The organism is Streptomyces sp. NPDC052064, assembly GCF_055585925.1.
The window spans coordinates 55,709-166,992 of record NZ_JBVJJE010000009.1 but is presented as its reverse complement, the minus strand read 5'-3'; the positions used below and the strand labels follow the sequence as shown (position 1 = coordinate 166,992).

Sequence of the window (111,284 nt, the reverse complement as noted above, 5' to 3'; positions counted from 1 at the left end):
GAGGGGTCACCTTGCTGAGCCCCACCGCCTGAGCACCCCACCGCCGACCCACCAACACCAGCGCCCGCCCGAGTCCCGATCCGGTACCCTGTGGATCGAGCGCCTCGGCGGGCGCTGCGGCATGTCAACAGGCCCAGCCTGTCCACGCCACAGCGGTCACCTCCAGGACGCTCAGGGCTTGACAGACAGACCTGGCCACGGACACTTCACCGAGTTCCGTGCAAGGTTTCGCACAAGTCCCGCCTTCGTAGCTCAGGGGATAGAGCACCGCTCTCCTAAAGCGGGTGTCGCAGGTTCGAATCCTGCCGGGGGCACAGAGAGAAGGGCCAGCTCAGGAAGGGTTTCCTCCCGGGCTGGCCCTTCGTCGTTTCAGGTGCCGTGCCACACGCGTGCCACTACGTCCGCTCGGCGTCCCCTCCGGGGGAACCTGAAGCCACTCCCCCGCCGCCCCGGATCATGGCCCCAAGGCGGTCCGCGATGGCCCTGTCCCGGTCGCTGGTCATGTGCTGATAGATCAGCGCGGCTCGGGAGCTACTGTGCCCCATCCGCGTCATCAGCTCCCGGGTGCTGGCCCCGGCCGTGGAGGCGAGCGTGTTGCCCGTGTGCCGTAGGTCGTGAAAGTGCAGTTCGGCCGTGACGCCAGCTGCCTTCCGGGCCGTGACCCAGTCGTCGCGGAAGTTGCTGCGACGCAACTGCCCACCCTGCGGCCCGACGAAGACGTGACCCTCACGACCGGGAGCGGCGAAGTGCTCCAAGTGCTGCGTGACCGCGTCGAGCAGTTCGGCCGGGAAGGAGACGGTGCGCACCCCGGCAGCGGACTTCGGCGCCTTGTCGAAGAGCCGACCGTCCTGCAGCTCGGTCTGAGCGCGGCGCACGGTGACAGTCAGCCCTTCCAGGTCGATGTCCCGGCGCCGCAGGGCCGCCAGCTCCCCGAACCGCAGCGTGGTGAAGGCCGCCAGAAGCACGAGCAGCCGGTAGCGCGGCGCCATCGAGTCGGCCACGGCGAAGACCTCTGCCACCGTGAGGACAGGCCGTTCGGGCACGTCGTAGCGATCCGCGCCCTTGATGCGGCACGGGTTGCGCCGGATCAGCTCGTCATCCACGGCAGTGTTCATCAGGGCGCGCAGCAGTTGGCACGCCTTGACCACCGTCGGCTCACCGAGGCCGGCCGCAAGGAGCTTGCCGCGCCAGCCGCGCACCCGGGCTGTCGTCACGTCGGCCACACTCCCGGCTCCGAAGGTCGGCAGAATGTGCAGCCGCATCACCGATTCGTTCCGCTCACGGGTACGGTCGGCAAGCTTCCGGTCCCGCAGCCACGCGGTGGCGTATTCCTCGAAGTTCACCGCCCCGGCGTCCGGGTCCGACCACTGCCCCCGTGCTACGTCCGACTCGATGTGCGTCAGAGCGACTTGGGCATCTGTCTTGGACGCGTAGGTCTTCTCTGCCGGACGCAGTTGCCCCGTCTCTGGGTCGCGATAGCGGACCTGCCAACGACCGGACGGAAGCTGCCTGACCGAACCGAAGCTCCGGCGCCTGCCTCTCTTGTTGGCCATCAGGCAGCCCTCCGCAGGGAGCCGCGCCGCTGACCGATCGGCTGCACCGTGTTGGCGTCGATGAAGTCCTTGAGCGCGCCTTCAGGGATGCGGACGTGCCGACCAACCTTGACGAACGCGATGCGTCGCTCGGCGACCAGGCGGCGCGGGAAACGCTCGGTGGTGCCGAGGAGTTCGGCTACCTGCGCGACAGTGAGGTAGCGGTCAACCACGGGTGGGCTCTCCTTCCGTTCCGGGGGCGGGTTCGAGGGATGCGGCAAGCCAGGCTTCGGCGTCCGAGAGGCCGGTCCCGGCGAAGGCCCAGTGCGAGAGCACGTACGTCGTCTCGGGCTCGGGGCCGTTGGCTGCCGCGGCTTGGGCGCGACGCCATTCGGCGCGGGCGTCGCGGAGGGCGCCGAGGGTGGTGGAGTAGCGGCGGGACTTGGTGGAGAAGTGGCCGCGGAAGCCGAGCATGTGGGCCCAGGCACGCAGGCGGAGGTGTTCGAGGTCCTTGCGTGCACCGAGGAACCAGGCGGTGCGGATCAGGCGGCGGGCGTGGTCGCTGATGTCGAGCTGGGCGAGTTCGGCGGCGAACTTGAGTGGGCGGTCGAGAGCTCCCGTCGCGGTCTCGGCGCCCTTGGTGGCGTACTTGGCGATGTAGGCGGCGACGGCCCGTTCGGTGAGCTCCTGGCCGTCGTTGAAGTCGGCCGAGCGGATGGTGCGGACGTCGAGTTGGCGGCCGAAGGTGAAGGTGTGGGTGCGGCCGTCGATGACCGGGCCGTCCACTCGGACCTTGGCGGCGGCAGCGCGGATGGCGTCAGTGAGCAGTTCGGCCGTGGCCCACGTAGGGGGTGAGGTGTGGCCGCCGCTGGGGCCGTCGATTCGGATGACGGCGTGGAAGTGGACGGCTCCGCGCTTCTGGTATTCGGCGACCTTGGCGAAGCTCACGCGGGCGTGCTCGCGGAAGCGCCGCTGGGACAGGCCTGCGCGCTTGGCGACCTCTCGGCGCAGGTAGGTGGAGAAGCGCCGCCAGAGCGGCCCGGCGTGGGCGTTCCAGAGCACGGCGGCTTCGTAGTCGTAGGTGTCCGGGTCGAGTGCGGTGCCGAGTACGTCGTCGTCCTGGTCGTGGTGGGTGCCGCAGCGGCAGGGGCGCCCGCTGGAGGGGCGGTTGTGGACCGGGCCGAAGCTCGGCGCGGTGAAGGCGGCGAACACGCGAGGGTGCGTGGCGACGTGCTCGGGGGTGCCCTTGCCGCCGCGCAGGCCGGAGGTGATCAGGTGGAAGGTGTCGCGGCGGTAGACCTCGGCGCAGGCGGCGCAGCGGGTCGTGCGGCGCTTGTTGCAGCGGACGAGGAGCTGTCCGGCCGGGACGCTGGACGAGTCGAGGCGGTGGAGGACGTTGCCGATCTCGCCGGTCGTGGTGTCGACGTCGTACTCGGTGCGGTGGCCGTCGAGGCGGATCGGATGGGTGCAGCCGCCGAGTCCGGAGAGTTGGCGGAGGATACCCGGCAGCGTGCCCTGCGCGGCAGGTTCGCGAGTTCCGGAAGTGGTGCCGGAGTGGTGCGGGTGAAGATGGCGTTCCCCTTCTGACTTGCTGGGTCGGGAGGAGCAGGCCCCGGGGCGGCGAAATGCTTGGTCGTGTGCCGCCGCCCCGGAGGCCAGCGCGGTTCAGCGGCGGTGGTGGTCGCGGAGCATGGAGCGCAGGACGACGGCGGCCACGGCAACGGAGATGGCCGTGACGGCCACGGCGGCCAGAAGCGCGGTGAGGACGACCCCGCCGATGACCAGGGCCACGACGGTTTTCTGATTGATGGAGACCGACGGGAGCGAGCGCCGTACGGGTGCCGTCTCGGTCGGGGTGTGAGTGTGTGCAGGCGGCGGGGTCGGGCTGTCGGGGTACTTCGGGAGGAACACAGGCCACGTCTTCTTATCTACTCGTCTAGGCATGTGAGCCGTTTATGACGGTCACGCCGGAGCGCGTGCCGGACTCGATGACGGGTGCGAGGAAGGTGCGGGAGAGCCAGAAGCCGAAGAGGGCAATCAGGACGACGATCCAGACGCGGACGCCGAGGAACCTGACTGCTCCCCAGGCGAAGAAGCCGAGGACGACGACAAGCGGAAGGCTGACGGTCACGGGTCGGGAATCCTTTCAGCGCACGGGGCAGCGGTGGGTGCGGGCAGCCAGCTCGGCGGCAGCGCGGCTGTCGTAGTCGGCGGAGAAGCCGCAGCGCGGGGCGGTGCAGGCGGCGGTGTGTTTCTCACGGCCGCGACCGTCGTAGGACGTGCCGACCTGGACGGGGCCGATGCGGCTGACGTGGCGGAAGCGCTTCGGCGCGGGCATGGTCAGTCCTCCTGTCGCGGGCTGGGGCGGGGGAAGTCGCGCAGGATCCGGGCGGCTTCCTCCGGATCCTGCGTGCGGTCGGCGGCTTCCTCGGCGAGGAGCCGGGCGAGCGCAGACCGGCCACTGACGGCCATCTCGCGGGCCGCCGCGAGGTAGTCGGCGGCCGTGTTGAAGCAGAAGAGCGGCATGATCTCCCTTTGCTGGTCAGGTGAGTTGAGCGGCGATGGCTTCGGCCATGGGCGGCGGGACACCGAGGCGGGCGCGCAGGGTCGGGGTGTCGATGGCCGTTCCAGTGCGGGTGCGGTGGTCGGCGGCGACTTTGCGGGCGTGCTCGACCAGGGCGGCCGGAACAGCGACCGGCGGAGGGGCCAACGGTGGGGCCGGTGCCGGTTCGGCCGCCGGTGGCGTCGGGGGGTCTGGCGTGGGATCGGGCATGTTCTCTTGGTCCTCGATGCCATCGAGTTCCTGTTGGTCTACGGCGTCAGTGGTCGCATCGTGCGCTGTCGGAGGCGAGTGGACCAGGAGGGTTCCGCCGTGGAAGGCGACCGCGGGCCAGCCCGCCACGAGGATGCGCAGCCAGGCCGGTACGTGATCCAGGTCGAGCAGGCCGGCGGTGGCGACGTTCGCGCCCAGGGACGCGGCGAGTGCGATCAGGAACCAGCACCACCCGGCCGCTTTCGCCTCTCCGGAGCGCAGTCGGCGCCAGGCGGCGACGAGCAGCAGGTCAACGCTGATCGGGTAGGCCCACGCCTTCCACCCGTCCTGCCCGGCCGCCGAGGCGACATCGTGCAGGTGGGCGAAGGACAACGCGGCGGCGATGACCGCCTGAACGAGCACCGCATCGACACGGGCCAGGTGGGCACGCATGCTGCGGCTCCTTCCGAATTCGGGCATGGGAGGGGTAGGGACATGGCGTGAGGCGGTCACGCCGACCGAGGTTGGGGGCGCGGTCAGTCGGCCACCGGCCGGGGCCGCACGGCCGGGCCCGGTGTCTCGGCGGGCCGTACGAGCACGCCGGGCCGGAAGGGCTTGAGCGCGGGCAGGTCGGGAACCAGGTGGGCCGACTCGCGACAGGCCTCGGCAGCGTCGCCCAGCGACAGGTACGGCGTGCGGATGCGTGACCAGCCGCCGGAGGTGTCACCTGCCACGGCGAGGCCGGGCCGTTCGGGAGCAATGGCGCAGGCCGCCGTGACCGCTTCGGGTGCGATGTCGCCGAGCGCCATCTTCGCGGAGGCTTCGTCGTTGACGCGGTGGCAGACGCGACCGGTCAACTGGGCTCGCAGCATGGTGGCGCCCTTGCCCAGCTCGGCGCCGAAGCGCTGCCCGCAGACCTCCAGGTAGATGCCGGCCGCGCGGCCGAGTTGGGCGAGCCGGATGAGCTGGGTGACCATCTCGTCGCGCCGTTCCTCGTCCTTCCTGGTGGCGACGAGGAACAGTTCAGCGACCTCGTCCACGAACAGTACGAGGGGGACGGGCCGTTCGGACTCGGGCAGTCCCCAGATGTCGGAGGTGATCTCTTCGGCCGGAGTGTTCGGGGCGATGCCTTGCCGGGCCTTGATCAGGTCGTATCGGTCCTCCATTTCCCTCACGAGCACGGGCAACAGCTCGGATGCCTGCTCCGGTTCGGTCGCCAGCGCGGAGAGGCGGGAGGCGAACGGCGCCAGCTCCACACCGCGCTTGCAGTCGATCCCGACCAGGGCGACCGGCTGAGGGGCGAGTCCGGCGATCAGGTGCCGCAGATACATGGACTTTCCCGACAGCGTTGCGCCGAGGGTGAGTTGGTGGGGCACGGCCCGGTAGTCGCGTACGAAGGGCATGGCGTCCTGCCGTAGGGCCACCGGCACCTGAAGGAACCCGGCGTCCACCTTGCGCGGCATCCGCACTCGCCGCAGCACGTCGAAGCCGACTAGCCGCAGCTCAACCACACCGGGCTTGACCGTGGTCACGTACACGGCGTGAACGCCCCAGGCATGCCGCAGCCGTTCGGCCGAGGCGGCGACGTCGGCGGGTTCCTGCCCCGGAGCGAGCCGGAGCCGGAGCCGGAGCCCGGTCGAGGTGGGCCGGATGATGCCGCGACGCGGTGGTACGGGCCGGACCTCTCGGCGGGTGGTGGCCTTGACCGCCAGCATGCGCAGCCGGGACGGAGCAACGGTGAGGCCGCAGGCCTCCATGACCGAGCCGTAGGAGCTGAGTAGCCGGGCGGTGGATATCGGCAGGCCGACCGTGGACCAGTACACCCCGGGGTGCTTGGCCCGGGCGTAGGCGGCCCCGCCGCCGAGTGCGGCGACAGGACCACCCACCTCCAGGAGTGTCGTCAGGTCGGTCATCAGGCAGCGGCCCCGGTGGTGGCCGGGAAGGCGGCCGGTGTCACGGCGGCGGCGCGGTAGGCGATGCCGTGGCGCTGCTGCCCGTTGAAGACGCTCTCCCACGGCCGGGCCACCAGACCCGGCAGCGAGACCGGAGCCCCGAGCGTCAGCCCCTCGGACACTCCGCTCTCCGGAACGGTGACCTTGATCAGCGACGACTCGCCGTCTTCCAGGTAGACGACGCCGAGCGTCATCAGGGCCTCTCCGCTGGTGGCGTCCTTGGCGATCTCGCCCGTCTGCCGGTCGCGGACCTTGGGCTCGGGCGCCTCGGTCAGCAGGATCGTTGCGGCGGAGGTCTCTACACGGATGGTGCGCAAGACTTCTTCCCATCTACTCGTCTATACAAGATGCGACGTTCGAACCCGATCTCCGGGAACGGTAACCACCTTGCCACACAACTTGCCCACTCGTCTATACGAGTAAGCGTGTTGGGGTGTACGAGTTCGGAGAAGCCTCCCCGCGCACCACCGCCGGTCAGGCGCTCACGTCGCCGGGAGCTGGTACGACAGGACGTACGCGTCGGCCGCCATGACCGTGTCGCAGACCTCCACGGCCCGCCCCTCCTGGTCGAACGCGGTCCGGATCAGGTGAATGACCGGCACGCCGGAGGCCAGCCGCAGCGTCCGGACCTCATCGGGTGAGGGCATCCGGGCACGAATCTCTTCCTCGAAGTGGTCGAGGCGGTGCCCCAGCTCCTCAAGCCGGGCGTAGATGCCGCCGGGCCCGGGGTTGGGCTCGGCGATCGGCGTACCGCGCGCGATGTCGAGCGGCAGGTACGAGGTGGCGAACTCCACCGGCCGCCCGTCCAGCAGATACCGGCGACGCCGGGCCAGCACTCGCCGCACGGACCCGAGCCGGGTGGAGACGTCCTGGCTGGCCTTCTCTTCCTTGACCTCCAGGCTGTCCACCTGCGGGTGACTGCCGGCGGCGTCGGCCTCCACGATGAACGCGGACTTCCCCTGCTCGCGGTGGCGCCGGGCGAACCGGTCGGAGGCGAGCCGCCGGACAGGCGGGCGTGGTCGCACGAAGACGCCCTTGCCGTGCTCGGCGTGCACCAGGCCCTCGCCCTGGAGGACGGAGAAGGAGTTTCGAACCGTCATACGGGAAACCCCGTAATGCTCGACAAGTTCGGCCTCGGAGGGCAGCTTTTCGCCCTCCTTGAATCGCCCACGGTCGATGGCCTCGCGCAGCTGGTCGGCGATCTGCCGGAAGACCGCACGATCGCTCGTGGGGTCGAGATCGCCGAGGAGGCCGGAGGAAAGAGAGGGCACGTGTACTCCTTTAGGTATCTAGACGAGTGGGCGAGCTTTGTTGCTACGGTGGAGAGCCTAGCCAGCCGAGAGGGCAGAGGAACGTGAGCACCGACCGTCCGCACTCCGTGAGCGTCGCCGGAGTCATCGTCGACGACCAGGATCGCGCCCTCTTGATCAAACGCCGCGACAACGGCCACTGGGAACCCCCGGGCGGAGTCCTCGAACGCGAGGAAACCATCCCCGAGGCCCTCCAGCGCGAAGTTCTCGAAGAAACCGGCATCAAGATCGCGCTTCCCGCGACCCTGACCGGCATCTACAAGAACATGAAGGGCTTGATCGTCTCTATGGTCTTCCGCTGTGAAGCCGCCGACGGCACGCCCACCACCGGGGACGAGACCCGCGCACTGCGCTGGGCCACCCGCGAAGAAGTCATCGAACTCGCCGACGAGGCATACGCGATCCGCGTCCTGGACGCACTCGACGCGGTATCCCCGCCGGCCATCCGCGCCCACGACGGCGTGAAACTCGTCTAGCCCGAACCCGCTGCACATGGCGGCCTACCAGCACGAAGGAACTTGTATGCACGAGTATACGAGCACCGCCCGGGTCTGGGGACTCACTTGCCCAGGTTTTCCGGAAGAGGTCAGCCGGGCTCGCCGCTGGACGCGGGACATCCTGCGGGGATCTCCCCTGGCCGATGACGCCGAGTTGATCGTGAGCGAGCTGAGTGCGAACGCGATCCTCCACACGGCGAGCGGCGGGCTGGGCAGCTTCCACCTGGCCCTCGCGGTCTCCCCCAAGGTCGTCGCCCTGTCAGTCACCGACGAGGGAGGAACGGGCACCGCCCCGAAGGTCGAGCAGCCAAGCGAGGACGCGGTACACGGCCGCGGCTTGGGCATGGTCAGCGTCATCGCACACCGGGTCGTCGTCCACGGCAGCCACAGCGGCTACACCGTCACCGCCGAACTCTTCACGGACACCCGGCCCGGAGGACACCCGTGCTGATGGACAAGCCCCAGCGGGGATTCTGGTGCGAATGCTGGACGCAAGACCTCAACGACGAGGCAGGGAGGCCGGCACTCCGGGCATCCTTCGACGCCTACTCAGCACCGCAAGCTGACAGATGGGTAGCGGTCGCCCTGCGCACCATCTCACCAGCACTCGACCCGGACGCCTCCGACGAAGCCTGGGCATGGCTCTACGACGGCCGCATCGACACGCGACGAGCCCTCTTACGCATGGAACCCTGCACGGTCTCTGTGACCCACGCCAGCACCCGCATCACATGGACGATTCGGCCAGTGGTCTTCCTGCCGTTGGCCCACCGTCAAGGTGTCGAACTCCCGGCCTGCGCATACGACTTCACCGCCCACGCCACGGTGTCTAGTCCCAGGTGATGCTTGACGTTCTGGTCCCAGCTGATGCTTGACGGTGGGCCTAGACACGCCCACGCCACGGACTGAGTTACAACTTTCTCTACTGGTTCAAGGCGGCTCGCTCCGCTCACCGCGCGCGGCCCGGCCCCCGGCCGGGCCTGCGCTCCTGTCTCCGCCCCGCTCCAGCCCGGCCGGCGCCCATGCCGCGCGCATACAGACTGCCGCTCGGCCAACAGGAGAGGCGCTTCCTGACTGAGTGCTCCATGGCTCGATCTAGCCCCAATGTGAGTACCCCGATGCAGCAGACAATGAACCCATTCATTCACATTGCGGTCAAAAATGAGTAGAGCGCGACACACCCTCGAAGCTGTAGACAGAAGCGCAAGCCGTGTAAGAGAATGTGCGCCACATCACATTCAATCTGGGGGATCAAGGGTGAATTCACCGAAACTAATCGAGGTGTCAGTTACAGGGCTACTAGGACGCTTCAATCACACCATTCCTTTTGCCCAGAGCGACGAGTTCGTAATCCTTTACGGACCTAACGGAATTGGCAAAACACGACTCCTGGAACTTATCAGTAATACTTTTTCAGCTCGTGTGGCACGAATTGCACGCACCCCATTTGATACTGCTATCTTCAAGTTCGAGGACGGCACTCGCCTCACATTAGAGAACCCGTCTACCAAATATCTGTTTGAAAAGGTGGATCAGCCGGATCACGCCCTCAGGGTTTTCTTTGAGGGATCCAGCGGCGAAAATGAGGAATGGTTCTATTCGCGTGAGAAAAGCCCGACATCGCCAGTTCGTTGGACACGCTTGATTGATCAGTATACCCCGGCTACGTACGTTGGAAGTTCCCGCTGGCTTGACCCGGAAACAGGCGAGGCGGTTACTCGACAAGAGATTATTGAGAGGTACGGCCACCTAATCCCTCCGGAACTCATGCCTTATCCCCCCTTTCCGGAAACGATCAAATCTTTCCTTAAGAGCTCAGACGTTCACCTAATCGAAACCCAGCGTCTGCTAACGCGCGTCGCCCAAACGCGTGATCGGGCGCGCGCAGAGACTGCAAACAAGGTTACCGTTCAAGAGTTCTCAGAAGATTTCTCTCGCAGAATGCGAGAGGCATTGGCTCAGAATTCTCGAACCTCCCAAGAGCTGGATAGGACATTCCCACGCCGTCTACTTTCTGCTGGATCTCCTCCTCCTGCTGCAACGGAAGAAGCGATCCGGATCAGGTATGACGAGCAGAGTCGCCTACGTAGTAGGCTCGCTGAAATTTCTCTGCTGCAAGGTTCTTCGGACCTACCGCTTCCCAATAAGAAACTTGACTCCTCTCAGCGACTTGTCCTTTGGACTTACCTAGATGACTCAGAACGGAAGCTCGCCACTTTCGAAGACCTTCTCCGTCGCGTACAACTCTTCAGAGATATCGTCAATTCACGCTTCCAATTCAAGCAGCTCCTTTTGAATCGAAATGGATTCAATTTCATCACAGATCTTGGGCAAGACATTCCAGCCCAAGCCCTCTCGTCAGGAGAGCAACACGAGCTAGTTCTAGCGTACGACCTCCTATTCAACGTCGCAGAAGGTGGCCTAGTCCTCATCGATGAGCCAGAGATCTCCCTACATGTCGCCTGGCAGCAGGAATTTCTGAACGACATCGCCAAAATTGCAAACACGGCTTCATTGCGCTTTATTGTGGCTACTCACTCGCCGCAGATTATCCACAAGTGGCGAAGTCGTGCAGTCGCACTTGGGGCAAACGCTTGAGTTACAACCTCGGGGGAGGATGCTAGATGCTTGATCTGTTGACAGCCGATGACGTACTTTCTCACGTGATGATGTTAGCAGCCACCAATGACCTGCTTTATATACTGGTAGAAGGTTCAACGGACTGCAGCGTTATCGACCCTCACATAAATACGGATGCGTGCGACACCCTTCCAAGTGGAGGAAAGTCGGTCGTTCTAGGAGCGGTTGCCTTAGCTCACAAAGAAGGATTCGATCGCCTAGCAGCCGTCGTAGATCGAGATTGGTCTGACATCCTTTATGCGCGACCCGATCACGATAACGTCTTCTGTACAGACTACTACGATATCGATGCCACAGTCTTCTTTCAGGAGCAGAATGTTCTGGGAATCGCGGCAAGTTTTGCAGATCGTTCCCTATTAAGGACGCATATCTCTAACTCGCGCTTCGATTCTCTGCAAGAGATGGTCACGCAGCTCGCCTTTCCAATCGGAATTCTACGCTACATCTCCGTAAAAAACCGCCTAGAACTTAACTTGAGAGACTTCCCGATCTCTGTCGTTCTGAATACAGAAGGCAATGGAGTCGAATTCGACTCCTTGATTGATCTAACAGTCAAGCGTTCCCCTGCGGCCAAAGTAACCCGAGCGGAACTTATCCGACACTACCGCGAGGCGGAGAAAACCGCTAATGAAGACAGGAAATACTGTTCCGGGCATGATCTCCTCACGGGTTTGGCGATAATTCTCTACAAGAAATGCGGATCTAAGGCGTCGATAGATGCGATCGCTCGGGCGACTCGAGGTGCCTTTAATTGTTCAGACGTCAAAAGTTCCCCGCTCTTCACAGCCATTAGTGCATGGGGATCAGCACATGGCCGGGAAGTGCTTTCCTGCTTGTAATTCACGGGACAAGTGCAGCTGCTCCGCTCGGCTCCATACAGGCCAGTAGTCGTAGCATGCTCTGGTCGACGGTACTGGCATCGTGGTAGAGGCCGGTGGGGGTACAGCGAGACATACGCACGCCTGGTCGGCCGACGCACCCACCATCATGGCTGACTGTCGTCGGCTGAGGTTCGTGCCACAACCGTGCCAGATGCAGCGGTCAGTCACGGTCAACATCGGTGCCCCGCAGTCGAATAGCCGCTCGCTACCTCGGCCGGCGAATCCGCAGCTCAGGCCCGTGATCGCCCAGCCTCTCTCCTAAAGCGGTGGTCGGCAGTGATCACGCTGGTCATGATGGCTTCGAGGCCGGGCAACACCGCTGGTGACTGGCGTGGTACGACGGCAGTGCACACCTCGGAGGCGGTCAGAGGGAAGGGGGAAGGACCATGGCGGGTGAGATACGTGACTTGCTGTGCTGGCGCGGTCCGGTCTCGGTGAACGTGTTCGTCATCGGCTCTGGCAACACCCCATTGCCGAAGGAGGCTTTTCACCTCGCCGGGATGGTTCCTGACGCCTTCCTGCCGTTCCCTCTGCTGGGGCAACCCGAAGCCATCGAGCGGCTCGGTCTGGTGTCATACGACATCGACTTCGATGACGTCTCGCTCGATCTGCGCGCGTACACGCGAGCAGTGCTTCGGCGTGTCTGCGCAAACACGCGGGCAGTGGCCTGGGCAGCTTTCGAGGGGACGTTCCACTACGACGAACTCCTCACTGACCAGGTGGCCCACCAGGTCTACGGCTACTGCACGACCGGCGCCGAACCGGTGGTCGAGTGGGACACTGCGGCCCTGCGAGGCGAAGAGTGGCGCCGCCGAATTGCCGAGGCCCGAGCGGCTTTGGACGCCCTGCTGTCCGCTTCGGAGATACGAGCCAGGAAGAGCCACACCGACTGAGTGTCTAACTGCGTGACAACGCCGACGAACACCGGCGAACGAGCGCGGACGTCTGCGGACCATCAGCGCAGAAGAGAGCCACTCCACCCCAAGGCGCTGCCCACACCTCAGTTGCTTCGGGACGAAGAGGTCGTGGGTTCAAACCCCGCCCCCCGGTCGGCGGTTCTCAACTGGAACGGGCGACAATCTGTCCAACGACGGAGAAGCGCTGCTCACACTCCGGGCAGGTCGCCTCACCGAAGGCATAAGTCAGGGCGCGCGCGACTTCCTCGTGGCCGTCAGCCAAGGCAAGGTCGTAGAGGCGGCGGCCGAGACCCTCCAGGGCGCGGGGGTCGGCCGGATGGAGCGGAAAGGTTTCGATGTCATCGGAGAGGGCGTAGTCCTCCGCCGCACTGAAGAAGCCCCGCTCTCCGGTGATCACCCACAGCGACGCGCACCCGTCGGGATCCGGGCACTCAAGCTCGTATTCCTCGCTGACGACACCCCAGATCAAGTCCTCCGCCCAGTGGATGTCGCCCTCCAGGTTCAAGGCCGCCTCAACTAGATAGCAGTAGTCGTTCCGGTCGGCGGTGACCTGCCGCCACCTGTTCGCGGCGCCCAGTAGGCGTGTGACTTCCGACGCGTACTGGTGCCGCAGATTTCGGGTCTCGTAGCGCTGGTCGGCCTGGACGAGAAGGGCGCCGGCCAGGTGGAGGGCCGAAGCTGCCAGGTCGGCTTTGTCGGCCTCCGCCATGTCGGCCAGCGTGGGCAGCACCAGCGGATGAGTGACGTCCAGAGAGCCGTTGTGGTAGAGCTCCGTCCAGAGGTCGCTCCAGGCCTGACTGTCCCGCCCCTTGGCGGCACGTTCCAGCAGTGCCCTCAGGCGGTCGGAATCGGCGTCGTCTGCGCGGGGAGCGGGAGAACTCGTCGTCATCTCCGGCATCCAAGCAGACTGCCGCAACCGCACTTCCGTCGACCTGTCGATTGCTGTGGAAGTGTGCCGGTCAGCATGTCCGGTGAGGCTGGGCCACGATCCGTTGCAAGTCTGCCCAGTGCCGGAGCCGTTCCGATGACATCCAACATTGACATCAACGACCACGGACAGCGGTGGCGTCTGGCAATCATGTGCGGCGCCCGTACGCACAGGGGCCGCCATCACGTGGGGCCCTGATCGAACTCCTAAAGCGGGTGTCGCAGGTTCGAATCCTGCCGGGGGCACAGCGCCTGACCAGGCACGGAGCTTCGAGCAGCCCCCTCGGAGTGATCTCCGAGGGGGCTGTTTTCGCGTGTGCGGGGACGTAACGCTAGGCGACGTCCTGGTTACGGGGTTTTCTACCGACCCCACGGGGGCGTCGGCGGCCTCCTGCTCGAACTGGGGCATCAGCGAGGTGTAGGTGTCCGTGTGGCTCGCGATCACCCCAGCCGGAGAAGTGACCGCTCACCTCGCGGCGGGAAGTACCTCCAAGGTCACCTGGATCAGTCTGGATGGCGCCGCCTGCCGTCTGGACGCACCCGACGAGGTTGACTGAGTCGAGCCCGTCAGCGCCCGGCAGCGGTCTGGCTGGCCCTCCATTCAGGAGCCTCGGGCGTGTCCTGGAACTCCAGGAGGTGCTGTCCGGCGAGCCGCTGCAGGGCGTCGCGTACGTCTGCCGGTGTGACGTAGAAGAACTCCCGGCGTAGGTTGACCCGGTTGACGCGGCGGGACTCGAACTCCTGGTGCAGGCGGCGTTCCAGGCCGACGGCGTCCTCACTGAAGATCAGGGCGTGTACGTCGAAGCGGAAGGGGACGGACGCGTCCCCGAGTTCGATGACGCGGTCCATGGGATCGAGGCGCCGGGTCATACCGATCTTGACCATGCGTTCGCCGAACGCTCCGACGTTGGAGATGACGTAGACGTATCCGGCCCGGATGTTGGCCTCGCGGGCCTCGACCGCCTCCAGCTCGGCGCCCAACTCGGCGAGTTTTCCTTCGAGTTCGGCGATGGCGGCCGCATCGCCGGTGCCGGAGCGCAGGCGGCGCAGGGCGCCCTCGTAGTGGCTGCGTTCCTTCTCCAGCCGCTGCCGCTCGCGCTCGATCTCGCGCTGCAGGCGCTCCTCCTCGCGCTGCTGGGCTCGTAGCTCTCGCTGCTCCTCCCGCTCGGTCTCCTTCCTCACCACGTAGTCCGCCGTCAGCTCCAACTCCTGCACCCGCAGCTGGTGGTAGTCATCGCCAATGCGGATCTGCATGGTGGCGCCGAGCCGGGCGATCGACTCCCGTGTCTTGCCGAGCCGGTCGATCAGCGAGTCGAGCCGGTGCGGCTTCATGCCGCGCACCGCGTTGTCCGCCTCGGCGTTGTACGCGCGCAGCATCAGCTTGGAGAAGTCACGGACCATCTTGCGGCCCTTGGCAGCTGAGCCGTCCACCATCCAGTACTGGTTCCCGAGCACTGCCCGGTCGTCCCTCGCCAACTGCTTGTAGCGGGCCTTGAGACTGTCGAGCCGGTCCTTGTAGGCGAGCGCGTCGGCGAGCGGATGGCGGTACTCGTAAATGCCGGCCTCTTGCAGCATCCGCGTCTCGTCGGTGAGCACCAGATCCCGGCGCGCGGCCGTGAGGCGCTGTTCGGCCTCCGCCGTCTGGCGAGCCATGTCGTCGGCTTGGCGGCGCACGTCAACCAGGGACTGCGCGGCGCTCTCGGCGGCGTGCTCTATCTTCTCGTCGAGGAGAGCGTCGATCCGTCCGATCTCTTGGAGCTTCTCCTCGTGCGCGCGGCGCAGTCGCTGCTGCTCGGCGGCTATCTGAGCGCTGTCGGCTCCGATGAGACGACTCAATTGCTCCGTCAGGTGACGTTTGTCTTCCTGTAGTCCGCGTACCTGTGTTTCCATCAGCGCCAGCTCGCCCGCCAGACGCGCCGCCTCGGACTCCGCTTGCTTACGGCGCCGGCCGAACAGACCCCCACCTGTGGCCGGGACCGTCGCCTGGGGACCGTAGGGGGACTGCTGAGGAACGGGTGCGCTCGGCTGCGCCGCGGCCCCCTCCGGGATCCAGATCTGCCAGCCTGGGGGTGTGGGCCATGCGGGATCCGGTTCCCAGCCCGGTGGCGGGCTCCACCCCTCCGGCGGGGCGGGCCAGGTGGGCGGCGGGTTGAACCGGTAGGTCATGGGGCAACGACTCCTGTCGCGAGGGCGAGAGACGGCCGGCGTAACCCCGATGCCGTCCGGCAGCCAGCGGGCCGAGTCGAACGTACTCGGCCTTGTGGACCTTCGTCCTGCCATCTCCTGTTTTTGGCCCTCCTGGAAGCAGATCCGACGAGGTGGGTAAGCCGCAGGGAGCCGTTAGACTCCGGCCGCTGTCAGGACAGCCCTCCGCCGGCAGCGAAGTGCCCTTCGTCCTCGAGGGACCGGTCCGGCGCCCCCGGGCACGGCCGACCGCCCCTGACGCACCGGGTAAAGGTGAAGCGAGGATGGCCACCCCTCTGTCCGCGGACATTTCCTGTCCGTTCTCAAGAACGCACCGCTTGGCGTTGTCGAACACGGATCCTGGCGCACCCACAACCGCGACCAGCACGGTAACTGGGGCCCCGTGAACGGGGTGATGATCCACCACACGGGCGCGTACTCCTCCGCGTCTTGTGCCTCCCCCTGGCCACGCCGCGCGCGCCCGCGACCTGTGGCACGAGGTCGCCCCCTGCAGTCGGCCCGGAACGGATTCAGCACACATGAGGCCGGGAAACCCTGGGAACATGCAAGGACCACCGAGAAATGTTTCTCCAGGTCAAACGCGGCCATGGCGGAGTTTCCCCAGGTCACGACCTTGATCAGAGAAAACTCCTAAAGCGGGGGTCGCAGGTTCGAATCCTGCCGGGGGCACCAGCGCAAAGGCCCCGGACCGATCATGGTCCGGGGCCTTTGACATCCACTTCTGACATCAACGCGGGCGACGGAAACGGTTCATGCGCGCCGTGCCTGCCGGTACTTCTCGTACAGCTGGTCGGCTTCCGCGCAAGCGAGTTCGAGGTTCACGCCCTCCTTGTCCACGCTCGTGCACGTCACGCAGGTGCTGCAATGGCCGGCCAGACGCACGTACGCGTCCGTCCACGGGGCATCGACGAATGACGGGTACGGGGTAGCGCTCATGCCTCGGGCTCCGTGTCCAGGCAGTGCCGTCCGGCGACGATCAGCCGGGCCACCGCGAGCGGAGTGCACAGCACTGCGGCCGAGTCCATCGGAACCGACCAGTAAGAGGCGAGCGCCTGTTCCCGGTTCACAGCATCCAGCCGCGGCACTCCCAGATAGCTGCCGTGGCCGAGACAATCCACCTCCAGGGCACGCCACGCCTCGGCCATCTGATGCAGTGTCGCCGGCATGCTCGCGGGCACCAGCGCGTAGTACCGCGAAAAGCGCGGGTCACAGATCACCGGCCCGCCGCCGAGGGCCTCGGCCAGGAACTCGTCCAAGCAGCCGACCTCGGCGCTGGTGCTGAGAGCGGCCGGCAGGCACTCAGGAATCCGTACGGCGGAGAAAAGCCCACCGAGCGGCAGCATCGCCACCCGGTGCTGCCGCCACTCCCACCGGGCCCGCTCCCGGAGCGCGGGTGGCAGCGTCGCCAGCAGCCAGTGCTCCGTCGCGAGCCGACGGTCCGCGGTGAGGTGGATGAGCACGCCGGGCTCCGCCCTGATCGGGCGCAGAACGCTGAGTGCGCCCGAGGCTTCCCCCGGCTGGATACCCACTGGCGTATCGGCGTCCACGGCTGCACCCTCCCTATACGCTGAGTTGTCGAGTCGCTACTGCCTGAGCGGTAGAAAACGCCGGTCACCGGATGAAGTCACTGGCAGTACAGGTATGGATGGGGCCCACGCGGGGATAAGTGGTCGAGGTGCCGTCAAGTCCGGGACGAACCCTGACTGGTGGTCGGGGCATGCCCTCGCGATCCCGGATCGGGGTCATCTCCGGATCCGTATTCCGGGTCATCCGGGAGCAGCTTGGCCGGACGCAGGACGATGTGGCCGAGCGGTTGGAGGTCTCGCCGGACACGATCGCGGGCTGGGAGTCCGGGCGTCGGCCCCTGCCCTCGTTGCCGGTCGGGCAGATGCTCGTGCACCGGCACCGCCTGATGCAGATGGGCACTTCCCCCGCCCTGCTTCAGGCCCTTGAGAGAGCGACAGAGGCCGACGTTCTCCCGGCCGGCGCCTTGGACGAGCAGACACCCGCCGACGAGAGCCCGCTCGGGGCGTGGGTCATGCAGCGCGACCTGGTCGAGGTCCTCGCATGGCCGCTCACCCGGGTGCCCCCACAGCCGGTTCGCGATCTGCCGGCGCCCCGGAGGCCGCGCCGAGGACCCGCACCGTCAGCGCCCGAGCTGCCGGCCACCGACCGGCGCAAGTTCTTCGCACGGATGCGGGACACGGCAGAACAGGCGCGACGCGAGGAGCAGTTCCTGCTACGACGTCAGGCGCTGTACCTGTCCGGCTATGACGACCAGGCCGACACTTCCGAGTGGCTCGCCCGCGAACAGGCCACGGAGCGGCCCGAAGGCTGGCTCATCGACTGGTTGAACGCCCGCTCCGTGGCGGCCGTCGCCGCGCGGCAGGGCGACCGCGAGAGGATGGGCCATTTCATCGACACCGTCCTGCTCGACGATGACCGTGGCGAGGCCGCGAACCTGAACTACTGGGCGTACTGGGTGGGAGAGAGCCGCCACCTCGAACTGTCCGACGACTTCATCGCTTCCCGCGAGCCTGGTCCCTGGCCGGGGGACAAGCTGCTCTCCCACCTCGCGCACGGCCTGGCGCCTCACCACGGGTACGTCGACCTGAACATCCACTCCCTGTGGTCCCTGCTCGCCATCCGGCCGAACCTGCTGAAGTCCGGGGCAGCGACCCGAGCCCTACGCGACCGGCTGCCGGTGATGTTGGATAGCCGGGAGTTGTCGGCTCGCGCTCGCCGTGAACTGGACAGCATCAGGTATGCGATCCGCCTTGCTGAGGCGTGAGAGGAGACTCGACCGTGGCCGAAGAGCTGACCCAGGTGGCACAGTTCTTGTACGAAGCGGGGACGCTCAAGCAGTCGAAGCGCACCGGGTGGTGGATGGCAGGGGTGCGCGACCCGGAGAGCGTCGCCGAGCACTCCTGGCGCACCTCACTGATCGCGTCGATCATCGCCAAACTGGAAGGGGCAGACCCTGCCCGTGCCGCGTTCCTGGCGGTGTGGCACGACTCGCAGGAGACCAGGACCGGGGACGTCAACCACCTGGCCAAGAAGTACGGCGCCGGCGAAGCCGACCCCGCGGAGGTCACCGCCGACCAAGTGGCGGGCATGCCCGAGGCCCTCGCCTCCACTGTGCGCGAACTGATCAGCGAGTACGAGGCCCGGGAAACTCCCGAAGCAATCTGCGCGCGAGACGCGGACAAGCTCGAGTGCATGCTCCAGGGCATCGAATACAAAGCCCAAGGCTACGAGCACGCACAGCGCTGGATCGACAACAGCCGCGGTCGCCTAGTCACGAAGGCGGCCAACGAACTGGCCGACCAACTACTGGCGACCGACCCATTGGACTGGCTGCGCAGCACGATGGGCGAGTTGGGCTGACACTTCCTGCCACTCACCTAGCGGCGTCAGAACACTGAACTGCCGCCCTTGCACTTAACTTCAAGTCCCAGCCGACCGACTGAGTTACAACTTTCTCTACAGGTTCTACAGGTTCAAGCACCCGTCGTCGCTCCGCTCCTCCGGGCGGGCACGGCATGGGGTCAGAACAGGCCTCCGGCGGGGGATCGGCCGACGCCGGGATGAAGGGGGCGCCGTTCCCGGGTGCGGGGTCGTAGGGGTGTGTGTGGGAGGCTCCCATCCCGTTTGCCGTCGACCCAGGCAGAGCCGAGCAGACACGGTCCCTGGCGTCCAGGTCGTTCGTACAGTGGCGCGTGACAGCGAGCTTCCATGCTGCGCGCGGACGACCGCTACTGTGCGGTGAGCGGCACCGCTAGCAGCTCATACGGTGGCAGTGGTGAGTCGCTGGCAGCGGATGCGCCCTGATCAGACGGTCGGCAAGCGGGTCCTGGCCCTCATTTGGGCAGCAGCATCCATGGAACCGCCTCACGTCCGAAGCGCCGAGCAGTGCCCACCCCGCATACCCCCGGAACACCACAGCACGCGCCAACACACGAGGTCACGGCGGCGCGTAAACCTACGGGCTGTGCCTCCGCGGCGTCGAAGTGGGCCGACCGCATCAGATGCCTGTGCAACGAGGCCGGCCGTGCCCTTCTCAGCGGTGGCGCGGGCGAGGCAGCAAGGCGAACGCGCTCTCCGCAATCGAGGTCAGGCGGGCGGGACTGTGGCCGAACGCGCCTACGACATCGATCCCGCGGATGATGGTCAGCAGAAGGTAGGCAAGGTCGTCGGGATCCGCGTCGGGGTCGATGTCGCCGTTGCGCTGCGCCGCTCGCACACACTCGGCCACCGCCGTCCGGACCACGGAGAAGCAGTCGTTGGCCAGGCGTTTCACTTCGGGGTCGGAGGTTCCGATCTCCAGGGCCATCTTGGCGGCGAAGCAGGCCGCGGCCGCCCGGTCGGGGGCGGGGGGTACGTCGGGGGCGAGTGGCACTCCGTGGACGGCGCGGAGCAAGTACGCGTGCAGTCGTTCCAGGGCGCCCTCGTCCGGTCCGGCGAGCATGTTCCGCGGACCTTGCCCCAGCCGGGCGAAGTAGCCGGCCATCGCCTGCAGCAGCACGCCGTGCTTGCCGTCGAACGCGGCGTAGAGGCTGCCGCGGCCCAGGCCGGTGGCGTCGCTGATGTCGTCGACGCTCGTGCCGTTGTAGCCCGTGGTGCGGAACTGCCGCTCGGCGGCATGGAGGACGTGGTCACGGTCGAAGCTTCGTGGTCTCGCCATACATAGAAGGTAAAGCCGACCTGCCGTTCTTGACAACCCAGTACAGAACTACCTAGGTTTCGGACTGTTCAGTAAACAACCATGCTGAGCTCACCGGACAGGGTGCGTGCACGCCTGGCGCTATGGAGAGCAACCCATGCCTTTGCACTCCTCCGCGCCGCCCGGCATTGCGACGCCTTCCAGGCCGGCAAGGCCCGGTCTGATCCTCGCGACCTGGCGACGGCGAGTTTCATCGCCGGACTGGATCTGTACATCACGAACGTCGGGCTGTCCTCGGCGCGGGGCACTTCCTGCACCTCGAACAGCCCAAGACGGTCGCCGACCACATCCTGGGCTTCCTGAACAGCTGACCACCCTCCAACCACCCAGAACTCGAAGGGTTGACCGAACCATGACTGACAAGGAAAGGCAGGAGGCCATGGCTGTGACGACTCCTCCGTACACGAGCGACGCACTGGCCGAGGGGACCGTCGACGCGGTGGTGATCGGCGGGGGCGCCGCGGGGCTGAACGGTGCACTGATCCTCGCCCGCTCCCGCCGCTCGGTCGTCGTGATCGACGGCGGCTCCCCGCGCAACGCCCCCGCGCAGGCCGTGCACGGCCTTCTCGCCCTGGACGGCACCCCGCCGTCCGAGATCCTTCGACGGGGCCGGGAGCAGGTGCGCCAGTACGGCGGACGCGTCGTGTTCGGCGAGGTGGTCTCGGCCGAGTCCGCCGCCCCGTCGGCGGACGGGGACCTGCGGTTCACCGTCACCCTGGCCGACGGCCGCAGCATCACCGCTCGCCGCATCCTGGTGGCCACCGGCCTGAAGGATGTGCTGCCGGAGGTGCCCGGGCTCGCCGAGCACTGGGGACACAGTGTGGTGCACTGCCCCTACTGCCACGGCTGGGAGGTGCGCGATGAGCCCATCGGTATCCTCGCCACCGGCCCGGCCTCCATCAGCCACGCGTTTTTGTTCCGCCAGCTGACCGAGGACCTGACCTACTTCACCCACGGCACCGACCTGGACGAGGACAGCCGCGCCCGCTTCGCCGCCCGCGGCATCCGCGTCATCGACACCCCGGTCACCGAGGTCGTCAACGACGAGGACGGTGCCCTCGCCGGGGTGCGCCTGGCCGACGGCCAGGTCGTGGCCCGCCGCGTCCTCGCGGTCGCCGCGCCGATGCAGGCCCGCACCCAGGGCCTGGAAGGTCTGGGCCTGCCGGTGCGGGACCTGCCGACGGGCCGCGGTTTCGCCTCCGGCACGGCCGGCACCACCGAGGTGCCGGGCGTGTGGGTGGCCGGCAACGCCACCGATCTGGTCGCCCAGGTCGGGGCCTCCGCAGCGGCCGGCGCACTGGCCGGCGCCGACATCAACAGGATGCTGGCCATCGCGGACACCGACGCGGCCCTCCAGGGGATCGCCGAGGGAAGCCCACAAGGGGCCACAGGATGATCTTGAAGCCCGGAGATCTCAGCCCGTCGCCCGCTCGCCTCACGGGCAATCAAGTGATTCCGCTCGTCCGCCCCGTCCCTCTCAGGAGTTACTGATGCCCTTCCTTGCGAACACCCCCGTGGAGAAGATGACCGGGCCGTACGCGCGGCGCTGGTGGGCGCTGCTCGTGTTGTGCCTGAGCCTGCTGATCACGGTGATGGCGAACACGTCGCTGATCGTCGCCGCCCCCGACATGACCACCGACCTGGGCCTGAGCAGCAGCGATCTGCAGTGGGTCGTCGATAGCTACACCGTTCCGTACGCGGCGCTGATGCTGGTGCTGGGCGCGATCGGCGACAAGTACAGCCGACGCGGCGCGCTGGTGCTGGGTCTGCTGATCTTCGCCGGCGGTTCGGTGATGGGGAGCATGGTCGACGAGACCTCGCTGGTCATCGCGGCCCGCGCGATCATGGGTGTCGGTGCCGCGGTCGTGATGCCGGCCACGCTGTCCCTGGTGGTCGCGACCTTCCCCCGGAGCGAGCGGGCCAAGGCCATCACCGCCTGGGCCGCGACCTCCGGGCTGGCGGTAGCCGTCGGCCCGCTGGTCTCCGGCTGGCTGCTCGAGGACCACGCCTGGGGCTCGACCTTCCTGATCAACGTGCCGATCGCCGTCCTCGCCGTGTTCGGCGCGCTCGCCCTGGTACCGCCGTCCAAGGCGGAGGGCATGGGCCGGATCGACTACGTCGGTGGGCTGCTGTCGATCGTCACCGTCGGCTCCCTGATCTACGCCGCCATCGAGGGCCCGCACGCCGGCTGGGGCGCCGGCCCCGTCGCCGCCGCCGTGGTCGCCGGTGTCGGTCTGGTCGCCTTCGTCGCCTGGGAGCTGCGGCACCCGCACCCGATGCTGGACGTCCGGAAGTTCGCGCTGCGGCCCTTCAGCGGCTCGATGCTCGCGGTGATGTTCTTCTTCTTCGGCATGTTCGCCGTGATCTACTACTCGACGCAGTTCCTGCAGTTCGTCCTCGGCTACGGCGCCCTGGACACGGGCGTACGGCTACTGCCGCTGGGCGGCGCGGTGTTCCTCGGGTCCGCGGTGACCGGGATGCTCGCCCCGAAGCTGGGGGTGAAGGCGATGGCCGTGACCGGCCTGGCCATCGGCACGGCGGGCATGTTCCTGCTCACCCAGATCGACAAGGGGTCGACGTACGGGGACTTCCTGGCGCCGCTGATGATGCTGGGCCTCGCTCTCGGACTGGCCATCTCCCCGGCGACCGACACGATCATGGGCTCCTTCCCCGAGTCCGAGCTGGGCGTCGGCGGCGGTGTCAACGACACCGCGCTGGAGCTGGGCGGGGCGCTGGGCATCGCGGTGCTGGGCTCGCTACTGGGCACGGCCTACCGGGACGAGCTGACCGACCTGGTGGGCAACCGGCTCCCGGCGGAGGCGATGGAGACCGCCAAGGACTCGGTCGGCGCCGGCCTGGCCGTCGCGGAGCGGGTCGCGCAGGATCCCTCCGCCGGGCCCCAGCAGGCCCAGGCCGCCGTGGACGCCGTCCACCAGGCCTTCGCCCACGGAGTCGCCCAGACCAGCCTCATCGGCGGGATCATCATGGCCGCCGGAACACTGATCGTCCTCGCGGTCCTGCCGGGCCGGCGCGAGTTCGCGAGGAAGAGCGCCGAGCCGGGGGCCGGGACGGCGGCGAGCGAGGCGGCGACTGTGCGGGAGCACACCGGGTCCACCCGCTAGATCGCCGGCGGAGCGTGCCTGGGCGAGGCGATCCGCTCGGCGCTCCGAAAGGTCATGGCCGCGCTGCCCGCCCGGCACCGCGGCGACGCCGCGCGCATCAGCGAGCGCATCCTCGTCGACCCCGTCCGCTGGATGCACGGCATCGAAACGGCCACCGACGCCCATCTCGCAGAGCTCCAGCACGCCGCCTTCACCGACCGCCGACTCCAGCTGACCTACCGCAGCAGCGACGCCCGCGAGCCACACCGCTATACCGTCGACCCGTACGGGCTGGTCAGCAAAGCAGGCGTCTGGTACCTGGTCGCCGACCGGGGCGGCGAGCCCCGGCTGTTCCGAGCCGACCGCGTCCTTGCCGCCGAGGTCGTCGACGAACCCGTCCACCGCCGTCCCGGCCAGCACCTCGCCACCGTCTGGGCCCTGCTGCGCCAACGCTTCGAGAGCCTGCCGGACGGCATCCACGTCCACTGCCGCGTACGCCGCGAGCAACTGGAGATCTTCCAGCGCCTTTTCGTCTCCCGGCTGGTCGCCCCGCCTCACCTCTACGGTGCGCGGACCTGACGGCACCGACCGACCTGCGCCGAACAACAAGTCGGCATCGAGAGTCGGCCGGTTCAGGACCCGGTGGAGTCGGACGGCGGGCGCGAGCCGCCGAAGCCGTGTTCCGAGAAGTCTCACCAGTTGCCCTCCGCATCCATGGCCCGGTACTCGGCGAAGGGCCGGTTGGCGAAGCGTTCGGCCGGTACCGGAGTGGCGGCCGCCGCCACCAGGGGACAGCAGGCAGCGGCGAGAGCGGCGGGCGATTCACATCGGCCTTGTTCGCAAGGCGTTGTTGTGTCTGATCGACCATGCCGACACCGGCAGGCTGTGTACTCGCGAAACGGCCCCCCGAGTTGGGCATCCGAACCGCCGGGCCAAGCGCAGAGTCCGTGCACACTTGATTCTCCCCGCCATGCTTCGAAGCCGTGCCCACAGCGTGGCCGCAAGAGGGGACAACCACGGTGGACGGCTGTGTGAAAAGGCCCGCGCGCCGATCCCGACATCGGGAATCCACGCAGGTCAGCAATCGAGTGACCGCACAAGCTCCGTCACTTCCCAAGCTGCTGCGTCCGTCCCGTCGCGGCGGGTGGTCTAACGAGGGCAGCAAGCACCCAACGCCGAACCATGACTCGACTTGATACTGGGTATCAGTTAGGTATATGGTCGCCTCATAAGACTTCATCCCGAACGGGAGTGCTTTCCCATGAGCAAGATCTGGTTCATCACCGGCTCGTCGCGGGGCTTCGGCCGCCAGTTCGTCCAGGCGGCCCTGGAGCGCGGCGACCGGGTCGCGGCCACCGCCCGCAACACCGACTCCCTGGCGGACCTGGTGGCCGCCCACGGCGCGGCGATCCTGCCGCTGACCCTGGACGTCACCGACAAGGCCGCCGCATTCGAGGCCGTCAAGCGGGCGCACGAGCACTTCGGCCGCCTGGACGTCGTCGTCAACAACGCCGGACACGGCCTGTTCGGCGCGGTCGAGGAGCTGACGGAGCAGCAGGTCCGCGGCCAGATGGAGACCAACTTCTACGGCGCCCTGTGGGTCACCCAGGCTGCCCTGCCCCTCCTGCGGGCCCAGGGCAGCGGTCACATCGTGCAGATCTCCACGGTCGGCGGCGTCGTCTCCTTCCCCAACCTGGGCGGCTACAACGCCTCCAAGTGGGCCCTGGAGGGCCTGACCGAGGCCCTCGCCCAGGAGGTCGCCGCCTTCGGCATCAAGGTCACCCTCGTCGAGCCCGGCGGCTTCGAAACCGACTGGGCCGGCCCCTCCGCCACCTTCGCCACGCAACTGCCCGCCTACGACGGCCTGCGCGCGGCCGTGGCCGCCGCCTGGGGCGATGTCGAATCCGGCGACCCGGCCGCAACCGGCGCGGCACTGCTGAAGATCGTGGACGCCGACAACCCGCCCCTGCGGGTCTTCTTCGGCACCGCCCCCCTCCACCTCGTCCCACAGGTCTACGCCGAGCGACTGAAGACCTGGGAGGAATGGGCCGACATCTCCACCCAGGCCCAGGGCAACGCCGCATAACCGTGCGTCGGCAGCGCCGGCCAAGGCCGGCGCACGCCCCACAGCCACGCGAGCGGTCGCCGGGCGTGCGCACTTTCGCAGCGAGCAACCGCACGCTCGCCAGCCGAGGTGGCGGCCTGACGGTCGCCACCGCCCTGGGCGTGCCACTGGGTACCTGGATCGGCCGTACGGACTGGCGGCTGACGATGTGGCTGGTGACCGGCCTGGGCGCGGAGGCCTTCGCGGGGGTCGCGCTGCTCCTGCGCGGACTTCCCGCACCGACCGCCGCGCTGAGCCTGCGTGAGCGGCTGGCTCCCCTCACGAAACGGGGCGTGCTGGGAGCGGCGACGATGACGTTCCTGTTCGCCCCCGCCTCGCAGACCACGAACATCTACCTCAGCGTGGCCATGCGCGAGGCGACGAACGGCTCCCAGGACCTGCTGCCCCTGCTGTTCCTGGTCGGCGGGCTGGTCTCGGTCGTCGGCTCCTCGGCGGGTGGCCGCATGGTGGACGCCTGGGGCCCGCGGCCGGTGATCCTCTGGGCGACCATCTCCATGGCCGTCCTCACGGCGGCCTCCCCCTGGACCTTCCGTTCCCTTCCCATCGCCCTGGCCGCCTACCCGATCACCATGTTGATCGGCTGGGCCCTCTCCATCGCCCTGATCGCCCGGCTCGCCTCCCTCCTGGTGTCGCTGAACAGCAGCGCCCTCTACCTGGGCACGGCGGCGGGCGGCGTGGGAAACCTTGCCATCGCTCTGTTCGGAGACCGGTGGTTCCTGCTGGCCGGGCGGGCCTGATGCTGGTGGCCACGGGGATGGCGATGGCGACCACGAGGGGGCGGAGCAGCCGACCTACGCGGACCGGGGGCACGGCAACCGCCCCAGCTCTCGTCGTGGGCAGTCGTCCCTCAGAGCGATAGACCGCTCTGGTGTACGCGCCTTGGGTCGTCGGCGCATGGGCCGCCTTCGTCGCCATCGGGGCGCCCGACCCGGAACCGCTCACCCTACGGTTCACACTGCCACCGCTGTCCGTACGAGCCAGATGAACAGACACATAACCTCACTCACGGGAGACCTCTCAATGCCGAGCCCCACCCGTAAGACCCTCGTCATACTCGCCCATCCGCGCTTGTCGGAGTCCAAAGTGAACGCCGCACTGGTCGATGGCCTGCTCGGGGTGGAGGGCATCACCGTCAACGATCTCTACGCCCGGTACCCGGACTTCCGTATCGACGTGCCTCATGAACAGCGGCTGCTGCTCGACCATGACGCGGTGGTCCTGCAGTTTCCCCTTTACTGGTACTCGATGCCCGCCCTGCTCAAGCAGTGGTTGGATGTCGTGCTGACCCGCGGGTGGGCCTATGGCCCCGGAAGCAGTGCGCTGCACGGCAAGACACTGCGGCTCGCCGTCTCGACCGGCAGTGACGCCGTCGCCTACCGGCCCGACGGGCCTCACCGCCACACCATGACCGAGTTGCTGCGGCCTATGCTGACCTGGGCCCACCCCACCGGCATGACGCCCGAGGAGCCGCTGATCGTGCACGGCGCCGGCCGAGGACTGGACGCCGAGACGCTCGCCCTCCATGCCAAGCGGTACCGCGAGGCACTCATGGCGGCCTGACACAAGTCCCCCGGGGGGCGTTGACCGGTCGACGGTCGTCGCCCCTGGACGTGAGCACACCGACTTTCATGCAGGGCCCCGGCTACAGCAGCGGCGCCTTCGTCATCGAGTCCGCGATGGACGAACTCGCCCACGAACTCGGCATCGACCCGATCGAACTGCGTCTGCGCAACGAGCCCGCCGCCGACGAGTCCACCGGGCAGCGGTTCTCCACCCGGCGGCTGCGCGAGTGCTACCACGTCGGCGCCCGCGAGTTCGGCTGGCACCGGCGCAAGCCGAAGCCCCGCTCCACACGCGACGGCGACTGGCTGACCGAGGAAGCCCCGCGTCACCACCGAACCGGCCTGAGCCTGTCGCGGCACGGTCAAGCACCCCCCGGCAAGGATTCGCTCCCACCCCTAAAGCGGGTGTCGCAAGGTTCGAATCCTGCCGGGGGCACCACCTGCACCGCAGGTAAGGGAGTCCCAGGCCCCCTCGTTCCATTCAAACGGGGGCCTTCCTCACGTCTGGAGTCCACAAGGAATCCACATCCCCACCCGCCCCGCACCCGCACCCGCACCCGAGACGCACCTCTCGCAGACCTGCGCCGTGTCCGTCGGGAGGACGGCCCGAGCAAGTGAGGGCCCCGAGGAGGCAAGGCCACGCCGGACAGAACCTGGCATACTTGAAGTATGGCAACTCGGAAGATCACCATCACCGTGCCGGAAGAGCTTGTGGAATCGATCAAGGAGCGCGTCGACGCGCGCGGGGTGTCCGGCTACATCGCGGCCGCCGCCGCTCACCAGGACGCCATGGACCGATTGCGCGAATTGGCCGAGCGCCTCGAAGAAGAGCACGGCACCGTGACCGACGAGGAGCAGCAAGCAGCGCTGGACCGCATCGCCGCCATCGACGGCTGGCATGACGAGCAGCGATCGAGTTCGGACGAGGCCGCGTGAGCCGCACCGTCCGAGCGAAACTGCACCGGCCGCGACAGCGCGTCTTCGTGTTCGACTGCGAGGCTCTCTCCAAGGCGGTTCAGGGCAACCGGGAGATCGCTGCGCTGATCAAGACGGCTCCGCGGCTGGACATCCCGATCGTCACCTCGGCGCTCACGACCTTGGAGGCATGGGACTCTCGCGAAACGTCGAGGCAGGCGCTGTGGAACTGGACGCTGTCCCGGATCCGCATCGTGCACACGGACGATCAGGTGATCGCCATGGCGCGAGACATGCTGAAGGCAGCCGGCCTGCATGGGCACAAGTACGCCATCGACGCCATTCTGGCGGCTGTGGCCGGGCGGGAAGCCGTGCAGGGAGCGCAGGCAACCGTCTTCACCTCCGACACCGACGACATGAATCAACTCCTCGCGGGGCACCCCGTGCGAGTCGAGAAGGTCTGACGAAACGCCGCCCGCGCTGCACTCCGACCACTCACCGGCTCCCCCGGACAACCCATGCCCACGTCGGACAGCATCCACCGGCACGTATCCAGCACACATGGGAACGGGAAGCACTGTGAACACATGGGAACTGCGGAGAAGTGTTTCCCCTGGCCAGACGCCCCGTGGCCCCCATTCCCGCAGGTCAGCTCCTCGTCCCGAGAAAACTCCTAAAGCGGGTGTCGCAGGTTCGAATCCTGCCGGGGGCACCAGCGCAAAGGCCCCGGACCGATCATGGTCCGGGGCCTTTGACATCTACTTCTGGCATGAACGCGGGCGGCCAGAAGCTCCCCGCCCTCGACTCGGTCGGAGGCACGAGGCGGCGGCGTTGGGACAGGTCAGGCGCGCCGGGCCTGCCGGAACTCCTTGTTCAGTCGTTCGCCTTCCGCGCAGAGGAGACCGAGGTTCGTTCCCTCCTCGTCCATGGCGGAGCACGTGATGCAGGCGATGCAGTGGTCTGCCAGGTGCACGAAGGCGTCCGCCCACGGGGCATCGACGAATGACGGGTGGCCGTTGTCCGTCTCGCCTCACGCTCCATGGCCGAGCAGTGCTTTCCTGCGGCGATCAACCGCGCGACCGAGAGCGGACTGCACAACATCCCCGTCGAGTCCATCGGCACCGACCAGTAGCAGGCGAATGCGTGCTCCCTCTTCACGGCGTCCAGCCGCGGCACTCCCAGGTAGCTGCCGCGCCCAAGGCAGTCCACCTCCAGGGTCCGCCACGTTTCGGCAACCTGGTGCAGCGTCGCTGGCATGCGGGCAGGCACCAGCGCATAGAGCCGCGATAAGTGCGGATCACAGATGACCGGCCCACCGCCGAGGGCCTCCGCCAGGAAGGTGTCCAAGCAGTCCGCCTCGCTGCTTCCAGCCAGAGCGACTACCAAGCGGCTGGGGATCCGTACTGCCGAGAAAAGCGTGCCCAGCGGCATCATCGCCACGTGGTGCTGTTCCCATTTCCAGCCGGGCCCGGCGCCGGAGCGGGGCCGGCAGGGTCGACAAGAGCCAGTGTTCCGAAGCCCGTGGGCGTTCCCCCGTGGGGTGCACGAGTACTCCGGATGCAGCCCCACCGGGCGCTGAGGCCCATTGGCTGTCGTCGCAGGTCATGCTCACGCCTCCCCGGTCGCATGTGGTCCGCCTCATACACGGGACCCTAGGGAGGTGTGATCACGCCGACCCGAGCTGACAGTTCGGGCGAACCACAGGCTCGGCGGCCTACACGAGGCCGATGCGCACCGCCAGTTGCTCGGCCTGCCGCGCGTGCATGGCTCGGCCTCGGCGGATCACCGTCAGCACCAACTGCCGCGCGAGCGGCGTCCGGGCCAGGTCCTGCGGGGCGATCGCCTCCAAGCCGAGGAGGGCGAGCAGCGCGGCGGCGGTGTCCCGGCGCTGGCTGTGGCAGGCCGCCACCTCCAGACCGAACGTGAACTCGCGCTCCAGCGAAGGCAGCCCGCTCGTGTCGATGGCGTCCGCGGTATGCAGGGCCTCGCTGGTCTCGCCCGCTTCCATCTCGATGCTCAAGGCGTGCAGCGCCATGTTCGTCGGACCGAACACCGTCCAGCCGATGTTGCTCGCGTCGGGAACAGCGCGCGCCACGGGCGCCACATGCCGGGCGAGCCGCTCTCTCGCTGCCCACCATTGGCGTCGTCGCGCGGCCCCCACCACGGCGACCAACTGCAGGGCGCCCCCCCGACCGTGGCTCGGCTGGAGTGGCCGTCCGGCCCTACGGGGCGCCCTGGTCGCTGATTGAAATGCGCGGAACGCGTCGCTGTTTACGGAGCTGCCGACGGGGTGTCCTACGGGCCCGACGGCGGGAAACTCGGCTGCGGGAGGGACGCGTGAGCAAACAGCGGGCCCGGATATGGGTCGGTATCGACGCAGGAAAGGGCCATCACTGGGCCGCAGTGGTCGACGAGACCGGTGCGACCCTGTGGTCGAAGAAGATCGAGAATGACGAGTCGGCGATCCTGACCGCGCTCGGCGAGATCCTGGACCTGGCCGACGAGGTGCACTGGGCCTTGGACACCTCCAGCAGATCCTCCGCCCTGCTGCTGGCGCTGCCGGCAGCCCACGGGCAGCAGGCTGTCTACGTGCCCGGCCGGACGGTCAACCGCATGGCCGGCGCCTACCGGGGCGAGGCCAAGACGGATGCCCGCGACGCCTACGTCATCGCCGAAACCGCCCGCCACCGACGGGGACTTCGCCACTCTCGACGTGCCTGCCCAGCTGGCCGCCGACCTCGCGCTCCTGACCGCCCACCGCACCGACCTGATCACCGACCGGGTGCGAACGGTCAACCGGCTCCGAGACGTGCTCACCGGCATGTTCCCCGCCCGGGAGCGGGCCTTCGACTACTCAGCCCGAAAGGGCGCACTGGTACTGCTGACCGGCTACCAGACCCCGGCCGCTCCCCGCCGGCGCGGCCTGGCCCGCCTGACGGCCTGGCTGGTCAATCGAGGTGTCCGCGACGCGGACAGCATGGCCGCCACAGCCGTGAAAGCGGCCCAGGCCCAGCAGACCGCACTGCCCGGCGAAGACGCCGCTGCACAGATCGTCGCCGACCTGGCTACGCAGATTCTGGCCCTGGACGACCGGATCAAGCGCATCGACCGGCAGATCCGCGACACCTTCCGCACCCACCCACAGGCCGAGATCATCGAGTCCCTGCCCGGCATGGGCCCCGTTCTCGGAGCCGAATTCGTCGTCGCCGCAGGCGACATGACCGCCTACGCCGACGCCGGCTCACCTGGCCTCAGCCGCCGGACTGGTCCCCGTCCCCCCGCGATTCCGGCCGCCGCACCGGCAACCTGCACCGCCCCAAGCGCTACAGCCGCCGCCTGCGCAAGTCTTCTACCTCTCCGCGCAGACCAGCATCATCCGCGACGGCCCCAACCGTGAGTACTACCTCAAGAAACGCGGCGAGGGCTGCAAACACGTCCAGGCCGTCATCGCCCTCGCACGACGCCGCACCAGTGTGCTGTGGGCCCTCCTGCGCGACAACCGAGCCTTCACCCCCACCCCGCCTACGCAGACGGCCTGACTCAACTCGACGTCACAGACTCGGCAACGTGGTTGAGGCCGGTGGGAGTGCACGAGACACACGCGCGCCTGATCGGTCGGCGTGCCCGCCGTCGTGGCTGGCTTTCGTCGGCTGAGGCACAGACGATCTCCTCGACGAGGCACCGGCAGAGGGCACCCACGGCCTTGACTCGGTCATTGAAACTCCACCGACCGCATGGCCCTGCTCACGCCCCATACCCGCGCCTCGTCGGGTGAGACCGTACGCGATCTCCGTTACTTGTCCGCCCGGTAGAGCTTGATGTCCTTGTTTACGAAGAGGTGCACGTATCCGCACCGCCAGCAGATCAGGCCGGTGGCGCTCTCGTCGGCCCAGGCCAACTTCATGAACTCCATGCCGGTGCTGTTGAGCAAGACACTCCGTTCTCGGAACACGTCTCCCTTACAGACCTGGCAGGTGAGCCAGTCTTCCCCCAGTGCTGCACGTACCGGCTTCGCCATCGGATGAACGCCCCTGCCCTTGCCGTGTGGTCGAGACGAGACTACGGGGCAGTGCGCGCCGCTCACAGGCCGTGTGAGCGCACAGTCAGGTCATGCGCACGGGTCTCGTGTCTGTAAGCACTTGTTTTGGCTCCAGTGCACGGATCTGTTTTGGCTCCATGGGCAGGCTGAAGGGGAGTGAGGCGGTGCGATTCACGCCCCTGTAGCAAGGTGTTTTGGCTCCACTTCGACCGAGTGGTTCCGCTGGCCTTGAGCAGATCGCAGACCTGTCCTCCGGCCCACTCGCGAACAGTGGTGCCTCAGTTCTCGATCAGGCCGCCGACCGGGACAGGAGCGACGTGGCCGGTCGCTGGAACGGTCTGTGCTAGGTCGAGGCCGACATCGACTAGCGATGACCGGCGCAGGCAAGCGACATCGGGGATCGGAGTCCAGACAGACTCGGCGATATCGCCGTTCGGCTCAGGCCGCAGTTGGCCGCTGGTGATACGGACCCGGTAGAAGGTGCCGACATTCTGGTGCTCGATTCCCCCACGCGCGGCGACCGCTGGGATCACTCTCGAGTCCACGCCCAGCAGGCGTTCAACCACCGCGTCGCAACCGGTCTCCTCGGCGACCTCCCGGATCACCGCATCGAACGGATCCTCCCCGTGCTCGACCCGACCGCCCGGAAGGGTCCAGATGCTCTCACCCGTCGGTTGTACGCAACGGGCGAGCAGCACACGCCCGTCCTCGACGCACACGGCATACGCCGCCAGCCGGAAACTCATCCCCCACACCCCTGTCCAACGTCCAAGATCCGCGCATCACTATGAGCGCAGAGTGGAGCCAGATCAACTTCTTACGCCCTGGAGCCACTTTCATTCCGTGCCGTGGAGCCCAAAGAAGTGCTTACAAACAGGTCTCGCCATCCAGCGGCCGTAGTACGGCAGAGGAGCACACGTGCCCTTTGCGTGCCCGATCGAGCAGCGACCGGCGGGGAGCAACGGGGAACCTCAGCGAGCCTCTCGAAAACGCGCAGGTCAGCGTTTCGGCAGGTCAGCCCCGATCCGGTTACGCGATCTTCCAAACTGGTGCTCCAGGATGTGGCTCATGGTTTCGCGCTGCGTGTCCTGCACGACGTGCGTGTACACGTCCATCGTGATGCCGATCTGCGAGGGCCCGAGGGCCTCCATCACGACGCGGGGCGCGACTCCGGCCGCCGTGAGGAGAGTGGCGGTGTCGTGCCGGGCATCGTGCAGCCGGATCGCACGGAGGCCGGCGGACTGGGCGACGCGGGTGAACGAGCGGTAGGGGTTGCGCGGCTCGACCGGCCACACAGTGCGGGTGGCGAAGCGGACCGATCGCCGGGCTTCGTTATCCCGACGGATCGGCACCGTCCGGCGCGGACCCGCGGTTGAGTCCTCCGCATCGTCCGGCCCGGGCTCGGTGGCGGTGTGCTCGGCGGCGGCGCGAGGGCCGCCGCCTGCGCGTTGCGCGCGGTACAAAGGCCGGCTGCAACCTCGGCGATCGCCAGATCCGCTCCGGGCAGCAGGCTCGTGTACCTGTCGACCGTTCCTGGGTGGGCAAAGCGGCGACTTTCCAGGAGGTCACCAGAAGGTCCGCTCGATGGCCTGCCCCGTTGGGCGATCCTGGGCAGTTCACGCTGACGGGTGTTCGCCGCGGTGGACGACCGTGATGAGGGGATCGGGGCCTGGTGTCTCGAGTTCGTCGACCACGGCGACGGCCAGGTCCTCGGCGCTGATCCAGGATTGGCCGTCGGCGCTGATGAGCAAGGTGTCGCTGCCGCGCCGATAGCGGCCGGTCCGTTCGCCGGGTTCGAGCAGGGCCGGTGGACTCAGGTAGACGCAATCGGCATCGGCATGGGACTGGCAGGTTCGCAGCTGAGCGATTCCGGCGGCGGCGACGGCCTTGATTTCGGCGGGCACGTACGCCGGGTTGTCGGCGACCAGCAGATCGCGGTCACCGGGGCTGCGCAATGCGCCGGCGCCGCCGACCACGAGGACGCGGATCCCGAGTTGTGCGGCGATGTCCAGCACCGTACGGGTAGCGCCGACCAGGAACTCCTCGTCGACCGGCGTGGTCCGCACGGTCAGTACGACGGCGTCCGCAGCGCCGTGGGAGGCGGAGCCTGCCAGCGCCTCGCGTATGGCGTGTGAGTCGTTCGCGTCGACCGCGATCGGCGTCACGTTCGGGTTCCTCGGGTTCCTCGGGTTCTCACTCGCGGGTGTCCGGGACAGGGCGATCACTTGGTGTCCGCGTGCGCCGGCCTCGTTGACCACTCGGCTGCCGACCATCCCGGTGGCGCCCAGTACGGCGATCGTCATGCCTGAGTTCATCGGATCCGTCCTTCTCGTATGTGATCGTCGCGCATCTGGTCTTCTCGGATTTGGGCTTCTCGGATTTGGGCTTCTCGGATTTGGGCTTCTCGGATTTGGGCTTCTGCCAGCCTGCGGCGCGCCACGCGGCCCGACAGGTTCGGGGCATTGAGCTGCGCCGCGAGCAACGCGGCAAGGGCGAGGACGAAGCCAGAGGTCTGCGGCAGGCTCAGTGACTCGCCCAGCGCGATGCCGATGACGGCCGCGACCAGCGGGGACAGCAGCACCAGCGGTGCGGACGCGCCGACCGGCAGCTTTCCGATACCGCGGAACCACAGCGTGGACGCGATCAGCCCACCCACGCTGCCGAGCCACAGGTATCCGCAGGCGGCTCCGGTGTCGATGCGCGGCGGCGCCCCCTCGATCGCGAGGACGAGCGGGAGCAAGAGCAGGCCGCCCGCCGTCAGTTGCCAACCGGTCAGGGTCAGTGGACCGACACCCGCGGGAAGGCCCCACCGCTTGGTGAGGACGATGCCGACGGCCATGGCTGCCGTACCACCGAGGCCGGCGACGACCCCGACGGCGTCCAGCCGGGCCTGCGGCCCCAGTACGACGAGTCCGACACCGATCGCGCCGAGCACACCCCAGGTCAATCGCCAGGCCGTCGGCCGGTCGTGGAGCAGCGCGACGGCCAACCCGGCGACCATCAGCGGCTGGGTGGCACCGAGAGTGGCGGCGACACCGCCAGGGAGTCGCTCGGCCGCCACGAACAAGAGGGGGTACAAGGCACCGATGTTGAGCGCGCCGAGGACGGTGGCCTTCCACCACCAATCCCCGCGCGGGAGCACACGGGTGATGGCCAGCGCGAGCAGCCCGCCGGGCAGGGCGCGCAGCATCCCGGCGAACAGCGGATGCCCGGGCGGGAGCAGTTCCGTGGTGACGACGTACGTGGTGCCCCAGGACGCGGGGGCGAGTGCGGTCAGTGCGACGGTGGCCACCTGCTGCGCGTAAGGGGTTCGCGGCGAGTCCGGTGCCCGCTCGGTCGAGGTATGCATGTGATGAAGTCTCAGAACCAGCCCACCATGAGTCCAACACATGCTTGTCATCGCAGTCATGAACCAGAACGATGGCTGTGTGGATCTCCAGCAGATGCGCTACGTCGTCGCCGTGGCCGAAACCCGTAACTTCACCCGCGCCGCCGAGCGCTGCTTCGTGGTGCAGTCGTCGCTCAGTCACCGGATCGCCGGCCTGGAACGGGAACTCGGAGTCAAGCTGTTCGCCCGGTCCAGCCGCCGTGTCGAACTGACCTCTGCGGGAGCGGCGTTCGTCGCCGGCGCACGCGAGTGCCTGGCCGCCGCCGACCGCGCGGCTGCCGACGCCGCCGCCGCTACCGGCGTGGTACGCGGGCGACTCGCCGTCGGCGTGATCGTGACGACGGCTGCCGTCGACGTACCGGAGCTGCTGCAGCGGTACCGCGCCCAGCACCCGTCCGTCCACATCGCCCTCCGTTCCGGACGCAGCGATGAACTGGCGGCGGCGGTCCGGAACGGCGACCTGGACATCGCCTTCCTCGGCATGCCGGAGAGCGAACGGCCTTCCGGTGTGGAGTGCGTTGTTCTCGCTCACGACGAGCACGTGCTGGTGGTGTCGGCCGGGCACCGACTGGCGGGCGTTTCCCAGGTCACGCTGCGGGAGATCGCCGAAGAGACGTTCGTGGACTTCGTGAGCGGGACGCCCGCACGGGCCCAGTCCGATCAGGCGTTCGCCGCCGCAGGCCTGGTCCGCGACGTCGCGTACGAAGCCGGCGTCGTGGAGCTGATCACCCGGCTGATCGCCCGCGGGCTCGGCATCGCGCTGCTGCCGTCGGCTTTCATCCGGCCGCGGGCCGCCGACGACCCCGAACTGGCGCTGGTCCCGGTGGCCGACGGACCGCATCGCGTCGAGTACCTGGTGTGGAGCCGCTTCAACCCCAGCCCTGCCACCCGAGCGATGCTCGACATCCTCGGGGTCGGGCCGCCGTCAACGGTGTCCTGACCCGCAACGGTTTCATCACGGGTGGCAGTCAACTTCTCGCGTCTGCCGTCGTTGATGAGGAACCAAGGCCCCGACCGGCGTGAGCCGGAACAGCCCACATGTCTGCCCACGGACCCGGCGATGCTTTCCGGCACGGGGCCGCCCACACCGGGCGGCCCCGTCGGTCCCGGCAGCCGTACAACACGCAGGCCACCGTGCGGGTCAGCGGCCCAGAACGCGATCACCCAGTACGCGCGCAGGGGCGCGTCCGGCCGCAAGCTGACGTCAGATCGGGGTCAGCCGTACGACGCCGAGGGGCCGTTGAGCCGCGTCATGTCGCGTCCCGTACCGTGCCGGTGATCTCCGGCCCCTTGACCTCCTTGTCGCCGTCGGCCGTGCCCAGCCGCAACAGAAGGGACTCGACCGGCTCGGTCACCCGGTCGGCGATGGTGGGCACCTTCACGTCGACGCTCCGGCTGCCCGCGGGAATCTCGAACGACAGACGAGGTTCGTCCGGCATCCGCGACAGCGCCCGCTGCGGACTGGGTGAGACGTCGAAGTTCTCCTTCAGCCACGAGGGGGAGACATCCTTGGTGGACAGCTCGGCGCCACGGCGGACGGGCCGGATCCACAGATCTCCGTACAGGGTTTCGTCGGCTGCCGCGGACAGGCTGATCCGCCAGACCAGTTGCTTGCCCTCGGTGACGCGGTCGGCGACCGGTGTCACCCGCATGGTGGGCCTGGGGTCGTCGTTCTCCACGATGATCTTGCCGCGATGGGAGCCGACCACCGCGCCGTGGACCGACTTGACGAACACCGGACGGTCGACCCCGTCCTCGTAGCGGTTGTCGCCCTTCACCGTCATCCGTACGTTGACGGGGGCGCCTGGGCGGACCGTCACCGTGCGCACGACCGGGTACTTGTGTCCCGGCTCGTCCACGAACACCCGGACCTGGCCGCTGCCCTTGCCGGAGACCGTCACCGGCACCTGATAGGTGCGCGTGCCGGGGCCGCCCTCCTTGACGGTCGTACGGCCGACGTCCACGCGGGCCAGCTGAGCCGGCTTGACGGCGGGGGTGCCGGGGCGCCAGCCCCAGGCGTCCATCAGCCACGCCTTTCCGGACGAGGTGCGGGGGGTGAGGTGGAGGGTCTTGACGTGTGCCAGGTCGAGTCCGGCCCTGGCCGCGGCAGACAGCGGTACGCGGACTTCGCGCGCCCAGTACGAGGACGTCAGGCCGGTGCCGGGCATGCCGTCGACGCGGACGCGGCCGAGAGTGGCCCGCTTGCCGGATGCGTCGGAGAGTGACACGTCCAGCCGGGTGCCGGTGGTGTTGGGCGGCACGATCACCCGCAGGGTCAGCGCCTTGGCGCCGGACAGGGAGACCGGGCGAGCGGGGCTGAGCCGGGTGGCGGCGCCGGACTTGGCCCAGCGCATGGCCAGCGCGGAGCGGCCGGGCTCCTTCTGCGTCTCCCAGAGGGCGAAGTGCGGCGAGGCCTGCTGGAGGCGGGACGGCAGGCAGGAGGCGGCCGGATCCGTGTCCACCTGGGCGCACAGTCTGCCGCCGTCGACCGTGGCGGAGGTGTCCGGCAGGAAGGCTCCGCTGCGCCCGGCGCCGACGGCGTGCGTGAAGATCCGGGCGGACCCGGCGGAGGCGGCGCGCACGCCGGAGCCGTCGATCAGCGGGCGGGCCCGATCGTCCCGGCCGATGAACAGCCGGGCCGCGGCGGCGATATAGGTCGATCCCGCCTTCTGCTGCTGCTTGGCGGTCAGTCGGGCCTTGGCGCCCTTCGAGCACAACCGGTCGTCGTGGTCGCCGGAGTAGGTGACGTCGTCCTCGGCGGGGGCCGCGGCCTGGCCGGGAGTCCACTCGGTGTTGAAGTAGTTGTGGTTCGCGCCGACCATGTAGACCGCGCTGTGCAGGGCCGTGCCGCGGCTGACACCACGCGTGCCGTCGACGTACGCCTCGCCCTGCAGATTGGGCATGTCGCCGTCGCAGCCCGGCAGGATCGTCATGGACGGCACGTCGGGGACGGGGTTCTGGGCCAGGGCGGAGGGGGCTACCAGGACGGTGCCGCGAATCGACCAGCGGACGCGGCCCCGGTAGCCGTCCTGCGCGGCTGGCGGCGGGTACAGGCTGTCCAGAGTGGCCTGATTGACGGCCTCACCGCCTCGCGAGTGCCCCACCAGCAGCACACGTCCCAGGTCGGCTCGGGGCGCCTTGCGCACGGCCGCCGGTGCCTTGGACGGGTCGGCGGCCCAGTCCGCCCAGTGCCCCAGGTGCAGCCGTATCAGGGACGACCGGAACGCTGCGCCGCCGTCCGCCCTCATCACGTCCTGGGCGTTGATGCCGTTGGCCGAGACCGACACCGTCACATAGCCCTGGGAAGCCAGCAGCTTCTGGTCGTGCAGGTGACCGCGGTAACTCGGTACCGGCTTCTGGCCGGTGCCGCACGGCCACTCCGCGGTCCGCGTTCCTTCCGCGTCGAAGCAGGTGTCATGGCGTCCGTGCAGGAACAGCGCCAACGGCCGGCGGCCCGTGGCACCGGCCGGCGCCACGACCACGGCCTTCATCTCCACCCGTGTGTCCAGCCCCGGCAGGCGCACCGACGGCAGGGAGTACTCGCCCTGGACGGTACGGAACGTGCCGGCGACACCGGGATCGATCTTGTGCACAGGGTTCACAGGCAGGGTTCCCGTCAGAGGCGACGGGGTCGAAGGGCCTTGGAGGTCGCGTCCGCGCCCGGCGTCCGTTCCCTCCGCGTCCAGCCGCCGTCCCGCGGCCTCGACCCGCAGATCCCGCGCCTGCCCGAGACGTACCCCGTCCAGCGGAAGCCGGAAGATGCGCCCGTCCGCGGCAGCCGCAGGATGCCCCAGGAGCCGGTCCCCGCTGCGGAACTCGATCCGGGCATCGCCCATCGGCACCCGGTCGGGTGAGCGCCACTCCAGCTTCTCCGTCCCGCCCGAGCCGGTGATCCTCCAGCCGTCGGGAAGGTGCGGTGAGGCGTCGGCGGACGGCCTCTGGAGCTCCGGGTCGGGGGAGGCCTGCACTGTGCCCGGCCATCCCCACGCCACCGCGAAGGCCGCCGCCACAGCGGCCATCACGCGCGGGATACGCATCACGTCTTGTTTCTCCTTGTCGTCGGATGTGCGGTCGGATTCCATGCCGGACGGAGCTGGACAGCATTGCTCCCGGGCGCTCTCGGCCACCGGTGCCCGGTGGACGGGCGGCGGTGGGCGGTGCGGCTCGCACCGGGGAACGGCTGTTGCCACGGCGGACCGGCCCCGTTCACGGGCCGCTCCGGGCCACGCGACTACTCAGGTGCGGGGGGACCGAGGAGAGGGAGAAGCGAGAGAATCGGGGTGTGACTGAGCATGGGACCAGAACCTGAGCAGCGGGCTTACCGACTGTCACCGAGGGGACGATCATCGAGGTCGGATGCGTTTTTCAGCGACCCCGGGGGTCACTCTGAAAAAACTTGGTCCCCGCTCCTCGACCTTCACCCCGGCCGTAGCGCCACATAGATGCCGACCGCCCCACCCCGCCCAACACCCGAGCGGGGCCGCAGGCACAACCGCCTGCGGCCCCGCCATGGCCGAGGGACCTCGCGCAGGCGTGGGGCGCGTCACTTCATGGGATCGCCTGTCGGCGTGGGTCAGTTCGTCACGCGGAAGGTGGCGTCGCTGCGGGCCGTCGTGGTGGTGATCGGGTCGAGGCGGAGTTCGTAGGCGTAGTGGCGGATGTACCGGTCGGGGTGGCTGTACGACTGGAAGGACGACCATGTCGAGTCGGCGAGGCCGGCGACCTGGCGGAAGGTGGCGTCCGCGGCGAACCGGGTGGTGCCGTCGTTGTAGGCCAGCTGGAAGTCGTATCCGGCGTGCCGCAGGAAGTGGCCGGGGAAGTTGACCGACTCGAAGGAGACGGTGCCCGAGCCCGCCAGGCCGGGCCGCAGTCGGAACTGGGCGTCCGGGCCGGTGACGTTCTGGTCGATGCGCACGTCGAAGTTCGCGTGCCGCACGTACCGGTCCTGGAAGTTGAACGACTGGAGCCGCTTGGCCGGGGTGTTGGCCCAGCGTGCGAGCACGCGGCTCTCCTCGGCGGCCGTCAGGTTGAGGATCGCACCGTGGCGCTTCTTCGTCCCGCCCAGGTTGTAGCTTCCCGACGCCGGGAGCCGGTAGGTGCCGGCGGCGGAGGGGTTGGTCGTCGTGACCGGCATGTAGCCGCGTCCGGAGGCGTACTGGTCGAGGTACAGGGTCCACTCGTTGCGGTCCCTGAACTTCATCCACATCGGGCCTTCGACCTGGGAGCCGGTCAGTCCGATGCCGGAGAGGTTGCCGAGGTTGGTCCACGTACCGAGGATCGAGTTGCTGCCTTCGAGCGTGATCTGGCCGTCGCCGGAGGCCCGTACGTAACGGAAGTCGCCGACGCCGGGCGGCACCTCGACGATCTGGGTGTCGATGATGTTCTGGGTGCCGGGGCGGTCGATGTAGAGCTGCGGGGTGGTGATGGCGCGGAAGTCGGTGGTGCGGGCGTAGTAGATGCGGTGCTTGAGCACGCCGCCCCGGGTCGCGTTCGTCGCCCAGTACAGGACGTAGTCGTTGGTCTCGGGGTTCCAGATCGCTTCCGGCGCCCAGGCGTTGCGCCCGTCGGGGATCGTGCCGGCGACGTTGAGCAGCCACGGCTGCGACCAGGTGACCAGGTCCGTGGACTCCCACACCACGAGGTTGCGGCTGGCGTTGTTCACGGCCTGGTCCCACGACTGTCCGCAGCCGATGCACAGGTCGGTCGCGATGATCCAGTACTTGTCACCGCCGGGGGCTCTGACCAGTGCGGGGTCGCGCACCCCACGGGTTCCCACCGTGGAACGCAGGGTCATCCCGCCGCCGTTGAGGTCACTCCAGTTCAGGCCGTCCGTGCTGTGCGAGAAGTAGATCTGCTGACCGGTCGCCCCCTCCCCGATGAAGTGCGTCATCAGGTAGCCCGGGTCGGCGGCGGCGGCCCGCTGAGGTGTGGTCAGGGCCTGGCCTGTGAAGAGGAGGCAGGCGGCGAGCAATATCGCCGACAGCCTGGAGAGAAGCGCGCGCATGTGCATTTCCCCGTCTTTCTCTGACTTTCCGTTGCCCCCGTGGTCGCCGCGCCGACGGCGCCGGCTCACTTGCCGCTGTTGCGGCTCTCAGCAGTGCCCGTCAGGTCTTCCGGCGTGCCGTCATGGTGCGCTGGATCAGGATGAAGACGCACAGCAGCACACCGGTGGCGATCTTCGTCCACCAGGAGCTGAGCGTGCCCTCGAACGTGATGACGCTCTTGATCAGACCGAGCACCAGCACACCGAAGAGTGTGCCCAGCACATAACCGGAACCTCCGGTCAGCAGGGTGCCTCCGATGACCACCGCGGCGATGGCGTCGAGTTCCATACCGACGGCGTGCAGCGGGTCGCCCGACTGGATGTACAGCATGAACAGCAGACCGGCCAGGGCCGAGCAGAAGCCGCTCACGGTGTACACGGCGATCTTCGTTCCGCCCAGCGGAAGGCCCATGAGCAGCGCCGACTGCTCGTTGCCGCCGATGGCGTACACACGGCGTCCGAAGCGGGTGTAGTGGAGGACGTAGCAGGCCACACCGAGGACGACCAGGGCCACGACGGCGCCGATCGACAGTTCACCCGCGCCCAGCGACACCCGCGTCTGGGCCAGGCTGCTCACCGAGGAGTCGCTGATGGAGATCGACTCCTTGCTGATGACCAGGCACAGTCCGCGGAAGAGGAAGAGCCCGGCGAGGGTGACGATGAACGGCTGGATCTCGAAGTTGTGGATCACGTAGCCCATCAGGAAGCCGCCGAAGGCGCCCACGGCCAGCGCGAGGGGGATCACCAGCACCAGCGGCAGCCCCTGACGTTCCACCAGCCATGCCGTGAGCATGGTGGTGAAGCCGATCAGTGAGCCCACGGACAGGTCGATGCCGCCGGACATGATGACGAAGGTGGCACCGATGGCGGCCACCAGCAGATAGCCGTTGTCGATGAACAGGTTGAGGAACACCTGGGGTTCGGCGAACCCGTAGTTCTGGTACCGGCTGAGGCCGCCGATGTACATGGCGATGAACAGGGCGGCCGTGACCAGGACGGGCAGGCGCCTGTCGCCGAGCAGACGCGTGGCGCGGGAGGCGGTGCCGCTCGGAGCCGCCTTGGGGGTCTGGGCGGTCGCGCTCATCGCGACACCTCCATCTTCGGGGCGGCGTCGGCCGCCGGAGCGGGCTCCACCGGGGCGGCGTCCCGGCGCGGAGCCCTCAGGCCCTTCGCGCCGAAGATCTTGGCCCGGAACTTCGGGGACTGCAGCAGGCAGACGACGATGACGACAGCGGCCTTGAAGACCAGATTGGTCTGGGTCGGCACGCCGATGGTGTAGATCGTGGTGGTCAGGGTCTGGATGACGAGGGCGCCGATCACCGTGCCGCCGATGGAGAACCGGCCGCCGAGCAGCGAGGTGCCGCCGATCACCACGGCGAGGATCGCGTCGAGTTCGATCCACAGACCGGCGTTGTTTCCGTCCGCGGCCGAGGTGTTGGAGCTGATCATCAGCCCCGCGATCCCCGCGCACAGCCCGCAGAACATGTAGACCATGATCTTGATGCGCGTGGATCGGATGCCGACCAGGCGGCTGGCCTCGGCGTTGCCGCCGACCGACTCGACCAGCAGGCCGAGCGCCGTGCGCCGGGTCAGCGCCACGGTGACGGCCACGACCGCGGCCACGATGAAGAGGGAGAAGGGCAGTGTCAGCCAGTAGCCGCCGCCGATCAGCTTGTACGGGTCGCTGTTGACGGTGATGATCTGGCCGTCGGTGATCAACTGGGCGACACCGCGCCCGGCGACCATGATGATCAGGGTGCCGATGATCGGCTGGATGCCCCTCCCGGCGACCAGGAAGCCGTTCCACAGGCCGCAGACGACCGCGGCGAGCAGGCCCAGGGCAACCGCGACGAGTACCCCGGAAACGGCGTTCTGGTCGGGCTGGTCGTTGATGTACCAGCACGCCAGGGCCCCGCTGATGGCGACCACGGCGCCGACCGAGAGGTCGATGCCGCCGGTGGCGATGACCAGGGTCATGCCGACCGCCACAAGGATCAGCGGTGAGCCGAACAGCACGATGGAGACGAGGCTGCCGTAGAGGTGGCCGTCCGCCATCCGGATCGAGAAGAAGCCGGGTGTGAAGGGGACGTTGACGAGCAGCAGCACGACCAGGACCGCGACCGGCCAGAACAGGTGGTGGCGCGTCACTGCCCGCCATCGGGTAGGGGTGGTCACTGGTGTTCTCCGCTCGCGATGGTCTCAAGGATCTTGCTGGTGGTGATCTCGGGCCCGTTGGTGAGCCGGGCCACCAGCCGGCGGTCGCGCAGCACTCCGATGGTGTGGCTGAGCCGGAGGACCTCCTCCAGTTCGGCCGCGATGTACAGCACGGACATGCCGTCCTCGGAGAGGGACACCACCAGTTTCTGGATCTCCGCCTTCGCGCCGACGTCGATGCCGCGCGTGGGCTCGTCCAGGATCAGCAGCTTCGGCTGGGTGATCAGCCAGCGGGCGAGCAGCACCTTCTGCTGGTTGCCGCCGCTGAGCCGGCCCACCCGGGCCTCCGGGTCGGCGGGGCGGATGTCCAGCGCCCGGATGTACTTGGCGACGAGTTCGTCGCGCTGGGAGGCCGGTATGGGCCGGGTCCAGCCGCGGGCCGCCTGGAGGGCGAGGATGATGTTCTCGCGCACGGTCAGATCGGGGACCAGCCCCTCGGTCTTGCGGTTCTCCGAGCAGAACGCGACCCCGGCGCCGATGGCGTCGTTCGGGGCGTTCATCGGGACGTGCCTGCCGCCGATGGACACCTTGCCGGTATCCGGCTGGTCGGCGCCGAACAGCAGCCGGGCGAGCTCGGTGCGGCCGGATCCCAGCAGGCCGGCGAGTCCGAGCACCTCCCCCTTCTTGATCTCCAGGTCGAAGGGGGCGATCCCGCCGCCGCGGCCGAGCCCCTCGGCCTCGACCAGCGTCTCGCCGACGTCGGAGCGCAGCTGGTGCTCGTGCAGCTCCTCGAGCTGATCCAGGGCCTTGCCGATCATCAGCTCGATCAGTCCGACCTGGTCGAGGTCACGGACCATGTGCTCGCCGACCAGGGTGCCGTTGCGCAGGATGGTCATCCGGTCGCAGACCTCGTAGATCTGGTCGAGGAAGTGCGACACGAACAGGATCGCGACGCCCTCGTCCCTCAGCTGCCGCATCAGACGGAAGAGTTCGAGGACCTCGTCGCGGTCGAGGCTGGAGGTCGGCTCGTCGAGGACCAGCACCTTGGTGCCGGATCCCTCGCCGTCACTGTCCCCGGTGCCCACCGACCGTACGATCGCGACCAGTTGCTGCACGGCCAGCGGGTACGAGGACAGCGGCGCGGTGACGTCGATGTCGAGCCCGAGCCGGTCGACCAGCTCCGCCGCCTCCTTGCGCATCCGCTTCCACTGGATGCGGCCCGCGCGGGTGGGTTCGCGTCCGATGAAGATGTTCTCCGCCACCGACAGGTTGGGGCAGAGGTTGACCTCCTGGTAGACGGTGCTGATGCCGGCCTGCTGCGCCTGCAGGGGGCTGCCGAACCGTACGGACTCGCCGTCGAGGGTGACCGTGCCGCCGTCCAGGGTGTAGACGCCCGTCAGCACCTTGATCAGTGTGGACTTTCCGGCGCCGTTCTCGCCCATCAGGGCGTGGATCTCGCCCGGGAAGAGCCGGAAGTCGACACCCGACAGAGCCCTTACCCCCGGAAATTCCTTGACTATGCCCGCCATCTCCAGGACGGGCCGCGGCTCTGCCATGGCAGCGCTCCTCATGCAAAGGGTTCAGGTCCGCAGGGAGCCTCTCGACCGAGGGATCTCGGTCGGCCGGAGGCCCCCTGCCGGTGGGGGCGGTCGGTCAGTACTTGCGAGTGGGGAGCGCGGCCTTGGCCTGGTCCTGCGTGAAGTCGCTCTCCTTGGTCTTGATCCACCGCTCGACCTTCTCGCCGTCGCGGACCTTCTTCACGACCTCCATCAGCTGGGGACCGAGCAGCGGGTTGCACTCGACAATGCCGTTGATCTTGCCTTCGGACATGGCGACGAAGCCGTCCTTCACGCCGTCGATCGAGACGATGAGGATGTCCTTGCCGGGCTTCTTGCCGGCCGCCTCGATGGCCTGGATGGCGCCGATGGCCATGTCGTCGTTGTGCGCGAAGAGCACGTTGATGTCCGGGTTGGACTGCAGGAAGGCCGCCATGACCTGCTTGCCGCCGGCGCGGGTGAAGTCACCGGTCTGGCTGATGACGATCTTCCAGTCGTCCTTGTGCTCCGCGTCCATGACCTCCTTGAAGCCCTTGGCACGCTCGATCGCCGGGGCGGCACCGGTGGTGCCCTCCAACTGCGCGATCTTCACCGCGCCCTTGTGGCCGGCCGTCTCCAGGACCTTCTCCAGCATGCGGGCGGCGCGCCGGCCCTCGTCCGTGAAGTCGGAGCCGACCAGGGTCACGTACAGGGACTGGTCGGACGTCTCCACGGAGCGGTCGGTGAGGACCACGGGGATCTTCGCGGCCTTGGCCTCCTTGAGCACCGCGTCCCAGCCGGTGACGACCACCGGCGAGAAGGCGATGACGTCGACCTTCTGCGCGATGTAGCTGCGGATCGCGGAGATCTGGTTCTCCTGCTTCTGCTGCGCGTCGGAGAACTTGAGGGTGTAGCCCGCCTCCTTCGCGGCCGACTTCACCGAATCGCTGTTGGCGGTCCGCCAGCCGCTCTCCGAGCCGACCTGGGAGAAGCCGAGGGTGATGGCCTTGCTGCCGCCACCGGCGGCGGCGGTGGCGCTGCCGTCGTCCTTGGCGCAGGCCGCGAGTCCGGTCGCAGCCGCCACACCGACCGCCGCGGTAAGGAAGTTTCTTCTGTTCAGCATGTTTCTTCTCTTTCGTAGAGCCGGCCCGGGGATTGGACTCGGTTGCGTGGGGTCGCTTCTGACATTCCGTCGGGAACTGGGGAAGCGTCGTCTGTTCTGCTGACCGGCCAACGTTCGAAGTGTCGAACATGCGTGGGCTGTCAGAGGGTCGTCGGGGCGGGGTGGGCTTTCCGGGGGATGGAGCGACCCGGAGGGAGGGGCGATGGCTCCGCTTCCCCACCGCGGAGAGGTCCTGGCGGATGGCGTTCAGCGGAGGGGCGAAGAACTCCGACCCCAGGACGCGGGGAACCCGGCCGCCGCGATGTCGTGGGCAGTGCGGACGCCGGCCTCGCCCAGCGTCCGCGACAGCCAACGCCTCATGGCCGTCGGCTGGTTAAGAGCGTGGGCAGACCCCGGCCCGCCCGCCGGAGCGGTTCCCGGCCCGGGCGGTGACCCGGTCCTCGGCCTCCAGCCACTTCCCGGAACCCGTGAGATGTCAGGTGACGCGGCAACCGGCCGCCGGGAGGTGCCAGGTGGCCGGCCGCGCACCCAGGCGCTGGTCCGCCATGGCGCCGGGGAGCCTCCGGGACGCGGCCACCGCCGACCGTCACCACCGGAAAGGTGGGCGGCCGCAGCAGGGGTTGCGCCATGACCGCACCTCCTTGGTGGCTGTCCTGCGGCAGGACTGGAACGGGTTGGCGACCTGCCAGAGAGGTGCGGCTGTGCGCCGGGTGTGCCACGGCTGTCCCCCTGAAGCGGTCGGTGCATGCGGAGGTCATAGTGAGCGCCTACCGTTCCAGCAGGTCAAGGGATTGGGCGAGAACGGGCCATCACGTTTGCGTAACGCGGGGTAGCGGACTGCCGCACGGTCGCCCGGCGCGGAATCGTCTTTTCGGCAGAGATATTGACGCTCGGCGGGCGTGGCCATATTTTCGGTCATTGAACGGCGGACCGAACCCTGCACGAAATTTCGGACGCACGCATGGCTTGGGGCGCGGTGCCCGCTGCAGACGACCGCCACCCGGGCCGGCGTCGCCGGCGGCGAACTCAGATTGCGAGGTCTCACTGCGGTTCGTGGCGAGCCGGTGGAGGCTCAGGCCGACGCCGTCTCTCTTGGCGCTCGGTGATGCGCTGGAGGGTGCGGAAGGCGTGCGCGACCGAGACGAGGGTGACGTGGTGGCGCCAATCCCTCCAGGTGCGGCCTTCGAAGTGGGCCCGGCCCGGGGCCCGCTTCATCTCGCGGTGGTCGGCTCAACCACCGGGGCGGGTGGACGGTAGGTGACGCCAGGCCGGGCTGCACCGGATGGAGCGTGGCACAGCGGGGGATCACGGGCAGAGCCCGAGGAGGCCTCGACGGGGTCGTTCGCCCTTGTCAGCACCGGAACCAGATCGGAATGATCGCAGCTTCCCGGACTGAGAGCGCGGGCTCGGCTCCCTCCTTCGAGGCGACCCAACCAGCGCCCCGGCAAGGGCTGTCGGACAGCAGATACGCAAGAGCCCACGCCTCGCCGGCCTGGCAGACTGCGGCCCATGAAGCAGTCTGCTCGCCTGCCTTTGACGCCGCGTCCCATGCCCCCGCTCCGCGGCGACGAGTCGATCGTCGGCGTCCCGGACACCACCGTGGTCGACTTCTGGCGGTTCGCCATGCCGGACCTCCGCATGAACAACACACGCGGTCTGTTCGCCGAGTTTCTGGTCCATCAGGCGGTCGGCTCCCACAAGCCTCGGGTGGAATGGGCAAGCCACGATGTCGAGACCGACGACGGACTGCGCATCGAGGTCAAGGCCGGCGCGTACCTGCAAGCCTGGGATCAACGAGCACCGTCCCAAATCCGCTTCAGTGGGCTCCGCGCTCGCACGTGGTCACCTGATGGCGGTTACTCAGAGGCGAAGTCGTACAACGCCGACGTCTACGTTTTCGCCGTCCAGACCGCTCGTGAACACGCTGTCTACAACCCGCTCGACACGGCCCAGTGGGAGTTCTACGTACTCCCGCACCCAGTGATCGCCACCCTGGACACGGACAGCGCCGGTTTGGGCGCGGTGCGCGCGGCGGCCGGTCCTCCAGTGCCCTTTTCCGCCCTCGGTGACTGCATCCGGTCGGCCGATCCCCGCCCCGGCACGACCGCCGACTGACGAGCGAAGCCCGTGCCGGATACAGGGGTCAGCCATGGTCCATACGGGTGCCTGGCGGACGCACCTGCGCGATGGCCCTCCGATCCGTGCCCGCATGGCGATGCGCGGCGCGGGAGGACAAAATGGGGTTAGCCGGATGAAACCACCCGATCAGCGGACACGGTGCGGGTAGGGACACAGGTGATCGCTCATGTGCCGATGGCTCGCTTACTCGGGAACACCCCTGCTGCTCGACACCATCCTCTACAAACCGGCCCACTCGCTGATCGATCAGAGCCTCCACTCCCGACTGGGTGTCGAGACGACGAACGGCGACGGTTTCGGCGTCGGGTGGTATCCGCAGGAAGACATCGACACCCCGGCCCTGCTCAGGGACATCGGCCCCGCCTGGAACAACCGCAACCTGAGGGAGATCGCGGATCATGTCCGCTCCCCGTTGTTCTTCGCCCACATACGGGCGTCGACCGGCACGGCGGTGCAGCAGACGAACTGCCACCCGTTCCGGCACGGGCGTTGGATGTGGATGCACAACGGTGCCATCACAGGCTTCCACCTCATGCGCCGCGAGTTGTCCCTGCTCGTCGCCCCTGAGCTGTACTCCGACATCGAAGGAACGACGGACTCGGAGATGATGTTCTACCTGGCGGTCACGTTCGGCCTGGACGAGGATCCGCCGGGCGCCGTGGCCCGGATGGTGGGAGTGGTGGAGCGCAGCGGCCGCGACCACGGTGTGGAGTTCCCGCTTCAGATGACGATCGCCGTGACCGACGGCGAACGCGTATGGGCCTTCCGCTACTCGAGCCAGGGCGCTTCCCGGTCGTTGTTCTACAGCACCCGTGTGGACACACTCCGCAAGCTGCACCCCGACATGGCGTTCCTGCGGGAAGTGTCCGACGCGACCCGCCTCATCGTGTCCGAGCCCCTCGGTGATCTGCCGGGTGCCTGGAACGAGGTGCCCGAGAGCAGCTACGGCGTCGTACACGCCGGAGCCGACGAGTTGCATCCCTTCGCCCCAGAACCGGCGTGACGCGCGCCGAACAGGGCGTGATGGTCGGCCCGAGGTCCCCGGCACGACTCAGGGCTTGGAAGGTGGAGGGGTCACTGGCGGCTGATCGCGCGGGATATTCCGGCGGTGACCGTGGTGGCCAGGATCCATCCGGCCGCGATCAGGCCGTATGCCAGCCATTGCCCGGTGCCTCGTGGTGCGAAGGCGCCTTCCTGGCCGAAGGTGATGATCGGCACCAGCAGATCGAGTGTGTAGAAGACGGCATTGAAATCCGGCGCCTTGCCGGCTTCGAGCGGAGCGGGGGGATGCAGGGCGAAGAACAGTGCGCCGCAGACGAGCAGGGCCATCAGCCAAAGACCTGCGCGGAGAGGCCGGTAGCCGTAGCCGACGGCGGTGTCCTGGACATGGCCCCAGGCCCGGGTGTGCAGGGAGAGGGTGGTGCGGCGGTGGCGTTGCTTGGCGAGGAGTACCGTGCGTGCTTCGTCCTCGTGCCCGAGCTTCCGGTAGACCGCTGCGAGTTGCTCGTACGGCTGCGGGAGATAGCCGCCGCTCGTGCGCCGGATCCATCGGACTCGCTCGGTGGCCGACAGGGAGAACGCGAGGGCGCCGTAGGTCGTCTCGGCCAGCCGGAGGTCGGCGGGCCAGGTGCCCGGGGCGTCGTACAGCGTCCCCAGGCGGGCGTTGCGTGCGTCCACCAGGCCGTCGATCGGGAGCTGGGTGCGCAGGTCGGTCTCCCGGGCCTGGGCCGCACGCAGAGACAGGGCGGTGCCGCTGGGGTGGGTCAGTGTGGCGTCGCGGAAGCTGAGTTCCGTACCGACACGCGTGCCGTCGAGTGTGATGCCGCCGTCGACGGTGAGGCCGCGGCCGAGGTCGAAGTTACGGCTGACCGTGACATCGACCGCTTCCAGGGCGACGTCGCCGGCGTTGCTCAGCCGGGCCCCGCAGAAGCCGATGGCCGCCCCGACCGTGGCACCGGAGAGGATGATCCGCCCCTCGGCGCTGAACCCCGGGTGGAAGGTGAAGTCCTCGGTGATCTGGACATGATAGGCATCCAGGGCGTGACCGCCGGGGTTGCGCAGCGAAGCGCCTTCCAGATCGAACTCGTCGTCGATGGACGCTCCGGACAGCCGGAAACGACCCTCGACAGCCAGATCGGTACACAGCGCATCGCCGCCGACGTTGGCGTGGGCGGCGGATATCGCCTCGCCGTCGGGAAACGTGATCACAGTGTCTCGCAGGTCCAGATCACCGTGGATCTGGGTGCGGGTCAGGACGAGGGGTCCCGTCATGTGGCAGCGGGAGAGCACCAGCCGAGCGTCGATCTGGGCCGTGTCGGCGACGAGGCCGGGCAGGCCGCAGCCGGCCATGACCAACTCGCGGGTCCGGGCGCCCTGCAACAGGGGTGCTTCGTCGAAGCGGCAGTCGGTCAGGACGACCGGCACGGAGATCTCGGTGAACCGCAGATCCAGGCGGCCTGTGATGCGTGCACCGGTCAGGCGCAGTGCGGGGCGGTCACCCGGAGTGTGATCGACGCCGACGCCCAGCAGCAGCGCCGCGACGACGTCGGCCCGGACCACCGCTTCGGCCGATGCCCGGTCGTCCAGGACGTCGACGGTGCGTCCTTGGGGGAAGGAGTCCCACAACCGCCGTTCGTGAGCGTGGAGTTCTTCGAGGCGCACGGCCGACGATCTTCCTGGTACGACGACGTATCGGACAAGCCCTTTCGAAGTCCCGGTTGTGGCGACCGGCACGGGACGAGCCGTTACTCGAACAGGTGCCGTTGCTCCCGGCTCCGTGCCACCTTGTGGTCGAGGTCTTGCAGGGGGCCCTCCGCCACCCAGGTGGTCTGGGCGAAGGAGGGTGCTCTCTCGTGGATGCCGGCCCTGAGGCTCGGGTGGCCGTAGTCCCAGGTCAGCCCCTGTGGATTGCGAACTTGGACGAGGCGGAGCTCGCTGACGCGATGTCGGTCCATTTCATGCGGGTCTGCGCGCCCAACAAGTCGGTCGGGAACAGGAATACGGGGCGCCCGAACGCGTCACGCACGACCCGCTCGGTCACGTCACCGATGCAGGAGTGGGACGAGAACCTCCAACTCGTGACCAGCTGCCGAGGGCATCGTCAGGGCTTGACGGCGTGCAGGACCCGCAGGCCGCGGGGGCCCGTTTCGTCGTGGCGGATGTCGAGGCCGGCCGTGCGGCACTGGCCCGTCAACCAATGGGGAGCCAGGCGGAGTTTGGGGTAGCTGCTGGCCTCCAGGTGCCAGGCGCCGTCTTGGCGGGTGTGCAGCAGGTCGTGGACCAGGACCGTGTCCTGGTCGAGGTATTCAAGGAAGCAGGTGAGGATCCGGTCGTCGGTGCCGCGGACGGGGATGAAACGGTCCGGGCCGTGGAGTTCGCGTGTCAGGTCGCGGTAGCTGGCGACGAAACTCCCGCCCGGGCGCAGCGCCCTGGCGACGTCTGTGATCAGCTTCCGCACGTCCGCCCGGCCGGGCAGGTGCGGCAGGGTGTCGCCCATGCACACGACGGCCGCGACCGAGTCCGCGGCGGTGAGGCGGGGCAGGACACCGCGGATGTCCTCACGGACTGGATGGACCGTCTGCGCGACCCCGGAGCGCCTGGCATGTTCCATGAGTTCGTCCAGGAGTACGGCACTGGAGTCGACCGCCGTCACCGATGCGAAGCCGAGGCGGGCGAGGGCCAGGGTCTGCGGACCGGGGCCGCAGCCGAGGTCGACGGCAGCGGCTTCCTCTTCCGGGCGGGCAGCCAGTCCCAGCCCGTGGAGGAGTTCTGCTTGTGCCGCTGACACCGTCTCGATGTCCCCACCGAGCATCCAGGTGTAGTGCTCGGCGAGCAGGCGGTCGTAATGGTCGGCAGCGGTGGCCATGGACGTTCCTTCGGCAGCGGCGGTCACGCATGTTCCTTTCGCGAGGTTGGTGGCACAGGCTCGTCAACAGTCAGTCCCGCAAGGCCAGCGCGGCGCCCAGGCCCAGCAGTCCCACGCCCGACATTCCGGCGATGCCCTGACGGAGACCGGGGCGGCGCAGCAGCGCTTCGAAGCGGGCGAGGAGCAGGAGCACCAGCACGTACCAGAGCAGAGCGAGGAACCAGAACAGCCCGGCGAGCACGGTGTGCTCCGCGGCGGGAGCCAGGCCCGGCAGGGTGAACTGGGGGAAGAGTGACAGGTAGAAGGCCGCCACCTTCGGGTTCAGAAGGTTGCTGACCAGCCCCTGCCGGAAGGAGACGCGTGCGCCGCGCGCTGCGGCAGGAGCATGGCGGTGCGCCCCGGCATCCGAGACACCGTTTCGGCGCAGGCGGACGAAGTCGGCCAGGGCCTGTACGCCGAGGTAGGCGAGATACACGGCCCCCACGACGCGCAGGGCCGCATAGCCGATTTCCGAGGCAGTCAGCAGCGCCGTCAGACCGGCCACCGCGGCGGCCGCCAGCACCGCGTTCCCCAGCATGATTCCCGCCGCGGTGGCGATGCCCGCGCGCCGCCCCGAGCGGGCCGTATTGGCCAGCAACAGGGCCAGATCGGGGCCGGGCACCACGATGATGACCAGGGACACGGCAACAAAACCGGTTAACTCAGACACTTGGTTCCCCCCAAGGGAGTGCATGGCGCTGCGTCTATGCCCTGGCGGGCGGGCTCTGGGCGGTAACACCGTTCACCGCGGACTCGCCCGTACGCACCCAGGCGGCGAGATCGGCGAGGTACACGTTCGTCAGGGCGCCCTCCAGGGCGTCCCCGAGGGCCGCCCGGTATGTGGGTGTCGCCTCCGCGTAGCGCCGTCGGCCGCCCGGCGTAATGCTCGCGGCCACGGCCCGTCCGTCACCGGCGGCCGAAGCCCGCTCGGCCAGCCCCTGGGCCTCCAAGCGCGCCACCAGGCGGGTGACCGTGCTGTCTTTGAGGCCGATCCGGTCTGCCAGCTCCCCCATCCGCAGCGCCGCGCCGCTGTCGGGCCGGGCAAGTGCGCACAGGGCCCGGTACTCGGAAAGCGGCAGGCCGTGCCGATGCTGGAGCGTCTCGTCCAGATGCTTCTCCACACGGCCCAGGAGCCGTACGGCCATGCACCAGCGGTCGTCTTGCGCGTCGTCGGCGGGCCTCGGGGTCTCTTCGGGCGTCGCGATTGCACTCACATGACCACAATACCTGCTTGTACAAGCAAGGAATTACTCGGAGACTCTGCCGACCGCTCTCAGGATGACGCTCCGTAGCAGGTGGCGATCGCGGTGGCGCGGTCGCGCAGGGAGTCGCGCAACCACTGCGGGGCCAGGGCTTCCGCGTTCGTGGCGAGCTGCCACAGCGCCCATTCGGCGTGTCTCGAATCTTGGAAGGTCACCTCCAGCCGCAGCCGACCGTCCGCGTCGGCTTCTTCGGCGAGTACCGCCAGCGCGGTACCCACCAGGTCCTCCCGCCGCGCCGGGTCCACTCGTACCAGCACGGTGACTTGGTCGCCGCCGGTCCGAAACTGCTTGCTGCGTTCCTGCCAGGCCCGGTCCAGATCGACCCGGTCCGGTCGCTGTGCCGGTTCGGCGAGTTCCTCGGCGGCCAAGACCCGGGACAGCCGGTAGGTGCGGTCCGCACCGGACCTCGTGGCCAGCAAGTAGCCCTGTTCGCGTACGGTTACCAGGCCGATCGGGTCGACCGTGCGCCACCTCGGGGCCTGGTCCGCAGCCGCGTAGTGGATGCGCAGCTTGTGTCCGGCGAACACCGCGCGCCGGACCTCGGTCACTACGGTGTCGGGCACCTCCTCAGCGACCAGCCGGCGCGACAGGATGTCGGTCTCCGGGTCGATGAGCAATCGCTGAGCCGCGCCGGCCGCGGTGGCCCGGTAGCTTTCGGGGAGCGCGTCGACCACCTTGAGCATGGCCGAAGCGAGCGCCGAGCCGAGGCCGAACACCTGCGCGCCGCGCCGTGATCCGGCGACCAGCAGGGCCAGTGCCTCGTCGTGGTTCAGTCCGGTGAGTTCGGTCCGGAAACCGGGCAGCAACTCGAACCCGCCGTGCCGGCCGCGTTCGGCGTAGACCGGGACGCCGGCCGCGGACAGCGCCTCGATGTCGCGCAGCACGGTGCGGGTGGATACCTCCAGCTCGCGGGCCAGCGCGGCTGCGGAAAGCCGACCGTGCTGCCGCAGGAGCAGCACCAGCGATACCAACCGGTCGGCGCGCATACGAAAACGCTACAGGAATACATGACAAGCGATGTCGTAATTCGTTGGGAGGCTTACCGGCATCACAAGGACCCGCGCACGAGAGGTGATCCCCATGACACACGCCCTTGTCAATCCGGACGGATTGCACGACCCGGTCCCGTTCGGCTACAGCCACACCGCCACCGTCCCCGCGGGTACGGAATGGGTGCTTGTCTCGGGTCAGTACGGATCGGGCCCGGACGGCGCGGTCGTCTCCACCGACTTCACCGAGCAGGTGAGGCAGACGTTCCGCAACATCGGCGTCGCTCTAGCCGCCCATGGGCTCGACCTCAGCCACGTCGTCCAGCTCAGGACGTATGTGGTGAACCATGACGTCAGCAAGCTGGGGCCGATCGCCGGGGCCGTGCAGGAGGGCTGGGGTACGAAACCGCCCACGCAAACCCTCATCGGTGTCGCGAGCCTGGCGGCGCCTGACGTGCTGTTCGAGGTCGAGGCCCTCGCCGCCCGGCCCTGACGCGCCGCCGCCCGCATCCGGGCTGTTCGACCCGACGCGGGTGGCGGACCTCGGACTGGACCGGTCGGCCAGTCCAGTCTTCGCCGGTTGGCCGTTCCCAACCGCTCGGAGGGGTGGTTACGGTCCGGTCATGGACGAGCTGACCGAGATCTTCCATCACGCCGCCGAGCACGCCGCCGCCTACCGCCGCTCGCTGCCCGAGCGGCCGGTGGCGCGGCCCGTCGACCATGCGGCCCTGCGTGCCGCGTTCTCCCGCCCATTGGACCGCTCGTCCGCCGACCCGCTCACGGTGGTCGACGAGTTGGTCGCCGCCGCCGAGACCGGACTCGTCGCCACCGCGGGGCCGCGGTTCTTCGGGTTCGTCGTCGGCGGGGCGCTGCCCGCGGCCACCGCCGCGGAGATCCTCGCCGCCGGGTGGGACCAGAACGCCTTCAACGCCGCGCTCTCGCCCGCCGCGCTCGCCGCGGAGGAGGCGGCGGGCGGCCGGCTGAAGGACCTGCTCGGCATCCCCGCCACGGCGTCCACCGGATTCGTCACCGGCGGACAGGCGGCCAACACCGCAGGGCTCGCGGCAGCCCGGCAGCATCTGCTCACCGAGGCCGGTTGGGACGTCGCACGCAAGGGGCTGGGCGGCGCCCCGCGCCTGCGGGTGGTCGCGGGCGAGGAGCGCCACGCCACCATCGACCGCTCGCTGCGGCTGCTCGGCCTGGGCACCGACTGCCTGGAGACGGTCCGCACCGATGGACGCGGCGCCCTCGACACCGGCGACCTGCGCCGGGTGCTGGCGTCCGACCCGGGCACGCCGGCGATCGTCTGCACCCAGGCGGGCAACGTGAACACCGGCGCCTGCGACGACCTCCGTACGGCCTGCGATCTCACCCACGCCCACGGCGGCTGGGTGCACGTCGACGGCGCCTTCGGCCTGTGGGCGGCCGCGAGCCCGGCGACCCGCCACCTCGTCGACGGCGTCGAACTGGCCGACTCCTGGGCCTGCGACGGCCACAAGTGGCTGAACGTGCCCTATGACTGCGGCTACGCCTTCTGCTCCCGCCCCGCCGTCCACGCCGACGCTCTGTCGTACACCGCCTCCTACCTCACCCGCGCCGGCGGTACTCCGGCCGGCGGCGCCGACTACACCGCCGAGTCCTCCCGCCACGCACGCGGCTTCGCCACCTGGGCGGCGCTGCGCGAACTCGGCCGTGACGGCGTCGCAGAACTCGTGGACCGCTGCTGCTCCCTCGCCCGCCGCTTCGCCGGCGGCCTGTCCGCGGCGGGCTTCGAGGTGGTCAACGACGTGGCACTCAACCAAGTCCTCGTCAGCTTCGGCGACGACGCCCGTACCGACCATGTCGTGCGGGCAGTGCAGAACGACGGCACCTGCTGGATGGGCGCCACCACCTGGCGCGGCCGACGGCTGATGCGCATCTCGGTGTCCGGCCACACCACGACAGAGGCCGACGTCGACCGGTCGATCGCGGCGATCGTGCGGCTGACGCGGGCGTCGTGATCCTGGCGGCACTCACCAGGACAAGTCGCGCACGCACGCCGGCGCTTCCTGTATGAGGAGGCATGAGCGGTGCGCGAGCAAGGGCCGTTGTCGGTCCGCGTCGTTACCTCGTCGGCCCGGCGCCTGTTGTCAAGGGGACACCGGCTTGTGCCAACGCGGACGGGAAAGGAACACGGGGATGGATGGGGCACTGAGCACGCTGGCGGCGGGTACGGCGACGGCTCTGATCAACGTTCTCGTCACGGACACGTGGGACGGGGCGAAGCGAGCGCTGACGGCGCTGTGGCGGCAGGTCAGCCCGGCACAGGCGGACCGGGTGGACGCCGATCTGGACGAGGCCCGTGCGCGGCTGCTCCAGGAGGGTGACACCGGCGGTCCCCAGGGGATGGCCCTGGCCGGCGAGTGGCAGGGACGGCTGTACGGCCTGCTGCTGGCGGACCCAGGGCTCGCCTCGGAGTTGCAGCGACTGGCCGATACGCGGTTCAGTGCACGACCCGGCGGTGACGGTACGCCCGGCGAGGGGCGCGCGATCCGCCAGCAGGCGAGTGTGACGGGTGGCGGCAGTGCGTACCAGGCGGGCGGCGACATCAGTATCAGCAGGGCATGACGTCTCATGGGAGAACGATCCTCGGCTCGGCAGAGGGCCACGCTGTCCGGTGGTGGCAACAGCTACCAGGCGGGCGGCGACATCACCATCGCGGGCCACGCCGGGAAGTGGTGGCTCGTGGGCAGTGCCGGCGCAGCGGTCGTGGCGTCCGCTGTCGCGTTGATCGTCATGAGCAGCGGCGAGAGCGCATCGAGCGGTGAGGATCCGGCCGAAGCGTACAAGGGTGGTCCCGCTCCTTCCTCGCCCACGGTGGTCGCGCCCGCCGAGGCATACGACTTCGACTTCCGGACCGGCTGCCGCCCGAGTCGGCGCAGCGGCGATCCGATCCTGTGCCAGGTGTGGCGCCACGACGGCGCCCCGGTGCGGGCCGGCATCACCGTGGAGAGCCGCTATGTCCGCACCCTGCCTCAGGGGCACTGGCCTTTCAGCTGCCAGCAGCAGGGCGGACAGGACAGGACGACGGGCAAGTCCAAGTCATACCGGAACAATTGGTGGCTCAAACACCAGGACGGCTGGGTGAACGCCGTGTACGTCAACGGCCCGGAGGGAAAGATGCCGAACCTCCCGGAGTGCTGATGCCGGCCGGTCGGACAGCGCCTTGTCCGACAACGTGGGCAGGGCCACGCGCAGTTCGCTGTACGGGATCACTCGGGATCACTCGGTGCCGAGGCCGTCGATCAGGCGGCTGAGGAACCGGGTGAACGTGGCTTCGGGCGTGAGGGTGCGCGCGGGGGCGGAGATGGCTTCGGCGAGTTCCGGGTGATGGCCGTCCGCGGCGACAGTCGCGAGGTAGCGGGCCTCGGCTGCGACCCGGTCGGGGGACTGGGTGGCCGCCGCGTGCATGACCTCGTGGGCGACGTGTCCGGCGACGAACGCGGTGAGCTGGGCGAAGACCTCCAGCTTTGCCGCGCCGTCCAGACCGGTGGGGCGCAAGGCGGCGAGGGCGTGTTCCAGGAACGCCAGGGAATTGGGGCCGAGGCTGCGGCGGGTGGAGAGCGCGGCGGGCAGCCAGGGGTGGCGGAGCATGAGGTCGCGCTGGAGGTGGGCGATGGCCTTCAGGTCGGTGCGCCAGTCGCCGGTGAGAGGACCCGACGTCGGCAGTTCGCCGCTGACGTGGTCGACCATCAGTTCCAGCAGCGTTTCCTTGTCGGAGGCATAGCTGTAGAGCGACATGACTCCGGCTCCGACCTGTGCGGCGACCCGCCGCATGGTGACCGCTTCCAGCCCTTCCGCGTCCGCCAGGGCTACGGCGGCCGCCGTGATCGCTTCGCGGCTGAACCCCGGCCTGCGGCCCCGGCGGGGCCGATCGGGACTCAGCCACAGCTGTTGAGGGTCGATGCCCGGGGCTCCGGGCCCGCCGTCACGCGTCACCGTCTTCGTACTCCTGTCGACGTGGCTCGCTTGGTGGTATCCACCAACGCGTATCCAAGCATCCTCTATTCTCGTACAACGTACGTAAAATCGAGGAGGGGAACCAACCATGGCATCACGCACCCACGACCCTGCGGCGAAGCCGGCCTGGACACCGCCCGGCCGGAAGCCGCCGCTGTCCTCACGGATGATGAGGGCGATCTGGCGCGGTCTCCCGGACAAGCGGCACGACGTCGGGTGGGAGCCGGGGCTGGTGGTACCGGCCGCCGATGGCAGTCCGTTGGTCACGGACCACTACTTCCCCCGGACGACCGGCGATTTCCCCACCCTCCTGGTGCGTTCGCCGTACGGCAGGGGCCTGCCCTGGTCCCCCATGTACGGCATGCTCTTCGCCGAGCAGGGCTTCCACGTGGTCCTGCAGAGCTGCCGCGGCACCGGCGGTTCAGGCGGTGAGTTCGATCTGTGGCGCAACGAGGCCGCCGACGGCCGGGCCACGGTGTCCTGGCTGCGCGAACAGCCCTGGTTCAACGGGACGCTGGGGACTGTCGGCCCCAGTTACCTGGGATACGTGCAGTGGGCGCTCGCCCTGGACCCGCCGCCGGAGCTGAAGGCGATGGTGGTGCAGGTGGGTCTGCACGACCCCTACTCCCTCTTCTACGCGGACGGCGTCCTCCGGCTGGAGAACGCGCTGCTCGTCGGCCTGGGCATGGCGTACCAGCACCGGGGGGCCGCGCCTTTCGCCAGGGCGACGCTGCGTTTGCAGCGCCGTATGCGCGAGATGGTCACCGCGCGGCCACTGCGTGGGGCGTACACGGCCGCTCTCGGAGACGTGCCGTGGCTGGACGACGTGATGACGCACCCGGACGCCGACGACCCGTACTGGGACGGCGCGTCCCTGGCACGGGCGGCGGAGCGGCTGAGCGTCCCGACGAGTCTGGTCTCCGGATGGCACGACGCCCTGGTCGACCAGACCTTCGAGCAGTACGCCCGACTGCGTCAGGCCGGGTGCGACACCGCCCTGCTCGTCGGCCCCTGGACCCATACGTCCGCCATGCAGCAGGGCTGGCCCGAGGTCTTCGCCGAGAGCCTCGCCTGGCTGCGCGCGCACCTGTGCGCCGAGCCCTCCGGACTGCGTCCCACGCGTGTGCGCGTGCACGTCGGCGGCGAAGACGTATGGCGGGACCTCGACGACTGGCCCTCCCTCTCCCCCGTCACCACCTCGTGGGTTCCCACCCCGGACGGCAATCTCGGGCAGCGAGCCGACGCGGCACCCCGGGACGGCGCGGAATCCGCGCCCCTGGCGTCCCTGCGCTACGACCCGGCCGACCCCACACCGTCCATCGGCGGCCCCCTGCTCTCCCGCACGGCCGGTCCCCGCGACAACAGCGCCCTGGAGGGCCGGGCGGACGTCCTGACCTTCACCGGCCCGCCGCTGGCCGAACCCGTGGACATCCTCGGTCCGGTCTCCGCACGGCTGAGCGTCTCCACGGACACCGGGTACGCCGACGTCTTCACCCGTCTGTGCGACGTGGACGCGCAGGGCCGCTCCACCAACGTCTGTGACGGGGTCGCTCGGCTGGAGACGGTGGGGCAGGCGCCCTCGGAGGTCACCGTGCGGATGAGTTCCACCGCCTACCGCTTCCCGGCCGGGCACCGGATGCGCTGGCAGATCAGTGGGGGTGCCCATCCGCGCTACGCCCGCAATCCGGGTACCGGCAAGTCCTCGGTGGACGCGGTCGACTTCACACCGATACGCATCACGCTGCACGCCGGCACCGGGCTGATACTTCCCCACGGGTCCCGGACCGCGTGAAGCGATGTCTAACGGTGGGTCCGCTCCGCGATCCACCCCGCCATCGCCCGTACGCCGATGCCGATGGACCGCTCGTCCGGGGCGAAGTCGGGGAAGTGCGGGTAGCTGGTCGTGATGGGGGCGCCGGGGGCGCGGACGCCGAGGAAGGTGTACGTGCCGGGGACGCGGTCCAGGTAGAGGGCGTAGTCCTCGCCGCTGAAGGGCGGGAACGCGGAGTGGAGCGTGGCGACCGAGTCACGGCCCAGTCTGCGGCGCAGGTGGCGGGCGAGCGCGCGGGCGTCGGGTTCCGGGCAGACCAGGGCCGGGAACGGCTCGGCGGGGAAGCTCACCGACGCTCCCGCGTACGGCCTGGCCAGCCGGCGGATCTCCTCGCGTATCTCCGTGTACCGCTCCTGCGGCCAACAGCGGTAGGACACGTTCACCTCGGTCTCCCGTGCCGAGGCCCGGAGCGCGACGAAGCGGGCGAACGGGCCGTCGGGCGTCTGGGCGTCGGTGACCATCCGCTCGATGTCCGCGGGCGTCTGCGGGGGTGTCACCGTGGCGAGCGCGCCGATCTCGGCGGCCAGTCGCCGCGCGGCATCGGGTGCGTCCGGGCCCTGGAGCGTCACCTCCGCCTTGTCCTGGCCCGGCATCCCGTACCCCCCGGTCACGGCGAACCGGCCGACGGGGAACGGTCCGCAGTGCAGCGCGTGGATCTCCTCGAGGCGGGTCTGCTCCAGCACGCCCGCCTCGATCAGTGCGCGGGCTCCGGAGAGGCTCTCCTCGGCGGGCTGGCAGAGGAACACCACCGTGCCGCTCAGGTGCTGCCGCAGCCGCGCCAGGGTCTTTGCGACGCCCAGGGCCACCGTCGTGTGGATGTCGTGCCCGCAGAAGTGGGCCGCGGCCCGGCCGCCACCGACGATGTCCTTGGGCGGCACCGCGTCCATGTCCGCCCGGTACGCGACCGTCCGGCCCGGACGCGCGCCGTGCAGGACACCGACCACGCCGTGACCGCCGACCCCGGTGGTGACGGTCAGCCCGGCCGCTCGCAGCTCCCGGGCCACCACGCCCGCGGTACGACGCTCCTCCCCCGGCAGCTCGGGGTGCCGGTTGATGTCCCGCCTCAGCTCGATCAACCCGGCCTCCAGGCGCGCTGCCTCGGCGTCCACCGCCCCGTTCGCCACCGGTCTCCTCCACCCGCCGGCGACGGCCTTCCCCTCGTTACCCCACACCGCTCCCGTACCGGCTGCTGCCGCCATGCCGGCCAGGAGCGTACGGCGGGCGAGAGCATGCTCCGCAGGACGCTCCACTGTTCCCCCTTCGTGGTCTGCCAAGTGGTCGTCCGGCGAGCGGAAGACCCGTGCGTACACGATCGCTTCTCGCGCATGCGTCGCCCATCCGGCGAGCCACCGCTTGTGGGTGGGGGTACCCCCCGCCGGGCCCTGTGGAAGGCCCCGATCTGTCTCAGCCCCGTACGGCCAAGTGGTACGCCGAGGCCCACAGCACCGCCGCGCTGCCCAGGCCGACCACGCCCCGTACCGTCTCGCTCGTGAGGCCGGCCGCGATGAGGACGAAGCCGACGACCGCGACGGTGGTCAGCAGGGCCGCCGTCCATCGGTACTGCCACTGGTCGTACAGGCGGGCGAGCGGGAAGAAGTGCAGTCCCACGACGAGGGCGATGCCGGCCGGGATGACCTCGGGACGGCCCGAGGCGTTGGACGCGGCGATGACGGCGAAGACGGCCACCAGCTCGACGGTGTTGACGATGCCGACGCCGCGCGCCCAGTTCGCCGGCAGGTTCACGGTCCGGGGCGAGGGCGCGGCGTTCTTGCGGTATCCCAGGTAGAGGGCCACCGCCGTGAGCAGCACGGCCGCCACCTCGATGCCCAGCGGGGCGACGTCCGTCGCCGAACCGGCCCCGGAGGCCGCCGCGACGGCCCACACCAGGGCGAACACGGAGAGCACGAGGGTGCCGCGGCGCCGCAGAGCACGGGTGAGCGCGAGACACTCGGCGTCCGTGGTGGACGGGGTCGGGGACGTGTGGTTCATCAGCTCGGCCAAGGAGCTGATCCGTGAGGCTCAGCGATCTCGTCAGACGCGTCCATGGACGCAGTGTGCTGGACAACGGCACCTGAGCGCACCAGGTTTGAGGCGGTTGCAAGTGACAGCAATGGCTCCCGTCCGTCCTCGGATGCTCCGGAAACCGACTCGAAAGATTCGATGAGCGGAATCCTGCATTCCGGGTTTCCGGTCCGAGCAACCCCGCACAACCCCGCCCTACTGCGACCCCAACTAGCCATCGACCTGCGACAATTACCCCCGTCGGAGCCCAAACCGTAAACGAATCTTTCGCAACAACCACCGAAACCATTGACAGTTGGCAGGGCCAGGCCAACACTCCCGGGGACAGCGCACCTCCGTCACGACCCCCACACGGACGAGGAGGAAGCACCCCCATGACGCACTCGTTCAGCCGCCTGCGGCTGCTCGTCAGCACCGCCTGCACCATGCTCCTGGTCGCGGTCGCCGGCATGGCCCTGCCAGGAACGGCCCACGCCGACACGGTCGTCACCAGGAACCAGACCGGGACGCACGACGGCTACTACTACTCGTTCTGGACCGACGCACCGGGCACGGTCTCCATGAACCTGTCCGCAGGCGGCAGTTACAGCACCTCATGGCGGAACACCGGGAACTTCGTCGCGGGCAAGGGCTGGAGCACCGGCGCCCGCCGCAGCGTGACCTACTCCGGCACGTTCAACCCGTCCGGCAACGCCTACCTGACCCTCTACGGCTGGACGGCCAACCCGCTCGTCGAGTACTACATCGTCGACAACTGGGGCACGTACCGGCCCACGGGTACGTACAAGGGCACCGTCACCAGCGACGGCGGTACGTACGACATCTACAGGACGACGCGCTACAACGCCCCGTCCGTGGAGGGCACGCGGACCTTCGACCAGTACTGGAGCGTGCGGCAGTCGAAGAGGACGGGTGGCACCATCACGGCCGGCAACCACTTCGACGCCTGGGCCCGGGCCGGTATGCCCATGGGCAGCTTCAAGTACTACATGATCATGGCGACCGAGGGTTACCAGAGCAGCGGCAGCTCCAACATCACGGTGCGCTGACGATGGCAGCCACTCCACGGATCTCGTTCCGCGCCCTGCTCACGAGGCTGACCGTCCTGGCGACGGCCGCAACCGACACCCTCGTGGCCACCACCACGACGGCCGCCACCGCCACCCCGTCCCGGGCCGCCGCCTGCACCGGATACGTCGGACTCACCTTCGACGACGGCCCGTCCGGCAACACGACCACACTGCTCAACTCACTCCGCCAGAACGGCCTACGGGCCACGATGTTCAACCAGGGCCAGTACGCCGCCGCCAACCCGTCTCTGGTCCGGGCCCAGGTGTCCGCCGGCATGTGGATCGGCAACCACAGTTACACCCACCCGCACCTGACCCAGCTGAACCAGGCACAGATCGACTCCGAGATCTCCCGGACCCAGCAGACCATCGCGAACGCGGGAGGCGGCACACCGAAACTGTTCCGCCCGCCGTACAGCGAGACCAAAGTCGGTCGCGGCCCGCCACGGCCTCACCGAGATCATCCGGCACGTCGACTCCCGGGACTGGAACGGCGCGAACACCGAAGCGATCGTCCAGGCTGCCGACCGCCTCACCAACGGCCGGTTGTCAGTGCCCGCTCCTACGATGCGTCGCATGCCTGAATGGATGCACGTCTCCGATCCTGTTCTGGACACCGGTCGGCACGACGAGGTGAATCTCGTGTTCGCGCGCGGGATGAAGCTGGACACGCTCGCCGAGGGGTTGCGTGAGCTGCGGCGGGAGCCGTTGGTGAGCGGGGAGGGGAACGGGTGGGCGTGGGTCGTCCACGACATGCTCAACGCGGAGATCGAGGACTACGACGCCGTGGCCTACGGAGAGATCTCCGCGGGCGCCGAGGTCGTCGTGTTCGTGACCGAGCCGTGCAGCGCGAAGGCACACCCGCCGCACTTCGAGTACTACCGGGACGGGCGGCTGATCACCTGGTTCAGCTTCGAGGACCTGACGCAGCGGCCCGGGGACAACCCCGACCATCTGTCCGCCGAGTTGCTGGCCGCGAAGCTGATCGGGCCCGACGCCGAGTGCGAGAAGGCGGACGAAGCCGGTCACGACTGTTTCGACCACCACTACGAGGACCACAACCGCATCGTCCGGGCGGTCGCCGGCTTCTTCGACCTGCCCTCGCCGCCGCTGTCCCCGGAGGTGACGGCCCGGTGACCTGGCTCGCCCCGGACACGTTCCTCACGTTCTGCCGGGGAATCCCCCTGGCCGGCCTGCACGGCTTCTTCACCGAGGCGGGGCTGCCCGCCGCCGGCTCCGGTGCCTCGAAGGACGGCTGGGCCTGGTTGACGCACCACGCGGAGTCCACCCCCGACGGCGGCGCCGTCCAGCAACTCGGCCAGTACATCACCGGCTTCCGGTACGCGGACCGTGTCCGAGACCAGGAGAACGTCGACATGGTCTTCCTGGCGTCCACACCAGCGTGCTCGTGCGGCGACGGCCGGCGGTACGCGGTGCCCCACTGCGCCGAGCATCCGTACCAGTTCGCCTACAGCCGCGGCGGCTTCGCCGTCTCGCTCTTCAACGTCGGTGCGCGCCGCGAGTCCCGCCGCTTCGGCAGCCAGGCCGACCTGTTCGTACGGCAGTTCCTGGAGGAGGGAATCGTCGGGCGGACCACCCGGTACGACTCCGAGCCGGGCTTCAACCCGGACGGCACGGAGACCGTGCGGATCATCGCCGAGCACTTCGGGCTGCCTGCCGCACCCCTCGGGTCGGGACGCGAGTAGGTCGACGTACTTGAGTACGCGTGCTCATGACGTGCCCACCCGGCCGACGCGACCATGACGGTATGAAGAATCGGGGCATGCTTTCGGCCGGGGCCGCGCTCGTTCTCGGGGTGCCTGTCGCCGCCTGGGGACTGATGGGGCAGCAGAACTACGACGGGCTGCCGGCGAGTGAGCTCGACTACGCCTACCAGCCGTGGGACATCGGGGACGGTGCGGCCGCCGGCGTCGGTGGGCTCGCGCTGGTGCTGGCGGGGGTCGGTGCCGCGGTGCTCGTGCGGGGTACGCGGCGTGGCGGGATGGACCGGCGCTGGTGGGGGGTGCTCGGGCCGCTCGTGGTGGTCGGGCTCATGGCCGGTGTGGGCTGGCGGATCCTGACCGCGGGGGTCGTCGGGGCCAACATCGGTGCCGGGCTGCTGATCATCTTCGGTACGCCGGTCGCGGCCGGGCTGGTTCTGTGGGCCCTGGGGCGCGGCGCCTGGCTGGCGACCCGGCGGCACGGGAACGACGGTGGGACCGGCGGCCGGCGCCTGGGCGGTTTCGCCTCCGGCGGGGCGTGACGGGTGGCGGCTCGCTTCCGCGTGGCCGAAACTCCACGGTGGTCCGGTAGCGGGGTCGGACAACATCCGAGTCCGGCCCGGGAGTTCACCTAGGTTGGTGGGCCGGTCCCCCTTCCCCACCCCCAGGAGGCCCTGCCGTGCTCGACGACAGCCTGCGTGACCGTATCGACACGTCCAAGCCCCACTCGGCCCGCTTCTGGAACTACTTCGTCGGCGGCAAGGACAACTACGAGGTCGACCGCGAGATCGGCGACCAGATCAAGTCGATCTTCCCGGGCCTGGTCGACGTGGCGGTCACGAGCCGTCGGTTCCTGGGACGGGCCGTGCGGTATCTGGCCGTCGAGCAGGGTGTACGGCAGTTCCTGGACGTCGGCACCGGGCTGCCGACCGCCGACAACACGCACGAGGTCGCCCAGCGCGTGGCACCGGACTCCCGGATCGTGTACGTCGACAACGACCCCATCGTGCTGGCCCACGCCAACGCCCTGCTCACCAGCACGCCCGAGGGCAGGACCGCCTATCTGGACGCCGACCTGTACGACCCGGATGCGGTCCTGGAGGCCGCCGCGGGCACGCTCGACCTGTCCCGGCCGGTCGGCCTGATGATCCTCAACACGCTGGGGCATGTCGCCGACTACGAACAGGCGCGTGGACTGGTGCGCCGCCTGATGGCGGGGTTGCCGGCCGGCAGCCACCTGGTGATCAGCGACAGCACCGCGACGAGTGAGGGCATGATCGCCGCGTCGGAGGCTTACAACGCGAGTGGGGCGGTGCCGTATTACGTCCGTGAGGTTGCCGAGATCGCCGGGTTCTTCGACGGGCTGGTGTTGGTGGAGCCAGGAGTCGTGCGGGTGCCCGAGTGGCGGCCGGAGGCTGCCCAGGGTGCCTCCGGCAGTGCCGTGGACGCGTACTGCGGCGTGGGCCGCAAGCCCCAGTAGGGGGTCGAGGGGGCCGTCGTCGGGTGCCGCGCCGTCGTGGAGGGTCGCGCGGTTCCCCGCGCCCCCAAGAAGCCTCCAAGAAGCCCCCACGCGATAATCAGGACATGTCCGCACCGCCCCCCGCCCCCGAGCCGGTCCAGCGGCTCATCGATGATCTGCTCGCGGTGGGTGAGCCCTACTCCCTCGTCCTCGCCGGCGGCTACGCGGTGCTGGCGCACGGGCTGGTGCAGCGGGCCGGGCGGGACGTGGACGTCGCCACCGAGCACCCCGCCGGGATGGACGGCATCGCCGACACGGTCCGGACCGGGCTGGTGGCGCGCGGCTGGCTCGTGCAGACGCTGGAGAGCGATGCGCTGTCCGCCCAGTTCCTCGTCACCGACGCGGCGAGCGGTGCGGAGTACGAGGCCGGCCTCCACAAGGAGGTGCTGTGGCGCCCGCCCGTGGTGACCGGGCTCGGGCCGGCCCTGTCCCTCGACGACGTCGTGGGCACGCGGGTGCGGGACCTGGCCGACCGTGGACTCGCCCGCGACCTGGTCGACGTATACGCCGCCGCGACCCGCTGGAGCCACCCCGAACTGGAGGAACTCGGCCGCCGCCACGCCCCCGAGCCCTTCGACCTCACCGACCTCCAGGCCCGGCTGACCGGTACGGACTGGCTCGACGACAGCGCGTTCACCGCCCACGGCCTCGACGCCACGGGCGTCGCCGGACTCCGCCGCTGGGCCCAGGAGTGGGCCGACGACATCGCGGAACGGCTCATCGAGGGCGGGGCCCCGGACGAGAGCGCCCCGGACGAGGAGTGACCCGCACGGGGACTGACCGGTCGGTACCCTGAGCGGATGGGGAGAGGGGCAACCGGGCAGGTGGGGGTGGTCGCCGCGCTCGTACGGGCGGCGTTCCTGGTGGACGGTGTGTACACGGAGGCCGGCCGGGCGTACGGACTGACACCGCAGCAGGGGAAGCTGCTCTGCGTACTGATGCCGCAGCCGTACGGGATGGGCGAGCTCGGGGAGATGCTCGGGCTGGCCAAGTCGAGCCTGACCGGGCTGGTGGACCGGACGGTGCAGCGCGGTCTGGTACAGCGGGAGGCCGACCCGCGCGACGGGCGGGCCGTACGGGTGGGGCTGACGGAGGACGGCGCCGCACTCGCCGAGAAGTTCCACGCCGAGACCTGCCGCCGGATGGAGGCCCTGCCGTCCGGGCTCAGCGGCGCCGAACGGGAGCGGCTGGCCGTACTGCTGTCGCGGGTCGTGGTGGACAACGAGGTTCCCGAGGTGTTCGTCGAGGCCGAGAGGGCGTGGGGCGTCGAGTAGCGGGACCGGCTGGGAAGCGCCGTGAGGCACCGCTCCCGCACGACACGTGCTCCGGCTCGCTCACCCGCCGTTGGGGCCGCCGAAGATGCCGCCACCGTCGCCGTTCCCCTGGCTGGTGCCCTCGTTGCCTCCCGTGCCGTCGGTGGGGGTGGGACGGACGGTTTCTGTCGGTTGGTCAGAGGGGCTCCAGCTCGGTGTGGCGGACTCCTCGTCGTTTCCGCCGCCGTCGGTGGTGCCACCGACAGATCCGCCGGAGACCGTGTACGCGGATCGCGCGGACGACGGCGTTGTCGGTGGTGCGGCGGCCCCTTCTCGTGGCAGTCGGTCGAGGACGAAGCTCGTTCTCGCCTTCTCGTTCAGCACGAGCGCCTCGGCCAGGTAGGTGCCGGAGGAGGCGGTTCCGTCTCGGTCGCAGCCTTTGGTGCCGGTCCTGCGGTCCCAGTGGAAGTCGACGGTGACGGGCTTGTCGCGCGCGAGCTGTACCCAGCGCTGGCCGTCGTGGCCGGACGCGCAGGCAGATGACCTCCACGTCTCCTTGAAGTCGGCGGCTCGGGTCACCATGAGGTAGGCATCCGTACGGCTGAGGTTGATCCGGCAGGGAAACGGACCGCCGGCTCCGGTGTCCGCTCTCACCGCGAGTTTCAGGTGCGGGTCCTCGTCGGAGTAGGCGTTGGCGACCGACCTCAGCCGCACGGTGATGTCGGCGCTGGTGCAGGCCCTCAGTCCCATGATCGCCACCGTGTTGACCGGCTGGTCGCCGATGTCGGCCACGTCATCGGCGGCCGGCCTGCCGGGCAGCGTGGTGCTCGACGGTGAAGCCGACGCGGACGTCTCGGAGGCACCACGGCCTGCCGGATTCTCGAAGCCCCCGGGTACCAGCAGCAGTGCCAGCCCCAGGCCCGCCCCGGCAACGCACGCGACCGCCGCTGGCAGCGCACGCCACGGCACACGCTCCGGCGCGGTCTTCCCGCCGTCGGCGGTATCGTCGCCGAGGGCCCGTGCGGTGCTCTCACGTGAGTCGTCCATGCGGGTGTCCGTGATGAGCTCGTTGGCGTGCCCTGCTGCTCCTCGGTGGCGTAAGTCCTCGTTGTGGCTGTGCTGGTTGCGTACGAGCGTGATGGAGCGACCGCCGTTGCGGATCCGTTGCTGCGGAAGGGGATGACCCTTCGCCCGCAGCTCGCGCAGCACGGACCTGTAGATGGTCTCCATGTCCAGGAATTCCGGGCCCTCGGGAATCCCCTCGGACAGGACCCTGAGCAGTTCACCCGTGAAAGCGGTGAAGCGCTCGCCCGGGGGTGCCAGCGACAGTCTGTTCTCCGCGGTGGCGGTCATGACGTAGGAGCCGTCGACCTCGGCGTGATCCGCCATCTCCACCGCCGGGCCCATGTGGCCCTGCAGAGCCCGCCCGCTGAAGCAGCAGTCCACGATGACCACCTTGTTGCGTGCCCCGCCGCCCGCGTCCAGCATCACGTTCCGCAGCTTGGAGAACTCCAGGGCGCGGTAGAGCCGGTCGGGGTGGGTGTCCGGCAGTGCGAGGCACAGCTCGGAGTGGGGGGAGACCAGGCCGTGCCCGGCGAAGTACAGCACGAAGGTGTCCCGCGTCTCGGCTGCGGCGTCGTAGACCGTCTCCAGGATCTCTCGGCCGGTGGCGGGGTTGAGCAGGGTGGTGCAGTGTTCCTTGGGAAGACCCCAAAGATCATCGCGGGTGAAGAGGGCGCCCAGGTCGGTCACGTTGTTGGTGACGGCCGGCAGAGCCTCGAGTTCCGTGTAGTCCGAGACGCCGATGATGACGGCCCGCGACGTGGAGGTGTCGGGCAGGGGCATTACGGGCCTTCCACGGTCCCTCCAGCAGCACCCGTGGGTTCGCCGGAACCCGTCGTGTGCGACGCCGCCGCCGATTCGGCTTCCTCCGCGGTGCGCAGCGCCTCGACGATGCGTCGTACGGTTTCCTCGTTCCCGTCCCGGACCGTCAGGACACCACCGGGGAAGGTGATGGTCACCGCGGGCGCGGAAGGACGCGCCGTGCGCCAGGTCGCGTACGCCACCGCGAGGTTGAGCGCGGCGATTCCCTGCCCCAGCACCAGCTCGATGACGTTCGTCGCGCCCATCGCGCCCGGTGCGCCACGGCTTTGGAGACTGGGCCCCCGCACCTCGCGCCTCAACTCCGTGTCGCCGCGCAGCCAGGCGAAGAGATCGGCGATCGCCACGCCGGTGTCGTCCTGCTCGGCAGAACCGATGGTGATGCGCACCAAGCCTCCCCACTGTGTGCGCGTGGAGTGTCGCGACGCGCACCACGTCCGGACGGACGTTGAGTACAACGCGGGAGCGGCTGATCGGATACTTCGCTCCAGGGGCTGCACGAGTACGAACCGGTCCCGCACTGCGGCTTGCCGGACGGCCCGGGGACATCACCCGGCAGGCATCGCGCTCCTCGGGTGGCGATGTCCTCGTCCGGCGAGGTCATGTCGGCCCCTGCGGCGGTGCCGTAGCCGCCCGCCCCTCGCGCCTGCCGGGCGCCGCCATCAGCGCCAGCGTGACCCCGGCCGACAGCGTCGCCATCGCCGTCATCGCCCCCGCGGGGGAGGTCAGTTGGGCCACCGAGCCCGCGAGCGCCGCGGCCACGCCCTGCATCGTGAGCATGCCGGCCGAGTGCAGTCCCAGGGCGTGGCCCGTGAGGGCGTCGGGCGTCAGGGCCACCAGGCGCTCCTGCTGGACGAGGCTCGCGCCGAAGCCGACGGAGGCCAGCGTGACCGCGGCCGCCGCGAGCGGCAGCGGGGGCTGGAGCAGGAAGGGCAGGTACGGGACGGCCAGGAGCAACAGGAGCGGGAAGCCCAGACGGGGACGCAGCCGCCGCGGGACCAGGCGGCCCACCAGCACATCCCCGGCCAGCATGCCCAGCGCGGCGCAGGCGAACAGGGTGCCGGCGGAGTCAGGGGCGTAGGAGACGTAGAGGGATTCGCAGCCGACGACCAGGCCGTTCGGGATCCAGAGGGCCAGATAGACCTGGCGGCGGGGTGCGGACGACCAGAGCAGGGCGTTGGTGCGCCACGTCGCCGACACCGAGGGGCGGCCGGCCGTACGAGGTGGGCGGCTGGTCAGGCCGAGGCGGACGACCACGGCTGCGAGGACGTAGAGGGCGGCGGCCACCAGCAGGGAGATCCGTGGGGACAGCAGGGCCACGAGCGCGCCGCCGGTCGCGTATCCGGCGATCTGCATGAGGCCGCTCATCATGTTGAAGACCGAGCGGCCCAGCAGATAGCCGTCCTTGGAGAGGATCTCGTTCAGCAGGCCCCAGCGCACTCCCCCGCCCACCGACTTCGCCATTCCGATGGCCAGGACGATCGCGAAGAGGGCCCAGATCGGCAGGCCGGGCAGGGCCAGGGCCGCCGTGCCCGCCGCGAAGAGCAGCGGCAGGGCCGTCAGGGCGGCGCGCGGGGGCAGCCGGTCGGCCGCCGAGAGCAGGAGCGTCGCGCCCAGTACCTGCACCAGCGACGAGCCGAACATGCTCACCGCGGACAGCAGCGGCGACTCGGTCGCCCGGTACACCAGGGTGCCGAGGGCCAGTCCGCCCATGGTCTGGGCGACGGTCTGCGCCGACGCGGCCAGGAAGAACGGGGTGAACTCGGGCGTGCGGAACAGTTCGCGGTAGCTGCGCATGCGCGGAGTCTTCGGCGTCGCGGATCGCGTGGTTATTGTTTCGCGCAGGTGCGAAACATCGGGGGGCCGCATGGGCTGGTGGCAGATCAACGCCGACACCCTCGCGGGGAGCCGGTTCGTGCTCTCGCCGCTCGCCGAGACCTTCGCCTGCCTCCAGTTGCTGCACCGGGGCGCACCCGCGCATCCGGGCGAACGGGCCTGGCTGCGCGACCACCTGCCCGGCTACCGGGCCCGGCTGGCCGCCGACCCCGTGACCGCGCTGCTCGTCCGCGCCGGGCTGGGCCGGTCCTGGATCGCCGACTTCCTCACGCCCACGCCGAGAGACCGGGAGACCTTCGAGGAAGGGGTGGCGCGGGTGCGGGCGGCCCGCCCCGACGAGGCCCGCGCCCATCTGCGGATCTCCCTCGCCGACCCTCACCCAAGCTCTCGGCTCCGCTCGACCAGGGGGGACCCCCGTCCCTCCGTCCTGGACCGGGACGACCTCCCCGAGCGCGCGGCCGACCTGCTGACATACGTCTGGACCGAGACCGTACGGCCGGACTGGGACCGGCGCCGGCGGGTGCTGGAGGCCGACGTGGTCGCCCGGACCGCGCAGGTGAGCCGGGGCGGCTGGGCGGCGGTGCTGGACGCGCTGCGACCGGGCCGGACCCGGTGGCTGGGTGACAACCGGCTCCAGGTGAATCTGCACGAGTACCCGCCCCGCGAGATCTCCGGTGCCGAGCTGGTGTTCGTGCCGGTCACCCCGAAGACCGGCTGGGTGTCCTGGGAGGAGCCCGACCGGTACGCGGTGATCTACGCGTGCGCGGGCACGCTCGCCGACCCCGGCGGCCGGACCGTGCCCGCGAGCCTCGGCGCGCTGCTCGGGGCCGCACGGGCCGGTGTGCTCGTCCTTCTCGATTCCCCGCTGAGCACCAGCCAGTTGGTCGCCGTGACCGGGCAGGGGCTCGGGTCGGTCGGCAGGCATCTGCGGGTGCTGCTGGACGCCGGGCTGGTCGAGCGGCGGCGGGCGGGCCGGTCGGTGCTGTACTCGCGCACGGCGGCTGGGCAGGTGCTGGTGGAGGCCGGAACCGGCCCGACACCCGTCGGAGCTAGCATCCACTCATGACGACCAGCAACGGTTCCTCTCCCCTCGACGTCGAGATCGGTGCCCTCCAGGGCGGTTCCGCCGACCTGTCCCAGTACGCGGGCAAGGCGGTGCTCGTGGTGAACGTGGCCTCCAAGTGCGGCCTGACCCCGCAGTACAACGGGCTGGAGAAGCTCCACGAGCGGTACGCCGAGCGCGGCTTCACCGTCCTCGGCGTGCCCTGCAACCAGTTCCTCGGGCAGGAGCCCGGCAACGCCGAGGAGATCGCCGAATTCTGCTCGGCGACGTACGGCGTGACCTTCCCGATGACCGAGAAGGTCGAGGTCAACGGCGAGAACCGGCACCCGCTGTACGACCGCCTGACCGGCTTCGCCGACGCCGAGGGGCACAGCGGGGACATCCGCTGGAACTTCGAGAAGTTCCTCGTCGGCCGGGACGGCGAGGTCGTCGCCCGCTTCTCCCCGCAGACCGAGCCGGAGTCGGCGGAGGTCGTGGCGGCGATAGAGGCCCAGCTGGCCTGACACCCCCCGGCTTGACCTTGCCCCTGGGGCAGGCCCGAGCGTCCTCGTCGTCGGGCGGAAGAGCCGCCCGATGACGGAGGATGCCGTGGTGGACGTACCGGACCGGGACCTGCTCACCATCGGGGCGTTCGCCGCGCGCGCCCGGCTGTCGGCCAAGGCCCTGCGGCTCTACGACCGGCTGGGACTGCTGTCCCCGGCGCACGTCGACGAGGCCACCGGCTACCGCTACTACCGCGCCGGCCAGGTCGAACGGGCCCGGCTGGTGGCCATGCTGCGGCAGCTGGACATGCCGCTCGCCCGGATCGCCGAGGTGGTCGCCGCGGGCGACGGGCCGACCGCGGCCGAGCTGCTCGACACGTACTGGGCGGATGTCGAGGCGCGGGTGGCGGGGCAGCGGACGCTCGTCGGCTACCTCCGTGGACGACTGTCGGGAAGGAGCTCAGAGATGTACGGCAAGTTCGTGGTCGAGATGGTCGACGTATCGGAGCAGGTGGTGATCACCGAGACGCGACACGTGCTGGCGGACGAACTTCCTGCTTGGATCCCCGCCTCGTTGGGGCGGCTGGAAAGGCGGCCGCGGAGTGCGGTGGCATCGCCGACGCACCGTTCGTCGTGTACCACGCTGAGTCGTCCGTGGAGAGCGACGGTCCTGTGGAGGCGTGCGTGCCGGTCTCCGACGAGTCGGCGGCTCGGGCGTGGGTGGCGGCGGGGGGACGTAGTCGACAGATGCGGATGCGCATCGAACCGGCCCGGCGACTGGCGTACACACGGATCGCCAAGGCCCAGGTGGCATACCCACAGATCATCGCCGCATATGAGGCTGTGGAGGCGTGGATGAAGCGGGAGGGCTGGGAGTACGCCGGGCACTGCCGCGAGATCTACTTCGCCGACTGGGAGACGGCAACTGCGGAAGGCCCGCCAGGCCGTCCTTACCCGCCTGGAGCCACCGTTCGAACTGCACGCCGTGATCCAGGAGGCCGCGCTCCTGAATGAGTTCGAAGGACAGCCACACATCATGCGGGGCCAACGGCGACGACTGCTTGAACTTTCCGCGCGCCCCAATGTGACTCTGCAAGTCGTGCCCCTGCGGCGGACCGTCCACCCCGGCATCCACGGCGACTTCCACATCCTGATGTACCAGAGTGGAGAAGCCACTGCCTACAACGAACTGCTCGCGTCCAGCCTCATGACGAACGACCCGGACGAGGTGGCCTTGTACCAGTCGGCGATGAAGAGGCTGGCCGACGAAGTCGCGATGCCCGTCGCGGAGTCGACGAACGTACTCCGCGAGCTGGCCGGCTGATGAAAATGCCGAACCCCCTCGGCAAGGACGGCGGGCTTGTCGAGAGGGTTCTGTCGGTGATGTGTATGGACCTGTCTGATCGGTGTTACTTGACCTGGGCCACGAAGGCGCTCCATGCGTCTGCTGGGAACGTCAGCGTGGGGCCGTCGGGAACCTTGGTGTCTCCGACGTCCAGCGTTTCCACGACGGTTGACCTGACCTGCACGCAGGCACCGCTGCCGTTGGTGTACGAGGACGTCGTCCACTTTTCCGTGGCACCCAGAAGAATTGCCATGACCGCTCCGGTAGCCAGTTGTCGAATCGCTGTATCCGTGCTGGCAGTTCTGGCTAGGAGACTCAGCACGGTTTCCGCCAACGCTTAGGTGATCGTTGGCCTGATCGACGCTACCCGCCGTCCTTGCCATCCGGATCAGCCATTCACCCGACCGGGTGGCATATTCCAGGAGTTCCTTCCGCGCAGGCATGCCATGGGTATAAGATCCGCCACTTCCCGAAGGGCTCAGCGTGCGTACTCCTTCGCAACGTCCTGGATGAGCCGTAGCGACTGGTCGACGTTCAGGGACTGTGCGCGGAGGTGCTCGTACATCACGGTGTACTTCTGCACGTCGTGGGCCTTCTCCAGGTACAGGTCGCTGGTCACGCCCTCGATGTACACGACGTTCGAATCGGTCGCGTCGGCGAACTCCAGGATCGAATACTGCCCGTTGAGTCCCGCATGGGCCCCGACATCGAACGGCAGCACCTGCACCGTGACGTGCGGGAGCTGTGACATATCGGCGAGGTACTCCAGCTGTTCGCGCATGACCTGACGGTTCCCGACGCTGCGACGCAGGGCTGCCTCGTCCAGCACGACCCAGAGACGCAGCGGATCTCTCTCGGCGGTGATGCGCCCCTGACGCCGCATGCGAACCTCGATACGGTTCTGGATGTCGGCCTCAGAGGTCTCGGGTGATGCGCCCCGGATGATGGCCTCGGCGTAAGCGCGGGTCTGCAACAGACCCGTGATGATCTGCGGCTCGTACACGCGGAGCGACTCCGCGTCCGTCTCCAGGCCGATGTAGACGCTGTACGGGATGTCTCCGAAGGCATGCCACCAGCCCTGCTGGCGGGAATCCTTCGCCATCTGCATCAGCGATTCGACCATCTTGTGGTCCTCGACCTCGTACACCTCGCACAGGTCCCGGACGTCGCGCTGGCTGATGCTACGGCGGCCGTTCTCGAGTCGGCTGATCTTCGACTGCGACACGAGCAACCGTGCCGCCACCTGTTCGGCTGTCATGTTCTTGGCTTCGCGGAGCCTGCGCAGCTCCATGCCCAGCCGGCGCCGCCGGACGGTGGGGTTGGTATTGGACGCCACGGGACGTGCACCTCCGGCTGCGTGCCTCTACTTTGCGTGTCTGCTGTTGAGCAGACTGCCACCAAGCTGCTTCCTACCGCTGGGAAACGGTGGATATGCGACGGGTACACGCCAGTTCGGACAGGCACGCCGAGCGGGGCGGGGAGAGTGTGTGCTCTCCCCGCCCCGCTCGGACAGCGGCTCCCGTGACCGGGTTCGTGGGGTCCCGTGGTGCGTGCCGGTCGTAGCTCTTGCTGGTGTGGTGCGGCGCGGCTCAGTGGGCCACGGCTCGCGCCATGGTTCCGTGGCGCGGTTGCATCGGAACGCCGCGGGCGGGTTCCGGTGCGGACCTGGCTCCGCCGGCGGCCTGACGGCCGGACGGGGCCGGGTTGCGGCGCGGCTGGGCCGCCACGCCGTTCTGGACGTCCATCACGGCGTGCGCGACGAGACCGCCCATGGGGTCGTGCCTGATCAGATCCCGCAGCCGGGACCGAGAGGAACGCCCCTCGTTGCCCGGATACAGGTGCTTGCCGAGGCCGACCGCGTGTGCCAGGGCGGCGAGCGCGGCGGTCCGCGGGTCCGGCGGTACGCCGGTGCGGATCGCCGAGTCCAGCCGGGCCCTGATCTCCCGGCTGATGTCGTTGTCCGTCGCCTGGTAGCGAGTCGTCGGCAGCACTCCGCACATCTGGCCCGCCACGGCATGCACCATGCCGCACCGCTCCAGATGCGAGAGGTAAGTCTGGCGGAGCCCCAATCGTGGCCCGCCGATCCAGTGAACCGCCCGTACGGGAGCGCCGCGCCTTCGCAGCAACTCCAACGCGCAGTCCAGAGTTGGATCTCCAGTCGGCCGTGGTACAACCACGGCGATACGATCCCCGTCTGGGGCTATCCGTCCGGCCAGTGCCAGCTCCACTAGCTGTGCACCGGCCAGACCGAGGTCGAGCGACTGCGGCTGTGCAGTGGTACCCGTGGTCGGGTCCAACGCCAGCAGCAGAAGCTCTTCCGGAAGTGTTCTGCGGCTCCTGCCCATCCATGCCTCCCCGCGTGGATGAATGACAGGGTGACCCCTCTCACATTGGTCTGTCGAGGGTGCGTGACCGGTTCGTAGTGGAACCAGTAGGTATGTCGTTCTCGTCTACCGGATGGGTCCAGTCCGCGCACAGGACACTGGTACATGGTTCGGACAGCGCCGGAGAGCGGTGTCACGGGCGGCGGTTCACGGTTCGGTACGCGCACGCGGGGAGTGCGGCGCGAGGAGGAGGCATCGGTGGCGGGCGAGTCCCCCGACAGGTCGAAGCAGCGCGAGTCGTCGGCAGAACCGACGTCGGGGAGCGCGAGTCCGGTTCCCGAGGCCCGGAGCGAGGCCCCACCCGAGCGTGACCCGCGCCTCGCGGTGGCCCGGGACACGGAGAAGTCCTCGAAGCGGGGCGGCGCCGATACGGCGACCCGCGTGCTGTCCGCCCGGACGGCGGCGGAGAATCCGGGCGAGGCACCCGACGCCGAGCCGGAGACCGACGCCGGGCAGGGCGCGAGCGACACGGGCACCGACCGGGACGCGGGCGAATCGGGCTCGGCGGCAGACGCCGAGCGGGACGCGGGCGAGGCGGCTTCGGTGGCTGACGCCGCGCAGGACGAGAGCGACGCGGTTGACGCCGAGCGAGACGCGGGCGAGGCCGACTCGGCGTCTGACGCCAAGCAGGGTGCCGGTGCCGCGAGCGCGGCGAATGAGACCGAGCAGGACGAGAGCGACGCGGGCGCCGAGGGCCCGGCGGCTGACACCGAGCGAGACGCGGGCGAGGCGGACTCGGTGGCTGACGCCGAGCAGGGCGAGAGTGACGTTGATACCGAGGGCCCGGCGGCCGGCGCGTCCACCGGCTCGGGCAAGGCTTCCGGCTCCGCCGGGGATTCCGAGTCCGGCGAGACCTCCGGCTCCGGTGAGCGCGGGGACGACGCTCCCGCCAGTGACGGGCGACTGCGGGACGCCGTGGCCGCGTGGGTCGCGTCGGCCGACGGGGACGGGAAGCCTGCGGCAGCCGAGAGCCGGGGCGATCGGGCCGAGAGCGCCGACGAGGGCTCTGAGGACGCCCAGGAGACGACTGAGAGGGCGGAGGAGCCCACGGAGGCCGACACAGACGGCCGGACGTCCGAGAAGGCTGCTGAGGCCGCCGTAGACCCCAGGGAAGGCCGCGAGGCCGAAGGCACCGACGACGCCGACACCGACGTCGAGGACCGGCCGAAGGCCGAGAGCGGGGACGACGCTGCCCACGCCGCCACCGGCGCCCAGGACCGGCCGAAGGCCGAAGGCACCGACGACACCGACACCGACGTCGAGGACCGACCGAAAGCCGAAGGCACGGACGACGCCGACGCCGACACCGACGTCGAGCACGGGCCGAAGGCCGAGAGCGGGGACGACGCTGCCCACGCTGCCACCGGCGCCCAGGACCGGCCCAAGGCCGGAGACTCGGACGACGCTGCCGAGGCCCGTGCCGGTGCCGAAGGCGGGCAGGAAGAGGCCGACGAGGCTGAGGCGGACCGTTCCGCCACCGCCGACGGCACGGGCGCTTCCGGGGCCGCCTCGGCGGACACCGCCGCCGCCGGTGACACCGACGACACCGACGACACCCCGGAGAAGCCCGAAGCGGCCAAGGCCGACTCCCCCGAGCCCGAAGCCGAGGACACTCCCGGCAGCGGCAAGGCCTCCGGCACCGACGGCGCGGACAAGGCCGCCGAGTCGGACGACACCGACACCGACAAGGGCGACGGCGAACCCCCCGTCGACCAGCCCACCGCCGTCTTCAAAGCCGTACGGCCCCCGGTCGATCAGCCGACCACCATGCTGAAGCTCGGCGGTGCCGCCAAGGACGCCAAGGACGCGCCCGAGAAGGACGCCGAGCGGACCAGCAAGTTCGTCGCGCTGAAGCCGCTGGACGACCCGTCGGCCCGTAAGCCGGCGCCCGCCCCCGCCCCCGCCGACGCCACCGCACCCGTGCCCACCGTCGGCCCCGAGCGGACCACCCAGCAGCCCCTGCCGCCACGGCCGCCGCTGGATCTGCTGGCCGAGCTGACGAACACCCCGCCGCCGCCGGACACCCCGCTGCGGACGGCCGTGCGGCGGGTGAAGATCTGGACGCCGCTGGTGCTGCTGCTGGTGATCGTCTTCGGCGTCGTGCAGAGCGTGCGCCCGCTGCCGGCGCCCACCCTGGAACTCACCGCCGAGGACAGCTACACCTTCGAGGGCGGCAAGGTCGACATCCCCTGGCCGGCCAAGGGCCAGGCCGCGCTGGACGTGCAGGGCATCGGTTCGTTCGGGTCGTCCGGCGAGCAGAAGCCCGTGCCGATCGCGAGCGTCGCCAAGGTCATGACCGCCTATGTGATCCTCCGCGATCACCCGCTCAAGAGCGGTGAGGACGGGCCGAAGATCGAGATCGACCAGGCCGCCGAGGACCAGTCCGACGCCGGCCAGGAGTCCACCGTCGACGTCACCAAGGGCGACAAGATCAGTGAGAGGGAGGCTCTGGAGAGCATCCTGATCGCTTCCGCGAACAACGTGGCGCGGCTGCTCGCCCGCTGGGACGCGGGTTCCGAGAAGGCGTTCGTGGAGAAGATGAACGGCGCCGCCAAGGACCTCGGCATGAAGAACACGACGTACACCGACCCGTCGGGCCTGAACAACACCACCGTGTCCACGGCCGTGGACCAGGTGAAGCTCGCCAAGGCGGCCATGGAGCAGCCCGCCTTCCGCGAGGTCGCGGCGATGATGTCGTACGTCGACTACAAGGGCACCAAGCACGACAACTGGAACCGCCTGGTCGGCTACAACGACGTCACCGGCATCAAGACCGGCACCACCACCTCGGCGCTCGGCAACCTCGTCTTCTCGGCGAGGAAGGACGTCAACGGCGAGACCCGCCGGATCGTCGGCGCCGTCGTGCGCCAGCCCGCCGGCGGCCCGGACAACACCATCCTGGGTGCCGCGCTGCACGAGGGCGACAAGCTGATCAAGGCCGCGCAGGGCGCGCTGGAGTCGGCGACGATCCTGAAGAAGGGCACGGTCGTCGGGTACGCGGACGACGGTCTCGGCGGCCGTACGCCGGTCGCCGTCACCGAGGACGTCACGGCGGTCGGCTGGGCGAGCCTGTCCGTCGAGCTGACGTTCGCCGCGGACGAGCTGCCGCACACGGCGAAGGCCGGCACGAAGGTGGGCACGCTCACCGTCGGTGACGGCAGCACCAACGCGGTCAAGGTCCCGGTCGCCCTCCAGAAGGACCTCGTGGAGCCGGGCTTCGCGGACAAGCTCACGCGCATCGGCTGAGCCGGCTCGCCGGCCCGCACGACCGCACCCCGCCGGTAACGACCCGTCCGGGCGCCGCCCGGCGGGGTGCGTGCTAGCGTCGCGAACCGGGCAGGTCGCCGTCCGCGGCGGCGCGGCCGTGAACCGCTGACCAACGGAGCACGGCCGGGAAGAGAAGACGAGAACAGAAGACGGGACACGGGGAGTGCCTTCGAGTGGCCACTGCGGAGCCGACACGCGCCGACGACGCCGATCCGGGCCCGGTATCCGGCCCGCGAATACGCCTGCCCGCAGCCGGGGGAGGCAGCGGTCGGGACGGCCGTGACGGCGACTTCCGTGACTCCGCCGAGTCCCCGGACTCCCGGCTGCGGACCGCCGTACTGACACTGCGTGAGCGCATGCTGCGCCACCCGGTCCTGTCGATCACCGGCCTGGCCGGAGTGCTCCACGTCGTCTGGTTCTTCACGTTCGCGAACAGCGGCGGCGATCTGGCCGCGCAGGACGCCTGGGCCGAGTTCGTCGGCCGGCACCCGGACTCGGCGTACAACCTCGCCTGGTACGGCGGGATGCACCCGGTCTCGTACAGCGTGGTGTCGCCGTATCTGATGTCCGTGCTCGGCGTGCGGACGACGATGATGATCGCGGGGACGGTCTCGGCGGGGCTGCTGACTCTGCTCCTCCTGCGCAGCCGGTCCGTCCGCAACCCCCTGTGGGCCTCGCTGGCCGGTGTGTTCGGGCTGTTCTGCAACGCGGTGTCCGGGCGGGTGACATTCGGTCTGGGCATGATGTTCGCGCTCGGCGCGGTGGCCGTCGTGTTCTGCTGGCCGTACCGGTGGCGTTACAAGCGCTGGGCGAAGGCCCTGTGCGCGGCGCCGCTGGCCGCGCTGGCCACCATGGCGTCGCCGGTCGCGGGTCTGTTCGTGGGCCTGGTCGCGGCGGCGCTGTTCCTCCAGAAACGGCGGCCGGGCGCGTGGGCGCTGGGGCTGGCGCCGACCGCGGTGGTGGCGGTGTCGGCGTGGCTGTTCCCGTTCTCGGGGACGCAGCCGATGACGTACGCCTCGGTGATCCTGCCGCTCACGTACTCGATTCTCGCCTTCACCCTCGTGCCGAAGGACTGGAAGACGGTCCGGCTGACGGCCGCGGTGTACGGGCTGGGTGTCGTGCTGGTGTGGCTGATCAGCTCTCAGATCGGTTCGAACATCACGCGGCTGGCGATGCTGTTCGCCGGGGTGGTGCTGGTCGTCGCGCTGCCGTTCGCGGTGCCGCGCAGCCGCGAGTGGTACGTGATCGTCGTCGCGTTCGTCGGTTTCACCGGCTGGATCGGGTTCAAGACGGTCGACGACATCGTGCACACGGCTCCGGCGGCGTCCTGGTCGCGCGAGCTGGCTCCGCTGGTGAACGAGTTGCAGGAGGTCGGCGCCGAGAAGGGCCGCGTGGAGGTCGTCCCCGCCCGCTCCCACCGCGAGGCCTCCGCCCTCGCCCCGTACGTCAACCTGGCCCGCGGCTGGAACCGGCAGGCCGACATGGAGCGCAACCCCCTCTTCTACGACGACACGCTCAACTCGGCGAACTACCACGAGTGGCTGAAGCGCTGGGCGGTGCACTACGTGGTGCTGCCGAAGGACGAGCCGGACGGCGACGGGGGTCAGCGGGAGCGGGCGCTGGTGCAGCGCGGGCTGCCGTATCTGACCCAGGTCTGGGGCGACGCCAACTGGCAGCTGTTCAAGGTGTCCGGCCCCACCCCGCTGGCCGAGCCGAACGCGGTCGTCGACCGGGCCGAGCAGGGCGAGATGATCCTCCAGGTGAAGAAGGCGGGCCGGATCCTGGTCCGGATCCCGTACTCGCCGTGGCTGAGCATCGTCGACGCCGAGGGCAAGAGCCTGAAGCCGCCGCAGGAGACGGATGCGTCCAAGGACCGTCCCGAGGGTGAGCCGAGGACGTACGTCAACGTCAACGGCTGCCTGGCGGAGACGGAGGAGGACGAGGACGGCGACCGGTGGACGGTGCTGGTCGCGCCGAAGCCGGGCACCTACCACCTGGCGGCGCCCTACCAACTGCCCCGGGGGACTCCGTGCCCGGAGGAGCTGCGCTGATCCCGCGAGCTCTCAGCGGAGCCGGTCGACGTACCGGTCCGTTCCCGGCACCGTCGGGACGAAGGGCGCGACCAGCTCCACCCGCCCGAGCCCGGAATCGCCGACCGCCGTGTCCAGGCCGGTGAAGAAGGGCTCCCAGCATTCGCCGGGGTCCGTCTGGAGGAACCACAGCAGGGTCAGCCGGGTGTCGACGCCCTCGACCTGCTTGACGTAGGTCATGCGGTCGCCGGGGAGCGGGGTAGGGCGGAAGACGGTCACCATCGCCGCCGGGGAGCCCGCGAGCCGCTTGGGCAGATGGCGGGAGCGCAGCCACTCCAGCAGCTCTGGGCGCTGCTCGGGTGCGCCGGCCTCGACGACCTGGAGGACCAGGCCGGCGTAGGGGTGGTCGAGTGCGTGGACGTCGCGCGGTCCCGCCGCCCCGTCCCGGTACACCGTCGCCTCGTGGTCCTGGAACGCCGTGAGGACGTGGGTGCGGTCGTGGTAGACGCGGCCGTCGCGGTTGAGGCGCTTGTTGATGGCGACCGTCCAGCGCATGTGGTCGTCGTAGCGGCCGGCGGTGATCCAGTACGTGGAGAGGTAGCAGCCCGTGGTGACGGGCTGGGCGACCGCCGACTTCTCGGGGTAGCGCAGAAGTTGCAGGTCCCGGGTGGCCACCCAGCGGCGGCCGGCGTACATCCAGGGCATGGCCATCGCGCCGGCGTAGTAGTGGTCGTCCTCGTACCAGCGGTTGTAGGCGTACTCGTGGCCCGGATGCGGTTCGACCATGGTGATCAGGGCGTGGCCGGGGTGGGTGCCGTAGGGGCCGACGGCGGCCAGTTCGGCGTACAGCTCGCTGCGGGTGTCGTCGCTCATGCCTTCCCCTTCGTAGGCGGCTGGCCCATACTCTGACGCTCCGTCAGATAAAGCGCCAGGGTCCGGCGCCCGGTTCCGGGGAGGTCCTTCGATGTCACTGCTCGCGGGGAAGACGGTCGTCGTGTCGGGGGTCGGGGCCGGGCTGGGGCGGCAGGTGGCGGCGGCCGTCGTACGGGACGGTGGCCGTGCCGTGCTCGGGGCCCGCACGGAGGCGAATCTGGCGAAGGCCGCCGCCGAGCTCGATCCGGACGGGTCACGCACGGCGTACCGGGCGGCCGACATCGCCGACGAGGCGCAGTGCGAGGCGCTGGCGGGGCTGGCGCGGGAGCGGTTCGGGCGGATCGACGCGGTGATTCATGTGGCCGCGCTGGACAGCTACTTCGGCGGCCTGGAGGACGCGGACTTCGAGGCCTGGCGTGCGGTGCTGGACGTCAACCTGCTGGGCACGCTGCGGATGACCCGGGCGTGTCTGCCGGCGCTGAAGGAGGGCGGCGGCTCGGTGGTGTTCGTCGGGACGCAGTCGGCGGTGGCGGCTCCGTCGCAGGTGCGGCAGGCGGCCTACGCGGCGTCGAAGGGGGCGCTGACGAGCGCGATGTACTCGCTGGCGCGGGAGCTGGGTCCGTACCGGATCCGGGTCAACACCGTGCTGCCGGGCTGGATGTGGGGCCCGCCGGTGCAGACCTACGTACGGTTCACCGCCGGCTCGGAGGGCGTGTCGGAGGCGGACGTGCTGGGCAGACTGACGGGTCGTACGGCACTTCCGGATCTTGCGACGGACGCGGACGTGGCGGACGCGACGGTGTTCCTGGCGTCGGACCGGGCGCGGGCGATCACGGGCCAGTCGCTGCTGGTGAACGCGGGTGAACTGATGCGCTGAGGGCGATTTCCAGCCAGGCGGCGTGGTTCACGTACATAAATAGAAGTCATCTCTTCGAACTTTTTTACGTTCTCTTGACCATCCCCTTCCTTGCCGTGCGCACGTCACCGAAACCAGAGTTCACATGCCTGACCCTGGCGGCGCACCCGTGGAAGGGGACTCATGAACGGTCTCGACTGGGCCGTGCTCATCGGCTACTTCGCCGTGATGGTCGCGATCGGCGTCTGGTCGCACAAGCGTGTGGACAACGTCAGCGACTTCTTCACCGCCGGCGGCAAGATGCCGTGGTGGCTCTCCGGCATCTCGCACCACATGTCGGGCTACAGCGCGGTGATGTTCACCGGGTACGCGGGCATCGCCTACACCTACGGCGTCACGTCCTTCGTCACCTGGTCCTTCCCGATCGCCCTCGGCATCGCCATCGGTTCGAAGCTGTTCGCGCCGCGCATCAACCGGCTCCGCTCACGGCTCCATGTGGCCTCCCCGCTGGAGTACCTGAAGAACCGTTACGACCTGAAGACGCAGCAGGCGCTGGCCTGGTCCGGCATGCTGCTGAAGATCGTGGACGTGGGCGCGAAGTGGGCGGCGATCGCGACCCTGCTGTCGGTCTTCACCGGGATCTCCCTGAACCAGGGCATCCTCATCACCGGTGCCATCACGGCGATCTACTGCACGATCGGCGGCCTGTGGGCGGACGCGCTGACCGAACTCGGCCAGTTCATCATCCAGTTGCTGGCCGGCATCGCGATGTTCGTGGCGGTGTTCGTACGGCTCGACGACCACGGCGGCTTCTTCGGCGTGTGGGACTCCCCCGAGCTCCAGGGCCACGAGAAACCGCTGGTCGGCCCGTACGGCACGGTGTTCCTGCTGGCGTTCCTCTTCATCAAGCTCTTCGAGTACAACGGCGGCATGCTCAACCAGGCCCAGCGCTACATGGCCACGCCGAACGCCAAGGAGGCCGAGCGGTCGGCCCGGCTGTCGGCGATCCTCTGGCTGGTCTGGCCGCTGGTGCTGTTCTTCCCCATGTGGATGTCCCCGCTGCTGGTCGAGTCGCAGAAGGCCGACGGCTCCGACTCCTACGCCCTGATGACCGAACAGCTCCTGCCCCACGGCCTGCTGGGCCTGGTCATCGTCGGCTTCTTCTCGCACACGATGGCCATGTGCTCCTCGGACGCCAACGCCATCGCGGCCGTGTTCACCCGGGACTGCGCGCCGGTGATCTGGGCGCGGGCACGGGCCTGGAACCAGAGCCAGGGCCTGCGGGTCGCCCGTGTCGCCACGGTCGTCTTCCTCGGTCTGTCCATGGCGGCTGCGACGCAGGTCAACTCCCCGGCGTTCAAGGACATCATCACGGTCGTCATCAAGTGGGTGGCCGGTCTGATGGGCCCGATGGCGATCCCGATGATGCTGGGCCTGCTGCGCGCGTTCCGCCGCTCCGGCCCGACCGCGGCCCTCGTCAGCTGGTCGATGGGCCTGCTCGCCTTCTGGCTGGTGAACTACCCGATCCACTGGAACGTCGAGGGCGGCGTGCCGCTCCAGTACCAGGTGTCGATCCCGCTGGCGGTGTCCCTGGTCCTCTACATCCTCGTCGGCTACATCAAGCCGGAGGACACCCCGGAGCGGCTGGCGCTCATCGAGAAGATCAACACGGACGGGGACGGGGCGGCGGCCGCTGCGGTTCCGGCACCGGCCGGGCCGGCGGACGACGTGGTGCGGACGACGGTCAAGGAGTGAGGCGCACGGCCCGCCCGGTGAGCTCAGGCCCTCGGATAGCGGGCGAGCCACCCCGGTGACGATCCCCCGGGCCCGTGCAGTGCGGGCCCCTGGGTCATCTCCATGGCGAAGTCGTCGGCCAGCTCCAGCATCGTGGGACGGCCCTCCAGCTCGGCCAGCCAGGCCGGGGGGAGGGCCGTCTCGCCGTGCAGGGCGCCGAGGAGGCCGCCGGTCAGCGCGGCGGCGGCGGCGGAGGGGCCGTCGTGGTTGACGGCGAGAGTCAGTCCGTGCCGGACGTCGGCGGCGACGAGGGCGCAGTACACGGCGGCACCGACGAGGCTCTCCGCCGTACCGGCCCCGCACAGCTCCGCCACGCGCTCCGGCCCGGGCAGCCCCTGGCGTACGGCACCCAGCGCGTGCTGGAGCGCGTCCGAGACGGGCTGGTGTCCGGGCCGGGCGGCCAGCAGGGCGAAGCACCGCTGCACGGCACCGTCGAGGCTCTCCCCGAGGGCCAGGGCGTGCACGATCACGGCGTACGCGCCCGCCGCGAGATACGCCGTGGGATGACCGTGGGTCTGCGCCGCGCACTCCACCGCGAGCTGGGCGACGAGCTGCGGCTCCCACCCCACGAGCAGCCCGAACGGGGCGGACCGGGCGGCGGCCTCGGGCCCGAGCTCACCGGGGTTCTTGGGAGCCTCAGGGGTCCCCATGGTCTCGTCAGCGAGCCCGAGGAGCAGCGCACGGCTCGGGTCCCTGCGCGCGTACAGCCATTCCTCCCGCGCGAGCCACCCGTCCTCCTTGCGCCGCTCGTCGGGACCCCAGTCCCGCTGGGTGGCGGCCCAGCGCAGATAGGCCCGGTGCAGGTCGGTGGGCGGATGCCAGGCGCCGGTGTCCCGCCGCACCTGGGCCCGTATCAGCCCGTCCACGGAGAACAGGGTGAGCTGGGTGAGATGGGTGACGGCGCCGCGTCTGCCATAGGCGGGAGCCAGATCGACCAGCCCCTCCGCCCCGTACGCCTCCCTGATCGCGTCGATCCCCAGCCCGTCAACGGGCGCACCCAGCGCGTCCCCGACGGCCAAGCCGAGCAATGTCCCCCGCACCCGGCTACGAAAGTCCTGCTGCTCCGTACGCCCCCAGACGGCACCGGCAGTCGCACCCACCTTGACCTCCCAGGGACCGTCCATACGTACGACAGCTCAGCACTGTATTCGAAGGGGGACGGTGGGTTCACGGGGTGGAAGCCGTACAGTGCGTTCACTTCCATCCATTGCAACGAACCCCCTCCGGTCGTTGCGTTGATTTCGGTGCCATTGCAACGATTACTAAGCCGTGAGCTGCATAAATAGTGATCACACGCAACGAACGTGTTGCCATATCACTGAACGCAACGTAGCTTTTCCATCGTTCGAAACAACGAGCCGAAGGAGAGCCACGATGCAGAAGTTCGACACCCCCGCCCCGATCGCCGCCGTCCTCGACGTCCCCGCCGGACGCGTCCAGTTCATCGCCGCGGACCGCGCCGACACCACCGTCGAGGTCCTGCCCGCCGACCCCTCCAAGGGGCGCGACACCAAGACCGCCGAGCAGACCACCGTCGCCTACGCCGACGGCGTCCTGCGGATCAGGACCTCGGCCTCCACCAACCAGCTCCTCGGCCCCTCCGGAGCCGTGGAGGTCACGGTGCAGCTGCCCGCCGGCTCCCGCGTCGAGGCCAGGGCCGACAGCACCGAGCTGCGCGGCGTCGGGCGGCTCGGCGACATCGCCTTCGAGGGCGCCTACCGCCGGATCAAGATCGACGAGGCCGCGAGCGTCCGCCTCACCGCGATCGACGGAGACGTCGAGGTCGGCCGGCTGGGCGGCCCGGCGGAGATCAGCACCGCGAGGGGCGACATCCGGATCGCCGAGGCGCTGGGCGGCACGGTCGTGCTCCGCACCCAGTCCGGTGACATCTCGGTCACCGCCGCCGCCGGCGTCTCGGCCGCCCTGGACGCCGGCACCGACTACGGCCGCGTCAGCAACTCCCTCAAGAACGACGGCACCACCGGACTCGACATCCGCGCCACCACCTCCCACGGCGACATCACCGCCCGCAGCCTCTGAACGAACAGAACCAGGACCATCCGCCCGAGCTCACCACCAGGGGGAACACATGACGAAGAACAGCACGTCCTCGAGCAGTTCGAAGTGGACCGGCATGGTGCCGGTCGACGACACGGCCCTGGCCGTCACCGACACCGGCGGTCCCGGGATCCCGGTGGTCTACCTCAACGGCCAGTTCGCCACCCAGGGGTACTGGCGGCGGGTCATCGCCGAACTGGGGACGGGGTGGCGGCACATCACCTACGACGAGCGGGCCCGCGGCAAGTCGAAGCGCTCGGCGGACTACTCCTTCGAGGCCGCCGTCCGGGATGTCGACGCCGTTCTCGCGGCCAGGGGCGTGGACCGGGCGCTGGTGGTCGGCTGGTCCTACGGGGCGGTCGTCGCGGCGCACTGGGCCGACCGGAATCCGGAGCGCGCCGTAGGCACGGTCCTGGTCGACGGCGCCTTTCCGTACGACTGGCTGGACGAGGCCACGGAGCGGCGGATCCGGAAGCTGTTCCGGCGGCTGGGCTGGTTCATGCCGCTGCTGCGCCCGACGGGCCTGACCCCGCGGATGACCGCCGAGCAGCAGGCCGTCAGCAACATCGAGCTCGGCAGGCTCTCACGGGTGAGCGAGCTGGGCCCCGTGCTGGACGGCATCACCGTCCCGGTGCGGTACGTGGTCGCTTCGGGGACCTCCTTCGGCAGCCGCGGTGATGAGCAGGAACGGATACGCACCAGCCTCGACGCGGTGACCGCCCAGAACCCGAACATCCGGATCGGCGCGAAGGTCGCCAGCAACCACGGCGCGATCCTCAAGAAGGACTTCCGGGCGATCGCCGAGGCCGTACGCGACGTCGCCGCCCTCGACAGCGGGAAGCGCTGAACATCCGTACGTCCGCCTCGACCGCGTCCGTCCCGCGCAGGGTCAGCACTCCCTCGCGCGGGACGCGTCACATACCGGGGTCCTCGCTCGGATCCGCGAAGTCCCGGAGCAAGGCGTCGGCGTCCTGGGAAGAGCTCAGCCGCACTCCGGGGTCTCCCGTCACGCCCAGATCACGGCGCATGGCTTCCCTCATGGCGGCGATCAGTGTCCAGACGCCATGCTGCGCCTCGGCGGCCGACCGCAGGGTTTCGCCAGGGCGTGGGCTTCCTTGCTCCAGGCGTTTGACCTGTCCGTAGACCCTGGTCAGAGACCCGTTCACCTCGCCGGCCGGGGCGATCACCGCGTCGGGCGCGATCATCAGCGCCTCGGACCAGCGGTCGCGGTGGGCGTCCTTGGCGGCTTCCAGTGCCTGAATGTCCTCGTCGCCGGGCGTACGGTCGCGCAGGACGTACAGATGGCGGCTCAGCGCCGTGCAGAACTGTCGTGCGTCGCGGTGCAGTTCCGAATAGCAGCGTCGCCGCAGCTCGCGATTCTCGCGGGCCTCCTGGATGGCCTGGGTCATCTCCAACTCGCGCCGCTTGGCCCTCTCGGCACCCTGCTGGGTGAGCAACGCACCCCCGAGCGTGCCCGCCACACCGGCCACGGCTATCAAGACCGCCCCAACGTCCATTGGATCACCCTAGACGGCTGGTTCACGGCAAGTCCCGGTGGACGCAGTGCAGTTCGCGGCCGGCGCCGTGTCGTCACGGGCCGGTGGCGTCCGTCCCGGGCTTCGCGCAGAGCGCCGTGTCGACCGCTGTGATGAAGGCCGTGGTGCTCGCGTCGGTGGTCAGGGCCTCGTTGATGACCACGGTCGCCCGGCGGCCGTCGGGGGCGACTGCTGCGATGTTGTTGTGGCCGGCCCGGGTGGAGCCGCTGTGGCCGGTCCAGCGGCCTCCGCAGGACAGGCGCGAGGTGATCAGGCCTAGTCCGTAGCGGCCGTCCGGGCCCAGTCGGTCCGGGTCGCCCTGGACCGTGTCGAGCATCTCGGCCAGCCGGGCGCGGGACAGCAGACGGCCGTCCAGCAGGGCGGCGTAGAACTCGTTCACGTCCCGGGGCGTGGAGATCAGGGCGCCGCCTGTTCCCCCGGCGGAGGTGTTCCACTCGGTGCCGTCCACGCGCACGGCTGTTCCGTTCCGCTCGGTCGTGAAGTAACTGCGGGAGTGCCGGCCGCGGATGTGCTCGGAACGGCCGGGCCAGTAAGTGTCGTGCAGCTTCAGTGGCTTGATGATGCGGCGCGAGATTTCCTTCTCGGCCGGGCGGCCCGTGACCCTTTCGATGATCAGGCCGGCCAGGATGTAGTTCGTGGTGGAGTAGTGCCACGGTCCTTTGGGAGGCGGCAGTTCCAACGCTCGTTTCACCAGTTCTCGTGGTGCGAACTGGTGGTGGCGCAGCCACTCGATGTCGGCCGTGGCGAGCGAGTCACCGTGGTCGGGCAATCCGCTGGTGTGCCGGAGGAGCTGCCGTACGGTGATCCGGCGGCCGTCGTAGTCGTTGCCCTGGACGAGTCCGGGCAGGTAGCGCTCCACGGGCGCGTCGAGAGAGACGTCTCCCGCATCGACGAGTTGCAGGACGGTGGCGGCGGTGAAGGTCTTGGTGACGCTGCCGATGCGGAGACGGTCCTCGGCGCTCATCGGCCGTCCGGTGCGCAGGTCGGCCCGGCCGCCGGCGTAGGTCCACCGCCCGCACGCCGGATCGACCACCTCGACCGCGGCTCCGGCCAGCCGGTGTCTTCCGGTGAGTTCGTCCAGTGCGTGTTTCAGTGCCGGTGGAGTGCCGCAGGCCCGCTGCGCCGCGTGGTGCGGCCGAGGCGTGACGGCGACCGCCGGAGCGGTGGCGCCGACGCAGGTGAGAAGTGTCAGGAACAAGGCAGGGATCTTCATGAGCCAGGACGCTACGGGGATCGGCGGCCGTTCTCGCTCCGGCTGTCCTCCGTCTCGGGGGTGGACTCACGTACACCACCCCGGGACGGGGGTCTGCTTGATCCCTGCCTTGATGCAGGGGAGTTGAGAGGTCTTTACCGAGGAACTGGGCGGCTTCGGTGAGGCTGCCGCCTCGTGCGCGCCGGACAAGGAAAACGGACGCACTACGCCTGCGGATCTTGGGGGTGATGTCCGGGAGGATCTGCAAACGACGGCCCCGATTGCGTCGAGGTCGCCATATCGCCGGCCCACCACCCCACTATCCACATCCGCGACTCCAAGAACGAGGACACCGCCCGCCTTGCATTTACCGACGGCGCCTGGTCCGAATTCCTGGAGTTCGCGGTGGGTCGCTGAGTCTCAGTCCTGGGCGGGGGCCGTTTCAGGAGTCGGGTCGTTCTCTTCGGCCTCCGCTCGCTCCTTCTTCAGGGCGAGTTCCCGGGCCAGGGCCTCCGAGTACAGCCTCATTTCGGCTTCCTTGCGCTCGTCAAACACCGATGCCTCCTTTGAATGCAGGGGTGCTAAGGGTGAAAAAAGGGGGACCGGTCAGGCGGAAGCGCGCTGGAACCGGGAACGGCAGTGGTCCGGGAGTGAGTGTGCCGACTGGTGGTGGGGTTCGTCGGGAATCAGTCGCCGCGCCATCGTCGTCGCACACCTCCCTTGGAATAACTCGACCAGACCACAAGCTTCTTGGCTCAAAGGTTACCCCAGCATCACGCATTACGTCACGGTCGGATTACGCCCGCACACAAGTAATTCGTATGCTGTTCACCCGGCGAAGAACGACCCCAGTACGGCACGGGCATGGCCGTGCTGCGACCCGATGTCGTCGTGCTCGACATTCGGATGCCTCCGACGCACACCGACGAGGGACTGCGTGCGGCGCTGGAGATCCGCGAGCGGTGGCCGGACGTCGGCGTACTGCTGCTGTCCCAGCACATCGAGCGCAACTATGCGGCGCAGCTGCTGGCTTCCAATGCGGAACGGGTGGGATGCCTCCTCAAAGACCGAGTCGCCCAGGTCGAGGAGTTCCTGGACGCGTTGGAACGCATCCATGCGGGCGGCGCGGCCATCGATCCCGAGGTGGTGCGCCAGTTGGTCATCCGCACGACGCACGCAGATCCGCTGACCCGCCTCACCCCCCCCCGCGAACGCAGTGTCCTGGAAGCCCTTGCCCAGGGCCACACCAACACGGCGATCGCGCACAAGCTGCACATCTCCCTGAGCTCAGTGGAGCCCCGCGTACCCGGCCCGCGATCACGAACGGTTTCGAAGTTCGCGCGGAACAGGGCCCGTTCAGCGGCCCGGCCCGCTTCCGTCGTCATTCTGTCGCGTCGGCGACCGCCACTCGGGAAGAATGATCGGCATGGCCACCTCCTCCACTTCACGCCGCGGCGCGCTGCCTCTCGCCGCCGCCCTGCTCACCGCCTCCGTCGCCCTCTACATGGCGCTGGTCGCGTTCGGGAACATCACCGACTTCGGCACCAACCAGCAGTTCGTCCGGCATGTCCTGGCGATGGACACCACGTTCAAGGACGAGGACCTGATGTGGCGGGCCATCACCAGTAGGGGGCTTCAGGACACCGCCTATGTGCTGATCATCGTCTGGGAGACCGTCGCCGCGCTCGTCCTCATATACGGGACCTGGCTGTGGGCCAGGCGTGATCAGCGGCAGGCGCGGCGGATGTCCACGTACGGGCTGCTGATGGTGTTGCTGCTGTTCGGCGCCGGGTTCATCGCGATCGGCGGTGAGTGGTTCTCGATGTGGCAGTCGAAGAGCTGGAACGGGCTCGACGCGGCGACCCGGGTGTTCCTGTTCAGCGGAGTCGCGCTGGTCGTCAACCACCTGCCGTCCCCGGGGACGGAGAAGACGACTGCCTGACCCGGCCGCTACTCGACGACGGTCACCGTCGTGCCGACGGCGCCGAACGCCCACAGTGCCGTGCCGTCCGCCTTCCGCATCCTGACTCCGCCCGTCTTGGCGCCGGAGTCGGCGGGAGGCGGCGAGGCGCCGTCGACCGCGTTGGAGAAGGCGACGGAGACACCGGACTTCGCGGCGAAGTACATGATGTGCTCGATCTGGACGCCGTCCGAGCCGGTCGTGGCCTCGTTGCGGGACGACACCGTGTAGGTGCCGGGGTCGGGGCTGACCGTGCCCGGCCACACGGTGAACGTACGGCGGGTGGCCTCGCTCGCGTCGACCAGCCACACGCGCTTCTCGCCGAGGGAGTAGACGATGCGCCGGCCGGTGCCGGAGCCGTCGGGTACCCGGGCCGGGACGGACGCGGTGGGGGTGGGCTGCGCGCCCGCCGACGCCGAGGTGCTCGGCTTGGCCGAGGTGGCGGTGGGGTGCGGGCCCCGGTCCGCCTGCACGGTCAGGACCGTCACCGCGGCTATCGCTCCCACGGTCAGCCCGGTCACCCAGGCCCACGAAGGAAGTCGGGCAGGCACGGGCACGCATCTCCTCAGTCACGGGACCCCGCAGAACGGGGGTTCCGATCATCGTACTGCGAGCCCGTTGGTCCCCAGGCGGCTCAGGGGCCGTCGACGGCCTTCCGGACCGGTACGGGGCCCGAGCCGGCCCCGTGGACGGCGTAGCGCGGGGTGCGGACGGGGGCCGGGTAGGCGAGGTGCACGAGCCGGGTCTGCTCCTGGCGCATGTGCGTGAGCGACTCGAGGATGTAGCCCACGAGCAGGACGAGCGCGGCGATGGTCATGATCGCGGCGGCGAGGATCGCCGTGGGGACGCGGGGCACCGTGCCCGTGCGGACGAAGTCGGCGATGACGGGGGCGCCGAGGATGACCGAGATCAGGGCCAGGACGCCGGCGATCACGGTGTGGACGAGGGAGGGGCGCTCACGGCGCGCCAGGTCGAGGATGACCCGCAGGATGCGCCAGCCGTCCCGGTAGGTGCGCAGTTTGCTCTCGCCGCCGGCGGGCCGGACCCGGTAGTCCACGACCACCTCGGCCGTGGGGAGACGGAGGTGGAGGGCGTGGATCGTCATCTCGGTCTCGGTCTCGAACTCCCGGGCCAGCGCCGGGAAGGACTTCACGAAGCGGCGCGAGAAGACCCGGTAGCCGCTGAGCATGTCGGTCACGTCGTTGCCGAACAGGGACCGCACGGCACCGGTGAGCAGCTTGTTGCCGACCGCGTGGCCGGTCCGGTAGGCCCCGTCGTCCGTCACCCGGCGGGCGCCGACGACCTGGTCGTACGGCCCCTCGAAGAGCAGGTCGACCATGTCCCGGGCGCGCGAGGCGTCGTAGGTGTCGTCGCCGTCGATGATGAGCAGGGCGTCGGCGTCGACGTCGGCGAAGGCACGGCGGATGACGTTGCCCTTGCCCTTGCGGGGCTCCTGCCGGACGATCGCGCCCGCCGCACGGGCGACCTCCACGGTGCGGTCGGTGGAGGCGTTGTCGTAGACGTAGACGACGGCCTCGGGGAGGGCCGCGCGCAGGTCGCGGACCACCTTGCCGACGGCCGCCTCCTCGTTGTGGCACGGCACGACACACGCGATCGTCGGTTCCACGACCACTCCCCACTCCTCATCTGAGTCGGTGTCAAATATGAGCAAATCATGCAATATGGGTGAGTCCATGTGATGGGGGCGCGCCGGGTGGATACGCTCCCTCTGTGCCGGTTCTCTCCTCTGTGACACGTTCCGTCCGTGATGCCGTACGGGGCATCTGGCGCGAGGCCGCCAAGTTCGGAGTCGTCGGAGCCCTGGCCTTCGTCGTGGACAACGGCGGTTACAACCTGCTGGTCTTCGGGCTGCCCGGCGGCGCGGAGGGCGGGCCGATGGGAGCGGCTCCCGTCCAGGCCTCCGTCGTTGCGACGGGCGTCGCCGCGCTCTTCAGCTGGGCCGGGAACCGCTACTGGACCTACCGGCACCAGCACCGCGAGAACGTGACCCGCGAACTGGGCCTGTTCTTCGTCGCGAACGGCGTCGGTCTCGCCATCACCGCCGGCACGGTCCTCGTGTCCCGGCAGCTGCTCGGGCTCGACTCGGCGCTCAGCGACAACACCGCCCGCATTCTCGGCTGGGTGCTCGCGACCCTGTTCCGCTTCTACGCCTACCGGCGCTACGTGTTCGTCGCACCCTGAGCCGTCGGCGTCCGGCGACCCGCTAGCATCCGACATATGGGACAAAGAGGATGGATGTGGCGGCATGAGCAGCGCTGGGTCTGGGGACTGGCCGCCGTCGCCGCGGTCTGCTGCCTGGCCACGGCCCTCGCCTTCGCCCCCGGCTACCTGAGCCCCGACAGCCTCGACCAGCTCCGTCAGGCCGAGGGCAAGAGGCCCCTGACCGACTGGCATCCGCCCGTGCTGAGCCTGGTGTGGCGGGCGCTCATCGCCGTGACCGGCTCGTTCGCCTCCATGGCCGTGCTCCAGTCCGTCGTCTTCTGGGGGGCGCTGTGGGTGCTGGCCTGGTGCTTGTGGGAAATGACCGGGAGCCGGGGCGGTTCGCTCGCCGTGCTCGCCCTCGGCCTGGCTCCCTTCGTGCTGACGTTCGTCGGTGTGGTGTGGAAGGACGTGCACGCCGCCTTCGCGCTGCTCGCCGCCTGCGCGGTGGCGTTCACCGGGCTGCGGCTGCGGGACCGGCCTGTGAAGCCCGCCGTGCGGTGGGGGCTGCTCTGGCTGGGTGTGCTGTTCCTCGCGTACGCCATGCTCGTGCGCAAGAACGCCTTCTTCGCCGCGATCCCCGTCTTCGTCCTGCTGGTCCTCGCGCTGTGGCGCGCTCCCGGGCGCCGTACGTGGGTGACGTGCACGGCGGCCCTCATGGCCGGGCTCGTCGTGCCCGCTTCCGCCATCTCGCTGTTCGCGAAGCCGCTGCAGACGAAACAGGGCGCGCAGATCATGATCGACGACCTCGTCCATGTGCTGAGGGCGGACGAGCTGCGGTCGGCCGACGTGTCACCCGGCCTCCGGGACCGGCTCGCGGACTCGGCGCGGGAGTGCGAGCGCGTCGGGGCCCTGTCCGACGCCTACTGGGCCTGCTACCGGCGCCCGGCTGACGGGCTCCGCGGGGACTCGGACGAGATCACGTCCCTGTGGCTGCGTGAGATGAGGGGGCACGTGCCGCAGTACCTCCAGTACCGGCTGCGGCTCTTCACGAGTCTGCTGTTCGAGACCGACTACACGTACAAATCGGGGGTCAGCCGCAACGACCTGGGCATCGAGGTGGCGCACCCCCGGCTGGAGGACATCCTCGGCACGTACGTCACACGCATGGCCACGGACGTGCGGTGGCTGTTCCGCGGCTGGTTCTGGCTCGCGGTCGCGCTGGTGCTCGCCATCCGCCCCGGCAAGGGCACCTTCGCCATGCCGGTCCGCGCGCTGGGCATCAGCTCCACGGCCTACATCCTCGGCTACCTGCCGATCATGCCCGCGACGGACTTCCGCTACATCTACTGGCCGGCGATCGCCTGCGCCCTCGGCCTGCTGCTGCTCCGGCTGGGCCGGGGCACGGCTCCCCCACGACCGGCGATCCCCGGCGCCACCGCCGGCCGCACCGTGACGGCGCAGCAACCGGCGGACGCCGGGGGCCAGTAGACGGTCGGTCGCTCAGTCCAGCACCGGCAGCAATTCCGGCAGATGCCCGTCCGACACCTCCGCCACCCGCTGCCGCCCCTCCGGGACCTCCCCGTACAGGGTGTTCCGGGCCTTGGCGGGGCGGCCCGCGGCGTCGGCCACCGCGATGAGGTCCTTGACCGACTTGTACGAGCCGTAGGAGGAGCCCGCCATGCGGGAGATGGTCTCCTCCATGAGCGTCCCGCCGAGGTCGTTGGCGCCCGAGCGGAGCATCTCGGCCGCGCCCTCGGTGCCCAGCTTCACCCAGCTGGTCTGGATGTTGGGGATGTACGGGTGCAGGAGGAGCCGGGCCATGGCCGTGACCGCGCGGTTGTCCCGCATGGTCGGGCCGGGGCGGGCGATCCCCGCGAGGTACACGGGCGCGTTGGTGTGCACGAACGGCAGCGTCACGAACTCGGTGAAACCGCCGGTGCGCTGCTGGATGCCGGCGAGGGTGCGCAGATGGCCCAGCCAGTGCCGGGGCTGGTCGACATGCCCGTACATCATCGTCGAGGACGAGCGGATGCCCAGCTCGTGTGCCGTCGTCACGACCTCGATCCAGTCCGCCGCGGGCAGCTTGCCCTTGGTGAGGATCCAGCGGACCTCGTCGTCGAGGATCTCGGCGGCGGTGCCCGGGATGGTGTCCAGGCCGGCCTCCTTGGCGGCGGTCAGCCACTCGCGGACGGACATGCCCGTGCGGGTCGCGCCGTTGACGACCTCCATCGGCGAGAAGGCGTGCACATGCATGCCGGGGACGCGTTCCTTCACCGCCCGCGCGATGTCGAAGTACGCCGTGCCGGGCAGGTCCGGGTGGATGCCGCCCTGCATGCAGACCTCCACCGCGCCGACGTCCCAGGCCTGCTGGGCCCGGTCGGCGACCTGGTCCAGGGACAGGGTGTAGGCGTCGGCGTCGGTGCGGCGCTGTGCGAAGGCGCAGAAGCGGCAGCCCGTGTAGCAGACGTTGGTGAAGTTGATGTTGCGGGTGACGATGTAGGTGACGTCGTCGCCGACGGCCGACCGGCGTACGTCGTCGGCGACCTGCGCGAGGGCGTCCAGGGCCGGACCGTCCGCGTGCAGCAGGGCCAGCGCCTCGTCGTCGGTGAGCTTCGTGGGGTCGTCGGCCGCGGTACGCAGGGCCTGCCGTACGTCGGTGTCGATGCGCTCCGGTGTCATGCCCGGGGCGGCCGCCTCGCGCAGGGCACCCCAGTCGCCGTACACCTCGTCGAAGTCGTCCCGGCGGTCCGAGCTGCGGCCCTCGCTGTCGATCGAGGAGTGCAGGTCCGTGCGGCCGGACGCGACGAAGACCTCCTCCGGTTCCTGCCACGGCAGGCCCCGCGGCAGGGCCTCGGGCCGGGCCAGGCCGGTCTCCGGGTCGGCCAGCGCCGCCACGTGCGGACGCAGCCGCGGGTCCAGCCAGGGCTCGCCGCGCCGGACGAACTCCGGGTACACGCAGAGCCGTTCCCGCAGTTCGAAACCGGCCGCCCGGGACTTCTCGGCGAGCTGGTCGATCTGCGGCCAGGGCCGCTCGGGGTTGACGTGGTCGATCGTGAGCGGGGACACCCCGCCCCAGTCGTCGATACCGGCGCCGATCAGCCGCTCGTACTCGTCGTCGACGAGGTTGGGCGGGGCCTGGATACAGCCCGAGGGCCCCATGAGCAGGCGGGCGACGGCCACCGTGGCGACCAGTTCGTCCAGTTCCGCGTCGGGCATGCCGCGCATCGCGGTGTCCGGCTTGGCGCGGAAGTTCTGGATGATCAGCTCCTGGACGCCGTGGTAGGCCCGGGAGACCTTCCGCAGCGCGAACAGGGACTCGGCGCGCTCCTCGTAGTTCTCGCCGATGCCTATGAGGATCCCCGAGGTGAAGGGCACGGAGGAACGCCCGGCGTCCTCCAGCACCCGCAGGCGCACGGCGGGCTCCTTGTCGGGAGAACCGTGATGCGGACCGCCCGGCTCGGACCAGAGGCGGGTCGCGGTCGTCTCCAGCATCATGCCCATGCTGGGCGCGACGGGCTTCAGCCGCTGGAAGTCGGTCCAGGACATGACGCCCGGGTTCAGATGAGGAAGAAGGCCCGTCTCCTCCAGGATGCGGATGGAGATGGCGCGGACGTAGGCGATGGTGTCGTCGTAGCCGTGCGCGTCGAGCCACTCGCGCGCCTCCGGCCAGCGGTCCTCGGGCTTGTCGCCGAGGGTGATGAGGGCTTCCTTGCAGCCCAGGGCGGCGCCCTTGCGGGCGATGTCCAGCACCTCGTCGGGGGACATGAACATCCCATGGCCCTCCCGGCGCAGCTTGCCGGGGACGGTGACGAACGTGCAGTAGTGGCACTTGTCCCGGCACAGCCGGGTCAGCGGGATGAAGACGCTCTTGGAGTACGTGATGACGCCGGGCCGGCCGTCCTGCTCCAGGCCCGCGTCCCGCACCCGGGTGGCCGAGGCCGCCAGGTCCTCCAGGTGCGCGCCCCGGGCCTGGAGCAGGACGGCCGCCTCGGCGACGTCGAGCGAGACGCCGTCCCTGGCCCGTTTCAGGGCGCGACGCATGGAGTTCTCGGTGGGGCCGGTTCCGGAGGTCGCGGAAGTCGTCATCCTCCGAGCATACGATCGCGCTGATCAACTGGGCCGGGCCCCGTCAGTGGAAGGCCAGCCACCCGACGCCCAGGGCGGACACGAGACCGCTGAGGACCACGGCGAGAGGCCTGTTGCGGTGCAGGGTGAACCAGACCAGCAGGGCGGTCACCAGTACGGCGAGCGTGCCGATCGCGCCGCGCAACAGGCCTTGGCTGTAGCCGTATTCGGCGAAATGCCGCCCGAGCCACGCTAACCAGGCGATCCTCATGACGCTGTGCTGCTCCCCCCGTGTGCTCCGACCGAGTTGTCAGGTACCTGGAAGATATCCCGTCAGCCCGTCCAGTGCCTTCAGCACCTCCGCCTCCCCCGCCGGCGGCAGTTGCGCCACGACCTCCTCGATGCCGAGGTCGGCGTAGTGGGCGAGCTTGCCCGGGGTCGGGTGGACGGCGTACGGGACGACGTGCAGGCCCTCGGGGTCGCGGCCCGCTTCGGTCCAGGCGGTGCGCAGCAGGGGCAGGGACTCGGAGAGGCCGCGGCCGCCGATGGGGAGCCAGCCGTCGGCGTACTCGCAGATGTGAGAGAACAACTTGGGCCCGGCGGCCCCGCCGACGAGCGTTCGCGGGCCGACGACCGGGCCGCGCGGCTTCCGGACGGGCTTGGGGTGCGCGTGACTGGCCCGGACGCTGCCGAACTCCCCCTCGTACGCGGCTGGTTCCTCCGACCACAGCGCCCGCATCAGCGCCATCCGGTCCCGGACCAGCTCGCGCCGGGTGCGCCACCGTACGCCGTGGTCGTCGGCCTCCTCGACGTTCCAGCCGAAGCCGAGCCCGAGCGTGAACCGGCCGTCGGACAGGTGATCGACGGTCGCGACCTGCTTGGCCAGGTCGATCGGGTCGTGCTGAGCGACGAGTGTGATGCCCGTGCCGAGGCCGAGCCGCTCGGTGACGGCGGCGGCCTGGCCGAGCGCCACGAACGGGTCGAGGGTACGGCCGTACTCGCGCGGCAGCTCGCCGCCCGCCGGGTACGGGGTGGTCCGCTCGACGGGGATGTGCGTGTGCTCGGGCAGATACAGCCCGGCGAAACCGCGGTCCTCCAGCTCACGTGCGAGCCGGGTCGGGGTGATCGTCTCGTCGGTGAGGAAGATCGTTACGGCGATGCGCATGACCTATTGCTACCCGAGGGGGAGCCGACTGTCCATACCGACCAGTCGGCATTCTCGGTCGGCGTTCTCGGCCGGCGTTCTCAGATGACCGTCGCGAGCGCCGCATAGCCGGTGCCGGCCTCGGCGGTGGCCCACAGCAGGGCGGCGGCCGCGCTGTAGGGCGCGATGCGGTGATAGGGCAGGCGGGTGGCGCCCGCGAGGTGTGGGGTGAGCGTGCGGAGCACCGGAACGAAGCGGGCCAGGAACACGGCTTGGCCGCCGCGGCGGTCCATCCGGGTCTCGGCGTTCCGCCAGGCGGTGGCAGGGACACGGCTGCCGAGGCGTCCGGTGCGCAGGCGGTCGCCGAGCAGGGCTCCGGTGCGGTGGCCGAGCAGGTCACCGACCACCGCGGCGCCCGCCGTGACCCCGACGACGAGCGGCAGGCTCAGATGCCCGGTGCGGGCCAGCGCCCCGGCCGCCAGCAGCAGGCCGAGGGTGGGGACGAAGGCGCCGACCAGGAGGACGGACTCGGCCAGGACCGCCGCCACCAGGACCGCGTAGGCGGTGGTGGCGGGGACGTGGCCGAGGAGGTCCGAGGGGACGGTCACCGGCGGGCTCCGGTGACGTCATGCAGCGCGTCCGGCGCGCCGCGGTGCGGGCGCCTCAGCTGCCACACCCTGGCCGGGGGCAGGTTCGCCCACACCGACCAGCGTCCGGTGGCGTACCGGCGTCGGTAGGCGGCCATCACCTCCTCGACGGCGTGGTGCCGGCGGGCCTCCGTGCGGGAGGACAGCAGGGTGCGGGCCTGCCGGGTGCCCCGGTAGGCGAAGTAGGTGAGGGTGCCGCCGGGGTGGAGGAGCTCCAGGTACCGGGCCATGATCGTTTCGGCCTGGCCGGGGGTGAAGTTGGCCAGGGGCAGGCCGGAGACGATCACGTCGTAGCGCTGTTCGCCGGGCAGGTCCTCGACGTAGGAGCGGTGGACCCGGACCCGCTCGGGCTCCCCGGCCAGGAGGGGGTGCGTGTCGACGAGGCGGCGCAGCCGGGCGGCGAAGCGGGGGTTGGCCTCGACGACGTCCAGGCGGCTGCCGGGCGGCAGCTGCGGGACGAGGGCGCGGGTGACCGCTCCGGTTCCGCCTCCCGCCTCCAGGACGGTCAGCGACCGTGGTGCGAGGGCGCGCAGCGGCTCGGTCAGCGCACGGGCCAGGGCCTTGCCGCTGGGGGTGACGGCGCCGGTGGTGCGCGGATCACGGGCCGCTTCGGTGAGGAACGTCCAGTCCATGGTTCGGGAATCCATGGTTGCGATGTTAGGAAGCAGCCTGAGCCCGGAAATCCTTCGTTGTGGGGCGGCTGTCCCCTACGAAAGTAGGCGGTGGAGGGCGACCGAGGTCGGAGGCCGGACATGCCCGGCCCGCCTAGGATCCGGGGGTGATGCGGAGAGTGAGCCTGCCGTGGGGCACCTACGGGCGCTGGTGCCTGGTCGTGCTGCTGACCGCCCTCGCCGTGCTGAACAGCGCCTCCACCGGCGGCGGCCGGTACGTCACGCCGGCGACCGTCACGGCGGTGCTGTGCGGGGCGGCCCTGCTGGTGCGCCGGCTGCCCTGGTACGCCTCCGCCGTGCCGGCCACCGCGGCGACCGGGCTGTGGGGGTGGCCGCTGCTGCCGCTGCTGCTCGTCGCGCTGTTCGACCTGGCGGCGCGTCGGCGTGCCCGGGTCGCGGTGGGCTGCGCCGCGGCCGCGCTGGGCGCCAACCTGCTCATCCCCCCGGCGATCTCGCTGTGGACCCCGCGGCAGTACGGCTCCACGCTGTTCGTACTGCTGGCCCTGGTGGGCGGGCTGTGGGTGGGCAACCGCCGCCGGTTGCTGAAGGCGCTGGGCAACCAGGTCGAGCATCTGCGGATCGAGCGGGAGTTGCGCGAGGAGGCCGCCCGGGCCGCCGAGCGGTCCCGGATCGCCGCGGAGATGCACGACGTGCTGGCCCACCGTCTGAGCCTGATCGCCCTGCACACGGGCGTCCTCGCGACCCGGAACGAGCAGTTGCCCGCGCCGGTCGTGGAGCGCCTGGCCCTGCTGCGCACCGCTTCCGCCGAGGCCCTGGCCGACCTCCGTGACGTCCTCGGAGCCCTGCGCGACCCCGGGTCCGAGCCCGCCGAGGCCGCTCCGGCCCCCGTCCTGCGCGACGTGGACGCACTGGTCGAGCAGGCACGGGCGGCGGGGCAACAGGCCGAGCTGCGGGTGGAGGGCCGGCCCGAGGACGCTCCCGCCGCGCACCGGCTGGCCGTCTACCGGCTCGTCCAGGAAGCGCTGACGAACGCCCGTAAGCACGCCGGGGGCGCCCCGGTGCGCATCCAGCTCTGCTACCGGCCGCCCGCCACCACCGTCGAGGTCACCAACGCCCCCGGCAGCCCGGCCGCTCACGCCGTCGCCTCCGGTTTTGGACTGGTCGGCCTGCGCGAGCGCGTCACCGCCCTCGGCGGCCACCTGCACGCCGGACCCGGCGGGGCCGGCAGCTGGCGGCTGACCGCCCGCATCCCGCACCCCGCACCCCTCGAACAGAACGGCACCCCCACATGATCCGCGCCTTGATCGCCGATGACGACGCCCTGGTCCGCCTGGGCCTCACCGACCTCCTCGACGGCGACCCGGGCATCCAGGTCGTCGCCCAGGCGTCCGACGGCCTGCACGCCGTCGAGCTGGCCACCGCGCACCGCGTCGACGTCGCCCTCGTGGACGTCCGCATGCCCCGCATGGACGGCATCACGGCCACGGCCCGGCTGCGCGCCCTGCCCCGTCCCCCGAGCGTGATCACGCTGACCACCTTCGACCTCGACGAGTACGTCTACGACGCCCTCGCGGCCGGGGCCGACGGCTTCCTGCTGAAGGACACGGACCCGACCGAGATCCTGCGCGCCGTCCACCTCGTCGCCGCGGGCTCGGCGATGCTCCACCCCAGCGCCGCCCGCCGCCTCATCGACCGCCACCACCGCTCGGGCGGCCCACAGGCGACCGCCGCCCGTTCCCGGCTCGACCGGCTCACGCCCCGGGAACGCGACGTGCTCACCTTCCTCGCCCGGGGCGAGACCAACGCCGACATCGCCGACCGCCTCGGCATGCGCGAGAGCACCGTCAAGGCCCACGTCAGCCGCATCCTCACCGCGCTGGAGGTCACCAACCGGGTGCAGGCGGCCCTGCTGGCCCGCGACGCCGGCCTCACCGCCTGAACTGTCCGGCCGACGCGGCATGTTCGGCTGTTTCCCGCCGTCGGATTCCCTTCCCTTGCACGCCGGTTCACGGCTGAATACAAGAGTTGCACCGCACCACCTCCGCACCACCCATGCCATGTCAGCGGACGACACCTTGGGAGCAGCAGCATGTGCGAGGACAACCACGGCGGGCTCGGGCGGCGCGCTCTGTTCGTGACGGGAGCGGCCGCCGCGCTTACGTTGGGAAGTGTGAGCTTCGCTTCAGCGGCCGACGGAGACCAGGGCGCCGGGGACCAGGAGAGCAGAACGGTGCGCGGCACCCTGCCGCCGGGCTCCCCCGACTTCGTGTACGTGCCCGTCGAGGTCCCGGCCGGTGTCCGGGAGCTCAAGGTCGCCTACACCTACGACCGCCCGTCCGTCCCGGCCGGCACGACCGGCAACGCCCTCGACATCGGCATCTTCGACGAGCGCGGCACCGAGCTCGGCGGCCGCGGGTTCCGGGGCTGGTCGGGCGGGGCGCGCACCGAGTTCTTCATCCGTGCGGACGAGGCGACGCCCGGCTACCTCCCGGGCCCGGTGCGCGAGGGCACCTGGCACATCGCGCTCGGCCCGTACACGGTCGCCCCGCAGGGCCTGTCGTACGAGATCACGATCACGCTGACGTACGGCGAGCCGGGCGAGGCCGCCCGGCCGGTGTACCCGCCGGACCGGGCCAGGGGCCGGGGCCGTGCCTGGTACCGGGGCGACTGCCATCTGCACTCCTGGTACTCCGACGGGCGCCGCACCCCCGCCGAGATCGGGGAACTGGCGCGGGCGGCGGGGCTGGACTTCATCAACTCCTCCGAGCACAACACGCACTCGGCGCACGCCCACTGGGCTGACGTGGCCGGGGACGACCTGCTGGTGATGCTGGGCGAGGAGGTCACCACGCGCAACGGTCACGTCGTCGCGCTCGGCACCGACCCGGGCACCTTCGTCGACTGGCGCTACCGGGCCCGCGACAACCGTTTCGGCCGTTTCGCCCGCCAGATCCGCCGCGCCGGAGGCCTGGTCGTCCCGGCCCACCCGCACGCCACGTGCGTGGGCTGCAACTGGAAGTTCGGCTTCGGCGAGGCGGACGCGGTCGAGGTGTGGAACGGCCCCTACACGCCCGACGACGAGGTGGCCCTCGCCGACTGGGACAGCATGCTGGTGGCGTCCGTACGGGACGGGCGCGACTGGATCCCGGCGATGGGCAGCAGCGACGCCCACCGCGACCCGGACGCCGTCGGACGCCCCCAGACGGTCGTCCTGGCCGACGACCTGACCCGGCAGGCGATCCAGGAGGGCATCAGGGCGGGACGGTCGTACGTCGCCGAGTCCGCCAAGGTCGCGCTGTCGTTCCGGGCGTCCGGCGGGCGCGGGGAACACGCGGGCATCGGCGAGCGGTTGCGGGTGGACCGCGACACCCCGGTCACCGTCCGCCTGGAGGTCACGGGCGCCCCGCGCTGCACGGTCCGCTTCGTCACCGACCAGGGCGTGCTGCACACCAGCGCCCCGCTGCCGGTGTCCGGCTCGGGTGTCGTCGAGTGGCGGACGACGCCGTCGTACGCGGCGTACGTACGGGCGGAACTGCGGCACGAGGCGGCGGCGGGGCCGGTGCCGGGGGCGCTGGCGGCGTTCACGAACCCGATCTTCCTGGGGCGCGCCGCCGGGTGACTCCGGCGATAGCGACGTCAGGTCCCTTCCGGGTCCGCCCGGTCCGCCCGGTCCGCCAGGTCGGCCACGACCGCCGCGTGGTCCGAGGGCCACACCCCGTCCACCGGACCGTCGCACGCCCGCCGGACGTCCCGTACGCGGCCGAGTCCGCCGGGGCCGGGCAGGCCCACGTGGATGTAGTCGATGCGCACGCTCGGCTCGTGGGTCGGCGCCACGTACGGGTTGGCCGCGTCCCAGGTGGCGGCGGGGGCGGCCGGGTCGGCGTACTCCCAGGCGTCGAGGAGGACCTGGCGGGGCACGGCCGGGGCGGTCTTGTAGCCCCCGAGGAGACGGACCTCGTCGGAATCGGGCCAGGCGTTGAGGTCGCCGGTGACGACCGGCGGGAACGGGGTGTCGCCGCGGTGCCGGGCGACGAACTCGGCGAGCGCGGCGACCTGGCGGCAGCGGACCGCCGAGGCGTGCACGGCGGAGGTGAAGTGGGTGGTGAAGAAGGGCACTTCGTGGCCCGGGCCCGCCAGGCGGGCGTAGAAGGCGAGCCGGCCGTCGTTCGTGTCGGCCGGGGCGGGCAGCGGCAGCACGTCCCGGTCCACGACCGGCCATCTGCTGAGCACGGCGTTGCCGATGTCCACCGTGGGATCCCCGATCCGCCGCCGCCAGCGCTCCGGGGCGGGCGAGGCGGCCCAGGCGCAGTGCAGGCCCAGCTCACCGGCCAGCCACTCGGCGAGGTTCTCACCGTCGGCGGCCCACACCTCCTGGAGGCCGACGACGTCGGGGCGCAGCTCCCTCAGGGCCGTGAGAATCGCCTTCTGCCGTGCCTGCCAGGGCCCGAAGCGCCACCACAGGTTCCACGTCACGATCCGCATCCGCAGCCACCCGCTCTCGTCCCGCCGCGTCAGGGATCATTGAAGCAGGAACGGTTGCAGAAACCGTGAGAGCTTCGTGCGAAGGAGACCCGCGACGATGTCCCGCCTCGCCGACCTGAGGTTCCGCGCCGCCACGTCCTTCCAGCGCCGCGTCAATCCGGTCATGCGGTGCCTTCCCCTCCAGTCCGTCCTGGAGACGAAGGGCCGCGTCTCGGGCCTGCCCCGCCGCACACCGGTGGGCGGCCGTCGCGTCGGCGACTCCTTCTGGCTGGTGTCGGAGTTCGGCGAACGGTCGCAGTACGTGCGCAACATCAAGGCCGATCCGCGGGTGCGGGTGCGGGTCCGGGGGCGGTGGCACACCGGGATCGCGCACCTGCTGCCGGACGACGACCCGGTGGCGCGGCTGCGGCGACTGCCGAGGTTCAACGGGCTGGGAGTGCGGGCGTTCGGGACGGATCTGCTGACGGTGCGGGTGGATCTGACGGACGTCTGAGGTCTTCTCCTCAGGTCAGGTTCATGTCGTCCCAGGTCCAGCGGTCGGCGGGCCGGCCGTCGAGATCGATGCCCCAGGGAAGCACCAACTCTTCGGGCGACGGCACCTCTTCGAGCTCTTCGAGGTCCGGGACACGGTTGAGCAGCTTCCTGACGGCCTCGTCCTGCCCGACCTCCTCCAAGCGCTCCAGCAGCACATCGACCGCGTCCGGGTCCGAGACGTCGGTCTCGGACGCGACCCGGCACGCGAGCGACGCCAACGCCTCGCCCTGTTCCAGACGGTCGAGGGCGACGAGGAGCTCCCCGATGCCTTCGGGATCGTCGACGTCCGCATGCACCACCACACCGCGGTCGAGCAAAGTGGCGACCTCGGTTCGCATGCCGAGTTCATGGAGGAACTCCAGCAGCTCCGCGACGGGCGAGGGGTGGAAGATGTCGGTCTCATCGGCCGCTCGGGCGGCCACTGCGATGGCCTCCGCGGACCGGTCGTAGGCCAGCAGGGTACGCACCAGCCAGGGAACGGCATCCGGATCGGAGACATCCGCGGACGCACCCGGGTCTCGGGCGAGGAGAGCGTGCACGGCCTCCGTCTGCCCGAGTTGCTCCATGGCCTCGACGAGCCAGCAAACAGCTTCGGGGTCGTCGAGGCCGGCATGCACCTCTGGAGCGCGGCCGAGCAGTGCGGTGATCGCGTCCCGCAGACCCTGCTCCCGCAACGCGACGAGAAGCGTCGCCACGTTGTTGGCGTCGCCGATGTCGGTCACCGCCACCGCACGGGTGGCCAGCGCAGCGGCGTGCGCCGGGCTGTGGGTGTTCAGTTCCGCCAGCAGAGAGGGAAGGAAGGCCACGTCCGTCGCATCGGCTTCGCGAGCGGCGCGGGCGGCGAGTACTCGGTAGGCGTCGTCGAGCCCCAGAGTGCGCAGAGACTCCAACAGGTCGGCGCAGGGACCGGCATCGGTGGCGTCCGACGTTTCCACCGCGCGTGCGGCCAGCGTGACGGCGGCGCCCTGAAGTCCTGCTGTGCGAAGCCTCGCCAGCAAGTAGACGACCGCATCGGCGTCATCGCAGTCGACGTGGATCTCGGGCTCTCGCCGCATCAGCACGTCGAGCGCCGCGGGCTGCTCATTCCCGTGGAGCACATCGATGAGGAGCCGTACACCGTCCGGGTCGTACAGAGGGGCGTGACCGGCGACCCACAGGCGGCCCGTCCCCTGCGGGTCGTTGTCGTCATCCAGCAGGTCGGCCAGGGCATAGGCGCACGTCGGATGGCCGACGACAACGGCCTTGTGCAACAGGCGGGCTGTCTGCGTCACGTACCCGTGTTGGAGGGCGGACCAGCCGAGAGTCATGAGGTCGTCCGCGTCCGTGGTGTGGTTGAGCAGGGCGCGCCAGAGGGAGGGGGTCCCGGGCCGGTCCGCGGGCTCCATGCGGACATGCTGGACGAGGTAGTCGGCCGGTTCGTACACGGCGTCGCTGCCCGACCGGGTGAGTGGTGTGTGCATCGCGGTCAAGGTGTGCCGTATGTCGGTGCGCCGCCCGTCATCACGTTCGCCCGTGCTCAGGGCCTTCAGCACCGCGTCGGCCCACGCCGCACCGTCGGGCCGGCGCCGCGGGTGCAGCGCGCCGTCGGCGGCGTCCGCCAGGAGTCCGGCGGGCAGGGGACGTCGGTGACCGAGGTACCGTGCGTGGAGGGCCGCTGTCAGCACGGCGTGTTCCACGTGGCTGAAGTGGCTCCCGGGTCCGCATCGGTAGGCGGCGAGAAGGGCGGGGCCTCCGCTGAGGTGTTGCACGACCCGGCCGTCCGCCATCCCCGCCCGCAGTGCGTCGGCGGGCCGGCGGTCCCCGTCGGCTTCGGCGGTCCGTGCCACGGCACGCCATGTGCGCAGTTCGGCGTCCGAGAAGTGGTCGGGCACCATGACCCGGCGACACGCGGCGCAGTCGAGCAGTCCCCGGACCTGTCCGTGCGGATCGCCGACGCGGCCGGCGCGCGTCAGTTCCTCCCAGTACGGGTCGGTCCACAGGGTGCCCACGGCTGTTAGTCCGGGAGTCGAGACCAGTAACCGGCGCAGTTCGGCGGCCGCCTGCTCCGCATCGTGGCCGTAGAAGAAGCGCTGAGCCTCGTTGAGCCAGAGGACCGTCCGGGGCTCGAACTTCCCTTCCAGCAGAAGGCGCAGTAGGTCACCGGAGGTTGACGGGCGCAGAAGCCGGTGCTGGGGAGCAAGGTCGCCCAGCGCCTCGAACAACGCGCGTGTCTTACCGGTGGCCGAGTCTCCCGTCAGCATCAACAGCACTGATTCCCCGCCTGCCAGAGCCGGTGTGAGGTGCGCGCGCAGTTCGGCATCGTGCGCTCTGCGCATGTAGGGGGTCAGGAAGGAGTAACCGCCGGAGTCGGGAGCGGCCAGCACGGCGCGGTGCACCTCCAGAGCTTGCGGGCCCACATCGGCGATACACGGCTCATCGGTACTCACGTCGGTTTTGAGGTCGGTTTTCAGCCGGGCTCGTTTCCACAGGGCGTGCAGATCGTCCACACCGGCGATATCGAGGCCCAGGGCTTTGCCCAGCTTGGCGACCGTGTCCCACGTGGGGCACTTCGGACCGTCGTTGAAAGCCTGGCTGATCGTGGTGTGCCCGAGCCCGGTACGTACTCGCAGCTGGTCCCTCGTCAGCCCGGCCCGCCCGCGCAGGTCCCTCAGCCGCTCCCGCAGCTTCGCCAGGCCGTCGGAGTTCGCCGCATCGCCTTCCACCCCTGCTCCCCCACCTCGGACAGCCCTCCCACCGTTCAGCGATGTTCATTCTCGTCCAGGTGAACCACCACGAACACAGGAATCGCCAGAGTCTGCGGCACAGAGAGAAAGCACGCCGACCAAGGAGATCCCGATGCCTCTCGCGTTCCTGACCACCCTCACGATCCTGGCCGTCATCACGGCCGTGATCATCGCCGCCCTGACCGGCGCGGTGACGGCCTTTCTCGCTCGTGCGGACGGCGCGACGGCGGCCGGCGCCCTCATCCGCGCGGGCGTTGCCTTCGGAGCCACCCTCACCTTGATCGCGGTGCTGGTCACCACGGTGGCCGGGCTGCTGGGCTGACACAGGATGATGCCGATCCGAAGCGCGAGCCGCTCGTCACCCCGGCCAGACGATCGCCTGCACCTCGCTGTAGGCGTGCAGGGCGTACGAGCCGACGTCCCTGCCGACGCCGCTCTTCTTGAAGCCGCCGAAGGGGGCCTCCATGTTGCGGCCCACGGTGTTGACGCCGACGCCGCCGGCCCGCAGGCGCCGGGCCAGCCGGAAGGCGCGGGCCACGTCGCCCGACCAGACGTAGTCGATGAGGCCGTAGTCGGAGTCGTCGGCGAGGGCGATGCCCTCCTCCTCGTCCTCGAAGGGGATGACGACCACCACCGGGCCGAAGATCTCCTCACGGGCCACGCGCATGTCGTTGGTGCAGTCGGCGAGGAGGGTCGGGGCGACGTAGAAGCCGGTCGGCAGGCAGGGGCGTTCGCCGCCGGTGAGGACCACCGCGCCTTCCTTCCGGCCGAGTTCGACGTACGACTCCACCCGGTCCCGGTGTGCCGCCGAGATCACCGGCCCGACCACCGTGTCCGGCTGCCGGGGATCGCCCACCTTCAACCGGCGTGCGTACGCGGCCAGTTGGCCGACGAGTCGGTCGTAGATCCCTCGCTGCGCCAGCACCCGGGTCGGTGCCGTGCAGATCTGGCCGCTGTAGAAGGAGAAGGTGGTGCCGATCCCGGCGACCGCCGAGCCGATGTCGGCGTCGTCGAGGACGACCGCCGCGCCCTTGCCGCCCAGCTCCATCAACTGCCGCTTCATGCCGCGCCCGCACACCTCGGCGATGCGCTGCCCGACCGCCGTGGAGCCGGTGAAGCTGACCATGTCGACGTCCGGCGACGCCACGGCCGCCTCACCGACCTCGGTACGGGCACCGGTGACCACGTTGACCACACCCGGCGGCGCTCCCGCCGCCTCGAGGGCCTCGGCCATGCGGTAGACCGACAGGGGATCCTGGGGTGCCGGCTTCACCACGACCGTGTTGCCCATCGCCAGGGCGGGGGCGATCTTGCCGGCCGGGTTGGCCCAGGGGTTGTTGTACGAGGTGATGCACGTGACGACCCCGACGGGCTGGCGGACGGCGAGTGCGCCCATGACGCCCGCCCGCCCCATCGGCCCGGCCTCGTTGATCTGCGGCGGGATCGCCCACTCGGCGAGCTCCACGCGCGCGTAGCGCCGGAAGCGGGCGGCGGCGACCCCGACCTGCATGCCGCGTGCGGTACCGGTGGTCGCACCGGTCTCCGCCTGGGCCAGCTCGGCGTACGGCACGAGACGCTCCCGGATGATGTCCGCGGCGCGGGCGAGGACCACCGCCCGCTCCTGCGGAGGCGTGGCCGACCACGGCCCGAAGGCCTCGCGGGCCGCGGCGCAGGCCGCGTGCACCTGATCCCGCGAGGCCTCCGGCGCCCACCCGACGGTCTGCTCGGTCGCCGGGTCGATCACCTCGTAGTGTCCGCCGTCCGGCTCCACCCAGGAGCCGCCGACGAACAGCGGCTGCCGTGTCGTCACCTCGTGCTCACCGTCTCCGTGTCCCGGCCGGAGCGCAGCACACGCCCCGGCACGGCACCCGTCACCACGTCCTCCCGGATCGCCTCGACCCCGTTGACCCACACGGCCCGCACGCCCAGCGCCCGGGAGTCCAGCCGCGGGCTGTCACCCGGCAGGTCGTGCACCAGGGCGGCCGGGCCCGCGTCGACCCGCTCCGGGTCGAACAGGACGAGGTCGGCGTGCCAGCCCTCCCGCACCTGTCCCCGCTCCCGCAGGCCGAAGAGCCGGGCCGGGTCGTCGGTCAGCATCTTCACGGCCTGCTCCAGGCCGACCAGCTTCCGGCCGCGCAGACAGTCCCCGAGGAACCGGGTCGTGTACGGCGCCCCGCACATCCGGTCCAGATGCGCACCCGCGTCGGACCCGCCGAGCAGCACGTCCTGGTGCTGCCAGGTCTCCGCCCGCAGCGCCCAGGACGCCGGGTCGTTGTCGGGCGGCATC

108 protein-coding genes, 1 tRNA gene and 7 pseudogenes (1 of these 116 cut by a window edge) are annotated in these 111,284 nt (G+C 69.6%); 56 read left to right on the top strand and 60 right to left on the bottom strand.

Annotated features, from left to right (window positions below):
• Positions 1–241 precede the first annotated feature (241 nt).
• Positions 242–314, top strand: a tRNA-Arg gene (locus tag ACZ6TU_RS24985).
• Positions 315–395: 81 nt separating this feature from the next.
• On the opposite strand, the gene ACZ6TU_RS24980 is transcribed toward ACZ6TU_RS24985, so the two are convergent.
• The 11 genes from ACZ6TU_RS24980 to ACZ6TU_RS24930 all read right to left on the bottom strand — a co-directional run bounded on the left by ACZ6TU_RS24980 (position 396) and on the right by ACZ6TU_RS24930 (position 7,507).
• Positions 396–1,553, bottom strand: a complete 1,158-nt coding sequence (locus tag ACZ6TU_RS24980; RefSeq protein ID WP_467673111.1) for a tyrosine-type recombinase/integrase — start codon at positions 1,551–1,553, stop codon at positions 396–398.
• Positions 1,553–1,765, bottom strand: a complete 213-nt coding sequence (locus tag ACZ6TU_RS24975) for an excisionase family DNA-binding protein (protein ID WP_398669905.1) — start codon at positions 1,763–1,765, stop codon at positions 1,553–1,555. Before ACZ6TU_RS24975 ends, ACZ6TU_RS24980 begins: the two co-directional genes overlap by 1 nt.
• Entirely contained in the window at positions 1,758–3,041 is a 1,284-nt protein-coding gene (locus ACZ6TU_RS24970) for a replication initiator (protein WP_469551390.1), read from the bottom strand. The genes ACZ6TU_RS24975 and ACZ6TU_RS24970 overlap by 8 nt, the downstream gene beginning before the upstream one ends.
• A gap of 156 nt (positions 3,042–3,197) precedes the next feature.
• Entirely contained in the window at positions 3,198–3,443 is a 246-nt protein-coding gene (locus ACZ6TU_RS24965) for a SpdD protein (protein ID WP_469551112.1), read from the bottom strand.
• A 25-nt stretch (positions 3,444–3,468) separates the two neighbouring features.
• The gene (locus ACZ6TU_RS24960) at positions 3,469–3,663 is read right to left on the bottom strand and encodes a hypothetical protein (protein WP_467673107.1); all 195 of its coding nucleotides are present in this window, start codon (positions 3,661–3,663) and stop codon (positions 3,469–3,471) included.
• Positions 3,664–3,678: 15 nt separating this feature from the next.
• Positions 3,679–3,870 (bottom strand): mobile element transfer protein, encoded by a 192-nt coding sequence (locus ACZ6TU_RS24955; RefSeq protein ID WP_102910782.1) that lies wholly within the window; start codon positions 3,868–3,870, stop codon positions 3,679–3,681.
• 2 nt (positions 3,871–3,872) lie between these two features.
• A complete protein-coding gene (locus ACZ6TU_RS24950; protein WP_469551107.1) occupies positions 3,873–4,058 on the bottom strand; it encodes a hypothetical protein in 186 nt (61 codons plus the stop codon).
• A 16-nt stretch (positions 4,059–4,074) separates the two neighbouring features.
• Positions 4,075–4,737 (bottom strand): DUF2637 domain-containing protein, encoded by a 663-nt coding sequence (locus ACZ6TU_RS24945; RefSeq protein WP_469551105.1) that lies wholly within the window; start codon positions 4,735–4,737, stop codon positions 4,075–4,077.
• Between the two features lie 83 nt (positions 4,738–4,820).
• Complete coding sequence (locus ACZ6TU_RS24940; protein WP_467673102.1) at positions 4,821–6,197, bottom strand: FtsK/SpoIIIE domain-containing protein; 1,377 nt, start codon at positions 6,195–6,197, stop codon at positions 4,821–4,823.
• Positions 6,197–6,553 carry an SCO3933 family regulatory protein gene (locus ACZ6TU_RS24935; protein ID WP_403121117.1) on the bottom strand — a complete coding sequence of 119 codons (357 nt, stop codon included), beginning with the start codon at positions 6,551–6,553 and terminating at the stop codon, positions 6,197–6,199. The genes ACZ6TU_RS24940 and ACZ6TU_RS24935 overlap by 1 nt, the downstream gene beginning before the upstream one ends.
• A gap of 165 nt (positions 6,554–6,718) precedes the next feature.
• Positions 6,719–7,507: a GntR family transcriptional regulator gene (locus ACZ6TU_RS24930; RefSeq protein WP_020274970.1), complete on the bottom strand. Its 789-nt coding sequence runs from the start codon at positions 7,505–7,507 to the stop codon at positions 6,719–6,721.
• A 107-nt stretch (positions 7,508–7,614) separates the two neighbouring features.
• Here ACZ6TU_RS24930 and ACZ6TU_RS24925 point away from each other — a divergent pair, with 107 nt between their 5' ends.
• From ACZ6TU_RS24925 to ACZ6TU_RS24900, 6 genes are all read left to right on the top strand, one after another.
• A complete protein-coding gene (locus tag ACZ6TU_RS24925) occupies positions 7,615–8,022 on the top strand; it encodes an NUDIX hydrolase (RefSeq protein ID WP_030851880.1) in 408 nt (135 codons plus the stop codon).
• A gap of 46 nt (positions 8,023–8,068) precedes the next feature.
• Positions 8,069–8,494, top strand: coding sequence for an ATP-binding protein (locus tag ACZ6TU_RS24920; protein WP_362225003.1), 426 nt, complete (start codon positions 8,069–8,071; stop codon positions 8,492–8,494).
• The gene (locus tag ACZ6TU_RS24915) at positions 8,494–8,886 is read left to right on the top strand and encodes a hypothetical protein (RefSeq protein ID WP_467673099.1); all 393 of its coding nucleotides are present in this window, start codon (positions 8,494–8,496) and stop codon (positions 8,884–8,886) included. Before ACZ6TU_RS24920 ends, ACZ6TU_RS24915 begins: the two co-directional genes overlap by 1 nt.
• Before the next feature lie 438 nt (positions 8,887–9,324).
• The gene (locus ACZ6TU_RS24910; RefSeq protein WP_469551099.1) at positions 9,325–10,641 is read left to right on the top strand and encodes an AAA family ATPase; all 1,317 of its coding nucleotides are present in this window, start codon (positions 9,325–9,327) and stop codon (positions 10,639–10,641) included.
• 26 nt (positions 10,642–10,667) lie between these two features.
• Positions 10,668–11,522 (top strand): hypothetical protein, encoded by an 855-nt coding sequence (locus ACZ6TU_RS24905; protein ID WP_467673095.1) that lies wholly within the window; start codon positions 10,668–10,670, stop codon positions 11,520–11,522.
• A 428-nt stretch (positions 11,523–11,950) separates the two neighbouring features.
• Positions 11,951–12,457, top strand: a complete 507-nt coding sequence (locus ACZ6TU_RS24900) for a hypothetical protein (protein WP_467673093.1) — start codon at positions 11,951–11,953, stop codon at positions 12,455–12,457.
• Positions 12,458–12,623: 166 nt separating this feature from the next.
• Here the strand turns inward: ACZ6TU_RS24900 and ACZ6TU_RS24895 are convergent, their stop codons facing one another.
• From ACZ6TU_RS24895 to ACZ6TU_RS24880, 4 genes are all read right to left on the bottom strand, one after another.
• Positions 12,624–13,379: a hypothetical protein gene (locus ACZ6TU_RS24895; protein WP_190054982.1), complete on the bottom strand. Its 756-nt coding sequence runs from the start codon at positions 13,377–13,379 to the stop codon at positions 12,624–12,626.
• Between the two features lie 596 nt (positions 13,380–13,975).
• A complete protein-coding gene (locus ACZ6TU_RS24890) occupies positions 13,976–15,244 on the bottom strand; it encodes an SNIPE associated domain-containing protein (RefSeq protein ID WP_469551094.1) in 1,269 nt (422 codons plus the stop codon).
• A gap of 1,119 nt (positions 15,245–16,363) precedes the next feature.
• On the bottom strand, positions 16,364–16,549 hold the full coding sequence (locus ACZ6TU_RS24885; RefSeq protein WP_467673089.1) for a hypothetical protein: 186 nt from the start codon (positions 16,547–16,549) through the stop codon (positions 16,364–16,366).
• The gene (locus ACZ6TU_RS24880) at positions 16,546–17,160 is read right to left on the bottom strand and encodes a hypothetical protein (protein WP_467673088.1); all 615 of its coding nucleotides are present in this window, start codon (positions 17,158–17,160) and stop codon (positions 16,546–16,548) included. Before ACZ6TU_RS24880 ends, ACZ6TU_RS24885 begins: the two co-directional genes overlap by 4 nt.
• Before the next feature lie 170 nt (positions 17,161–17,330).
• Here ACZ6TU_RS24880 and ACZ6TU_RS24875 point away from each other — a divergent pair, with 170 nt between their 5' ends.
• Positions 17,331–18,404, top strand: coding sequence for a helix-turn-helix domain-containing protein (locus ACZ6TU_RS24875; protein ID WP_469551090.1), 1,074 nt, complete (start codon positions 17,331–17,333; stop codon positions 18,402–18,404).
• A 14-nt stretch (positions 18,405–18,418) separates the two neighbouring features.
• Entirely contained in the window at positions 18,419–19,000 is a 582-nt protein-coding gene (locus ACZ6TU_RS24870; RefSeq protein ID WP_469551088.1) for an HD domain-containing protein, read from the top strand.
• Between the two features lie 673 nt (positions 19,001–19,673).
• On the opposite strand, the gene ACZ6TU_RS24865 is transcribed toward ACZ6TU_RS24870, so the two are convergent.
• A complete protein-coding gene (locus tag ACZ6TU_RS24865) occupies positions 19,674–20,297 on the bottom strand; it encodes a TetR/AcrR family transcriptional regulator (protein ID WP_467673082.1) in 624 nt (207 codons plus the stop codon).
• 418 nt (positions 20,298–20,715) lie between these two features.
• Here ACZ6TU_RS24865 and ACZ6TU_RS24860 point away from each other — a divergent pair, with 418 nt between their 5' ends.
• The 9 genes and pseudogenes from ACZ6TU_RS24860 to ACZ6TU_RS24820 all read left to right on the top strand — a co-directional run bounded on the left by ACZ6TU_RS24860 (position 20,716) and on the right by ACZ6TU_RS24820 (position 28,503).
• A complete protein-coding gene (locus ACZ6TU_RS24860) occupies positions 20,716–21,732 on the top strand; it encodes an NAD(P)/FAD-dependent oxidoreductase (protein ID WP_469551386.1) in 1,017 nt (338 codons plus the stop codon).
• A 94-nt stretch (positions 21,733–21,826) separates the two neighbouring features.
• A complete protein-coding gene (locus ACZ6TU_RS24855) occupies positions 21,827–23,458 on the top strand; it encodes an MFS transporter (protein WP_467673081.1) in 1,632 nt (543 codons plus the stop codon).
• A gap of 54 nt (positions 23,459–23,512) precedes the next feature.
• Complete coding sequence (locus tag ACZ6TU_RS24850; RefSeq protein ID WP_469551084.1) at positions 23,513–24,016, top strand: helix-turn-helix transcriptional regulator; 504 nt, start codon at positions 23,513–23,515, stop codon at positions 24,014–24,016.
• Between the two features lie 682 nt (positions 24,017–24,698).
• Positions 24,699–25,523, top strand: a complete 825-nt coding sequence (locus ACZ6TU_RS24845) for an SDR family oxidoreductase (RefSeq protein WP_469551081.1) — start codon at positions 24,699–24,701, stop codon at positions 25,521–25,523.
• 65 nt (positions 25,524–25,588) lie between these two features.
• On the top strand, positions 25,589–26,299 hold the full coding sequence (locus ACZ6TU_RS24840) for an MFS transporter (RefSeq protein ID WP_467673078.1): 711 nt from the start codon (positions 25,589–25,591) through the stop codon (positions 26,297–26,299).
• 244 nt (positions 26,300–26,543) lie between these two features.
• On the top strand, positions 26,544–27,122 hold the full coding sequence (locus ACZ6TU_RS24835; RefSeq protein WP_467673077.1) for an NAD(P)H-dependent oxidoreductase: 579 nt from the start codon (positions 26,544–26,546) through the stop codon (positions 27,120–27,122).
• A gap of 32 nt (positions 27,123–27,154) precedes the next feature.
• Positions 27,155–27,433, top strand: a pseudogene (locus ACZ6TU_RS24830) (molybdopterin cofactor-binding domain-containing protein); the annotation flags it as partial.
• 360 nt (positions 27,434–27,793) lie between these two features.
• On the top strand, positions 27,794–28,060 hold the full coding sequence (locus ACZ6TU_RS24825; RefSeq protein WP_467673075.1) for a hypothetical protein: 267 nt from the start codon (positions 27,794–27,796) through the stop codon (positions 28,058–28,060).
• On the top strand, positions 28,057–28,503 hold the full coding sequence (locus tag ACZ6TU_RS24820; protein ID WP_467673074.1) for a hypothetical protein: 447 nt from the start codon (positions 28,057–28,059) through the stop codon (positions 28,501–28,503). Before ACZ6TU_RS24825 ends, ACZ6TU_RS24820 begins: the two co-directional genes overlap by 4 nt.
• Before the next feature lie 377 nt (positions 28,504–28,880).
• Here the strand turns inward: ACZ6TU_RS24820 and ACZ6TU_RS24815 are convergent, their stop codons facing one another.
• Entirely contained in the window at positions 28,881–29,012 is a 132-nt protein-coding gene (locus tag ACZ6TU_RS24815; RefSeq protein ID WP_469551076.1) for a hypothetical protein, read from the bottom strand.
• 36 nt (positions 29,013–29,048) lie between these two features.
• Between ACZ6TU_RS24815 and ACZ6TU_RS24810 the strand changes: the two genes are divergently transcribed.
• Entirely contained in the window at positions 29,049–29,171 is a 123-nt protein-coding gene (locus tag ACZ6TU_RS24810) for a hypothetical protein (protein WP_469551073.1), read from the top strand.
• A gap of 582 nt (positions 29,172–29,753) precedes the next feature.
• Here the strand turns inward: ACZ6TU_RS24810 and ACZ6TU_RS24805 are convergent.
• On the bottom strand, positions 29,754–30,134 hold the full coding sequence (locus ACZ6TU_RS24805; protein WP_469551070.1) for a hypothetical protein: 381 nt from the start codon (positions 30,132–30,134) through the stop codon (positions 29,754–29,756).
• A gap of 242 nt (positions 30,135–30,376) precedes the next feature.
• Between ACZ6TU_RS24805 and ACZ6TU_RS24800 the strand changes: the two are divergent.
• Positions 30,377–31,578 (top strand): annotated as a pseudogene (locus ACZ6TU_RS24800) (IS110 family RNA-guided transposase).
• 254 nt (positions 31,579–31,832) lie between these two features.
• Here ACZ6TU_RS24800 and ACZ6TU_RS24795 read toward each other — a convergent pair.
• The 5 genes from ACZ6TU_RS24795 to ACZ6TU_RS24775 all read right to left on the bottom strand — a co-directional run bounded on the left by ACZ6TU_RS24795 (position 31,833) and on the right by ACZ6TU_RS24775 (position 35,427).
• Positions 31,833–31,970 (bottom strand): hypothetical protein, encoded by a 138-nt coding sequence (locus ACZ6TU_RS24795; RefSeq protein ID WP_467673068.1) that lies wholly within the window; start codon positions 31,968–31,970, stop codon positions 31,833–31,835.
• A 386-nt stretch (positions 31,971–32,356) separates the two neighbouring features.
• On the bottom strand, positions 32,357–32,824 hold the full coding sequence (locus tag ACZ6TU_RS24790) for an NUDIX hydrolase (protein ID WP_467673066.1): 468 nt from the start codon (positions 32,822–32,824) through the stop codon (positions 32,357–32,359).
• A 252-nt stretch (positions 32,825–33,076) separates the two neighbouring features.
• Positions 33,077–33,541 carry a tyrosine-type recombinase/integrase gene (locus ACZ6TU_RS24785; protein ID WP_469551066.1) on the bottom strand — a complete coding sequence of 155 codons (465 nt, stop codon included), beginning with the start codon at positions 33,539–33,541 and terminating at the stop codon, positions 33,077–33,079.
• 153 nt (positions 33,542–33,694) lie between these two features.
• On the bottom strand, positions 33,695–34,393 hold the full coding sequence (locus ACZ6TU_RS24780; RefSeq protein WP_469551063.1) for an NAD(P)-dependent oxidoreductase: 699 nt from the start codon (positions 34,391–34,393) through the stop codon (positions 33,695–33,697).
• Entirely contained in the window at positions 34,390–35,427 is a 1,038-nt protein-coding gene (locus ACZ6TU_RS24775) for an EamA family transporter (RefSeq protein ID WP_469551061.1), read from the bottom strand. The genes ACZ6TU_RS24780 and ACZ6TU_RS24775 overlap by 4 nt, the downstream gene beginning before the upstream one ends.
• Before the next feature lie 79 nt (positions 35,428–35,506).
• On the opposite strand from ACZ6TU_RS24775, the gene ACZ6TU_RS24770 reads away from it, so the two are divergent.
• On the top strand, positions 35,507–36,406 hold the full coding sequence (locus tag ACZ6TU_RS24770) for a LysR family transcriptional regulator (RefSeq protein WP_467673523.1): 900 nt from the start codon (positions 35,507–35,509) through the stop codon (positions 36,404–36,406).
• Between the two features lie 310 nt (positions 36,407–36,716).
• On the opposite strand, the gene ACZ6TU_RS24765 is transcribed toward ACZ6TU_RS24770, so the two are convergent.
• The 7 genes and pseudogenes from ACZ6TU_RS24765 to ACZ6TU_RS24735 form a co-directional block, all read right to left on the bottom strand.
• Complete coding sequence (locus tag ACZ6TU_RS24765) at positions 36,717–39,506, bottom strand: alpha/beta hydrolase (protein ID WP_469551059.1); 2,790 nt, start codon at positions 39,504–39,506, stop codon at positions 36,717–36,719.
• Between the two features lie 533 nt (positions 39,507–40,039).
• Positions 40,040–41,470 (bottom strand): glycoside hydrolase family 43 protein, encoded by a 1,431-nt coding sequence (locus ACZ6TU_RS24760; RefSeq protein ID WP_469551056.1) that lies wholly within the window; start codon positions 41,468–41,470, stop codon positions 40,040–40,042.
• Positions 41,471–41,570: 100 nt separating this feature from the next.
• Complete coding sequence (gene yjfF, locus ACZ6TU_RS24755) at positions 41,571–42,593, bottom strand: galactofuranose ABC transporter, permease protein YjfF (protein ID WP_467673056.1); 1,023 nt, start codon at positions 42,591–42,593, stop codon at positions 41,571–41,573.
• Entirely contained in the window at positions 42,590–43,684 is a 1,095-nt protein-coding gene (locus ACZ6TU_RS24750) for an ABC transporter permease (protein WP_469551054.1), read from the bottom strand. Before ACZ6TU_RS24750 ends, yjfF begins: the two co-directional genes overlap by 4 nt.
• On the bottom strand, positions 43,681–45,219 hold the full coding sequence (locus tag ACZ6TU_RS24745; protein WP_467673052.1) for a sugar ABC transporter ATP-binding protein: 1,539 nt from the start codon (positions 45,217–45,219) through the stop codon (positions 43,681–43,683). The genes ACZ6TU_RS24750 and ACZ6TU_RS24745 overlap by 4 nt, the downstream gene beginning before the upstream one ends.
• Positions 45,220–45,316: 97 nt before the next feature.
• The gene (locus ACZ6TU_RS24740) at positions 45,317–46,321 is read right to left on the bottom strand and encodes an ABC transporter substrate-binding protein (RefSeq protein ID WP_467673050.1); all 1,005 of its coding nucleotides are present in this window, start codon (positions 46,319–46,321) and stop codon (positions 45,317–45,319) included.
• A 1,072-nt stretch (positions 46,322–47,393) separates the two neighbouring features.
• Positions 47,394–47,548: pseudogene (locus tag ACZ6TU_RS24735) on the bottom strand (IS701 family transposase); the annotation flags it as partial.
• A gap of 282 nt (positions 47,549–47,830) precedes the next feature.
• Here ACZ6TU_RS24735 and ACZ6TU_RS24730 point away from each other — a divergent pair.
• A complete protein-coding gene (locus ACZ6TU_RS24730) occupies positions 47,831–48,436 on the top strand; it encodes a hypothetical protein (protein WP_467673048.1) in 606 nt (201 codons plus the stop codon).
• Between the two features lie 190 nt (positions 48,437–48,626).
• Positions 48,627–49,463 carry a class II glutamine amidotransferase gene (locus tag ACZ6TU_RS24725; RefSeq protein ID WP_469551049.1) on the top strand — a complete coding sequence of 279 codons (837 nt, stop codon included), beginning with the start codon at positions 48,627–48,629 and terminating at the stop codon, positions 49,461–49,463.
• A gap of 71 nt (positions 49,464–49,534) precedes the next feature.
• Here the strand turns inward: ACZ6TU_RS24725 and ACZ6TU_RS24720 are convergent, their stop codons facing one another.
• From ACZ6TU_RS24720 to ACZ6TU_RS24695, 6 genes are all read right to left on the bottom strand, one after another.
• Entirely contained in the window at positions 49,535–51,121 is a 1,587-nt protein-coding gene (locus ACZ6TU_RS24720) for an oxidoreductase (protein ID WP_469551046.1), read from the bottom strand.
• An 83-nt stretch (positions 51,122–51,204) separates the two neighbouring features.
• Positions 51,205–51,414: a hypothetical protein gene (locus tag ACZ6TU_RS24715; protein ID WP_469551043.1), complete on the bottom strand. Its 210-nt coding sequence runs from the start codon at positions 51,412–51,414 to the stop codon at positions 51,205–51,207.
• Positions 51,415–51,560: 146 nt separating this feature from the next.
• Positions 51,561–52,325, bottom strand: coding sequence for a class I SAM-dependent methyltransferase (locus tag ACZ6TU_RS24710; protein ID WP_469551040.1), 765 nt, complete (start codon positions 52,323–52,325; stop codon positions 51,561–51,563).
• 70 nt (positions 52,326–52,395) lie between these two features.
• Entirely contained in the window at positions 52,396–53,034 is a 639-nt protein-coding gene (locus tag ACZ6TU_RS24705) for a LysE family translocator (RefSeq protein WP_467673038.1), read from the bottom strand.
• A 34-nt stretch (positions 53,035–53,068) separates the two neighbouring features.
• Positions 53,069–53,578, bottom strand: a complete 510-nt coding sequence (locus ACZ6TU_RS24700) for a MarR family winged helix-turn-helix transcriptional regulator (RefSeq protein WP_467673036.1) — start codon at positions 53,576–53,578, stop codon at positions 53,069–53,071.
• Between the two features lie 59 nt (positions 53,579–53,637).
• Positions 53,638–54,612, bottom strand: coding sequence for a helix-turn-helix transcriptional regulator (locus ACZ6TU_RS24695; RefSeq protein WP_467673034.1), 975 nt, complete (start codon positions 54,610–54,612; stop codon positions 53,638–53,640).
• 94 nt (positions 54,613–54,706) lie between these two features.
• On the opposite strand from ACZ6TU_RS24695, the gene ACZ6TU_RS24690 reads away from it, so the two are divergent.
• From ACZ6TU_RS24690 to ACZ6TU_RS24675, 4 genes are all read left to right on the top strand, one after another.
• Complete coding sequence (locus ACZ6TU_RS24690; RefSeq protein WP_467673032.1) at positions 54,707–55,108, top strand: RidA family protein; 402 nt, start codon at positions 54,707–54,709, stop codon at positions 55,106–55,108.
• Positions 55,109–55,238: 130 nt separating this feature from the next.
• Positions 55,239–56,615, top strand: a complete 1,377-nt coding sequence (locus tag ACZ6TU_RS24685) for a pyridoxal phosphate-dependent decarboxylase family protein (RefSeq protein WP_467673030.1) — start codon at positions 55,239–55,241, stop codon at positions 56,613–56,615.
• 178 nt (positions 56,616–56,793) lie between these two features.
• Complete coding sequence (locus ACZ6TU_RS24680) at positions 56,794–57,222, top strand: hypothetical protein (RefSeq protein ID WP_467673028.1); 429 nt, start codon at positions 56,794–56,796, stop codon at positions 57,220–57,222.
• 6 nt (positions 57,223–57,228) lie between these two features.
• Positions 57,229–57,798 carry a hypothetical protein gene (locus tag ACZ6TU_RS24675; RefSeq protein ID WP_467673551.1) on the top strand — a complete coding sequence of 190 codons (570 nt, stop codon included), beginning with the start codon at positions 57,229–57,231 and terminating at the stop codon, positions 57,796–57,798.
• 78 nt (positions 57,799–57,876) lie between these two features.
• On the opposite strand, the gene ACZ6TU_RS24670 is transcribed toward ACZ6TU_RS24675, so the two are convergent.
• Entirely contained in the window at positions 57,877–58,593 is a 717-nt protein-coding gene (locus ACZ6TU_RS24670; protein ID WP_469551032.1) for a TetR/AcrR family transcriptional regulator C-terminal domain-containing protein, read from the bottom strand.
• Positions 58,594–58,702: 109 nt separating this feature from the next.
• Here ACZ6TU_RS24670 and ACZ6TU_RS24665 point away from each other — a divergent pair, with 109 nt between their 5' ends.
• A complete protein-coding gene (locus ACZ6TU_RS24665) occupies positions 58,703–60,406 on the top strand; it encodes a CocE/NonD family hydrolase (protein ID WP_469551029.1) in 1,704 nt (567 codons plus the stop codon).
• 8 nt (positions 60,407–60,414) lie between these two features.
• Here ACZ6TU_RS24665 and ACZ6TU_RS24660 read toward each other — a convergent pair whose 3' ends face one another.
• Both ACZ6TU_RS24660 and ACZ6TU_RS24655 read right to left on the bottom strand, forming a co-directional pair.
• Positions 60,415–61,569, bottom strand: coding sequence for an amidohydrolase (locus tag ACZ6TU_RS24660; protein ID WP_467673521.1), 1,155 nt, complete (start codon positions 61,567–61,569; stop codon positions 60,415–60,417).
• Between the two features lie 280 nt (positions 61,570–61,849).
• Entirely contained in the window at positions 61,850–62,446 is a 597-nt protein-coding gene (locus tag ACZ6TU_RS24655) for a hypothetical protein (protein ID WP_467673023.1), read from the bottom strand.
• 395 nt (positions 62,447–62,841) lie between these two features.
• Between ACZ6TU_RS24655 and ACZ6TU_RS24650 the strand changes: the two genes are divergently transcribed.
• The 8 genes and pseudogenes from ACZ6TU_RS24650 to ACZ6TU_RS24615 all read left to right on the top strand — a co-directional run bounded on the left by ACZ6TU_RS24650 (position 62,842) and on the right by ACZ6TU_RS24615 (position 68,051).
• Entirely contained in the window at positions 62,842–63,516 is a 675-nt protein-coding gene (locus ACZ6TU_RS24650) for a glycoside hydrolase family 11 protein (protein ID WP_467673021.1), read from the top strand.
• Between the two features lie 2 nt (positions 63,517–63,518).
• Positions 63,519–64,086 (top strand): annotated as a pseudogene (locus ACZ6TU_RS24645) (polysaccharide deacetylase family protein); the annotation flags it as partial.
• 27 nt (positions 64,087–64,113) lie between these two features.
• Positions 64,114–64,674 carry a DUF6461 domain-containing protein gene (locus ACZ6TU_RS24640; protein WP_467673519.1) on the top strand — a complete coding sequence of 187 codons (561 nt, stop codon included), beginning with the start codon at positions 64,114–64,116 and terminating at the stop codon, positions 64,672–64,674.
• Positions 64,671–65,243, top strand: coding sequence for a hypothetical protein (locus ACZ6TU_RS24635; RefSeq protein WP_469551025.1), 573 nt, complete (start codon positions 64,671–64,673; stop codon positions 65,241–65,243). Before ACZ6TU_RS24640 ends, ACZ6TU_RS24635 begins: the two co-directional genes overlap by 4 nt.
• Positions 65,244–65,320: 77 nt before the next feature.
• Positions 65,321–65,800 (top strand): hypothetical protein, encoded by a 480-nt coding sequence (locus ACZ6TU_RS24630; RefSeq protein ID WP_467673017.1) that lies wholly within the window; start codon positions 65,321–65,323, stop codon positions 65,798–65,800.
• A gap of 137 nt (positions 65,801–65,937) precedes the next feature.
• Positions 65,938–66,738 carry an SAM-dependent methyltransferase gene (locus ACZ6TU_RS24625; RefSeq protein ID WP_469551022.1) on the top strand — a complete coding sequence of 267 codons (801 nt, stop codon included), beginning with the start codon at positions 65,938–65,940 and terminating at the stop codon, positions 66,736–66,738.
• A 104-nt stretch (positions 66,739–66,842) separates the two neighbouring features.
• Positions 66,843–67,541, top strand: a complete 699-nt coding sequence (locus ACZ6TU_RS24620) for a hypothetical protein (RefSeq protein WP_467673013.1) — start codon at positions 66,843–66,845, stop codon at positions 67,539–67,541.
• A 36-nt stretch (positions 67,542–67,577) separates the two neighbouring features.
• Complete coding sequence (locus ACZ6TU_RS24615; RefSeq protein ID WP_467673011.1) at positions 67,578–68,051, top strand: MarR family winged helix-turn-helix transcriptional regulator; 474 nt, start codon at positions 67,578–67,580, stop codon at positions 68,049–68,051.
• A 60-nt stretch (positions 68,052–68,111) separates the two neighbouring features.
• Here the strand turns inward: ACZ6TU_RS24615 and ACZ6TU_RS24610 are convergent, their stop codons facing one another.
• The 3 genes from ACZ6TU_RS24610 to ACZ6TU_RS24600 all read right to left on the bottom strand — a co-directional run bounded on the left by ACZ6TU_RS24610 (position 68,112) and on the right by ACZ6TU_RS24600 (position 71,708).
• Positions 68,112–69,875 carry a caspase family protein gene (locus tag ACZ6TU_RS24610; RefSeq protein WP_467673009.1) on the bottom strand — a complete coding sequence of 588 codons (1,764 nt, stop codon included), beginning with the start codon at positions 69,873–69,875 and terminating at the stop codon, positions 68,112–68,114.
• Positions 69,875–70,300 (bottom strand): effector-associated constant component EACC1, encoded by a 426-nt coding sequence (locus ACZ6TU_RS24605; protein WP_467673007.1) that lies wholly within the window; start codon positions 70,298–70,300, stop codon positions 69,875–69,877. The genes ACZ6TU_RS24610 and ACZ6TU_RS24605 overlap by 1 nt, the downstream gene beginning before the upstream one ends.
• 211 nt (positions 70,301–70,511) lie before the next feature.
• Positions 70,512–71,708 (bottom strand): MFS transporter, encoded by a 1,197-nt coding sequence (locus ACZ6TU_RS24600; RefSeq protein ID WP_467673005.1) that lies wholly within the window; start codon positions 71,706–71,708, stop codon positions 70,512–70,514.
• A gap of 70 nt (positions 71,709–71,778) precedes the next feature.
• Here ACZ6TU_RS24600 and ACZ6TU_RS24595 point away from each other — a divergent pair, with 70 nt between their 5' ends.
• The 4 genes and pseudogenes from ACZ6TU_RS24595 (at position 71,779) to ACZ6TU_RS24580 (ending at position 74,616) form a co-directional block, all read left to right on the top strand.
• Positions 71,779–72,813, top strand: coding sequence for an ArsR/SmtB family transcription factor (locus ACZ6TU_RS24595; protein ID WP_467673003.1), 1,035 nt, complete (start codon positions 71,779–71,781; stop codon positions 72,811–72,813).
• The gene (locus ACZ6TU_RS24590; RefSeq protein WP_467673001.1) at positions 72,810–73,313 is read left to right on the top strand and encodes a glutathione peroxidase; all 504 of its coding nucleotides are present in this window, start codon (positions 72,810–72,812) and stop codon (positions 73,311–73,313) included. Before ACZ6TU_RS24595 ends, ACZ6TU_RS24590 begins: the two co-directional genes overlap by 4 nt.
• Before the next feature lie 70 nt (positions 73,314–73,383).
• Positions 73,384–74,306, top strand: a pseudogene (locus ACZ6TU_RS24585) (MerR family transcriptional regulator).
• Positions 74,218–74,616 (top strand): DUF5753 domain-containing protein, encoded by a 399-nt coding sequence (locus ACZ6TU_RS24580; RefSeq protein ID WP_467673517.1) that lies wholly within the window; start codon positions 74,218–74,220, stop codon positions 74,614–74,616. The pseudogene ACZ6TU_RS24585 and the gene ACZ6TU_RS24580 overlap by 89 nt, the downstream one beginning before the upstream one ends.
• Before the next feature lie 85 nt (positions 74,617–74,701).
• Here ACZ6TU_RS24580 and ACZ6TU_RS24575 read toward each other — a convergent pair whose 3' ends face one another.
• The 3 genes from ACZ6TU_RS24575 to ACZ6TU_RS24565 all read right to left on the bottom strand — a co-directional run bounded on the left by ACZ6TU_RS24575 (position 74,702) and on the right by ACZ6TU_RS24565 (position 76,982).
• The gene (locus ACZ6TU_RS24575; protein ID WP_467672999.1) at positions 74,702–74,890 is read right to left on the bottom strand and encodes a DUF397 domain-containing protein; all 189 of its coding nucleotides are present in this window, start codon (positions 74,888–74,890) and stop codon (positions 74,702–74,704) included.
• Positions 74,891–75,115: 225 nt separating this feature from the next.
• Positions 75,116–75,973 (bottom strand): helix-turn-helix domain-containing protein, encoded by an 858-nt coding sequence (locus tag ACZ6TU_RS24570; protein WP_467672997.1) that lies wholly within the window; start codon positions 75,971–75,973, stop codon positions 75,116–75,118.
• 253 nt (positions 75,974–76,226) lie between these two features.
• Positions 76,227–76,982: a GOLPH3/VPS74 family protein gene (locus ACZ6TU_RS24565; RefSeq protein ID WP_467672995.1), complete on the bottom strand. Its 756-nt coding sequence runs from the start codon at positions 76,980–76,982 to the stop codon at positions 76,227–76,229.
• A gap of 144 nt (positions 76,983–77,126) precedes the next feature.
• On the opposite strand from ACZ6TU_RS24565, the gene ACZ6TU_RS24560 reads away from it, so the two are divergent.
• Entirely contained in the window at positions 77,127–80,267 is a 3,141-nt protein-coding gene (locus tag ACZ6TU_RS24560; RefSeq protein WP_469551015.1) for a D-alanyl-D-alanine carboxypeptidase, read from the top strand.
• 194 nt (positions 80,268–80,461) lie between these two features.
• A complete protein-coding gene (locus ACZ6TU_RS24555) occupies positions 80,462–82,339 on the top strand; it encodes an MFS transporter (protein WP_469551012.1) in 1,878 nt (625 codons plus the stop codon).
• Between the two features lie 12 nt (positions 82,340–82,351).
• On the opposite strand, the gene ACZ6TU_RS24550 is transcribed toward ACZ6TU_RS24555, so the two are convergent.
• Positions 82,352–83,191 carry a hypothetical protein gene (locus ACZ6TU_RS24550; protein ID WP_467672989.1) on the bottom strand — a complete coding sequence of 280 codons (840 nt, stop codon included), beginning with the start codon at positions 83,189–83,191 and terminating at the stop codon, positions 82,352–82,354.
• A 91-nt stretch (positions 83,192–83,282) separates the two neighbouring features.
• On the opposite strand from ACZ6TU_RS24550, the gene ACZ6TU_RS24545 reads away from it, so the two are divergent.
• Together ACZ6TU_RS24545 and ACZ6TU_RS24540 are read left to right on the top strand one after the other, a co-directional pair.
• Entirely contained in the window at positions 83,283–84,068 is a 786-nt protein-coding gene (locus tag ACZ6TU_RS24545) for an SDR family oxidoreductase (RefSeq protein WP_469551009.1), read from the top strand.
• 162 nt (positions 84,069–84,230) lie between these two features.
• A complete protein-coding gene (locus tag ACZ6TU_RS24540) occupies positions 84,231–85,802 on the top strand; it encodes a sodium:solute symporter family protein (RefSeq protein WP_467672985.1) in 1,572 nt (523 codons plus the stop codon).
• 23 nt (positions 85,803–85,825) lie between these two features.
• Here the strand turns inward: ACZ6TU_RS24540 and ACZ6TU_RS24535 are convergent, their stop codons facing one another.
• Positions 85,826–86,941 (bottom strand): ADP-ribosylglycohydrolase family protein, encoded by a 1,116-nt coding sequence (locus ACZ6TU_RS24535; protein ID WP_467672983.1) that lies wholly within the window; start codon positions 86,939–86,941, stop codon positions 85,826–85,828.
• Between the two features lie 274 nt (positions 86,942–87,215).
• Here ACZ6TU_RS24535 and ACZ6TU_RS24530 point away from each other — a divergent pair, with 274 nt between their 5' ends.
• Both ACZ6TU_RS24530 and ACZ6TU_RS24525 read left to right on the top strand, forming a co-directional pair.
• A complete protein-coding gene (locus tag ACZ6TU_RS24530; protein WP_469551006.1) occupies positions 87,216–87,881 on the top strand; it encodes a DUF4097 family beta strand repeat-containing protein in 666 nt (221 codons plus the stop codon).
• A 49-nt stretch (positions 87,882–87,930) separates the two neighbouring features.
• On the top strand, positions 87,931–88,746 hold the full coding sequence (locus ACZ6TU_RS24525) for an alpha/beta fold hydrolase (RefSeq protein ID WP_469551004.1): 816 nt from the start codon (positions 87,931–87,933) through the stop codon (positions 88,744–88,746).
• A 67-nt stretch (positions 88,747–88,813) separates the two neighbouring features.
• On the opposite strand, the gene ACZ6TU_RS24520 is transcribed toward ACZ6TU_RS24525, so the two are convergent.
• Positions 88,814–89,416 (bottom strand): hypothetical protein, encoded by a 603-nt coding sequence (locus ACZ6TU_RS24520; RefSeq protein ID WP_469551001.1) that lies wholly within the window; start codon positions 89,414–89,416, stop codon positions 88,814–88,816.
• Between the two features lie 73 nt (positions 89,417–89,489).
• On the bottom strand, positions 89,490–90,668 hold the full coding sequence (locus tag ACZ6TU_RS24515) for a serine hydrolase domain-containing protein (protein ID WP_467672975.1): 1,179 nt from the start codon (positions 90,666–90,668) through the stop codon (positions 89,490–89,492).
• Positions 90,669–90,920: 252 nt separating this feature from the next.
• On the opposite strand from ACZ6TU_RS24515, the pseudogene ACZ6TU_RS24510 reads away from it, so the two are divergent.
• The 3 genes and pseudogenes from ACZ6TU_RS24510 to ACZ6TU_RS24500 form a co-directional block, all read left to right on the top strand.
• A pseudogene (locus ACZ6TU_RS24510) lies at positions 90,921–91,064 on the top strand (DUF397 domain-containing protein); the annotation flags it as partial.
• 459 nt (positions 91,065–91,523) lie between these two features.
• Positions 91,524–91,943 (top strand): annotated as a pseudogene (locus ACZ6TU_RS24505) (response regulator); the annotation flags it as partial.
• 130 nt (positions 91,944–92,073) lie between these two features.
• On the top strand, positions 92,074–92,589 hold the full coding sequence (locus ACZ6TU_RS24500; RefSeq protein WP_467672973.1) for a DUF2165 domain-containing protein: 516 nt from the start codon (positions 92,074–92,076) through the stop codon (positions 92,587–92,589).
• A gap of 8 nt (positions 92,590–92,597) precedes the next feature.
• Here the strand turns inward: ACZ6TU_RS24500 and ACZ6TU_RS24495 are convergent, their stop codons facing one another.
• On the bottom strand, positions 92,598–93,164 hold the full coding sequence (locus tag ACZ6TU_RS24495; protein ID WP_467672971.1) for a hypothetical protein: 567 nt from the start codon (positions 93,162–93,164) through the stop codon (positions 92,598–92,600).
• 77 nt (positions 93,165–93,241) lie between these two features.
• Positions 93,242–94,240 carry a glycosyltransferase family 2 protein gene (locus ACZ6TU_RS24490; protein WP_467672969.1) on the bottom strand — a complete coding sequence of 333 codons (999 nt, stop codon included), beginning with the start codon at positions 94,238–94,240 and terminating at the stop codon, positions 93,242–93,244.
• Positions 94,241–94,356: 116 nt separating this feature from the next.
• Between ACZ6TU_RS24490 and ACZ6TU_RS24485 the strand changes: the two genes are divergently transcribed.
• Together ACZ6TU_RS24485 and ACZ6TU_RS24480 are read left to right on the top strand one after the other, a co-directional pair.
• Positions 94,357–94,809 (top strand): GtrA family protein, encoded by a 453-nt coding sequence (locus ACZ6TU_RS24485; RefSeq protein WP_467672967.1) that lies wholly within the window; start codon positions 94,357–94,359, stop codon positions 94,807–94,809.
• Positions 94,810–94,845: 36 nt separating this feature from the next.
• Positions 94,846–96,258, top strand: coding sequence for a hypothetical protein (locus tag ACZ6TU_RS24480; RefSeq protein WP_467672965.1), 1,413 nt, complete (start codon positions 94,846–94,848; stop codon positions 96,256–96,258).
• A gap of 12 nt (positions 96,259–96,270) precedes the next feature.
• Here the strand turns inward: ACZ6TU_RS24480 and ACZ6TU_RS24475 are convergent, their stop codons facing one another.
• From ACZ6TU_RS24475 to ACZ6TU_RS24455, 5 genes are all read right to left on the bottom strand, one after another.
• Positions 96,271–98,856, bottom strand: coding sequence for a bifunctional FO biosynthesis protein CofGH (locus tag ACZ6TU_RS24475; RefSeq protein ID WP_467672963.1), 2,586 nt, complete (start codon positions 98,854–98,856; stop codon positions 96,271–96,273).
• Between the two features lie 43 nt (positions 98,857–98,899).
• Positions 98,900–99,106: a hypothetical protein gene (locus ACZ6TU_RS24470; RefSeq protein WP_467672961.1), complete on the bottom strand. Its 207-nt coding sequence runs from the start codon at positions 99,104–99,106 to the stop codon at positions 98,900–98,902.
• Between the two features lie 39 nt (positions 99,107–99,145).
• Positions 99,146–100,000 carry an LLM class F420-dependent oxidoreductase gene (locus ACZ6TU_RS24465; RefSeq protein ID WP_467672959.1) on the bottom strand — a complete coding sequence of 285 codons (855 nt, stop codon included), beginning with the start codon at positions 99,998–100,000 and terminating at the stop codon, positions 99,146–99,148.
• 80 nt (positions 100,001–100,080) lie between these two features.
• A complete protein-coding gene (locus tag ACZ6TU_RS24460; RefSeq protein WP_467672957.1) occupies positions 100,081–100,587 on the bottom strand; it encodes a DedA family protein in 507 nt (168 codons plus the stop codon).
• Positions 100,584–101,273 carry a class I SAM-dependent methyltransferase gene (locus ACZ6TU_RS24455; RefSeq protein WP_399168632.1) on the bottom strand — a complete coding sequence of 230 codons (690 nt, stop codon included), beginning with the start codon at positions 101,271–101,273 and terminating at the stop codon, positions 100,584–100,586. Before ACZ6TU_RS24455 ends, ACZ6TU_RS24460 begins: the two co-directional genes overlap by 4 nt.
• A gap of 134 nt (positions 101,274–101,407) precedes the next feature.
• Between ACZ6TU_RS24455 and ACZ6TU_RS24450 the strand changes: the two genes are divergently transcribed.
• The 3 genes from ACZ6TU_RS24450 (at position 101,408) to ACZ6TU_RS24440 (ending at position 104,877) form a co-directional block, all read left to right on the top strand.
• Positions 101,408–102,550: a sensor histidine kinase gene (locus ACZ6TU_RS24450; RefSeq protein ID WP_467672955.1), complete on the top strand. Its 1,143-nt coding sequence runs from the start codon at positions 101,408–101,410 to the stop codon at positions 102,548–102,550.
• Positions 102,547–103,197: a response regulator gene (locus ACZ6TU_RS24445; RefSeq protein ID WP_467672953.1), complete on the top strand. Its 651-nt coding sequence runs from the start codon at positions 102,547–102,549 to the stop codon at positions 103,195–103,197. The genes ACZ6TU_RS24450 and ACZ6TU_RS24445 overlap by 4 nt, the downstream gene beginning before the upstream one ends.
• Before the next feature lie 150 nt (positions 103,198–103,347).
• The gene (locus tag ACZ6TU_RS24440; RefSeq protein ID WP_467672951.1) at positions 103,348–104,877 is read left to right on the top strand and encodes a CehA/McbA family metallohydrolase; all 1,530 of its coding nucleotides are present in this window, start codon (positions 103,348–103,350) and stop codon (positions 104,875–104,877) included.
• A gap of 17 nt (positions 104,878–104,894) precedes the next feature.
• Here the strand turns inward: ACZ6TU_RS24440 and ACZ6TU_RS24435 are convergent, their stop codons facing one another.
• A complete protein-coding gene (locus tag ACZ6TU_RS24435; RefSeq protein WP_467672949.1) occupies positions 104,895–105,740 on the bottom strand; it encodes an endonuclease/exonuclease/phosphatase family protein in 846 nt (281 codons plus the stop codon).
• 97 nt (positions 105,741–105,837) lie between these two features.
• On the opposite strand from ACZ6TU_RS24435, the gene ACZ6TU_RS24430 reads away from it, so the two are divergent.
• On the top strand, positions 105,838–106,233 hold the full coding sequence (locus tag ACZ6TU_RS24430; protein ID WP_467672947.1) for a nitroreductase/quinone reductase family protein: 396 nt from the start codon (positions 105,838–105,840) through the stop codon (positions 106,231–106,233).
• A 10-nt stretch (positions 106,234–106,243) separates the two neighbouring features.
• On the opposite strand, the gene ACZ6TU_RS24425 is transcribed toward ACZ6TU_RS24430, so the two are convergent.
• Positions 106,244–108,976 carry a helix-turn-helix domain-containing protein gene (locus ACZ6TU_RS24425; protein ID WP_469550990.1) on the bottom strand — a complete coding sequence of 911 codons (2,733 nt, stop codon included), beginning with the start codon at positions 108,974–108,976 and terminating at the stop codon, positions 106,244–106,246.
• A 133-nt stretch (positions 108,977–109,109) separates the two neighbouring features.
• Here ACZ6TU_RS24425 and ACZ6TU_RS24420 point away from each other — a divergent pair, with 133 nt between their 5' ends.
• Complete coding sequence (locus ACZ6TU_RS24420; protein WP_469550987.1) at positions 109,110–109,319, top strand: hypothetical protein; 210 nt, start codon at positions 109,110–109,112, stop codon at positions 109,317–109,319.
• A 36-nt stretch (positions 109,320–109,355) separates the two neighbouring features.
• On the opposite strand, the gene ACZ6TU_RS24415 is transcribed toward ACZ6TU_RS24420, so the two are convergent.
• Entirely contained in the window at positions 109,356–110,807 is a 1,452-nt protein-coding gene (locus tag ACZ6TU_RS24415) for an aldehyde dehydrogenase family protein (protein ID WP_469550984.1), read from the bottom strand.
• Positions 110,804–111,284, bottom strand: the 3' portion of a protein-coding gene (locus ACZ6TU_RS24410) for an N-acyl-D-amino-acid deacylase family protein (RefSeq protein ID WP_467672939.1). Its footprint extends 1,250 nt past the window's final position; the window shows 481 of its 1,731 coding nt (coding positions 1,251–1,731); the start codon falls outside the window, past its right edge; the stop codon is at positions 110,804–110,806. The genes ACZ6TU_RS24415 and ACZ6TU_RS24410 overlap by 4 nt, the downstream gene beginning before the upstream one ends.

Bases quoted from the DNA above. Each gene is read 5' to 3' on its own strand.
- ACZ6TU_RS24595 (WP_467673003.1), top strand. From the start codon at position 71,779: ATGGGCTGGTGGCAGATCAACGCCGACACCCTCGCGGGGAGCCGGTTC.
- ACZ6TU_RS24680 (WP_467673028.1), top strand. From the start codon at position 56,794: ATGGATGGGGCACTGAGCACGCTGGCGGCGGGTACGGCGACGGCTCTG.
- ACZ6TU_RS24650 (WP_467673021.1), top strand. From the start codon at position 62,842: ATGACGCACTCGTTCAGCCGCCTGCGGCTGCTCGTCAGCACCGCCTGC.
- ACZ6TU_RS24745 (WP_467673052.1), bottom strand. From the start codon at position 45,219: ATGGCAGAGCCGCGGCCCGTCCTGGAGATGGCGGGCATAGTCAAGGAA.
- ACZ6TU_RS24695 (WP_467673034.1), bottom strand. From the start codon at position 54,612: ATGCGCGCCGACCGGTTGGTATCGCTGGTGCTGCTCCTGCGGCAGCAC.
- ACZ6TU_RS24560 (WP_469551015.1), top strand. From the start codon at position 77,127: ATGGTTCGGACAGCGCCGGAGAGCGGTGTCACGGGCGGCGGTTCACGG.
- ACZ6TU_RS24875 (WP_469551090.1), top strand. From the start codon at position 17,331: ATGCCCTCGCGATCCCGGATCGGGGTCATCTCCGGATCCGTATTCCGG.
- ACZ6TU_RS24470 (WP_467672961.1), bottom strand. From the start codon at position 99,106: ATGAGGATCGCCTGGTTAGCGTGGCTCGGGCGGCATTTCGCCGAATAC.
- ACZ6TU_RS24685 (WP_467673030.1), top strand. From the start codon at position 55,239: ATGGACGAGCTGACCGAGATCTTCCATCACGCCGCCGAGCACGCCGCC.
- ACZ6TU_RS24435 (WP_467672949.1), bottom strand. From the start codon at position 105,740: ATGCGGATCGTGACGTGGAACCTGTGGTGGCGCTTCGGGCCCTGGCAG.
- ACZ6TU_RS24610 (WP_467673009.1), bottom strand. From the start codon at position 69,875: ATGCCCCTGCCCGACACCTCCACGTCGCGGGCCGTCATCATCGGCGTC.
- ACZ6TU_RS24955 (WP_102910782.1), bottom strand. From the start codon at position 3,870: ATGCCCGCGCCGAAGCGCTTCCGCCACGTCAGCCGCATCGGCCCCGTC.
- ACZ6TU_RS24445 (WP_467672953.1), top strand. From the start codon at position 102,547: ATGATCCGCGCCTTGATCGCCGATGACGACGCCCTGGTCCGCCTGGGC.
- ACZ6TU_RS24465 (WP_467672959.1), bottom strand. From the start codon at position 100,000: ATGCGCATCGCCGTAACGATCTTCCTCACCGACGAGACGATCACCCCG.
- ACZ6TU_RS24855 (WP_467673081.1), top strand. From the start codon at position 21,827: ATGCCCTTCCTTGCGAACACCCCCGTGGAGAAGATGACCGGGCCGTAC.
- ACZ6TU_RS24550 (WP_467672989.1), bottom strand. From the start codon at position 83,191: ATGAGCGACGACACCCGCAGCGAGCTGTACGCCGAACTGGCCGCCGTC.
- ACZ6TU_RS24665 (WP_469551029.1), top strand. From the start codon at position 58,703: ATGGCATCACGCACCCACGACCCTGCGGCGAAGCCGGCCTGGACACCG.
- ACZ6TU_RS24420 (WP_469550987.1), top strand. From the start codon at position 109,110: ATGCCTCTCGCGTTCCTGACCACCCTCACGATCCTGGCCGTCATCACG.
- ACZ6TU_RS24850 (WP_469551084.1), top strand. From the start codon at position 23,513: ATGGCCGCGCTGCCCGCCCGGCACCGCGGCGACGCCGCGCGCATCAGC.
- ACZ6TU_RS24740 (WP_467673050.1), bottom strand. From the start codon at position 46,321: ATGCTGAACAGAAGAAACTTCCTTACCGCGGCGGTCGGTGTGGCGGCT.
- ACZ6TU_RS24725 (WP_469551049.1), top strand. From the start codon at position 48,627: ATGTGCCGATGGCTCGCTTACTCGGGAACACCCCTGCTGCTCGACACC.
- ACZ6TU_RS24600 (WP_467673005.1), bottom strand. From the start codon at position 71,708: ATGCGCAGCTACCGCGAACTGTTCCGCACGCCCGAGTTCACCCCGTTC.
- ACZ6TU_RS24475 (WP_467672963.1), bottom strand. From the start codon at position 98,856: ATGACGACTTCCGCGACCTCCGGAACCGGCCCCACCGAGAACTCCATG.
- ACZ6TU_RS24540 (WP_467672985.1), top strand. From the start codon at position 84,231: ATGAACGGTCTCGACTGGGCCGTGCTCATCGGCTACTTCGCCGTGATG.
- ACZ6TU_RS24450 (WP_467672955.1), top strand. From the start codon at position 101,408: ATGCGGAGAGTGAGCCTGCCGTGGGGCACCTACGGGCGCTGGTGCCTG.
- ACZ6TU_RS24630 (WP_467673017.1), top strand. From the start codon at position 65,321: ATGCTTTCGGCCGGGGCCGCGCTCGTTCTCGGGGTGCCTGTCGCCGCC.
- ACZ6TU_RS24430 (WP_467672947.1), top strand. From the start codon at position 105,838: ATGTCCCGCCTCGCCGACCTGAGGTTCCGCGCCGCCACGTCCTTCCAG.
- ACZ6TU_RS24515 (WP_467672975.1), bottom strand. From the start codon at position 90,668: ATGAAGATCCCTGCCTTGTTCCTGACACTTCTCACCTGCGTCGGCGCC.
- ACZ6TU_RS24835 (WP_467673077.1), top strand. From the start codon at position 26,544: ATGAACAGACACATAACCTCACTCACGGGAGACCTCTCAATGCCGAGC.
- ACZ6TU_RS24480 (WP_467672965.1), top strand. From the start codon at position 94,846: ATGGGACAAAGAGGATGGATGTGGCGGCATGAGCAGCGCTGGGTCTGG.
- ACZ6TU_RS24520 (WP_469551001.1), bottom strand. From the start codon at position 89,416: ATGGACGTTGGGGCGGTCTTGATAGCCGTGGCCGGTGTGGCGGGCACG.
- ACZ6TU_RS24710 (WP_469551040.1), bottom strand. From the start codon at position 52,325: ATGGCCACCGCTGCCGACCATTACGACCGCCTGCTCGCCGAGCACTAC.
- ACZ6TU_RS24730 (WP_467673048.1), top strand. From the start codon at position 47,831: ATGAAGCAGTCTGCTCGCCTGCCTTTGACGCCGCGTCCCATGCCCCCG.
- ACZ6TU_RS24790 (WP_467673066.1), bottom strand. From the start codon at position 32,824: ATGAGTTTCCGGCTGGCGGCGTATGCCGTGTGCGTCGAGGACGGGCGT.
- ACZ6TU_RS24690 (WP_467673032.1), top strand. From the start codon at position 54,707: ATGACACACGCCCTTGTCAATCCGGACGGATTGCACGACCCGGTCCCG.
- ACZ6TU_RS24920 (WP_362225003.1), top strand. From the start codon at position 8,069: ATGCACGAGTATACGAGCACCGCCCGGGTCTGGGGACTCACTTGCCCA.
- ACZ6TU_RS24525 (WP_469551004.1), top strand. From the start codon at position 87,931: ATGACGAAGAACAGCACGTCCTCGAGCAGTTCGAAGTGGACCGGCATG.
- ACZ6TU_RS24845 (WP_469551081.1), top strand. From the start codon at position 24,699: ATGAGCAAGATCTGGTTCATCACCGGCTCGTCGCGGGGCTTCGGCCGC.
- ACZ6TU_RS24575 (WP_467672999.1), bottom strand. From the start codon at position 74,890: ATGGCAATTCTTCTGGGTGCCACGGAAAAGTGGACGACGTCCTCGTAC.
- ACZ6TU_RS24640 (WP_467673519.1), top strand. From the start codon at position 64,114: ATGCCTGAATGGATGCACGTCTCCGATCCTGTTCTGGACACCGGTCGG.
- ACZ6TU_RS24900 (WP_467673093.1), top strand. From the start codon at position 11,951: ATGGCGGGTGAGATACGTGACTTGCTGTGCTGGCGCGGTCCGGTCTCG.
- ACZ6TU_RS24675 (WP_467673551.1), top strand. From the start codon at position 57,229: ATGGGAGAACGATCCTCGGCTCGGCAGAGGGCCACGCTGTCCGGTGGT.
- ACZ6TU_RS24905 (WP_467673095.1), top strand. From the start codon at position 10,668: ATGCTTGATCTGTTGACAGCCGATGACGTACTTTCTCACGTGATGATG.
- ACZ6TU_RS24715 (WP_469551043.1), bottom strand. From the start codon at position 51,414: ATGGACCGACATCGCGTCAGCGAGCTCCGCCTCGTCCAAGTTCGCAAT.
- ACZ6TU_RS24455 (WP_399168632.1), bottom strand. From the start codon at position 101,273: ATGGATTCCCGAACCATGGACTGGACGTTCCTCACCGAAGCGGCCCGT.
- ACZ6TU_RS24860 (WP_469551386.1), top strand. From the start codon at position 20,716: ATGGCTGTGACGACTCCTCCGTACACGAGCGACGCACTGGCCGAGGGG.
- ACZ6TU_RS24895 (WP_190054982.1), bottom strand. From the start codon at position 13,379: ATGCCGGAGATGACGACGAGTTCTCCCGCTCCCCGCGCAGACGACGCC.
- ACZ6TU_RS24885 (WP_467673089.1), bottom strand. From the start codon at position 16,549: ATGAGCGCTACCCCGTACCCGTCATTCGTCGATGCCCCGTGGACGGAC.
- ACZ6TU_RS24565 (WP_467672995.1), bottom strand. From the start codon at position 76,982: ATGGGCAGGAGCCGCAGAACACTTCCGGAAGAGCTTCTGCTGCTGGCG.
- ACZ6TU_RS24775 (WP_469551061.1), bottom strand. From the start codon at position 35,427: ATGCATACCTCGACCGAGCGGGCACCGGACTCGCCGCGAACCCCTTAC.
- ACZ6TU_RS24620 (WP_467673013.1), top strand. From the start codon at position 66,843: ATGTCCGCACCGCCCCCCGCCCCCGAGCCGGTCCAGCGGCTCATCGAT.
- ACZ6TU_RS24915 (WP_467673099.1), top strand. From the start codon at position 8,494: ATGGACAAGCCCCAGCGGGGATTCTGGTGCGAATGCTGGACGCAAGAC.
- ACZ6TU_RS24780 (WP_469551063.1), bottom strand. From the start codon at position 34,393: ATGAACTCAGGCATGACGATCGCCGTACTGGGCGCCACCGGGATGGTC.
- yjfF (WP_467673056.1), bottom strand. From the start codon at position 42,593: ATGAGCGCGACCGCCCAGACCCCCAAGGCGGCTCCGAGCGGCACCGCC.
- ACZ6TU_RS24760 (WP_469551056.1), bottom strand. From the start codon at position 41,470: ATGCGCGCGCTTCTCTCCAGGCTGTCGGCGATATTGCTCGCCGCCTGC.
- ACZ6TU_RS24615 (WP_467673011.1), top strand. From the start codon at position 67,578: ATGGGGAGAGGGGCAACCGGGCAGGTGGGGGTGGTCGCCGCGCTCGTA.
- ACZ6TU_RS24945 (WP_469551105.1), bottom strand. From the start codon at position 4,737: ATGCGTGCCCACCTGGCCCGTGTCGATGCGGTGCTCGTTCAGGCGGTC.
- ACZ6TU_RS24980 (WP_467673111.1), bottom strand. From the start codon at position 1,553: ATGGCCAACAAGAGAGGCAGGCGCCGGAGCTTCGGTTCGGTCAGGCAG.
- ACZ6TU_RS24865 (WP_467673082.1), bottom strand. From the start codon at position 20,297: ATGGCGAGACCACGAAGCTTCGACCGTGACCACGTCCTCCATGCCGCC.
- ACZ6TU_RS24940 (WP_467673102.1), bottom strand. From the start codon at position 6,197: ATGACCGACCTGACGACACTCCTGGAGGTGGGTGGTCCTGTCGCCGCA.
- ACZ6TU_RS24590 (WP_467673001.1), top strand. From the start codon at position 72,810: ATGACGACCAGCAACGGTTCCTCTCCCCTCGACGTCGAGATCGGTGCC.
- ACZ6TU_RS24950 (WP_469551107.1), bottom strand. From the start codon at position 4,058: ATGCCGCTCTTCTGCTTCAACACGGCCGCCGACTACCTCGCGGCGGCC.
- ACZ6TU_RS24545 (WP_469551009.1), top strand. From the start codon at position 83,283: ATGTCACTGCTCGCGGGGAAGACGGTCGTCGTGTCGGGGGTCGGGGCC.
- ACZ6TU_RS24530 (WP_469551006.1), top strand. From the start codon at position 87,216: ATGCAGAAGTTCGACACCCCCGCCCCGATCGCCGCCGTCCTCGACGTC.
- ACZ6TU_RS24825 (WP_467673075.1), top strand. From the start codon at position 27,794: ATGGCAACTCGGAAGATCACCATCACCGTGCCGGAAGAGCTTGTGGAA.
- ACZ6TU_RS24440 (WP_467672951.1), top strand. From the start codon at position 103,348: ATGTGCGAGGACAACCACGGCGGGCTCGGGCGGCGCGCTCTGTTCGTG.
- ACZ6TU_RS24500 (WP_467672973.1), top strand. From the start codon at position 92,074: ATGGCCACCTCCTCCACTTCACGCCGCGGCGCGCTGCCTCTCGCCGCC.